Consider the following 115,343-nt stretch of genomic DNA (forward strand, 5'->3'; position numbering starts at 1 on the left):
TGATGCGCATGTGAGCAGACCAAATCAACTGAGGCGAGCGATGTTTCACTGTCACGTTGGAATTGAGCGATGATTTTCTCAATGTTTCCAGTCGCTTCTGCCGTTCGTGAGGCGAGTTTTCGCACTTCATCGGCTACGACCGCAAAGCCTCTTCCTTGTTCACCCGCTCGCGCCGCTTCAATTGCTGCGTTCAAGGCCAGCAAATTAGTTTGTTCGGCGATACTTTTAATCGTTTCAAGGATAGAAGAAACTAGTCCGGTTTGGTTATTAAGCTCAGAGATCTTATCTTTCACGGATTCGATATCACTCACTAAACCTTTGATGTCTTCGCTAGCTGTATGCGCTTGCTGTGCGCTTTGTTGAGCAACGGTGGCGGTATGTTTAATAAGCTTCGATGCATCAACAGTGGCTTGATTAACCGTCTGTTGTTGAGATTGCATCTCTTCAATATTGAGCTGGACGTCAGAGGTTTCACGCTGCTGATTTTTTGCAGCTTGGTTGGTTGTTTGTGCTACGTCGGTTAACTGGTTTGCTGAATCGGCAAGCGAATGAGAGGTCTCTTGCACTTTTGCCAAACTGTCCGAAACCGTGTCCATTAAAGAGTTGATGGAGACCGCGAGTTGTCCGAGTTCATCTTTTTTGGTGCTGATAAGTCGTTTTGATAAATCTTTGCTCTTACTGATTTCACACATGAATCGTGACGTATGCTGGATAGGGCGAACAATCATCTTGCGGATCAAAAAAAGCGTGATCATAAATCCGATAAAGGCAATGGAAGCCATAATAATAACGGCAATGACAGTGTGAGTACTGATCATTTGGTTTACATGGCTCAGGTTATATTCAAGACGAATAGCTCCTAAAACGGTTCCTTCTTCCGCCATATGACAAGATACGCAGTTTGTGCCTCGGTAATCTAGGCTTGATTTCATCGGTAAGGCGACGACCAATCCTTTCCCCCAGGAAGCATTGAATGGTTCAATGACGGTTTCCCCGGCCAGTGCGCGTTTATCTATCTCGTCCATTGACTGTTGATTTTCTTTTCCAGGACCATAAAGTTTACTGACTGCCTCTGATCGTAATACTCGCACCTGTTCAATACCATCTTGCGCGAGTGCCTTTTGGCGTAAGGTCTCTTTCTGAGCCATGGTACCAGTCAACATCATCATATTGAGGCTATCAAAGTAGTTACTCGCTTTATCGTGTAACTGCTCGCTCAACACCGAATTGAGAAGGTCACGTTGTTGTATATATTGATAGCTGGTTGATACCGTTAATACAAAAGCAAAAACGGTGATGAGCGTAAGTAGCAATTTAGACGTAATTGTTGAGTTCATGATAATTTTATTATTATTGAGAGGGTGACAGTGTAAATATAGCGTTAATATGCACTAGTGCAAAAGTTGTAGTCTTTGGAGTGTGACCCTATACATATTATAGGTTTAACAAATGTGATGTGGCACGTCATGATTCCCTATTAATGCTTAAAATATCACTCAAAGGCGTGGGATTTTCCGTTGTATCACCGTGATAAATTGTACTGTTTCATCTGTCTTGCAATGTAAACAAAGCTGTCTAGAAACTTGTTTCGTGAGTCTATATTCCTTAGTATTGCCTCTCTTTTAAAAGCTTGAGAACCAAGATGAAAACAGAATTATACAAAGAGTTTATGTTTGAAGCCGCGCATCGTTTACCTCATGTACCTGCAGGGCATAAGTGCGGCCGTTTACATGGGCACTCTTTTTTAGTTCGTCTGTATGTAGAAGGTGAGGTCGATCCTCATACTGGTTGGGTGATTGATTTTTCTGAAATTAAAGCGATATTTAAACCTATTTATGATCGTTTAGATCACTATTACTTGAATGACATTGAAGGGTTAGAGAACCCAACCAGTGAAGTGCTTGCGAAATGGATTTGGCAACAATTAAAGCCAAGCTTACCACTGCTCAGCAAAGTTGAAATTAAAGAAACCTGCACGGCGGGTTGTATTTATAAAGGCTAATACCAGTAGACAATTCCGAACAACAAACAATAAATAACAAGTAGATAGGCACTACTATCGCGCCTATCTACTTACCCAATATAAAGAGCCTAATAACCCCAAATTTGGCTTACATATTCAGGATGATCGATATAGGGATTTCGGTTACCTTGAAATTGATAAACGGCGTCATTGCGCTGGCGTTCTTTAGCACTCACAGGATCTTCTTGGTGCCAACGCTTTAGCATAGCCAGAGCCCAAGCTTCAAAAACCACGGTGCTAGTACCATCAAGTATGGCATCAGCGTTGTCAGTATTTCCTTGCCAGCTGCCGATACGGTTCTCGTAGCGGGTTGCCATGTAAAAATAGGCGCGCGCTAGATCGCCTTTAAATTCATCAATAGGCTCAAATACGGTGCCATTATAACCTAGCGTATTGCTTGCACTGCCAAGTTTTGAACCATTACTTGAGGTATAAGTGATATGACCAACTTCGCCAAATGGCCAGTTACTGCGTTTTGCATTGACAAAACCATCAGTGGCAAACAAGTGGTGACCGTCGGAATTCATTGGCTCAACGCTGCCCCCAAACCAACTTTTAGGAAATGAGTGTTCCCTATTGTAACAATCGCCTTCTCGTCGATACTGACCACACTGATCGCTGACTTTAGTAAAACTAACACTGTCGTTGTTGTCAGGTTTCTCAGAATAGATATCTAACATTGAACCGTCATTCTCATAGTAGTTATCTATGTCTGCATTTTGTAATAGTGTCCAAATTGCGGAATAACCGCGGCTATTATGATTCTTTATGATGTTGTATAAGGCCGTTTTTAGTTCAAAACCTGTTTTTCCTATCGCGGCTTGATAATAGTCATGGTTAGCGGGAGGTGTTGATTCACCAAGTAATAAGCTGTTTGATTGGTTGTATTGAAATTCTCCACCAGAGGCCAGTATTTCCGAGCCTTTGGCTAAGGAATAAAGGCCATTGCCAGAGCCACAGCAAATACCATCACCATAACTGTCATGGATGGTGAATTGATATTCACCATCCGATAAGCATATTTCTTGGCTATAAGATGTGGAGTCTGAGTAATTATTACCCGCATAAATAACCTGTGAGAGGCTGTTTTTTATTTCCCAACTTGTTTCAGAAGCGTATTGATCGGTGGTTAAATTCAGAGTCAGGTTGTGAGCGCGACATGTCACATGGCTTGATGGTTGCTCAGCGATACTATTTTCTGTCTGCGCACTGGTAAGGGGAGAGCAAAGCAGTGCCAGTAGGGTAAGGTATGAAATTTTCGTTGTCATAATTTTCTCATTGGATGGTTAAATCGCAACTAAGATAACCATTTGCTCAGTCAATAAATTAAACCTATATCTCATTTTAATTTGTTATGTATGTGATGTTTCATTATTTATGCAGGAGATCTCACATTCAGAAGGTTGTACAAAAAGGTGTTCATAAAAACCTACGCAGTCTGCATATGTACAATCTCTTTTCTTACCGTGACTGACACGCTGCCGTTTAGTCAATATCTGTGCGATAAAATCGCCAAAAAGTTGATCGCTTAATCCTCTCAATGCTCATGAACAATCGTAATCATTCTCTTTCGGTGTGCGTGTTATATTCTTAAGTATCATTGTTTCTGATTGATTTTAATAAAATTATTTATTGTTTGTATGCATTTTTGTTGCACACTTTTTCGCGTGAATTCTCACTTTCAAGACGTCAACCTCATTGGGTTGGAACCCTTATCTCGTTACGGACATAGTGATTCTATCGAAATGAAATTAGGTAACTAATAATGAATCGGTAACCCAGTTGTCTATATCCGGAATCGATTATTGCTTAACCAGCGCAGATTTCGTGGGTTGCTGCTGCTGAAATTCAGGCACGTCACTATAAACGAAAATGAGCAATCCAATGATGAATAAGAAACCATTAACGCTTCTAGTAGCAGGGCTACTGGGAAGCGCACCCGTTTGGGCGCAAAATGAGCTCACCTTGATCCAGGTCGGGGAAAAAATCGTCGAGCGGTTAGAATCGATTAAAGCGACCGCCGAACGTGGAGAAGGGGTGTTTGAACGCAACGGTGAGCGTTGGATCCACTATAAAGGCTTCGATTATCGGCTTAGTTACAAAAATGATCTGCAATTCCCCTTTATACCTTATCAAAGTGGCGATGATACGCCTTATCGCAATGTGATCGATTTTGTCGATCAGAGTTGGGAATTCATGGTGTACGACGGCGGTTTTTATCTGATGAGCCGCGAATTTGGTGTTTACGAATCGGACGAGCAAGGCTGCTTTGTCGAATACATTCCTGCGGCACACGGGTCTAAGCGCGCCGATGGTAGCTACATCTGGCAACGTGATGTCATCTATCGTACCGAAACCTCTGATTGTGGTGCGTTAGTGAAGCCAGAGATTACCTCGTTAACCGTCTCGAGCCTGTCTGATGTCGGTGTGTCATTTGACTGGCTTGGGCAAAATGAAGCCGATAAGACTCAGCTCACCTTAACCAATTTGAGTGATGCGAAGGATGTTCGCCGCTATGATTTGGTTTCTGCGGGCTTTTTTATCGGTGACCTTAAGCCAGGCACATCATATGAGATGGTGTTGAACTCGTGTAATCCAGTGGATTGTGCTGAGCCCAAGGTTGTGCGCTTTACTACTCAAGATGCTCGAGTCGGTTTTGCCGATGAAATCCCAACCCCGAACCATTTGCAAGGCAGTTTAGAGGGTGGGTTGGGCATTACTCAAACCCATACATCAGTCGCGCCGAATAGCAATGAGTTAACTGGTCAAGGTCATTTGGACGTGATCATGAACCGTGAAGCGATGCTGCTGTTTACCCCGCAACAAGGGGAAGAGATTAACCAAGTCCGCGCCGAAGTGTTCCTCGATGGCGAATTAGTGCACACCACCTTGATGCTGCCGCCCAGTGCTCTGGCCGCATCGGATCAGCCAGAGAATGGCCGTATGAAGGTGGTGTTCTCTCATCACGCTTGGTCACTGCCGCTGCAATGGAACTGGATGAAGCCGGAGCTCTCACTGCGCTTGACCGACAACTTAGGCCGTGAAGGTGTGCTCAGCCAAGGAGACATCCAGTTTGGTGGTGCGCCTGAGTTGGTGATTCAAAATATCGACATGGGCATGCTGACTCAACCGCGTAACCACAATACGATGATTCAAAATCTTCCAACTTTGGCCGCGGATTATTTCCAAAAAATACCCGCGTCTAAATTGGTGATGACTGACTACACTCCTGCCTATTTCCCTGTTGTCACTATGCCAAATGGTGTGGTGTACACCGATAAGAGTGCGAGTACGGGTGGTTGGCACAGCGGCGATATGCGTGAAGCGATCGGTAAAGCGTTGGTCTCTACAGGTGTTAACAACGCCAACGTCGGCATTGTGAGTAGTGCGGGTTATTCGCAGCAATACAACCGCCGCTACAACCACATTACCGCACACACCAACGTCGGGGTGTATACCAAAGAAGGTACAGCTTTAGCTCAAGTTGTGGTTCATGGCGGCAGTGGCGGTGGCGGTAAAGTAACCCTGCAAAATACTACCGGCAATGAATGGTCCCATGAACTGGGCCATAACTATGGGCTTGGCCACTACCCATATATGGCGTCGATTCACGATATGGAATCTGGCTGGGGTTGGGATGCGTTCCAGCAACGCTTTATCGGTAACCTGCACTGGAAAGGCGATGTCTACACCCAACAGCAAGGTGACGATATTGTGCCACCGTTTAAAGATGCGTTCCGTTTCCTGCGTGATGCGCAAAATGGCGGTGAACAAGAGTACGTGGGCACCATCAGCCGCTTTACCTTGGAGCATCCGGCTCAGTCGCGCAAAGCACAGCGTTGGATGAACAACGGTTTTAACCTTGATAGCAACAGCCCAAGCGGTTATGTGCAGTGGGATCAGAGTACTCAACGTTATGAAGCGGTAGAAACCGACACACCGAAACCGCAGCAAGTGGGCGTACCCGTAGTTACTTTATTAGGGATTTACGATCCGCAGAATGAGAACCCTAGCCAAATCTATCCTCTGATTTACTCGAATTATGGCAACGTGTTTGAGCTGCCACAGCCAGATCAAGGGGATTATCAGTTGGAAGGTTGGCAAGCGGTGGCGAACCTGACTCAGGCACAGCTCGATAGCGATATTTGGCAAACATTACGCATAGATGGTGAGCAGCAACGTTTGTGTAAGTTTACTTTCCAAGCGACCAATGGCGATAGATCGCAGTTTGTCGGTGGGGTTGAACCCAGTACCGACCGTTGTTCTGTTGGACGCGATGTGACATGGAACATCAACGTGAACATGACCTCTGCGCAAGGCGAGTATGAACTGCTTTCCAAGTATGGCCGCGGAGCGGTGACTTACACACCGACGGTCGATGTCGGTGAAGTGAGCCTATGTACACTCAATAAGTCTGGAAATGATCACGATGGAGCTGGATTTGTCGTCGGTAACCAATGTGAACAGATCGCAGGTGTGATGCATAAAAATGGCCAAACGTGGCGCTATGCCATTCGTGGCGATGAAGTGTTGCGTCCTACTTACCAGGTTCAGGGCCAGTGTCAGTTGGATGTTAAATTTGCAGATGGGATCCACGAACAAGTTCGATTAAGTGCCTCTCGCCACGCTGGCAATGAAAGTAACAAGTTCCACGTTAACTTATCGATGGAGAATGGAGTACCAACTCAAGTGAGTTTGCATTGTTCGGATCGCGGTGGTGAAACAGAACTGACTCGAATGACGCCAGATCAGAACCCGCCGCTGGATAAGCTCAAAGGCCCAATCATCATTGGCCAAGAGTACGCTTACAGCCAAGTCATCGATATGACACCAACCTTCGCGCAGAATGAAACTCTGCTGAACACGGATTTTGCGACGATCGCTGAGTTTGATGCTTTTGTGGCCGAACACTATGGGCGTGGCGTTCTAAACAATGGCGTGACGAAAGCGGAGCGCCGAGCGGGGGCATTGTATGTCTACCCGAACCCAGAAACGGGTATGCGTGATTACTTTGTAATGCGTATGGTAGATGCTGGCGCATTCCCGGCCGATCAAACCAGTAATCAAGGTTGGAAATACCTCGGTTCTGCAGATCGCTATGTGAATTTTGCTTTCAACCCAATCAAGCTCAATAGAGCGACTGGTGTGAGCATTGAAGCGCGTGTACAAAGCTACTTTGGTGTATCTCGCTTATTGACATGGGATGAGCGTACCTCAACCACTTGGGATAATGCGCAAAATGCGGTGTTTGTTGGGCAAATCGATGGTGAAAACCATTACTTTATCCAAAAACGCCCAGGAGAGGGGGAAGCTTTCCCGATGCTCGGAGAGTCAAACCTAGATTGGGTTTATCTTGGCAGCGACAGCACCATTCAAGCTTATCTTGCGGAATTAAATCGTGATTTGGCAAGCTTTGAACGTACGCTACTGGAGTGGTATCAACAAGATGCGATGGGCGTGTGGGGCAGTGATGGTCAGCGTGGTCAAGTGAACGATATTTATCAATACGCTTTCCGTGGCGGCTATCATTACTACCGCTTGAAAGTGACTAAGTACGGTTATTTCCCTTACCCAACCGATCCCAATCCAACCAACAGTAGCTGGGAATATCTCGGTCAGTTTTAAGTTCCTCACTGGATCGTGAGGTAAAGTCGTAAAATGCGCCACTCGCTGTTAAGCGAGTGGCGTTAAGTTTTAATGAACGAGGTTTTTAAATAGATAGGTGCTCGTTAGCAAACGACTTTAATCGCTAAACCACCTTGGGACGTTTCACGATATTTGGCGTTCATATCTTTACCTGTCTCAAGCATGGTTTCGATCACTTTATCAAGCGAAACACGAGGTGCCGATGAGCGGCGTAGCGCCATCCGCGTTGCGTTGATCGCTTTCACTGCAGCAATACCATTGCGCTCGATACAAGGCACTTGTACTTGTCCCGCGACAGGGTCACAGGTTAAGCCCAAGTTATGTTCCATCGCAATTTCAGCGGCCATGCAAACTTGTTCAGGGCTTCCACCCATCAGTTCTGCAAGGCCCGCGGCTGCCATCGAACAGGCAACACCTACTTCACCTTGACAACCCACTTCCGCACCAGAAATAGAAGCGTTACGTTTGTAAAGCCCACCGATAGCTCCAGAGGCGGCAAAGTAACGGATATAGTCTTTTTCAGTAACGGTCTGAATGAATTTATCGTAATAGGCTAACACTGCAGGAATAATACCGCATGCGCCATTAGTAGGTGCTGTCACCACACGCCCACCCGCGGCATTTTCTTCGTTCACTGCAAAAGCGTACATGTTTACCCAGTCAACGACCGCCATTGGGTCGTTGGTGGTTTTTTCTGAGGTCATTAACTGTTGACGAAGCGCTGCCGCTCGGCGTGGAACACGAAGAGGCCCTGGTAAGATACCTTCAGTATTCATACCACGGTCCATACATTCGCGCATGGTTTTCCAAATATTGGCAAAGTAAGTACGAACTTCTTCATCAGAATGCAGTGCTTTTTCGTTAGCCATAACCAGCGTACTGATGGAAAGACCACTCTCTTTACATTGGTTCATCATCTCGTCAGCGCTAGTGAAGACATAAGGAACTTTAATTGGGTTCTCTTTTTCTTTACCAAAGTTTTCTTCATCAACGATAAAACCACCGCCGATAGAGTAGTAGGTTTTTGAGTAAACGACTTCATCATCGATCCACGCGTGGATCTGCATGCCGTTTTCGTGCAAGGATAAATTCGTTTTGTGGAAATTCATTCCACCTTCTTTAGGAAATGATACGGTATGACAGTGCATACCAACGGGAAGACGCTCGGTTTCTTCAACGCGTGCGATAAAGCCTGGAATAGCATCGATATCAACTTTCTCAGGGGTATTACCAGCAAGACCCATGATGATAGCGATATCTGTGTGGTGACCTTTCCCTGTCAGTGATAATGAACCATAAACGTCCACGGTGATTTTAGTGATGTCGCGCAATTTTCCCATTGAACGTAAATCATCAATAAACTCTTTACCCGCTTTCATTGGTCCCACTGTGTGTGAGCTTGAAGGACCAACACCGATTTTATAGATATCAAATACACTAATCATATCGATTACCTCAAAAGTAAGCCCCCCTAGCTAAGAGGGAGGCTCATTATTATAGTTATGTTCTGTATGCAGTATTCATGACGGTTGATATAACCACCAGATTAAAGAGCGCCGTAGATTACAGAAGTAATAGCAGCAAGACCACAGATAGTTGTGAAAATCTGTACTGGTGCTGAAGTCTTGAACTTCGCCATTGCAGGAACTTTGTGCATTGCAAATACGGGCAGTAGGAACAAGATGCCAGCAATCATCGGTGCGCCCATGGTTTCAATCATGCCTAGAATGCTTGGGTTTACAATCGCTACAATCCAAGTAGTCAACACGATGAAAATCAGTGACATTTTCTCAATCTTGCTTACTGAGCTATTTGAGCGAGATTTAATTAAACCTACCAAACCTTCATGAGCACCTAAGAAGTGACCGAAGTAGCTAGAGGTGATCGCTGCAAAGGCAACAAGAGGACCCATGTAAGAGATGATTGGTGATTCATGGATGTTTGCTAGGTAAGAAAGCACAGAAATGTTTTGCTCTTTTGCTAACGCGAGTTGCTCTGGCGACAGAGATAGCACAACAGAAAACACGAAGAACATCACAAAACCCATTAGCATCATGGCCGCGCCACCAGTGATCATGTCGGTTTTCTTAACCGCGTTGTCACCGTATTGTAGGCGTTGTTCTTTAGAGAACTGGCTGATGATTGGGCTGTGGTTGAAAGAAAACACGATGATAGGAATAGCAAGCCAAACGATGGTTGGCATCGCAGACCAATCAGGCGCTACTTCCATCATTGAAGTGTTCCAATCTGGGATAAGGTAGAAAGAAAGAGCTAATAAAATGAAAACCAGCGGATACACCATGGCAGACGTCGCTTTTAGCATCAGTTCTTTACCAAAGATTACGCCAGCTGTCATGGCAGCAATTAGTGCGCCAGAAAGTAGCCAACGAGGAATCGATTCCATGCCAACTTGGTTAACAAGGAAGGAATCAACGGTGTTTGTGATGCCAACGCCGTAGATAAGAACGATAGGATAGATGGCGAAAAAGTATGCGAACGTAATAAGGTTTGCGCCAGTTTTACCAAAATGCTCTTCTACTGTGTCAGTAATATCAGAATCAACATTTTTTGAAGAAAGAACAAAGCGAGCTAAGCCTTTGTGTGCGAACCAAGTCATTGGCGCCGCAATTAGGGCTAACATTACTAATGGCCAAAAACCACCCGCACCAGCTTTAATTGGAAGGAAAAGTACACCGGCACCAACGGCTGTACCAAAAAGTGAAAGACACCAAGTGAAATCTTTATAAGTCCACTTGCTAGAGGATTGTACGGCAGATGCCGACGAAGTTGTTGTGTTCATATTGTATTGCTCATTTTTGGGAACAGGAAATAAGTCGAGCGCATTTTGCATAATTTTCTCATTCGAAAACTAGATCTAAATCATGTAACGTTCTGGCTTATTGAATGATATGTCAAAAACCCATTTTTGATCACGAAAATGGCGTGCTACATGTGAGTAATGTTAATGATTTGGATTAGTAAAAGTTATCAATATAATGCTTCGGTTAACATTTATTCATGCCAAACGTTTGCTTTTGGGAGGGATAAGGAAAAATAATCATCCGTGTTATTTAAACTTATGGTTGAATAGTTTGAATATTAATGAGGTTGAATAACTTGTTTTTGCAAAACATGAATGATCTGCGCTGTCATCCCCCAAATAAAATGATGTTGATAAGGGATGGCGAAAACGCGATGTCGTTGATTTTTTAATTGAAATAATTCGCTATAGAGTTTGTTCCGATCAAACAGATGGTGGGCGGGAACTTCAAATATTTCGTCCACTTCATTGGTATCAATAATGGCCTTGTAATTGGGGTTGATAAAAGCAAGAAAGGGCGTCACTACAAATTTACTGACGGTAACCAATTCAGGCAGTTGCCCAAAAATAGTGATGTCGTTTGCTAGAATTCCAATTTCTTCTCTTACTTCACGAAGCGCAGTGATCTGCAGCGAGCCATCGACTTCCTCATATTTCCCGCCAGGAAAACTGATTTGTCCCGGATGATGTTTAAGGTGCGCAGCTCTTTTGGTTAATACCACATTTAAACCATTCTGCCGCTCAACAAAACCAATTAACACTGAAGCCTTGCGTAAGGTTTGAGGAGCAAGGTGTGCCACACGACGGATAGATTCTTCATGATAAGGCACAGGTTGTTGCAACTGAAAGCGCTGGATAAGCCGATCTTTTGTCAAGGGGGTCGCAGTCTGTACGCTGTTTCTCTTCATTTTCGTTACCTACTCGAATTTTGCGTCTATCTCTTTTTAGCCTAGTTCAATAAACCTTGGAAAGGTTAACGAGAATGATCAAGCACAGGTAAAATTCGGCTCAGTTTATCCAGTGTCTCCTGATATTCAAGCTCACACTGACTATCGGCAACAATACCGCCACCAGCCCAAACGTGCAGTTGTTGCTTCTCTGCCACCAAAGTTCGGATAGCAATACTGCTGTCCATTGTCCCGTGGCGGCTAATATAGCCGATGCTGCCACAGTAAGCGCTACGGCGGTGAGGCTCTAACTCCTCAATAATTTCCATTGCACGTACTTTTGGTGCGCCAGTAATTGAGCCTCCGGGGAAGCTGGCTCTTAATAGATCGGCCGCGCAATAGGCGGAATCAAGTTCTGCGCGAATGGTACTCACAAGGTGATGCACGGCAGGAAAACTTTCAATATCGAACAGCTTAGGCACATGTACAGAGCCCGGTTTTGCCACACGGCCAACATCGTTTCGTAATAGGTCAACGATCATCAAGTTTTCTGCTTGATCTTTTTCTGCGAAAGCAAGGTCTGCCGCGTTAGCGGCGTCAATGCTGGGGTTATCGCTTCTTGGTCGGGTGCCTTTTATCGGCTTAGTTTCGATGATGTTGTGTTTGACCTGCATAAAACGCTCGGGAGAGACACTCAAAATCGCTGACTTCTCTAAGCGAATAAAAGCCGAAAATGGTGCGCAATTAAACGCTTCCAGTTTTTGATAAGCTTGCCATTCACTGCCTTCGTAGTCGGCTTTAAAGCGCTGTGCGAGATTGATTTGATAACAATCACCACTGAGCAAATAGTGCTGGATTTGCTCAAATTTCCGTTGGTAGCTCTCTTTACTCATGTTGGATTGCCAATCAGAGCGTAAAGCAAAATGGCCGTTGTTTTTGGGGTTCTGAGTGTTGAGCCATTGCCATGCCTCATCAATATGATTGCCTACCACATAGGCGGCTTGGTGCAAATGATCAACGACCACAGCCCATTGATAGAGACCAATCGCCATATCAGGTGTGGATAGATCGTGCTCAGCGAGCGTTGGAATTCGTTCTATCTGCCGCCCTAAGTCATAGGCAAAATAACCGAGTGCACCGCCCACGAAAGGAAGGTCTATATCGCTTTGAACATCGGGTAAATACTGCTGCTGCAACTGTTTGAGCAGTTGGAATGGGTCTAACTGAGAATCATAACGAGACTGCGGTTCGCATACCGTCGTTTTATCCCCTTGTGTCACTAAGGTGACCAGTGGTTCAGCGACTAAAATATCAAAACGGCTATCGATATGCGTCTTAGAGGCGGAGCGCAACAGCATAGCCCACGGGCAGTCTTCGATTTTAGAAAACAATTGGTGAGCGAGATCGACATGGTAAGTCAGTGCGTTAACTTGGATATGATTGAATTCGTTGTTGTTCATTTGCGTAATTTGTGACAAAGAGACCGATCACTGCATGGCGTGTTGAGTAAAGCAAGAGTATCATAAAATGCAAATTAAAAGCTGCTACTTGATTGAATCACATCAATAAGTTGATTTTTTGCTGAGAAGCTTACCGCTTATTGAATGAGGAACACGCAACAGTCAAGGGAAGCATAACAATAACGAGGCACGCAATGACGGTAATTCGCAAGCAGGATGTGATCAGCAGTGTCGCTGACGCTCTTCAATATATCTCTTACTACCACCCTCTGGATTTCATTCAAGCGCTAGAAAAGGCTTATCATCGAGAAGAGAGTCAAGCTGCGAAAGATGCGATCGCACAAATTCTCATTAACTCGCGCATGTCAGCAGAAGGGCATCGACCTATTTGCCAAGATACCGGCATCGTAACCTGTTTTGTCAACATTGGTATGAATGTGCAATGGGAGTCTGATCTCACAGTGCAAGAAATGATTGATGAAGGAGTTCGTCAAGCGTACACCAATCCAGATAACCCATTGCGCGCTTCTATATTAATGGATCCTGCTGGTAAGCGTATTAATACTAAAGACAATACGCCTGCTGTCGTTCACATCAATATGGTGCCAGGAAATAAAGTCGACATTCAAATCGCAGCCAAAGGCGGCGGCAGTGAGAACAAAACCAAGATGGTAATGCTTAATCCTTCCGATGACATTGCTGAATGGGTAGAAAAAACCGTACCCTTGATGGGGGCGGGTTGGTGTCCTCCGGGTATGCTCGGCATTGGTATTGGCGGCACCGCGGAAAAGGCGGCTGTGCTTGCTAAAGAATCACTGATGGAGCATATCGATATTCAAGAACTGATTGATCGTGGTCCACAAAATGCGGAAGAAGAACTGCGGTTAGATATTTTTAACCGCGTGAACCGTTTAGGCATTGGTGCGCAAGGGCTTGGTGGCTTAACCACCGTTGTGGATGTAAAAATCAAAACAGCGCCGACTCACGCCGCGTCTAAACCTGTTTGTATGATCCCTAACTGCGCGGCGACCCGCCATGTTCACTTTACGCTAGACGGCACGGGCCCTGCTGAACTTACACCACCAAAGCTAGAAGATTGGCCACAAATTGTGTGGGACGCAGGAGCAAGCGCGCGCCGCGTCAACCTTGATGCGGTCACTAAAGAAGAGGTTCAAGAGTGGAAAACCGGTGAAACACTTCTTCTTTCCGGTAAGATTTTAACCGGCCGCGATGCCGCACATAAACGACTCCAAGCAATGTTGCAAAATGGCGAAGGGCTGCCTAAAGGTGTCGATCTTAAAGGTAAATTTATCTACTACGTTGGCCCCGTTGATGCGGTGGGTGATGAAGTTGTTGGTCCAGCAGGCCCGACCACATCGACACGTATGGACAAATTTACCGACATGATGCTTGATGAAACGGGCATTATGGGGATGATAGGCAAAGCAGAGCGTGGTCCTGCGACGGTGGAGTCAATCAAAAACCACAAAGCGGTCTACTTGATGGCGGTGGGTGGCGCGGCTTACTTAGTGGCGAAAGCGATTAAGAAAGCACGCGTGGTGGCATTCGAAGATTTAGGTATGGAAGCCATTTATGAATTCGAAGTTGAAGACATGCCAGTCACGGTTGCGGTGGACTCGCGTGGCGCGAATGCTCACCAAATAGGCCCAGACACATGGAAAGTGAAGATTGCCGAAGCTCAAAAGAAAGCTTAATCTGATCTCATCGCGTTCTCACGATAACTGCAGCTTAGGCTGCAGTTATCGTCTATGAATCAGTAGATAATTGAAATGCTCATTTGCAAAACTAGGAGGGTAGATGCCTCGTTTTATTAAAATATTACAAATTATTATCGCTATTGTGGTTGGGGTTTTCCTCGGCTATGACCTTATTCTACATGGCATCAGCATCTTCGATGATAAGTACGTCACAATCACCTGCGTGTTATGGGTGATGCTTGAGGCTGCATTGTTTGTGATTTATAAATTAATAGAAGATGATTGAGCCGATGTGAGCGGCTCAACACAGAACAGCGAATTTTTTGGCCAAAAAAGCCTAAGCCTCTGATTCTTGTCAGGGGCTTTTTGTTCATCTCTGATTAAGGTGAATACACATAAAGTAGCGTCATCAAATGAAGTGGAGTGAGTGAATGAAGCACATTCGTCGAGAAATGACTGATTTAATTAACCGTGGATTAGATTCGCACGTTCGAATTGCTGTCACGGGGTTATCGCGAGCGGGGAAAACGGCTTTTATTACCTCCTTAGTGAACCAATTACTGCACACCTCTACCCATGATAATTTACCGCTATTTTCCGCAACGCGTGACCGACGCATTGTGGGTGCAAAACGTGTCCCTCAAACTAACTTAATGGTTCCACGCTTTGCTTACGATGAAGCGATGTCACAGTTACACAGCGAACCGCCACATTGGCCTGTGCCCACTCGTGACGTCAGCGAGATTCGCCTAGCGATCAAATACAAACCTAAAAAGCGCAGTAAAAAATTATTTGGTCACACGGCCACACTTTATCTCGATATCATCGACTATCCGGGGGAATGGCTGTTGGATCTGCCTCTGCTCGAAATGACCTATGAACAGTGGTCAGAACAGCAGTTTTCAGCGCTAAGTGAGCTACGTTCCTCATTAGCCGAGCCGTGGCTTGAGGGGTTAGCTAAACTTGATGTAACGCATGATACCGATGAGCAAAAGCTTGCTTCACTGTCGATGCTGTTTACGGAGTATTTGCACGCGTGTAAAAATGCCGGTTTGCATTGGGTGCAACCGGGGCGTTTTGTGTTGCCGGGAGAGCTAGAAGGTGCGCCTGTTCTGCAGTTTTTCCCATGCCGTAATCCGTACGGTGAAGACAAGCCGGCTCCCAATAGTAATTACAGCATGTTAAAAGCACGCTATGAAGAATACCAAAACAAGGTTGTGAAAGCTTTTTACAAAAATTATTTTGCCACGTTTGATCGGCAGATTGTGTTAGTCGATTGCTTATCTCCACTCAATGACGGCTACGACTCCTTTTTGGATATGCGTCGTGCGCTTGAACAGATTATGCATAGCTTTCGTTATGGTCGTAATGGTTTACTCAAGCGTCTGTTTGCACCCAAGATAGACAAAGTGCTGTTTGCCGCAACCAAAGCGGATCATGTCACCCCTGAACAACACCCGCATCTGGTGTCGTTACTGCAGCAGATGGTTCATCCTGCTTGGCAAAGCGCCGCCTATGAGAATATTGAGATGAGTTGCATCAGTATGGCATCGATACAGGCCACACAAGCGGGTTTTATTGATAGCGGTGAGCGCACCATTCCAGCCTTACAAGGTGTGACTCTCGATGGCGAAACCTTGACCATTTTTCCCGGCGATGTGCCGAAAAAGTTACCTAACAAAGAGTATTGGCACCATCAAGGGTTTGAATTCACCAGTTTTAAACCAAGAGCATTTAGCTGTGATGAACCTTGCCCTCATATCCGTTTAGATAAAGCGTTGGAATATTTAATTGGAGATAAGCTGAAATGAGTGATTTAAAAACCAAGCAAATCTTTAATCAAAAATTAGAACCACAACAGAAGAGTACGCCAGAGCTTACGGCTCAACAGCAGTTTCAAAATAATGAAGCCTTCATTCCAATGCCGATCAGCAATGAAGAGAGTGCTGCGGAAAAAGAGTTGGAGCAAATCATTCGTCCACCACAAGGTCGGAAATGGCGAGCTGCGGCATTAGTTATAAGCTTTGCAGGTTTAATCGGTTGGCAAGCTATCGATTCAGTTATCACGGCGATTCAATCAGCGGACTGGTTAGCATTGGGCTGGGCGGGATTTATTGCTGGTTTGGCATCGTTAGGCTTAAGTACCTTAATCAAAGAGCTGTGGAAGTTACGAGCACTTCGCCATCATTTTAGTATTCAAGAGCAAAGCGAACAGCTTATGCAAACCGACAGCGTTGGTCATGGGCTCGCGTTCTGCCAAGCTCTAGCTAAACAAAGTGGCATAAAAACCGAAAGCCCAGCCTATGATCGTTGGTTAAACAGCGTTAATGCTTCACACAGCGATGCTGAAATACTCGATATGTACGATGCTATGGTGGTGAGTGAACAAGATAAACAAGCAACCAAAATCGTCTCACAATATTCAACAGAAGCGGCAGCACTAGTGGCAATTAGCCCTTTAGCCATCGCAGATATGTTGTTAGTGGCATGGCGTAATTTCACTATGATTGATCAACTGGCAAAACTGTATGGAGTGCCATTGGGTTACTGGTCTCGTCTCTCTTTATTTAAGTCAGTATTGGTTAATATGGCAGCGGCAGGTGCCAGCGAACTCGCCATCGACGCCAGCATGGATCTTCTTTCTATGGATTTAGCCGGAAAAGTATCCGCGCGGGCAGGGCAAGGTTTAGGAGTGGGAATATTGACCGCTCGTCTTGGTTTGAAAGCCATAGCACTGCTCAGGCCGATGACATGGCAGCCTGACAGAAAAGTAAAATTAGGGGCGATTCGCAAACAGATCGTCGCAAGAATCGCCGCGCTTACGGTGAAATAAGCAACATTTATCAAATAATATGCCCGAATGTGAACCTCAAAACATGAGATAACTTGACGCCATACAAGGCTTGATAGAAACTACTGTCAACTTTTCCTGACACTTTTTATTAGGATTTTTAAGTGCGTCTTGAAGTCTCTTGTGAAGATAGACTCGGCCTAACCCGAGAACTGCTCGATATTCTTGCATCGAGAAACATTGATTTGCGTGGGATTGAAATCGATGTCATCGGCATTATTTACCTCAACTGCCCTGACATTGATTTTGAAACATTCAGTGAATTGATGGCTGAAATTCGCCGAATTTCTGGCGTAAAAGATGTTCGGAAAATTCAATTCATGCCCATGGAGCGGCATAACACCGAGTTAATTTCATTACTCAACAACGTGCCTGATGCTGTGCTGGCGATTGATCTGAAAGGGTTTGTTGATATGGCAAACTATTCAGCACTATCGCTGTTTAACAAAACAGAGAAAGAGGTGATAGGGCAGCCGATTTCTGCATTATTACCTTTCTTTAACCTATCACGCTGGCTTGAAGGCAACAAAGCACGCCAACGTGAGGAGATCGTGCACGATGGTCTCGATTATCTGATGGAGATGATGCCTGTTTATATTACGGGTGAGTCGAAAGAATCCACCTTGGCAAGTACCATGATGATGATTCGTTCTAAAAGCCCTAGCGGCGTCGTCGATGATGCTTTGCCTTTACACAATAACCTTGGTTTTGAACATTTTGTCGGAGTGTCTAACCGCCATAAAGCGCTCATTAGCCAAGCTAAGAAGCTGTCAATGCTTGATCAACCTTTGCTTATAGAAGGCGAAACCGGAACGGGTAAAGAGATGTTGGCCAAGGCGTGTCATAATCGCTCTCACCGTGCCTCCTTTCCTTTCTTAGTTCTGAGTTGTGCTTCAATGCCGGATGATGTTGCGGAAACGGAGTTGTTTGGTCATGCGCCAGGGTCATTTAATCATCAACAAGGCCATAAAGGTATTTTTGAACAGGCGAATGGCGGCACTGTTTTTCTCGATGAAATCGGGGAGATGAGTCCTCATTTACAAATTAAACTACTGCGCTTCTTGCAAGATGGTACATTCCGCCGCGTTGGTGAGGAGCATGAAGTTCATGTTAATGTTCGTGTGATTGCCTCGACGCGCCACAAGTTGGCAGATTTAGCCGAATCAGGCGCATTTCGTGAAGATCTTTTTTATCGTCTGAATGTGTTAACTCTCCGTATTCCTACTTTGCGTGAGCGGTCTAACGACATTCAGCCATTGCTTGAACTATTTGTGGCGAAACACATTAAGAAAATGGGTATGGCCAAACCACTACTAGCGGAAGATTTGGCGGATCAGCTCTCTCATTACCAATGGCCAGGTAACGTACGACAGTTGGACAACATGGTGCTCAGGGCGCTAACGGAGATGTCTGATAATCAGTTAACAGTGGATCTCTTCCATCTGCCGCAGCTTGAAACCGTTCATACTGGCAATACCCATGTCAATCTTGATGGCTCATTAGATGACATTATGAAAGAGTATGAATCTCAAATTTTGGAACGTTTATATCAGTCTTTCCCTTCAAGCCGTAAGTTGGCCAAGCGTTTAAACGTATCACACACCTCTATCGCCAATAAGCTACGCGACTACGGAATTAGGAAAAATTGATGCAGTCATGCAGCACCTTGTCCCAAGTGTATGAAGTGGACAATGATATTTTAGTGCGAACCGCAAAACTTGAAGATGCGGAGATGATCGCCGCCTATTTTACGAGTAATCGTGAACATTTACGGCCTTGGGAACCTAAGCGAGAAGCTGCGTTTTTTGAGGCTCACGGTTGGGCACAGCGACTGATTAAACTCGGTGAGCTGCATAAAATGCAATTAGGCTATTATTTGCTCATCATCGATATTAACAGTGGTGACATGCTTGGCACCATTTCGTTTAGTAACCTCTCGCGCTTTCCATTTTATGCTTGTAATCTCGGCTATTCGTTAGCGAAGAATGCACAAGGTAAAGGCACCATGGGCCGTGCATTAAAAATGGCGTGCCACTACATGTTTAAGGTACAAAACCTACACCGTATCATGGCTGGTTATATGCCAATCAACAAACGCAGTGAAGCGGTGTTGATGAAAATGGGCTTTCAGGCCGAAGGTCACGCTAAAAATTATTTGCTCATTGATGGCCAATGGGAAGATCACAACCTAACAGCATTGGTTAATGCTGATTGGCGCCCAAGCTAATGGCTTATCGTTTTAAAAGTAAAGCGGCTATATTCACAAGTCAGCTAAAACATTAAGGAAATTCAATGTCGTATTTGCCTTTGGATCAATACCAAAGAAAATGGATTTTCACTCACCAATCAATGCCAGTTCCTGAGCAAGATCTGGTGCATATTAAACCCATGTCTCAAGCCCGAGCGGCTCAGTTTTGGCTGGAAAATATCAGTGCTCAAAGCCCAGATTCAGAGAGGTTAAGTTCTCAAGATTGGCCTCGCAAAGCAGGCAGTTGGATCAATGAAATCAGTTGGATGAAAGAATGGGAAAGTGACGATGAATCATTACCCGTTGATATTTTGGCCCATATTGATTGGCAAAATGACGTGACCGTTTATTTTTGTTATGAAAAGTACAATATTATCGAAACCCAATGGTCGGTTTTTAAAAAATACTGGAAAAATTTCTTATTTTACGATGATGGACCAATCTTATTGGGGCGTCGCCGTGCTCAAGCGTTATGGTTTGGTTCAAATGGCAAAGTCAAATTGGGTAATAGAAAGTAACGAATAAACGAATAAAAAGCAGCCTAGGCTGCTTTTTATTCGTTCTACAGTACTCGAAAATTATTTAATTGATACAAACTTTGTAACATCGCGCTACCCATTCTTTCCTATACTGATCATAAGAGATGTTCGGGAGGGCGCATGGACGATAAAATTCTCCAATCTGTTGTTGAAATTACGGGGCAGAAAAATGCGGTGTCATTGGGTTATTGTGTCATCAGCGCTCTAGTCGAGATGTTGCCTCTGAAATCGGCCTGCTTAGAACATTACATTGGACCTCATTCCTATGTCATTGCAAAAGCTACTATCTGTAGCCGTATACCTGGAAAATTTGAAATTAACTGGGAATATGAGGGCGAGACGGTTCCAAGTTATGAACATAACCATTCTGATATCGAGCCCAAAATAGAAGATTTAGGTACAAACGGATACCATTGCATTTACCCTATTGCGATCAACGATAGTTTTTCTGCTAGGTTGTCTCTGATTCTAAAAGTTCCGCCCAAACAATATCGAATGCTCATTGAAGGCTTTGTTAAAATTTACCAAAATTACGTTTTATTATTGCATGAAAATGAGCGTGACAAACTGACAGGGTTGTTGAATCGAAGGACGTTAGAGGATAGGTTGCGCCTTAGCTTTGATGTGCTTCCTGAAACGGCGACAGTAGGCTCAGTGATGCCTTGGGTTGCCATCATTGATCTCGACCATTTTAAACGGATCAATGATAATTTTGGCCATCTGATTGGCGATGAAGTTTTGCTCTTGGTGGCTCAGCAAATGCAGAATTTTTTTCTTAATCAAGAACAACTGTTTCGGTTTGGTGGAGAAGAGTTCGTCATTATTTTTCCTGCCAGTGAGTATGAGATCGTGCTAAACAGAACCGAGAGGTTTAGACAGCACATCGAGCAGTTTCGTTTTCCTCAGGTTCAACATATCACGCTTAGCATTGGTATCTGCTCTATCTCGCCAAGAGAATATCTCTCAACGATTTTAGATAGAGCAGACAAAGCACTCTACTTCGCCAAAAACCACGGCCGCAATCAAGTACAATGTTATGAAGACTTGTTGCGGAGCGGTGTATTCATTGAAAACGAAGAGGGGGACAGTAGTGCCGAACTATTTTGAACGGTTCACCTTATTTCTTCGCCGATAGCGTGCTACCCATTGAGGCAGTGATGATCATCGTAATGGCGATCCATTGCATTAAGCTTAATTGTTCTTGAAGAATAATTAATCCAGCTAATGCGGCGATGGCGGGCTCTAAGCTCATTAACACACTAAAGTGTTGTGTAGACAAACGCTTTAAAGCCGACATTTCTAGGCAATAAGGTACGGCGCTTGAAAGAATCGCGACAGATAACGCCATAGGCAGTATTGACCACGTAAAAATAGACGCCTCTGATAATACAACGCCGATTGGAAACGCAAACAGGGCCGCAATTGTCATCCCTATCGCAACGGTTGCGCCTCCAGAACCGACACTCCCCGCCCTTTGACCAAACCATATGTAGGCTGCCCAGCATCCGCCAGCCGCTAAAGCCAGTGCAACGCCAATCGGATCAAGTGCATCGACACCCGTTAGATCGGGCAATAAAAAAACAATGCCCAAAATAGCAAGCGCAACCCAAATCAGATCTTTTTTGCGTTTAGATGAGAGAAATGCAATGAGTAATGGCCCAGAAAACTCCAACGCAACCCCAATACCAAGAGGAATTCGTTCAATAGCAAAATAGAACATCAGTTGCATGCCACCTAGGCTTGCTCCGTAAATGATCATTGAGCGCCATTGTGAAAGAGAAAGTCGTAACTGCCATGGGCGAAAAATCATTAACAGTATTAATGCAGAGAGACCAACGCGCAGTGCAATTGTTCCACCTGGGCCAACAATAGGAAATAACTGCTTGGCTAGTGACGCGCCAGATTGAATGGTGGTCATGGCCAAGAGTAGAGTTAACACAGCCAAGAATATAGGGGATTTAATCGGTCGCATGCGCATCCATATGAAATAAGAGGAACGGGCCGATTATGCCTGAAAAATAAAGGGGTTAATAGGAACAACGAGCGGTGAATTAAAAGGGGATACCGTGAGTGCAAAACACTCACGGACCAAAAGATAAATAAGTGGGCTTGGCTTAGTGGATGTAGAAACGAGGGTTTGCCGTTCCCCAAATCGTATACAGTTCAGGGAATATGAGCTCTGCATTTTCTTCCAGCTCACTGACAGTGATTCGGCCTTGCTTTTGCGCGCCAAACAAGGTGACTTCCTGATTAGGAAGGACGCCTTTCACATCGGTTACGTCAACCAATGTGGTGTTCATTGAGGTTACTCCAACCACCTTTGCTCGTTGACCGTTAATCAATACGTCACCGCGATTGCCCATTTTTCTTGGGTAACCATCCGAATAGCCAACAGGCAGATTTGCCAAAACACTCTCTTTGGTTACGCGGTATGTACTGTCATAGCCAACAGTGCTTCCTTTAGGAAGATGATGCAATGACGCAATACGTGTTTTGAATGAGACGATTGACGGATATTCCGGGTTAGTTGGTAAGTCGCCATATAGGACGCCGCCAGGACGTACCATATCAAGTTGTGCTTCTGGTACATTGAGAGCAGTGTAGGAGTTGGCAACATGCAAAATCAGCTCATCGCGTTTTAGGTTTGCTTGCTGAATCAACCAAGCTGAATTGGTATTAAAACTGGCCAACTTACTGCGGATTTCGTCTGGATTGTAATTGGGGAAATGCGTCATTATCCCAACAATTTGTATGCCACTTTGAGTAGCAATCGCAATCGATTCTTGTTTTCCTGCATCGGTTGACATATCGATACCATTGCGTCCCATACCGCCATCATTTAATGCCAAATGTACTCTTATCGTTTTACCTTTTTGCTGGCTTAGCTGAGCGAGTTGCTCAGCTTGTATTTTGCTACCGATTAGCTCTTCGATATCTAACTCGACACTTTGTGCGATTTCATCAATGCTCGCAGAGCGAACACGCATCAACTGGCCTTTAAACCCGCTCTCACGTACGGCTCTAGCCTCTGCATTACTGGTAATTGCGATACAAGGGATCCCTTGTGCGAGAATCGTTGGCATTAAACCGCGAATACCGTTGCCGTAAGCATCAGCCTTCATCACGGCGCAAATTTTAGTTTGGCTGTTGATGTGGCTCTTAAACTGCTCAATATTTTGTTTGAATTGGCCAAGATCGATCTCAAGCCAAGTATTGGATTGCTGAATTTCTTGTATAGAAGGCTCACTGACGTTAAGGCTTAAAGGTGCAGAAGTCGCTGAAAAAGAGGGTAAAGCCATGGCAATTGACAGTGTAAGAAAAGAGGCTTTGAAATTCATTCTATCTCCTAGGTAAGTAAAAACAAGAAAGCCCCGTTAGGGGCTGACTCTATTTTAGTTAAGTTTGAAACGCCCCATTGCGTCTTGCAATGTGACCGATAATTGACTGAGTTCGTGGCAAGCTTGCGCCGTTTGTTCTGAACCCTGCGCGACTTCTTGTGAAGCCGTATGAATATTTTCAATGTTGCGGCTTAGTTCATCGGCAACGGAATCTTGTTCACTACAAGCACTGGCGATTTGTGTTCCCATATCCGCAATTTGAGCTACTGAGTTTTCAATTGAAACCATCAATTGCTGCGAGTGAGTTCCTTGAACGACGCAAGAGTCAATGCTGACGCGCGAACGTTCGGTTGCTTCTTTTGCTTCGCCTGCCATGGTTTGTAATTTTTCAATAATGGTTGTGATTTCGCCAGTTGAAGCTTGAGTTCTTCCTGCAAGGGTGCGCACTTCATCGGCAACAACAGCAAAGCCTCGTCCAGATTCACCGGCGCGAGCTGCTTCAATCGCAGCGTTCAGTGCCAATAGGTTCGTTTGCTCAGCGATGTTACGAATAACGTCAAGTACCACGTTAATTTGTGTCGATTGTTGTTCTAAATTTGCAACGGTTTCGCCAGCCTGACAAATGATTGTAGCCACTTGTTGAATGGAGCTCACCATCGCGGCATTGTCTGTCGCACCCTCTTTGGCTTTAGTGTTGGCACTACTTGCTTGTGATGCTGAGTCTTCCGTGTTGCGTGCTACATCGGCCACTGCGGCTTTCATTTGCGTCATCGCTGTTGCGACTTGTGTGATCTGATATTGCTGCTCTTTCATACCTTGAGCTGAGATATTGGAGATTTGACTCATCTCTTCTACAGCACTACTCAGTTGTGTTACAGCGGATATGATCTCTTCGATCAGTTGACGTAAATTGTTCTGCATCTTTTGTGAGGCATCGGCAAGTTCACCTAATTCGTCATTGCCAATAGCATTACGATCGATCTGTTTTGCTAAGTTACCTTCTGCAATCGCGTTTGCTTGGTCAACAACTAATCGTAAAGGTCCACAAATTATGCGAGTCAAGAAGAGGGTGATAATGACCATGACGACGATAATGGAAACATTACTGATACTTGATGAAGTGTTCAGTGTGTCAACTGCTTTAAGAATATAGCTTTTGTTGCCATCCATTGCTTTTTGCAAGATGCCAATCAGCGTTTTTATGTCGGCTTCAATTTTCGTGAAAGTTTCAAGCGATTGATTCAGTAGTTTGTGGGCATCGCTTTTATTATTGCTTTCTAAAGCCTGATTAAACTGAGTCACAATGTTTATATAACTATCCCAGTTACTCATCAGTTTTCTAAATGTCTGCTCTTCTTCGCCTGGCCAAACACTTTTACCATACTGTTTTAAACCTGCATCAACCTCTTGTTGTAATTGACGGCTAGTCACTAGGCGTTGTTTCACTTCGTTTATATCATCGGTGAGCAAGGAAGCAAACTGCGTACGACGCCAATAGGAGAGTTTATCTCCCATTGAATCTACGTGTTGTAGTGCAGGCAGTGTATCGTCGGCAAAATTCACCAACTGACTTTTGACTTGTTGGAGTTCGCTATATAAAAACCAAGCGAAGAGGATGTTGATTAAAGCGATGAGGCTAAATGAGCCTGCAATTTTCTGTCTGATGGAGAGATTTTTTAAAAACATGAATGAGTTACCTTTGATTGTTTTTGTCAAAAGTCGCTTGAGCGAACAACATCCATTTACCGACAATGTGATCTATATCCTAATTGGTCGCGGATATTATCATGTTATCTATAAATTGACGATACCTATACTATTAAAGTAGCAGATGTTTGATTGTGCAAAGATAAAACGATTGATTAATTTTAATGATGTGAGGGTGGTTGATTATTGGTTTAACACCTAAGAGTGGTGAGAGGATTTGCAAGCGACCCCTCATTCTGAGTATTTGCCTTAGTGGTAATCATTGTTCATTGATCTAACACCAAACTTTTTGCTGAGTAACTGTAACATAATGGCAACGTTGTTCGAGATTCAAGTACACCTTTAATTATCGTTTCTATGAGTACTCAGGAAGAGTTTATATGGTGCGTCCTTACTTAAAATTTATCATCCCTATTTTAGTTCCATTACTTATTTTATTGTTGCCTATGACCGCTTTCCCTTTTGAAGGGATGACCGTAATACAACAGCGAGTGATTGCCATCTTTTTGCTCGCTGCTCTTTGTTGGGTATTTGAACCGATCCCAATCTATGCCACATCGGTAGTCGTGATTGTGTTAGAGCTCCTAATGGTATCGGATAAAGGTATCTGGTTTATGAGGCTTGCTGAGGGAGAAGCTCATTTTGGTGGCTTGCTAAAACATACTGATATCATGGCGACGTTTGCTAGCCCAATCATTATGTTGTTTTTGGGTGGCTTTTTCTTAGCCATGGCCGCTACTAAGTATCGTTTGGATGTCAACCTTGCACGAGTGCTGCTCAAACCATTTGGCCAGAACCCCAAGTATGTCATGTTAGGCTTGATGTTAATTACTGGCATCTTCTCGATGTTTATGTCTAATACCGCAACAACAGCGATGATGCTTTCCATCTTAACGCCAGTCATCGCAGTATTTGGCCTAAAAGATCCAGGGCGAATTGCTTTTGCTTTGTGTATTCCGGTCGCCGCTAATATTGGCGGTATAGGTACGCCAATAGGCACTCCTCCCAATGCGATCGCATTGAAATATCTGGTCGGTGAAAATTTAATTACCTTTGGTGAATGGATGGCCTTTGGGGTGCCGTTTGTGATCATAATGATGGCACTCGCTTGGGTATTGATTAGCGCCATGTTTAAAGCAGAGCAACAAAAAATTGAATTGACCATTAAAGGTAAATTTTTAAAAACACCAAAAGCCATTATTGTGTATGTCACCTTTGCTCTGACCATTCTTCTTTGGTTGATGGGCTCAACCCATGGTATGAACTCTTATACTGTTGCACTGATACCCGTGGCTGTCTTTTCTCTTACTGGCATCATCAACAAAGAAGATCTAAAGAAAATTTCTTGGGATGTGCTGTGGTTAGTGTCTGGTGGTATTGCGCTAGGACTTGCATTAGACAAAACGGGGTTAGCGCAACTAGTGGTGAACAGCATTCCTTTTGCACAGTATTCACCTTACGTTGTTTTATTTGGTGCGGCATTTTTGTGCCTCATTATGGCCAATTTTATGTCACATACCGCCACCGCGAACTTATTAATGCCGATTATGGCCGCGCTTGGTGCTTCAATGACTTCGCTTACTCCATTAGGTGGAGAAATTACGTTGATTCTCGTGGTTACCTTTGCTGCATCACTTGGTATGTCATTACCTATCAGTACACCACCTAATGCGTTGGCGCATGCTACCGGGCACGTTCAAAGTAACCAAATGGCTAAAGTAGGGGTTGTCCTCGGTGTGATTGGGGTGCTGCTCAGTTTTGTTATGGTTTGGTTACTTCATGCGGTTGGTCATATCGGTTAGGTAGCATTATGTCGGATAAAAGACTTGTTGCACTCATTGATCGTTATTTTCGCCATCCTGAACGGATGGTGAAACTGCCTTCGGGAAGTATTGTCATTGAGCAAGAAGGTTATAATGATCGACTCTATTTCGTATGGTCGGGAGAATTGAGTGGCTATTACAATGAAAAAGGCGATAAACCGATAAAAGTTTTTTCAGCCGGTGCGGGTGCTTTTATTGGCGTGCACAGTTTTTTTTCTGGTGAATGGATAGCTTCTTCAACAGTGGTGGCTGAATCTACGGTAGAGCTTGCCTGGATCGACCGAACTACGGCCGTCTTAGAAGAAGATCAATATGGACCTTTAACCGCCCAGTTTACCCCCGTTATTGTGAATGAATTATCCCGCCGTCAACGACGTGCAACTCAAGAATCAGTGGCAAAAGAAAAAGCATTAGAAAGGTTATATTCGGCTGAGCAAATGACGACCTTAGGCCAGTTAGCGGCGGGCATTGCCCATGAATTGAACAATGCCATCGGGGTAGTGAGTAGCAAATCTGAGCGATTAGAAGTACTGTTTATGGAGCTGCTCGAAGAGGTTCATCCTGAAGCGAGCCTATTTTTCGATTTTGGCTTGATGTATGGTCAGAAAGTATCGTCAAACGAAGCTAGAAGGCGAGGTGCTCTTTTCGAAAAGCAATACGCCCTGCCTAAAAATGTGGCAAGAGATTTAGCAAAAGCGGTTCCAGAAGACTACTTATCTTCGCACTGGCTGAAAAATCCACATTTAGCTATCCGTTATTGGCAAATGGGCCGTGACTTGCATGATTTACGTTTGGCCTCTAAACATACTGTTGGTATTGTTAAATCAGTAAAACAACTGGGCCGAACTGAAATTACTCAAGATGAAGAGTTCGATATTAACGATACGATCAATCGAGCATTGGCACTATTACAGAGTGATTTACGACGTGTCAGTGTCCGTATTAGGCCAGCTGCATTACCCTTATTTAAAGGATCTCAGACAGAGCTGGTACAAATTTGGGTAAACATCATCAAAAATGCCTGTGATGCGATGGCTAACATAGCAGAGCCAATGATAGAGATACAAACCAAATTAAGTAAACAACGTATATTGGTAACCATTGCTAATAACGGTCCTGAAATTAACGAAGCCACTAGACGGAAAATATTCCAACCAAGTTTCACCACCAAAAAAGGAGGGTTGTCGTTTGGTTTGGGACTAGGGTTATCAATAGTGAAACGCATTGTTTCTGGGTATGGTGGAAATGTCGTACTCAAAAGTGACAATGAAAGAACAATATTTAGAATTAAATTACCCACGGAGAGCGATTATGGAGAAGCTTAATATCATTTGTGTCGATGATCAAAGGGAAGTATTAAGTGCGATACTGCAAGATCTTCAACCACTCACTTCTTGGTTGAATATTGAAGATTGTGAATCGGCTTATGAAGTATTGGATCTAATGGATGAGTTTGACGAACAAGGTGAGCATATTGCGCTGCTGATGTCAGATCATGTGATGCCAGGAAAGACAGGAGTCGAATTATTAACCGAGGTTGCAGCAGATTCCAGATTTAAGAAAACAAAGAAAATTCTGCTAACAGGGCAAGCAACACACACAGATACGATCAATGCGATTAACACTGCAGGTGTAAATAGGTATTTTGAGAAACCATGGAATGCGAAAGAGCTGGTAGATTGTGTTCGCACTTTAGTGACAGAATTCATCTTTGAAGTAGGTTTAGATTATAAAGACTATCACAACGAATTAGATCAGAAAATAGTGCTAGCAAAACTGAGATAAGTGAATAATGCCCAAATAACTTTAACGGCGGCTATTAAAGTGTTTGGGTATTAATCGATGATATTAAAATGGCCAATAAGCTTGTCATCAGCATTCAATATTTGTCCTTGAGAAGATTCTTCATCATAAATAAAATTGAGATGAAGAGTGTCTAAATTGCAATTTATCTGACTTAATATATGACGTGTCAATATGTCACTATTAAGTTGATGAATAGTCGCATTCCAAGAGCAATGTTTAATATTAAAATGAATATTCATAGTGAGCGTAATTTTTGTGTTGCTTTAGATTTAGCAAACCAAAAACGCTTTCTACCAGTTGTACGAGACATAGTAGATCTCCTTTGTAAAAATGAAAATATTACATAGATAGAAATAGGATTGTCAAAACGGTTTATGCAAAAATGGCTGAATGTTCGAACGGGATAAGCAGAGGGAACGGAGCAGAAGTTTGAGCGATAACGTTGATAACTATAATTTATAATCTAGGTAAAAATAAGAGCGCTGGCGTGGTGCCAACGCTCACACATTCATGCGAAATTATTCAGCACGTACGTTAGCAGCTTGAGGACCTTTAGCACCTTGTTCTACAACAAAAGATACTTTTTGGCCTTCTGCTAAAGTTTTGAAACCTTCAGAAGCGATAGCGCGGAAGTGTACGAATACATCTGGACCGCCGTTGCTTTGAGAAATGAAACCAAAACCTTTAGTTTCGTTGAACCATTTTACAGTGCCAGTAGTAGTGTTAGACATGTTATGTCCCTTATAAAAATAAAAAATTTTAAAATACAGGTGTTGCTTTGAGACGAATTATTTAAATGAGACCATGAAACTAGAGGACACTTTGAATTGAATCTGAAAGGGAACTTTGGCTTACTTGTTACATTAATAACCCTGTTCAACAGAGCGGACACATAATCGCATGGTCCTCAATCAAAGTAAAGCATTTATTTTAAAATAATTGATCATTAGGAATCTGAGCAGGTTATTCGTGATTTTTGTTACTTTTCAAACCATTTTTAATAAACATTATCAGTGATAAGGCTCTGCCTATCTTTTGGCCTTTGGGGTTTTTATCTTTTATTTTTAATATCAATCGGTTGTGTTTTATGTATTTTTAATTTCTATCATCTGTGTGGCTATTTATTTTCTATTTTATCAATTTATAGGAAAGGTGACATAGGTCACGCCTGTTCCTTGTCTAAATTGACTACTGTCAAGTTGACATCCCTCTTTGGGGGTATGATTTCCTTATGGAATACGATGCGCATCACATAAATGCAACGTGTTCTGTCAAAACCACATCCGTTGAGATTTGTGAGGAATAATGAATATTAAAAAAAGAATGATAGTGGGAGTTCTTGCTATTGGGGTGCTGCTCGGTTGGTTAAGCCTTGGAGGGACTCATGTCATCTTAGAAAAAACGTCGAGTACGGAATTTTGTCTCTCTTGTCATACTATGCAAGCACCCTTTCAGGAGTATCAAGGCTCGGTACACTTCAGCAATGCCAAAGGCATCCGTGCAGAATGTGCTGATTGCCATATACCCACTGATACTATGGATTATTTAGTCACTAAAATCAGGGCGTCCAAAGATATCTATCATGAGTTTATTACCAAGAAGATCAGCACACCTGAAAAGTATGAAGCGCATCGAGCCGAGATGGCTGAAACTGTCTGGGCGCAATTAAAAGCGAACGATTCTGCGACCTGTCGTTCATGTCACAGTGAAGATGCGATGGAGATTTACGACCAAACGGTGCAAGCACAAAAAATGCATCAGTACGGTATCGACAATAATCAAACCTGTATTGATTGCCATAAAGGTGTGGCGCACATGCTTCCTGAAGTCAAAATGGACAGCCAAGCATTAGCCCATTTAGTCGAAGAGGCTAAGTTAACCCCTGTGGGCACTTCTATTGTTTATGCGATGCAATCTACGTCCATTTCTGATTTCGGAACGATCAATCCAGCGACGCCGCTGAAAGTATTGAATGAAAGCGATGGCAAACGCACCGTTGAATTGAGTGGTTATCAGATGCAAGGTGCAGAACAAGTCTTGTATATGGGTGAAGGTAAGCGTGCTGTGATTGCTATGTTAACTGAAGCAGGGCAAAAAGCATTGAGCGTAAAAGAGTATAACGAAGATGCCTACGGAAATCAGTGGCGTCAAGTAACACTTGCCGGGGACATCGACACGCCAGTGTTGGGTAAAATGGATTCGCTTTGGGCATACGCTGAGCAATTGGACAATGTTTACTGTTCAACATGTCATGCCAAAATTCCGAGTAACCATTTTACGGTTAACGCGTGGCCTTCTGTGGCAAAAAGTATGGGGGACCGTACCTCTATTTCCGCAGAGGATCTAGAAATCCTCACGAAATATTTCCAATATAATGCGAAAGATGTTGTTGCCCAATAAAAAATGAAATAAGGATTCAGTGATGACTACTCTCACACGTCGAAGTTTTCTAAAAAGCGCTGGTGCAACTGCAGGTGCGGTCGCTATTTTTTCGGTTAAACCTATGCCAGTTCTCGCTTCCGCACCGCGAGGAGCTGGTGTACTGACTGCTGGGCGTTGGGGCGCTATGCTGGTTGAAGTTAAGGATGGGAAAATTATTTCCTCCAAGAATGCATTGCCGCAAACCGTACCCAATAGTCTACAAACCTCAGCGCCAGATCAAGTGCATACTCAAGCGCGGGTCAAATACCCGATGGTGCGTAAAGGTTTTCTAGCCAATCCCCATATGCCAGATGGTAAACGAGGAGACGATGAGTTCGTCCGCGTTAGTTGGGAAAAAGCGCTGCAATTAATCCATCAACAGCATGCTCGTATTCGCACTGCCTATGGAGCCGAGTCAATTTTTGCGGGCTCTTACGGCTGGCGATCCAGTGGGATTTTACATAAAGCCCAAACCCTACTGCAACGCTATATGAGTATGGCGGGAGGCTATTCGGGTCATTTAGGTGATTATTCTACGGGTGCGGCACAGGTCATCATGCCTTACGTTGTAGGCTCGATAGAAGTGTATGAACAACAAACAACTTACCCTGTTGTGCTTGAAAGTAGTGATGTTGTGGTACTTTGGGGGCTCAACCCTATTAATACACTGAAAATAGCATGGAGCAGTACCGACGGCGCGGGGCTTGAGTTTTTTAATCAACTCAAACATTCTAAAAAAACCATTATCGCTATCGATCCTATGCGTTCGGAAACCATCGAATTTTTTGGTGAAAACGCTCAGTGGATTGCACCGCATCCTGGTACTGACGTTGCGATGATGTTGGGGATCGCCCACTCATTAGTTGAAAAGGGCCAACATAACCTCGAATTTTTGAATAAATACACTGCTGGTTACGACAAATTTGAAGCTTATCTGCTAGGTCATTCTGATGGTACGCCAAAGACAGCACAATGGGCTGAGGCAATTTGTGGCGTTCCTGCCAAACAACTAGAGCTATTGGCTGATATTTTTAGCAAAAATAGAACTATGATCATGGCTGGTTGGGGAATCCAACGTCAGCAATATGGTGAACAAAAACACTGGATGCTTGTCACTCTGGCTGCAATGCTAGGGCAGATCGGTTTACCCGGTGGTGGGTTTGGCTTTTCATATCACTATTCCAATGGCGGTAACCCAACGCGAACTGCGGGTGTTTTACCTGCTATATCAGCGGCTATTGACGGTGGTTCATCTGCGGGTAATGATTGGGCCGTTTCTGGAGCAGTAAATAGTTTTCCTGTGGCTCGTATTGTAGAAGCGTTGGAAAACCCATCTGGTCAATATCAACACAACGGGCATGAGAAAACATTTCCTAACATCAAAATGATCTGGTGGGCGGGCGGTGCAAACTTTACTCATCACCAAGATACCAACCGTTTGATTAAAGCGTGGCAAAAGCCTGAACTCATCGTTATCTCTGAGCCTTATTGGACTGCGGCCGCAAAACACGCTGATATTGTACTGCCCATCACGACGTCATTTGAGCGTAATGATCTCACCATGACAGGGGATTATAGCAATCAACATTTAGTGCCGATGAAACAGGCAATTGAGCCTCAATTTGAAGCGCGAAATGATTTTGATGTATTTGCTGATATGGCGGAGCTGTTAAAACCGGGCGGACGTGCAGTGTATACGGAAAATAAATCCGAAATGGAATGGTTGGCTGGTTTCTATAAAGGAGCTCAAGCTATCGGTCGCCAGAATCGGATTGCAATGCCTAACTTCAGCTATTTTTGGAAACAAAATCAGCTCATTGAGATGAAATGGAACGAAGCGAACGCGAAGTTTGTGCGTTATTCCTCTTTCAGAGAGGATCCTATCCTGAACCCTCTTGGTACACCAAGTGGCAAGATTGAGATCTTCTCCAAAACCATCGAAGGCTTCAAATATAGCGATTGCCCGCCACATCCTATGTGGATGCCGCCAACGGAGTGGGTAGGGAATGCTCAAGCTGATGAACTGCAATTGATGACATCGCATGCGGCTCATCGTCTCCATAGCCAGTTAAACTATGCGGCACTACGCGAACAATATGCGATAGCAAACCGTGAACCGATCTGGATTCATCCAGAAGATGCAAAAGTTCGAGGGATCAAAGATGGCGATCTTGTCCGTGCTTATAATCAACGTGGCCAAGTCTTAGTTGGCGCGCTGATCACGGATGGAATTAAGCAAGGTTCGGTCTGTATTCATGAAGGGGCATGGCCTGATTTTGATAAGCCTCATGGTTTATGTAAAAACGGAGGATGCAACGTACTGACCGCTGACATACCTACTTCAAGGTTAGCCAATGGCTGTGCTGGTAACTCTTCAATTGTGAAAATAGAGAAATATACAGGAGAGCCACTTTCTCTAACCGCATTCACACCGCCCAAAGGCGCGTAAAAGCAAAAAGGCCACTAGATGAGAGTGGCCTTTACTTTTTAATCAGAGAGTCGTAGTCAGTGAGTAATATCAGCTCGCCGCGATTTTGTTTGTTCTACGAGGTCTATTTTGTCCAGCCGATCCGCTTCTCGTGGGTTGGTTTGCACTTGGTTTGTTGCTGTTTGAACGAGTGGAATTGGCCGCTTTCGGCTTTCTGTCATTAGTTTTGGTATTCGCGCTTATGCTGTGACCTTTTGCTACATCACCAGAGCGCTGTCCGTCATTATGTTCTGGTTTGTTCTTTTTCGGCTTTTTCGCTTTAATCGGTTGTAGCGAAGGAGATGCCGGTAATTTGTTCACTGGCGCAAAGCCTTCAACCTCAATTCGTTCTAGTAAATTTTGGGTAAGGCGCTCAATGGCAAACATGTCTTTTGCTTCATCGGCGCAGACCAAAGAGATCGCATTTCCTTCAGCGCCTGCACGGCCTGTACGGCCAATTCGGTGAACATAATCTTCAGGGACGTTAGGCAATTCAAAGTTTACCACTTGTGGTAATTGGTCAATATCAATGCCACGAGCGGCAATATCCGTTGCTACTAAAATGCGGATCTCACCACTTTTAAAATTGGCCAATGCCTTAGTACGTGCGCCTTGACTTTTATTGCCATGAATAGCGGCGGCGCTGATGCCACTGCCTTCAAGTTGTGCGGTTAAGCGATTAGCGCCGTGTTTAGTTCGTGTAAATACCAACGCTTGTTGCCAATTATTTTCTTTGATTAGTTGAATCAATAGTGCTGGTTTTTTCGCTTTATCTACAGGATGTACCCACTGTTTGACAGTTTTGGCGGTACTATTGCGTGGCGTAACCGAAATCTCGACTGGGTTGTTAACTAACCCTTTCGCAAGTTGGCGAATTTCATCAGAGAAAGTGGCCGAAAAGAGTAGGTTTTGACGTTTTGCTGGCAGCAGCGCAAGGATCTTTTTAATGTCACGAATAAAGCCCATGTCTAACATGCGATCCGCTTCGTCTAAGACCAAAATTTCTAATTGGTTAAATTTAATCGCATTTTGGTTGTATAAATCCAACAGTCGACCCGGTGTCGCGACCAAAATATCTACCCCACGACGCATTTTCATCATCTGTGGGTTAACTTTCACACCGCCGAAAATAACTTCAGAGCGTAATGGAAGATTTTGCCCGTAAGTTGCCACGTTGTCGGCAACTTGCGCGGCTAATTCACGTGTCGGCGTCAGAATTAATGCACGCACTTGGTTGGGGCCTACTTTTGGGCCTTTAACTAATAGATCCAAAATGGGCAGGGTAAATCCTGCGGTTTTCCCGGTACCTGTCTGGGCCGCTGCCATCACATCTTTGCCTTCAAGAACGGCTGGAATAGCTTGCGCCTGAATTGGCGATGGTGTTTCGTAACCTTGAGAAGCAACGGCTTTCAGGATGGCATGGGATAAACCCAGAGAGGCAAAACTCATTAAAATGTCTCGATATGTAAATAAGGAAGTGATCCGCATCACGTTGCGGAAAGGCGCAAGCATACAGTAGTCACAGCAAAAGTGCTACGGAATGTCTCTGTTTGCCACTTGTCAGTAACAAATAGTGCGTATTTTCTTCCGAGAACATTAGAATTATTAATTTAAATGTAACCGGTTTCCGAAACCGGTTACATTTTTAAGATAATCGTTTATGATGTCACGCAAAGTAGCAAAGCGATGATGTATTTCTATACAACGTGTCCACATGGCGTGAAATAGCATATTAGATCGACATAAGGGTACATTGAGTCAGCAAATGAAGACGAGGTAGATGACGATGGCAACGAACGGTTTTCCAAAAGATTTTTTATGGGGTGGGGCTGTAGCAGCACATCAAGTTGAAGGTGGATGGAACCAAGGTGAAAAAGGGGTCAGCATTGTCGATGTGCTCTCAAAAGGAGCGCATGAAGTACCTAGGGTGATGACCTCCGGTGTGGATGCAAATTATTTCTATCCTAATCATGAAGCCGTTGATTTTTATAGTCATTACAAAGGTGACATTGCACTTTTTGCTGAGATGGGTTTTAAATGTTTTAGAACCTCAATTGCTTGGACTCGTATTTTTCCACAAGGTGACGAAGTCTCGCCCAATGAAGCAGGGCTACAATTTTATGATGATCTTTTTGATGAATTGCTGAAATACGGCATTGAGCCAGTTATTACGCTTTCGCATTTTGAGATGCCATTCCACCTTGTACAACAATACGGGGGATGGGCAAATCGCAAGCTTGTGGATTTCTTCGTTAACTTTAGCCAAGTGGTGATGGAGCGTTATAAACAGAAAGTGAAATACTGGATTACCTTCAATGAGATCAATAACCAGCGAAATTGGGAATTCCCACTGTTTGGCTACTGTAACTCAGGGGTGATCTTCACTGAACATGACAACCCAGAGCAGGTGATGTACCAAGTCATGCATCACCAATTTATTGCCAGTGCTTTAGTGGTCGATCTCGGTCATAAGATCAACCCTCAATTTCAAATGGGTAGCATGATTCATATGATGCCGCTTTATCCCGCGTCGTGTCGTCCAGAAGATATGATCCGCTCTCAAGAAATGATGAGAGAGAAGTACTTGTTCAGCGATGTGCAAGTTCGTGGCTATTACCCAAGCTATATTTGGCGTGAATGGGAGCGAAAATCGATAACCGTTGATATGCTCGATGGTGATGAAGCGATACTGCGTAAGGGTTGTGCCGACTACCTTGCGATCAGCTATTACATGACGAATATTGTTTCTGATGATCGCAACGCTGAAGGCGAAACAACCAGTTTATTCAAACAAAGTCGCTTAAACCCTTATCTCACAGCGTCTGATTGGGGATGGCAAATTGACCCGGTAGGGCTTCGCTACGCGCTTTCTGAGTTGTATGAACGCTACCAGAAACCGATTTTTATTGTCGAAAATGGTTTTGGGGCGATCGATGAAGTCGATGAGCAAGGCGGCCAAGTGCAAGATGATTATCGGATTGAGTATTTACAAGCACATATACGAGAAGTGAAGAAGGCCATTGCTATAGACGGCGTTGATGTCATGGGCTACACCCCTTGGGGCTGCATCGATTGTGTGTCGTTCACCACTGGTGAATATAAAAAACGTTACGGTTTCATCTATGTAGACAAACACGATGATGGTTCTGGTTCAATGGCTCGCAGTAAAAAGAAAAGCTTTTACTGGTATCAGTCCGTGATCAAAACCAATGGCGAACAATTATAAACGTGGAATAACAATAATAATTGTTGATTGAGAGCGTTCATCCAGCTTAGGAAATTAGGTAAACTCCCTCGGCTTCCAAGAGTCGGGGGTTTTTATTAGGAGTCACCATGGCGACAATCAATGACGTTTGTAAAGCAGCGGGCGTATCTAAAGCCACCGTATCGCGCGTACTCAACCAAACTGGCCAAGTAAAAGCAAGTACGCGAGAAGCCGTTTTACAAGCCATGTCCACCTTGGGTTATCAACCTAATGTGTTGGCGCAAGCATTAGCCACAAACAGTGCAAATGCGATTGGGCTGATACTTCCTCAGTTTCAAGGGAGTTATTTTGGCAGCTTATTGCATCAAGCAGCACAAGGTGCCGAGCAAGCACGTAAGACCTTACTTGTCATGGACAGTCACGATAACGCGGCAGGCGAATTAGCAGCAGTGCGCTCATTGCTCACTCAGCGTTGTGACGCCATCATGCTTTACAGCCGCCATTTGTCGAATCATGAGCTGGCATCATTGCAATCTGATGTTTCAGTGCCACTGATTGTACTCAATCGAACCTTGGAAGAAGTCGGTTTGCATAGTTTTGGTTTTGAGCAGCATCAAGCCGCTTCTTTAGCGATTAATCACTTGCTTGAACTTGGCCATCGCCGCATTGCTTGCATCACTAGCCCTTTGGACAGTGATACAGGACAACAGCGATTTGCTGCTTACCAGTCAGGCTTGCAGCAGACTGGTATTAAGCTCGATCACACGCTCGTTGTTGAAGGTGATAATTCTATGCTGGCGGGTTATGTCGCGGTTCAACGGTTATTAGAACAACAGAGTGAGTTCAGCGCTATTTTTGCCTGTAACGATGATATGGCACTAGGAGCAATGCGCGCACTTTACGAACATGCCATTTTGGTACCTAATCAGGTCTCTGTGATGGGGATTGATGATGAGCCTGCGGCTGCGTATTCGGTGCCCAATCTCTCAACAATATCGCTTCCCATTGAGCAACTGACGAAGGACGCAGTAGCCTTGGCCCTACAATTGGCTGAAGGGAAGGGCTCGGATGATGCCAAGATACATCGCTATCTAGGTAAGCTGGTGCTTCGAGAATCAACGTGCGCACCTTAAGAGGCCTCGCAGATTAATGACTCATTGAAATAATGAGCATTTATTTTAATTAACTGTATAAATCCACAGTTAATTGCTTGACATTATGTCACTCTTTACTAAGCTGTATGTATGCACAGTGAAGTTGGAGGTGAAATATGTTGTGGGAAACGCTAGAACGAGTTAACCGCCTTCGCCAAGAAGCGTTAGCCAACCCAGACTTTGTCCAATCCGCGCAAGACCATGAAGAGACATTGAAGCAGGTCGAGCAATACTTTGAACCAACGAAACGACGCAAGGCAGCAAAACGTGCAAAAACCCTTGCAGATATTTATCAACAGACTGAATTTGGTGAAAACCCATCTGGTGTTCAACATTAGTCAGTGTTTGACATGAGCCAATGTTTAACATGCATTAGCAAAAATGGTTTAGCTTGCAAAGAGCTGCTTGATGCGCAGCTCTTTTTCGTTTCCTTCCTTAAGGCTGAGCGTTTGTCTTTATTCGGCTCAGTTCATTCAGCCAGTTGATAAATAGTACAGTTTAAGTGAGATTTATCGTCTGATCTAAAGGAGATTGTCCGCATTTGGTTGGGGAGCAAAAAGAAGCTGGAGTCAGAAAATTGTAGTACGTTGTCATGTTCTAGGTGAACGTAAAGTGCAGGTCGGTCAGTGGTCAAACAGAGACTGCCCGCACGATATTCACACAATATGCGGGCCGATTTTAAGGGCAAGCGTTTGGGTACATCCGGCAGCCAAAAATTATCCCGCTGGCCATCCGTACTGACAAAGTAGATCGCTCCTTTTTCTGGTGTGAAATCCTTTATTGTGTGTTGCCACACGATTTGGTTACTCTCTTGGGGCAGTCGTTCATTGATTGACCAATGCTTTCGCAATTCTCCTTCCCATCCAAACCAATATATGTCACCCACAAGGTATTGCTCACCGGGCGCATCATTAATGGCTCTCAGTGATAGGTGTTTCTCATCTTCAGAAAAACAGGCCAAAAGCGGGTTATAAAACCGTTTGGCGTGATAATGTAATTGCTTCCAGCGTCCAGAATACTCAATGCTTGACCAAGAGGCGACGGGCCAGTTGTCATTGAGTTGCCAATATAATATGCCACGGCAAATCGGTGAGGTTGCTCGCCACGCTTCGACAGCCGTTTTAATCGCCATGGCTTGCTGAACTTGGCTCAAATAAAGCATCTGCTGGAAGCCATTCGGGAAACGGAAATAGCGAGTAAACATTTCGGTGATGATGCTATTACCACGAGCATTCTTTTGGTGATGTTCAAAATGAGGCGCACTGATATTCCAGTCGCTTGCTGGGATAATCTGCTTCACTTCACTAAATGAAGGCCAAGACTGATAACCGAATTCTGAACAAAATCGTGGGGATATTGAATGGTAAGCGTCAAAAGATTTACCTGAATGCCACACATCCCAAAAATGCATGTCACCTTTATTATCATCATGCCAAGCGTCACCAAAATCTAATTCACCATTGCAAGGTGAGCTTGCCCAAAAACGGCGACTTGGATCTTGTTCATTGACGAGGATTTCTAAAAAACGATTGATTCGGTCGTAATTGACTAGGTATTTTTCACGGTTTTCTCGAGATTCTGGATACCAAGTTAATGAACCAATCACCTCATTATCACCACACCAAATGGCAAGGCAAGCATGGTGCTTCAAACGTTGTATTTGTTGTGTGACTTCTTGCTTTACCTCTTCTAAGAAACTCGGTGTTGAAGGGTATTGTGCGCAGGAAAACATCAGATCTTGCCAGACTAATAATCCGAGTTGGTCGCAAAGTTGATAGAAATGATCGTGTTCATAATCACCCCCTCCCCACACACGAATCATATTCATGTGAGCTTCTTGTGCGGCTCGTAACAGCTGTTGATAACGGGAAAAATTGACTTTGCTTGGCATGGCGTCCATTGGTATCCAATTCGCGCCCTTCACTGATATCGAGACCTCATTCACGATAAAGGTCATTTCACTGCCGATGGAATCTTGCTCAGTGCGCAACGTGAGACGTCTTAAGCCAACTTGGCGGCTGATCTGCTGCTGTGCCATGGCAATAGACAGTGTGTATAAATAAGGGTCACCGTAACCGTTTGGCCACCAGAGATGTGGATGGTGGACATCAATATCCACACTGCTTTGGTTGCAAAAAGCCTCACTATCGATCGTAATAGTTTGATCGCCAAAAGTAAGTGTGATGGGTGTGGAGAGCGATTCGCTATGCCGTATTCTTACGTGCAGCGTAACGTGTGTTAAAGCATGCCAAACTTGTTCAATATCCACACCCAGCAGTGAATATTCTTGTACCGTTTTTAATTGCATTGGTGCAAAAATACCACAAACAGCAAGGCATATACCCCAATCCCAACCACTGTGGCATTGAGGTTTTCGCACTGTGTTCATGTGAGGAAGTTGATTATTCCCTTGCGCCCACGGAATGGGAAAGGGCAGCTCATCGGCTCTTTGCTTGGCTACCGAAGCGGCAGGTTCAAATCGCCATTCAAAATGATTTACACCAATTTGCAGATAAGGGCGAATATTAACGGTATAGGTTTGAAAAGCATTATGGCACTGTAAAACCTTCTGTCCGTTGATCCATAGATCAGCAAACGTATCGACCTTATTCAGCTCCAGTAAGTGGTTTGGGCACTGAAGGTCTGCCGCATTTAAAGTGATCGCTTTTGTTAATACCCAATGACATAAACCAGCCCACTGAACCTGAGACTCATTGGATGCATAATAGGGATGAGGGATCAAACCCGCTTGCAGTAATGCATGATACTGGTCACCGGGCAGTGTCATCGCGATTTGGATATCGGGATACTCGGGTGAGCTCAATCGCCATTCACCGTTTAAATCAAACATAAATCCACCTCAAAAAATACGATTTACAAGGGCTAAATGAGCTGATTTAACCATGCACTATGAAATAAAAATGTGCATGGGTGGCAGGCTCAAAAGTTGTGCGAAGTTTTTAGATTAAGTTGCGAAGCAGTCAATAATTATGATTTTCTTGACTTTAATTTGACGTCACTAAGCTTGACGAGCGGCTTGTTTTAACTTGTTTTGCCTTGGCACATCTTGAAACAATTTGTTGTGAAAGTGTCCGCTTGTGGCGGTTTATATAAAGAATCATTTTGGAAATGGTGCTGAAAGGTGTATAAATGCCGCATTCAAACAGAGAGAGAAAATATGATGAAAATCGACAAGCTAGAAAATAAAAACCGCCGTATCCGTAAGAAACTGTTTTTAGGTGAATTTGCGATCCTCGGTTTTGAAGTTAGCTGTACAACGTCTATCAAAGACTTTGAACAATACGATCTCTTCGTTGATGAGTTTATTGATTACGTTGATAACATCGGTCTTTGTTTCGGTGGTGGTGGATTAGAGATTTTTGACGGCTTTGTGTGCGCAGCCGATCGCTACCGTTCAGCAACAGAAGAAGATAAAGCGTTGGTTGTAAAATGGTTAGAAAATCGTGCTGAAGTGAGCAAAGTTGTTGCTGGTGAATTAGTGGATGCCAATTACGCTTAATTGCTCTTCTATTCTACGTTATTCAGCCAGTGCTTTTCCTTTGCGATGTCTGACAAAAAAGCCGGAGTGAAACCACTCTGGCTTTTTTATTACGCTAAATTTTATTACGTTAAAAATCAGCATGTTTAACAAAGTAAGGATTGTTGAATTTATTGGCGTGACCAACAATCGAAACCACTAAACGGTTCCATAGCGCTTTATCAAAAGGTTCTTTAGGAATGGCAGGATAAAGTGTTTCGACCTCTTCTCTGGCAAAGGCCATAAACTCTTTCTTTTTCCTCTTGTTATACTCTTGGGCGACATTATTGTAGTTGCGGATCCACTCTTTCTTAAAGCGAAGCAAGGCGGGCTCGGCTTTTTCTAAAGGTAGCCGAGAGAGATAAACGCGCTTATACGAGATTTTGCGATCAATCATCGTTCGCATACTGGTTTGAATGTAGGTACCGTGCTGCGTAATGGAAATATCGCTCTCATCAAACAGATTCACACACCAGCCCTTAGGCCAAAAGTCAGCCTGTTTATACTGATTATTTCTAGCGGTTAATACTTGATGAAGCACTAAATCAGAAGTGCCTTTAAAGGTTTGCTGCCATGTGGCTATGCGAATTTGCAATGAACCAGGCAAGCGATAGACATTGGTAAACTTATCTTCGTTCATGACTTCTACAGTAATTGGTTGAATAAAATACAATTTTTGAATGCCATTTGAGTGCAGGGAATGCACCTCAAAGACGAAAGCCAAACGACGTGTCGATTATTTTATGACACATAAAATTATGTGCAGAGTACTCAGCTAATGATTTCAATTATAAGTATAAAAAGTGAGCGAGGTGGATTTTACAAGGTTTGCACTAAAATGCGAGCTTAAGTTGGCGTTAAATCTAATAATAAACAGCGATTACTTGTCTTATCTTGCAAAATTTGACTTTCTAGGTAGAGATAACTCGTTGTATTGCCTAGTCTAGTTAATAGAACTTCACAACTCGAGACCAATCATGGAGATCAAGTACCAGCAGTGGCAGCATAAGCTATACATGAAAGTGCTCAAATTGGCCGCAGCGATTCTGCCCATCTCCAAGCCAACCTTGTTTATTGGTAAAGAATCGTTCAAGCAACTCTGTTATTCGGTTTCTTTGATGGGTATTGAACGCGTGCTTGTCGTAACAGACCAAGGCATTGAAAAGCTTGGTTATGTAAAAAAACTAACCTTTGAGTTTGAGCGCGTTGGTGTCAGTTGTGTGGTGTTTAACCATGTATTGCCTGATCCTACTTATGATCAAGTTGAAGCCGGCCTCCATCAGTACCGATTGGAGAAGTGCCAAGGCGTTGTCGCTATTGGTGGCGGCTCTTCAATCGATTGTGCAAAAGTGATCGCCGCTTGTGCTACTAACCGCAAGTCGATCAAACGTTTAGTGGGGTTGTTAAAAGTATGGAAAACACCTGCGCCGCTGTTTGTGATCCCAACCACGGCAGGAACGGGCTCTGAAGTGACCGTCATTGCGGTGGTTTCTGACCCTCAAACTCAGCAAAAAACACCGATTACTGACCCGAAACTTGTGCCACTTATTGCAGCGTTAGATCCGATGCTGATGATGGCCTTGCCTACTCATATTACTGCGCAAACGGGGTTGGATGCACTCACGCATGCAGTGGAAGCCTTTATATCACGTAATGCCACGCCAGAGACTGATCGCTATGCCATCGCTGCGGTTAAACTGATCCACGATAACTTGGAAAAAGCGGCGTTCTTTGGCCAAAATTTGACGGCGAGACAAAACATGGCTCTGGCCTCTTATTACGCTGGACTTGCTTTTACCAAAGCCAGTTTAGGGTATACACATGCCATCGCCCATGCGGTTGGGGCGAAATACCATTTCCCGCATGGCTTAGCGAATGCGGTTGTGTTGCCACATGTATTGGAATACTCCAAAGAGGCGGCGAAAGATAAGCTGGCTAAACTGGCTGACGTACTCAAAATAACCGATCCACATTTGACCGATTCAATGAAAGCGGACGCCTTCATTGGGTATGTGAAAGAGCTCAATCACACACTGCATATCCCTAAACAGTTACAGGGGGTGATGCCAGAGCATATTCCAGAATTGGCCAAACAAGCTTTTCGTGAAGCGTTTTGGAATTATCCTGCGCCAAAATACATGCAGCAAACGGATTGTGAAGCGATTTTTAGGAAATTGTAATCTACATTCAGCGTTATCTTTGACCGCTCTCGTCATCATAGCAACGAGAGTGGTCAAATTAGGTCGATTCATTTTTTAAGCAGTATCAACCCACTTGGCAGAGTATCACCAAAGACACGTTTGGATTCTGTGTCAGACAGGTCATGCACTTCATTCACCAAAGTAAACCAAGTTTCTGGAACCTTACTTTGCTTTATCTTGGCTAAAACGAGCTGACGAACATCATCGCTAATATCAAAAAGACGATCTCCTGTCTTGCGGCACATCATTACCGCGGCAAAGGCAATCATCGGTTCTTTTTGCCAGTTTTGATCAAGCAACTTCGGTAACCATTGTTCCACTTGCGCTCTTGGGATCACTGAATGTTGACTACCATACAGTAGCGTCCGAGAGGCTAACCGCCCAACGGCCCACCAGTGTGCTTGTTCACATTGAGTTTGATTAATCGCTTTGTTCAAAAACCACGTTGCAAGTAATACTTTATCTTCCACTTCTAGATGTTCCAGCGAAGCGGCAAGCCGTACCATGGCTTCGTACCCTTTGTCGTGCGCTTCTTGAGCTGATTTTGGATTTTTGATTGCGCTAGGGTGAAGATACTTAGCGATATCCGCTAGAATCGTTTCTTGTTGCTCTTGACTCAGTCCGCCAGCCACACGCCGCCAAAATACCCACCAATCGCTCCAGCCTTGATGATTTTGGAATTGAATACCTTGTTGATACAGATTCCACATCTGTTCCATACGCCAAGGATCAGTTGGATCGCCAAATCCTGGTCGCAGGGCAAATCCAGCCAGACGCAACCAGTTTTTCTCGTGTTGCTCTGAGCGACGTCGACGTTTACGGCCTTGAGAAAATGCATCAAAGAGCGGTCGTAGCGTGGTGAAATCCCATTCATCACGTGGCCCTAAAAGCTTATCTAAATCTTTGCCAAGCGTTTTTATGGCTTGGTTATCAGAGGCTTTTTTATTGCCACTATAAAGGTGTGTGATGAGCGAAATCGCCTCTGACAAGCGAGGATGACGTTGGATTTCACTGTCTGACTCACTGTGCTTGCGAACTTCAAACTCAAGTTGCCATCGGTTTTTTTCGTCCTCAACACTGACACATTCAATCTTGAGCGTGCCGACTTCCGTTAATTGACAAGCCAGTTGAACTTCTACTCGTTGCTTTTGGTTAGCATGCAATAGAGCATCATCATTTCCTTTTAACGCTGTTATATAGGGAGGCAGTGGCGTAAAAAGTTCATGTTCAACGGTCGATAACAGCCCATTTTGAACGCGGCGATCAGCAAACATATCATGGGTTGAGGTCAGGATGTTGAAGCGTACTGGTTCACCTAACGTCAGTGAAAATCGGCGGCTGGTCAAGCGTATCTCTTGTCCTTCTTCGGTGCCTTTAGCCAAGACACACAGAGCATGTCCCGCACTGTTTTTTTCAGGCAGGTGTAAAAAATAAGAGCGTGCCGATCCGCCGCCGATTTTAAGCTGTGCACCTTGGCGAGCTTTACCATACGCGACAGCACCGAGTGCGACTGCCCAATCAGGGTGAGGATTATCAAGCAGGGTGATCGGCGAACCTCGCCAATCGGTCAATAATTGAGTGATGCGCTTTGTGATAAGCTCACTATTAAATACGCCGCCATTAAGTAGTAATCCAACTGGAATGGCCGTTGCGTTTGACTCTTGTTTGAGCGCAAGGCGAGAAACGGCTTGGTGTTCAGCTAAAAATTCAGCAATGTGTTTACTCACGGCAGGGTCGGCTGCGTAGGGCAAACCAAATTCCACCACTGCACTGCGGCGTTTATTTGGACGTTCTTGTACCGAGCAAAGTGGGAAAAAGCCTTCCAGTGCAATGTCATGCACCTCTTGTTTCGTCAGGGAAATGCTTTTTGCTGCGCCTAATAGCTTTGAACCACTGCCAAGGAGCGTAATTTTTAGCTGCTCTGGGGCTTGGTTTGATAAGAGTTGCTCTTTGACTTGGCGAGTTTGCTGAATTAGTTTGCTCAAACTGGCGGCGGTTAATTTTTTCGAACCGTCAAAGCGTTGCTCAGCTAGATGAGCTAATGCTAAATCAAGGTTGTCACCTCCGAGCATTAAGTGCTCGCCCACGCCAATTCGGTCAAGAGAAAGTTGGCTGTCTGCGCTGTGTTTCGCTTCAATTAAACTGAGGTCTGTCGTACCTCCGCCCACATCACAAACCAAGATCAAAGGGAGTGACTGTAGTTGCTGTGAGGCACAATGGCGGTGACGTGCGTACCAGTCATAGCAAACGGCTTGTGGCTCTTCAAGTAGTACAATTGAGCTTAAGCCAGCCAGCGTTGCAGCTTCGATGGTGAGCTTACGAGCCGTTTCATCAAATGATGCCGGTACGGTGATAATGACATTTTGATCTTCAAGTCGATGACTTGGATGACGGTAGTTCCATGCTTGCCGGATGTGATTGAGATAACTGGCGCTGGCAATCACAGGGGAAACTTTCGCTACATCGTGAGCGCCTGCCCACGGTAAGATGGCTTGCTTGCGATCAACCCCTTGGTGGGAGAGCCAACTTTTCGCGCTGGATACTTGTCGCCCTTCTACTTTTGCACCTAAATCTCTTGCCCATTGGCCAATAATTACCTCTTTGCTATCGCCCATAACCGGTTCAATTTGCCAAGGGAGCGATAGGGCATCAGATGCGATCTGCCCGTCGGCTGGGTGATAACGAAATGACGGAAGGAGTGGTTTTCGAACCACTTCACCTGGGCCAATTAATTGGTCGACCTCAAAAAGATGCACGGGTGAGTCTTCTAACGATTCGGTGATTTCACAAAATGCCACCACAGTATTGGTGGTGCCTAAATCGATACCGACGAGAAAGCGAGGAGAAGACATGGAGGCTCCTGAATTTCAAAAACGGCATCCGAAGATGCCGTGTGGGGATTATTGAGTGACTTGAGGATCTTCACGCACATCGAACTCAACGTGCCATGTTTGGCCGTTGTCGGTCGCAATGGCTTCTAAGTGAAGTGTCCCGAGTTCTGTGATCGTTGAGGCTAAGTGAACCGGAACGACTTCGCCTTGTCGACGTCCTTCAGAAACAGGCAAGGTGACGTGGATCTCGGGCAGCTCTACAAGTTCTTCTGGAGCCCAATAATCTAAGTGCATGCCAGCTTCGTCATCGCGGCGTATTGTTGAACCAAAGAATTGAAAATGTACAGGCTCACCAATGACCAATCCAAACTCTTGGCTTGGTACGCGGACACTGGTTCCTTCTTCCATGCCAAATGGGGCGACGCACAAGGCTTCCATCGGCGGTGTGATCCCCGGAATGGCAGGCATAGCACTTTCAATACCGACGTAATAACTCGAGGCTATACCACCGCGAATACGCACACCTTGTCCACGACGAACTGCGCCGTAATACGCTGCGCCGCAGGCGACGGCTAAATCAAGGTCTAAGCCTGTTAAGCGCTTCATCTGTGGTGCTCCCACAGTGCTCAACCAAGCATTAATAGTGCTGAGAAGACGGTTTGCTAATAAATCGGATTTTAACACGCCACCGTTTAGTAAGATGGCGGTCGGTTTGATAAAATCCATCTCTGGAGCTTCGCCCATACCGGGCATGCCAGCAAATGGGTTATCATTCAGAGCGGATTTTTCTAGAGCGGATATTTCACCACCCATTGCATGGGCTTGTTTTGCCAAGAACGCGGCGATATGGCGGGTAATTCCAGCGTCTTGCGCGTAGGGAAGGCCCATTTGCGTTAATGCGCCACGTGCTTTTTGTACGGGATGATCTGTGATATTCACTTGTGGGAAAAAACCATCGACCAAGGTTTGTTGCACTTCTTGTTGAGTCAATTCGGTTTTAAGCGTTGTACCGAGCAGTTTTGAACCGCGACTTGGTACCACAATCGGTACGGAATGTAGGGCACTGTCATTCAGAAGCGCCTCTTTAGCATCTCGGCAAGCGTGCGTCATCGCTTGTACTTGCCAAGGGGCTAATTCTTTACCTTCTTGCGCCAATTTCATTTTTAAACGGTAAGCAAGGGCAAGGTCCATGTTGTCGCCGCCGAGTAAGATGTGCTCACCAACCGCAATCCGATTGAGCGTTAAGTTACCAGCGTCTTCAGTCACTTCCACTAAGGATAAATCAGTGGTTCCCCCACCAATATCAACCACCAGAACAATGTCACCCACCTTGACTTCATCGCGCCACGCATCGTGGCTATTATCTATCCAACTGTATAAAGCCGCTTGTGGCTCTTCAAGCAGCGTTAATTGCTCAAAACCAACGTTGCGTGCTGCTTCAGCGGTTAAATCTCGGGCGGCTGGATCAAATGAAGCGGGTACTGTTAACGTGACATCTTGTGTGGCTAAGGGGAAGTCAGGGTGAGCGTGATCCCAAGCGCTTTTTAAATGCTCTAGATAGCACTCAGTGGCTTTTAATGGCGAGATCTTTTCCACTTCATCGCTGCTACCCACGGGTAAAAATGCATCACGTCGATTGATGCCACCATGACATAGCCATGATTTGGCACTGGCGACTAAACGAATCGGTGTCTTACTACCAAGGTTGCGCGCAATGGCACCGACTAAAGCTTTTGGCTCGGCCGACCAAGGCAAAACACGTGCGGCAGGGCTCATCTCATGTTCATGAGGCTGGTATAAAAACGAGCCTAATTGATGGCGGCTTTCAACCGTACCGGGCGCGGTAAGTTGAGGGATGCTCATTACTGAAACGCGAGCGTTTTCATCCTGTGTATCAACATAAGAGAGCACGCAATGTGTTGTGCCTAAGTCAATACCAATACTAAATTTTGGCGCTGTCTGTTCCATTACAATTCAACCTCGGCAGGTGCGATGATTGAAGCATCATACTGTTCAGCCAATTTAGGCAAAGTGATAGCTGTTGCTTTCCAGCCTTTATGGACTAAGGTGCCATTAAAGGGTGCTGAACCCGTCACATTACCCGTTAAGCGAACTTCTTGCGGGTTGAAACCGGCTTCAATGGTAATTCGGCTCTCTTCATCTTCGCCGCGAATAGGCGTGAGCTGAATGTAATCTTGTAGGACTTTTTTACCACCGGCGTGGATCACGCGCGCCGCAGCTCCAACTTCCTCATCTGAAAAAGCGGTGACATCTTCATTTAAGAAGTCAATCAGACGAGCTTCTTGCTGCATTAACGACAACAGTTGTAGGGCGGAATCGGTTGGCGCTGTCGCTAATTTAGATTCGACTTCAACTACGCGCTCAATCACTTTTTCTACTTCTACGATTTTTTCGACTTCAACAATCGTTTCAACCGGCTTTTCGACTTCGACAATTTTCTCGACAGGTTTTTCAACAACTTTCTCAACGACTTTTGATTTGCGTGATACCGCAATGAGAAGTAGCAAAAGGCTTGATGCACTGAGCCCAGCATGCAGCATATCAAAGGTGGTAGGGATCATATTTAAATCGAAGTTCATCACAATTCTCTTTACACAATGAAGTAGGCGTGGGAATTCTCGTGAGCCTACGGTGAATAGACTTAAAAATAGGGGCGCAGCTTACCATATTCAAGGCGAATACAGGATAGAAAGTCCGCATCATCACGTTTAAGCTAAAGCGATTGCTTGCGTTTTGAGCAGTATCAATCATTAATTCTCTATTCTGGTTCAACTTTAAGATTAATTGGTTAATAAATTGGTGACTGGCTATTGATTTACCTACTTTTATAAGAGTAATTTGAGTCCTGAGTCCTGAGTCCTGAGTCCTGAGTCCTGAGTCCTGAGTCCTGAGTCCTGAGTCCTGAGCCACGGAGAGGCTGTTATGTTAGAGAGCGACAAAAAGGTGATCTACCCTTTATGTATTTCAATTATTACCTTAATGATGACAGCGTCAGTCATCTCATTACTCTACATTAATCAAAAGAATCATATTGTCATGTTGTTTGATAGCCACGCTGAACATCAAGCAAGCATATTAGACACGTTGGTTGGAAATGATGTCAGTTTTATTGGTTCGGCTGCCAATTTTTTGCATGCTACCGAGGGGGGTAATGTGCAAGGATTTGACGTTTTTGCCCATGGGGTTATGTCAACATCCTACAGCCTTATCGGTTTGCAATGGTTAGCGAAAGTAACGAAAGATGATGCTGACGAATTTGTAACATTAATGAGGGATCGTTTGCCTCAATTTGAGTTATTTACAGTACCTAAAGCGGGTCAAAAGGTGATTGGATTTTCTGAAGAGAATGAACAACCCGTTTATGTTCTGAGTGATATTTATCCTCAAACCAAAAGTAACCTTGAATTGCTCGGTTTCTATTCGCTACGCCCTCGCTTTCAAAGAATTGCTGCACATATTGAGAGTACGGGGCTACCAGCTATATCCGATAAGGTCCGCCTATTGCAAGATGGCATAGAAGCACACCACAAAAAGGATGGATTATTGGTATATCATCCCGTTTTTAACTACAACAAACAGGAAATGATTGGTGTGGTAGTGGGTGTTATTCGACTCTCTACTTATTTTGATGGATTGGTGAGCCGCACGGCATCCGATCATCGATTGTATATGAAAGTAACCGATCTCGGATTTGATGCCGAAGATGATCCGATTCTATTCCAAAGCCCAGATTGGGATTCAATCAAAGGCATCGAAATAGAGAAACGCTTATCTCTGCCTAACCGTGATTGGAAAATTGATTTTAAGTTCTCAGAACCAATAGCGAGCAACATACAGTGGATTTTAGTGGCGCTCAGCGTCGGTGGTTTAATTATTTCGATCTTGTTAGGTTATGTTGTCTATTTGTTGATGAGAGAAAAACTTCATCTTAGCGAGATGCTAGAAGAACGTACTGAAGAACTGCGCTTTTTAGCGGACCACGATAGTTTGACTGGGTTGTATAACCGACGTGCATTCGGACGTTTACTGCAAGAGAACGTCTTACAGAAAAAAGCTTTTTCGTTGGTAATGTTTGATGTCGATGATTTTAAACTGATTAATGACAACCATAGTCACATTGCAGGCGATGAGATGCTAATACATATCACAACGGTTATTTCACGTCATATGGGAAATAATGATGTTTTAGCTCGGTTAAGTGGGGACGAATTTTGCATTATTTGTGAATTGTCAGAACTTCAACCTTTGCAGTGTTATCTAGAAACGTTACGAGCGGCCGTTGAATCAACCGGATATGAGTTCATGGATGAGGTGCTGTATTGCACGCTCAGTATTGGGGCGGCGATTAATCATACTTATGATCAAGAGTCTTTATTACATTTGGCAGACAGCAAGTTATACGAAAGCAAAGAAAATGGTCGCAACCGAGTTTCAATCGCCCAATAACTGTCCGAACGAAAGGGCGAGAGTCGAGTTTTTGAGAGGAGTCGAGTAAGATAGCGTTCTTTGACCACTTATATTTAAAGGATACGCCTGAACAATGAACTATAACCGAGTTGTCTGCTTCGATTTAGAAATGTGCTGCTGGAATGAAAATGGGGTTGGGACAACGGGTGAAATCATTGAAGTGGGTTTAGCTGAAATTGATGTACAGTTGGGCACGATTGTGAAGCGTGCTCAATATTATGTCAGGCCAGAGCAAGACGAAATTTCGCTGTTTTGTAGTGAGTTAACCGGGATAACTCCGCGTAAAATTGAAAAACAGGGGCGACCACTTGCAGGTGTCGTTCAATCAATGGTCAAGAATTTTGGCGGCCCAAACAAGATTTATGTTTCGTGGGGGCGTGATGACCAAATTTTAGCTAAAGAGTGTGAGCAGAAGGGGATCGTTATGCCTTTTAGCGAGTTCATCAACCTAGCAACGCTCTACCGTATTCAGCAGAGAATGAAAGAAAAACGTATTGGTCACCGCGCCGCACAAGAAGCGCAAGGCATTGACTGGGAAGGGCGACAGCACTCCGCTTATGTTGATGCCTACAACCTTGCGAAATTGGCGTTAACGATGTTGTAATCCGCTCTATTTTTGAGCGGAAAGTTTAGCGCGGATAAATTCACTGTGGTCGACATACAATAATTCTGCCGCTTTGCGGATCACCGCCTCTTCGAGTGGGTCTATCTCACCGTCCGCGTGCGCTACTTGCCACATCGCCTTGATAAGTTCATATCGCGTATCTTGCGAGAGCTCGCGTAATTGTGAAGTGAAATCATACAATGAAGCTGACTGTTTGACGCTTTGTTCTGCCCGAATGAGCAGTTCCGTGGTTTCTGTATCATCTAACGCTAATAGTCGTTTAACTAATTGAAACTTAGCGTCATTTTCTCGTGTGTCAATTTGATGATCGGCTCCTGCCACTTCTCTGAGCAAACAAGCAATCGCTAGGTTGGGGTTAGTGTTGGAACGCTGGCCTAAATCTTCTCCGTCCAAGAGTTGCTTGAATAGCGATGTAATGGCATTAAACATAAAAAAACCTACTGAAAATTTCGAGTCATTATTGTTTAAATAGTGGCGTATTGAGCAAAACACAAGTCAGAATAAAGTGAGATTCTAAATATCATGAGATTCATCTTCATCGTTCTCGTGATAAAAATCATTCGGATCTTGAGGGACGCTAGGGTCTTCTAGTATTTCAATGACTTCTGAACTTGAGTATTCATGCCCCATCAGGAAAAGCGCTAACATGGCATCGGCTTTGGATTTATTGTCCGCTTTTTCTAGCAAAATTTCTTCAAAGCGTCGCCGTATCATGGCAATCTCATGTTCAACAAAACCGCGACCTTCTTCCTCTCCTTCACCTTCCTCGGGCGCATTATCAAACTCCAGAAACAGAAAATGGCCGTCCAATTGTGTGTCAATAAGACGTTCAGGCAACCAAGCCTCACCCATCACCAATTCTGGATCGGTGTTATCGGGTAGTGAATCGAGTATGTGTTTCAGTTCAGATGCTTTCACAGTTTTATCGTTTCAGTAATCATGTCGCTATTGTAGCGGCGATTTTCTTATAAACATAAGAAATCCTGATCCGATTACCCAATTTTAAATCGCTTAATCATACAAACGATGGCAAAACATACCGGAATCGAGGAGGAAGCGAATAAATGCTCGCCGTTTGTGAAAGGATAACTGATTGCAGGCGCGTTGATTATGCTACAATCCGCTCAGTTTTATGTAATGAAATGAATAGGAAATGCTTTGACCTCGTCACAGCCCAATCAACACAAGTCAATGAACGCTAGCAGCAACAGTGCGGCATCTCTGCGCAATGCATTGAAAGAATGCATGATGCGTGATCGTTTTCGTCTGAGTAAACGCATCTCTGGTGCGAGTAAAATAAAAAATGAGCAAGCCAAACATGCCGTTTTTGATCAAATTGCGCTCGATATTGCTCAGTCAATGATGGTGGCGCAGCAGCGTCTCAACAGCCGCGTTACCATCGACTACCCTGATTTATTGCCCGTAAGCCAAAAACGCGATGATATCGCCAAAGCGATTGCTGAAAACCAAGTGGTAATTGTGGCGGGTGAAACAGGCTCAGGAAAAACGACTCAGTTACCCAAAATTTGCGCAGAACTTGGGCGCGGTAAATATGGCCTGATTGGCCATACGCAACCACGTCGTCTTGCTGCGCGTTCGGTCGCGAGCCGAATAGCGCAAGAGATGGAAACAGAACTGGGTGGCTTTGTTGGCTATAAAGTTCGTTTTAACGATCAAATTTCCGAGCAGACTCAGATCAAATTGATGACTGACGGGATATTGTTGGCCGAAATACAGCATGATCGTTTTCTCAATCAGTACGACACCATCATTATCGATGAAGCGCATGAGCGCAGCTTAAATATCGATTTTATCTTAGGTTATTTGAAAGAACTGCTGCCGCGTCGTCCGGATCTCAAAGTCATCATTACTTCGGCCACCATCGATCCTGAACGCTTCTCTAACCATTTTAGTGGTGCGCCTATCATTGAAGTGTCGGGTCGTACTTATCCGGTCGATACGCGTTATCGACCACTGCTTGGTGAAGAGGACGCAGACCGAGATCAACTTGAAGGTATTTTTGAAGCCGTCGATGAACTCTGTGCTGAAGGACTTGGCGATATTCTGATCTTCATGAATGGTGAACGAGAAATTCGTGATACGGCCGATGCGCTCAGTAAACGTAACTTACGTGATACTGAAATTGTGCCGCTTTATGCACGATTATCCGCCGGTGAGCAGAATAAAATCTTTCAGCCCCATATAGGGCGGCGCATTGTTTTAGCCACCAACGTGGCAGAAACATCCCTTACCGTTCCGGGTATCAAATATGTCATTGACCCAGGTACGGCGCGTATCAGCCGTTATAGCTACCGCACCAAAGTCCAACGTTTGCCGATTGAACCAATTTCTCAAGCGAGTGCAAATCAGCGTAAAGGACGTTGTGGCCGTGTTGAAGAAGGGATCTGCATACGCCTCTATTCCGAAGAGGATTTTCTTTCACGCCCAGAATTTACCGATCCGGAAATACTGCGTACCAACTTAGCCTCGGTTATTTTACAAATGACCGCACTTGGGCTGGGTGATATTGAAGCATTCCCATTTGTGGAAGCGCCGGATAAACGCAACATTCAAGATGGTGTGCGTTTGCTTGAAGAGCTTGGTGCGATTGTTCCTGATACCAATGAACACGGTCACGACAGCAAAAAGCAGTTGACGGATATGGGGCGCAAATTAGCACGCTTGCCGATTGACCCCCGTTTGGCGCGTATGGTGCTTGAAGCGCCAAAGCTTGGCTGCGTAAAAGAGCTAATGGTGATTGCCGCTGCACTTTCGATTCAAGACCCACGTGAACGCCCATCAGATAAACAACAAGCCTCAGATGAGAAACATCGCCGATTTTTTGATGAAGAGTCCGATTTCCTGAGCCTAGTGAATTTGTGGAACCACATTCAAACTGAGCAAAAAGCGTTAAGCAGCAGCCAATTTCGTAAGCAGTGTAAACAAGATTACCTCAATTATTTGCGGGTACGCGAATGGCAGGATGTCTACTTCCAAATTCACCAGTCGATGCGTGAAATGGATTGCAAATTGAACGACGAACCGGGCAATTACCAAAGTATCCACAGTGCAATTTTGGTTGGTTTACTGTCGCACATCGGTATCAAAGACCAAGAGAAAAATGAATACCAAGGGGCTCGTAACGCCCGCTTTAATATTTTTCCCGCTTCTGGTCTGTTTAAAAAGCAGCCCAAGTGGGTGATGGTCGCCGAATTGGTGGAAACCTCTAAACTGTGGGGGCGTATTGCAGCTAAAATCCAGCCTGAATGGGTGGAACCGCTGGCACAGCATTTGATTAAGCGTAGCTACAGCGAACCGCATTGGTCAAAAAAACAAGCCGCCGTCATGGCCTATGAAAAAGTGATGTTATATGGCATTCCTATTGTGCCTAAACGTTTGATTAACTACAGCACCATTGACGAGCCACTATGTCGTGAGATTTTCATTCGCAGCGCATTAGTTGAAGGTGATTGGGAAACCAAACATGCGTTTTTCAAGCAAAACCGTCGCTTATTACTTGAAGTCGAGGAGCTTGAGCATAAATCTCGCCGCCGCGATATTTTGATTGATGATGAACAGCTTTTTGAGTTCTACGATCAGCGAGTAGCAACGGATGTGGTCTCTGGGCGTCATTTTGATGCGTGGTGGCGAAAAGCCAGCAAAGCCACCCCAGATCTACTCAACTTTGAAAAAGAGATGCTATTTAAAGGTGATGCTAGCCACATCACTGATTTAGATTATCCCAACTTTTGGCACCAAAACGGTATTAAACTGAAGCTCAGCTATCAATTTGAACCTGGAGTAGATAGTGACGGTGTCACGGTACATTTGCCATTGCCGATTCTAAATCAAATTGAACCGACAGGGTTTGATTGGCAGATCCCCGGGTTACGTCATGAATTGGTTGTTAGCCTGATCAAGTCGTTGCCTAAAACACTGCGCAAAAACTTTGTACCGGCACCTAACTATGCGGATGCGTTTTTAGCTCGTGTCACACCGATGGAATTGCCTTTATTGGATGCGATGGAAAAAGAGTTAAGACGCATGACGGGCGTCGAGGTGAAGCGTGAAGATTGGAAGCTAGAGCAAGTTCCGGATCATTTAAAAATCACTTTTCGCGCGGTGGATCATAAAAATCGCAAACTCAACGAGCATAAAGATTTATATCAGCTGAAAGAGAGTTTGAAAGAGAAAGTACAAGAAACACTATCTCAAGTGGCAGACGATGATATTGAACAGCAAGGTTTGCATACGTGGAGCTTTGGTGAATTACCGAAAGTGTACCAACAAAAGCGCGGCGGTTTCGAGGTTAAAGCCTATCCAGCGTTAGTGGATAGTAAAGAGAGCGTTGAAATTAAGCTTTTTGAGACCGAGCAAGAACAACTCAATGCAATGAAAGCAGGGCAACGGCGTCTGATTTTGCTGAACGTTCCTTCACCGATTAAATATCTGCACACCAATTTACCGAACAAGTCAAAATTGGGGCTCTACTTTAACCCGTATGGCAAAGTACTGGACCTGATTGATGACTGTATTGCTTGTGGGATTGATAAGTTAATTGAGCAGCAAGGCGGTTTAGTGTGGGAACCGGAGCAGTTTGAGGCACTGAAAGAGTTTGTGCGCGCTGAATTGGGCGATACTGTGGTCGATATCGCCCAACAAGTGGAGACGATCCTTACCACGGCATTCAACATTAATAAAAAGCTGAAAGGGAAAATCGATTTTACGATGGCTTTTGCGTTATCGGATATCAAAGCGCAGATCGAAGGTTTGATCTTTAAAGGCTTTGCCACCGAATGCGGCTGGAAGCGTTTGCCGGATATTCTGCGTTACATGCGCGCGATTAAACGTCGGATGGAGAAGTTACCCATTGATCCAAATAAGGATCGTTTGCACATGTTGAAAATTGAAGCGGTAACCAATGATTACAAAGCGCTACTAAACAAGATACCTCGTGGTGCAGAAGTACCTGAAAATGTTAAAGAGATCCGTTGGATGATTGAAGAGCTTCGGGTGAGTTTATTTGCTCAGCAACTTGGCACTCCTTATCCAGTTTCAGATAAACGTATAAAAAATGCGATTGATGCTTGTTAGGTATAAGATTTGCATCTAACCAACAGTTCACTATAATTTGACGCTATGTGGCAATCGGTCGCCGTTTTGAGGCCACTGCCAAATTAAATAAAGAAGGTTCATCATGAAAAAGACTTTAATCGCACTGGCGCTGATCAGTACATCTTCAATGGCGTTTGCTGACTCTTGGATTTATGGCGGCGCATCAGTAGGCCAATCGGATTTGAATGGTAAAAGCGGTACTTCGTACAACATTCATGCCGGTACTGGTATTCTTCCTCTGATTGGCCTCGAAGCGGGTTACACCGACCATGGCAAATTTGAAGTCACTGCCACGAATGAAATCGCGGCCTCTTCTGTTTATTTTGCGGTAAAGCCAAGCATTGATTTTGGCCCTCTGCATGTGTATGCCAAGGGTGGTTTGCATTCTTGGGATAAAAAATTAAACAGCAATAAAATAGATGATGGTTTTGACATCATGTACGGTGTAGGCGCTGAATACTTCCTGATGGGGCCAATTTCAGTTGGTGCAAGTTACATGAATTACACTTTGGGCGATGACGATATTGGTACGGTTTCATTCAACGCGACCTTCCACTTTCTTTAATCTAGTCACTCAATCGCTTTCAACCACTTCTTGCTCGTTAGTAGCAAGAAGTGGTTTTTTATTTGAGCAGTATGGTGTGGTGTACATTCTCAAGTACGCCAGTAACTGAAAGCAAAGCGCGACCAGTGATTGATGATGTAGTCAATAAATGCCTGAGTTCGCTCAGGAAGAAAACGTCTCTGAGGGTGCAGCAAATAAACATCCGCTCCTTCAATCTGCCAATTAGGCAATAATGGCACTAATCGTTTCTCCTCTAACTCCTTATCAATTAATCCTTTAGGTAACCTTGCAATACCCATATTCATGAATGTGGCTTGTAAAATCGTATCAATTTCCTCAGAACTAATACGTGCCTGAGGGATAAATTGAAAACGTTCTTTGCTTTGCTGATGTTCAAATATCCACGCTTGTTTGGTATTTAAAGTGAGTAGTGGCAGAGAAAGTAATTGCTCTGGATGTTTTAGCAGCAAAGAGGCCGAGTAGTCAGGGCTTGTGCACAACACGGAAGGGTTATTAGCTAGTTTGCGCGCAACCCAATCGGATTGAGGTTGTGGACCAAAACGTAGCGCTATATCAAGGTCGTGCTGGGTATGATAATCCAGCCCTGCACCGACTTGAATACGAATGTTGACTTTAGGATGTTGCTGACAAAATTCCAGTGCTAATGGACTTAGCTGATGCCGAATGGGTAGGATTGGCGCGTTAATGACGATCTCGCCTCTAAACTCTTGTTTGGCTTTTAAAGCTTGTGCTTGTTTATCTTCTATTTGGCTAAATAGGTTGGCATAGGTTTCAAACAAATGCTCGCCTTCTTTCGTTAGTACCACTTCTTTACTGTTTCTGATCAGTAGAATGCTGCCAATATCTTGCTCCAACTGCTGAATTCTGCGGCTCAACGTGCTGGTGGACAAGGCTTTTTGTTTTGCTGCCAGCGTAAAATTGCCACATTTCACTACCGTTAAAAAGAGTGATAAATCATCAAGTTTCATCATTAATCCCATTTATGCAATAAGCCATCCCATTCTATCCTATTTTAGGATGTGCACTATTACGTTATCGTGTCGGTCGCGCATTCTAATCAAGTTCATATGAGGGGCACATGCCTACCGATTCAACTTATTCAGCTAATCCGAAAATTATTTTTGCCAGCGTTGCTTTAGTCATCGCTTTAGGCTCGCTTGAAAAAAGCATCGTTACCACTCCATTGGCTCTTATTGGGCAAGATCTCTCGGCAGGACAAGCATTAACATGGGTGATTACTGCTTATCTATTAGCATCGACCGCTGTATTGCCCGTCTACGGTAAACTGAGCGACTTGTTCGGACGAGTTCGGATGCTAAATGTCAGTATCGTGATCTTTATGTTGGGTTCCGCGCTGTGTACCTTTGCTTTTGATCTACCCAGTTTAATTGGTGCTCGTGTGATTCAAGGGATTGGCGGTGGAGGCTTAATAGCTCTGGCATTTACCGTTATCGCCGATTCAATTCCTGCGCGCGAAGTGGGCAAGTACCAAGGTTATATTTCAGCGGTTTATGCGGTGTCCAGTATTGCAGGGCCACTGCTTGGCGGCTATTTTGCTGACTACCTCAGTTGGCGGTGGGTATTCGGTATTAATTTACCGTTAGGGTTGGTGGCACTTTACATGGTTAACCGCTATTTGAAGCATCTCAATAAACGCAGAGATAGTCGCTTTGATTGGGTGGGAGCAGCGTTACTCATGAGTGCGACGACTTTGCTGCTGTTATTACTTTCTTCACATTCATTTATCCCTACTGGCTGGGGTGCGTTTGCATTACTGGCGTGTTTAGTTGCTTTGGTGGTTGTTGAACGCAGAGTGAGTGATCCTATTTTACCGGCGCGTTTAGCACGTCTTCCGAATTATCTGACCGCGATTGTTCTTATTATGGGATCGCAAATGCTGATGTTTGCGCTTTTGGTTTATTTGCCGCTGCAGTTTCAGTGGCAAAAAGGACTCACTCCGTCAGAAAGTGGTGCGATTATGGTGATCTTCATGGTCTGTATTACCTCTGGCGCTTATGTGGGTGGGAAGCTCATCGCGAAGTTTGGTCGTTATAAGATGTTAGTGATCGTCGGTTTTGCTTTAGCTATGGCTGCATTGTGGCAAGTTCATTACGATATGTGGGTGAAATTTGCATTGGGTTTTGCGGGTATAGGTATTGGTTTAACCTTACCGGCCTTAGGCGTTGTTGTACAAAGTGTCTTACCCGCACGCGATCGCGGCATTGGCATGTCACTGTTTAATTTTGGACGAGAACTCGGCGGTGCACTCGGTGTGGCGTTCTGTTCCGCGCTCTTTTATCTGAGAGTGCCGAGCGAAGTCATGGTTGCTGAACACGGTGCCGAGCAGGCCGGCGTTTCCACTCAGGTATTATCACAAGGTTTTAGCTTGGTTTATATTGGCATGAGCGTACTAGCGTTACTGGCGATGTTACTGACAGTATGGCGCTTGCGTAAAGATGCATTGATGAAAAGTTCATCATGAATTCCTGCGTGTTATTGAGCGTTAACTAAGTGTAAAAAAGCAGCGAGTTAAGCTGCTTTTTAAGTTTGGCGCTAAAGGTATCTATGCTTCAGGTGGTCTTGGAAATATTGAGCGTTAAGCACATCCCCAGTCGCTTGTTTCACCAATTCATCGGTTGTTAATAAGCTACCTTTCCGCCAAATATTATCGGCAAGCCAAGTAAATATTGGTGATAAATCACCACTGCGAATGGCGGCATCAACATCCACCGTTTTCTTCATTGCTGCCATAAACTGGGCCGCATACATAGCACCCAGCGTGTAACTAGGGAAGTAGCCAAAGCTTCCATCTGTCCAGTGGATGTCTTGCATACAGCCGTTTTGGTCATTTCCTTGGGTAGAAAGGCCGAGGTAAGCCTGCATTTTGTGATCCCATAGCTCAGGCACATCGGTATGTTTGATATGACCATTGATCAAATCACGTTCAATTTCATAACGTAAAATGACGTGCGCTGGATAAGTCAACTCGTCGGCATCGACACGAATAAAGCCTTTTTCAGCGCGAGTGTAGATCTTCTGGAAATTCGCTTGTGCAAATACTCTATCTTCACTACCTGAAAAATAGCGGGCGGCTAGGGTGGCTAAGTGCTCAATAAAGGGTTCACTGCGGCCCATCTGCATTTCAAAGAAGAGCGATTGAGATTCATGAATACCCATCGAACGCGCTTCTCCTGCTGGTGTACCAGCAAGATGTTTAGGCAAGCCTTGCTCATAACGTGCGTGGCCCGTTTCATGGACAATGCCCATTAGAGACTGAATAAACTCCGACTCATTATAACGAGTGGTGATCCGAACATCGGTTGGAACACCGCCGCAAAAAGGGTGAACGCTTTCATCAAGGCGACCGTGTTCAAAATCAAACTGAAGCAATTTCATGACTTCTAAGCCTAGCGCCTTTTGCTTTTCAGCAGGGTAATGGCCAGTCGGTATGATGATCTCTTCGGCGCGTTGCTTCTCTATGACTTGATCGATTAACGTTGGCAGCCAAGTTTTAACATCGCTGAAAACAGCGTCCAATGATTGAGTTGTTGTACCCGGTTCGTAAAGATCGAGCATCGCATCATAAGGCGTTAAACCTGTAGCATCAGCGCGGATCTGCGCTTCTTGCTGTGAGAGTGTGACCACCTCAGCCCAGTTTTTCTCAAAACTGACCCAATCATTGTTTTTGCGTTGGGTACGCCAAGCATGTTCACACTTTGAACCAGCAAGAGATTTCGCTTGCACCAAAGCTTCAGGCAGTACGTTTGCCTGCTGCCAGTGGCGTTTGAGTTCACGCAGAGTTGCTTTTTGCTCATCGTTCAATGGCTCATTTTGTGCTTTATCAAACCATTCAGCCAATTGAGGTTGAGTATGTAAACTATGAATATGAACGGACAATTGCGCCATCGCTTCCGAGCGAGCTTGAGCGCCGCCAGCAGGCATTACTGCGGCTTGATCCCAGCCACAAATAGCCGCTAAATGATTGAAATGTGAAATTTTCTTAGAGTGTTGAACTAATTGATTTAATGCATCCATGGAATTAGCCTTCCGTGACGTAAAAGAGAAGTAAGTGTAGCAACCATTAAGTGTCTAACCAAGGCCATCAAAGTCAATCAAGGTGAAAGAGCGTGACCCAAACCGACAAGGCTGTGAGTATTTCATTATTTTCTTATCCAGTGAAAACTGTTAAAGACTTTATAAAAGAGCTCAGGTATAAAAAGGTAAACGATGACATTTCTTTTATACAAGGACGGGTATGTATATCCAAAACGTTGAAGCCTTTCTGATCGCAATTACTATATTAACGCTAACTCCGGGGCTAGATACGGCACTGGTGATTCGTAACACATCACGAGCTGGGTTCACTGACGGCAGCATAACAAGTTTGGGTATTTGCATGGGGTTATTTGTGCATGCGACCTTTTCCGCCGTCGGTATTTCGGCGATTTTGGCACAATCGGCCGAGCTGTTTCATGTGGTTAAAATGATTGGTGCGGCGTATTTAATTTGGCTGGGACTATCCAGCTTAAAAGCGTTGCTGAAAAATAGCCAAGGTATGCAGGTTACGGCAATTTCACACAGTGAATTTACGCTGAAGCGGTCATTGCGTGAAGGCTTTCTTTCCAATGTGTTGAACCCTAAAACGGCAGTATTTTATCTCGCATTTTTGCCGCAATTTATTAACCCAGAATATTCTCCGTTGTTGCAATCGCTTTTGATGGCTGCTATTCATTTTGTTATCGCTATGTGTTGGCAGTGCGGTTTAGCGGGCGCATTGAGCTTTGCAAAAAACTTACTCAAAAATGCGTCGTTTATGAAATGGATGGAAGGGACAACAGGTGTTGTGCTAGTCGCGCTTGGGGTGAAATTGCTACTAGAAGATGAAGCGGCTTAAGAAGTTGCTCTTTAGTCGCCTAAAGTTGCCGATAAGCATTGCCACATGCTTATCGGCTGGCAAACGATTAATGTTGGGTTTGAGCACCACGGGTAAAAGGTGCTGACTGTTTTTCAAAAAACAGCTTGGTCTCTTCAAGCACAATATGGCGTAATGCGATTAATCCGATCAGATTAGGGATAGCCATTAAACCGTTAACGATATCAGCAATAATCCAAATCATATCAAGGTGCAAGAACGCACCTGATGCCACCAAACCGATAAAAATCAGCTTATAAGGCATTACTGCTTTGGTACCAAACAAAAACACCACGCAGCGCTCACCGTAATAGTTCCAGCCTAAAATCGTCGTAAAAGCAAAAAACATCAAACCAATGGAAACCATCATCGGGCCCAAGGTTTGCGCATTTAAGCCCACGGCAAATGCATAGGTTGTCATAGCGGCACCAGAAAAATCACTTTGCCATGCGCCAGTTAAGATCAGCGCAAGCCCGGTCATGGTGCAAATAATGATGGTGTCAAAGAAAGTACCAGTCATTGAAATCAACCCTTGTTTTACGCAAGAGTCAGTTTTAGCTGCCGCCGCGGCCATTGGCGCGCTGCCAAGACCAGATTCATTAGAAAATACACCGCGCGCAATCCCTGATTGGATCGCCAGCATGATGCTCGCTCCTAAGAAACCACCAGTAGCGGCTGTGGAAGTGAAGGCAGAAGTAATAACTAAACTGATGGCCGTGAGTAATTGATCGCTGTTGCTGATGATCACACTCAAACACGCAAGGATGTAAAAAAGGGCCATGGCAGGTACCACTTTCCCAGCCACTTTAGCAATTGATTGAATACCACCGACCGTGACAAATGCGACTAACAGCGTTAGAACCACTGCTGATATTTCGCGTGACACACCAAAAGAGATTTCAGTAGCATCTAAAATCGCGTTGACTTGTGGGAATGTACCGATGCCGAAACAAGCGACGCCGATGGCAAATAGGGCGAATAAAACCGCCAAAGTTCGAGAGCCCACGCCATATTGCAGGTAATACATCGGGCCACCAACCATTTGGCCTTTGTCATCGACTTGACGATACTTTACTGCCAGTAAACATTCAGCGTATTTGGTCGCCATACCAAACAGCGCGGCTAACCACATCCAAAATAGCGCGCCCGGCCCACCGAGCTTAATTGCTGTCGCTACGCCAACGATATTACCGGTTCCAATCGTCGCGGAAAGTGCGGTACATAAGGCGGCAAAGCTTGATACATCGCCTTGTTTACCGGCGTCTTTGTCTTTACTAAACACCATCTTAAGTGCGGTAGGTAAATGTCGAAATTGGATAAGACCGAGACGAAACGTAAAATAGATGCCTGTACCGACCAATAAAATTAAAAGTGGTGGTCCCCAGACAAAATTGTCTATAGATTCAAGAATAGATTGCAGATTGTTCATTAGTTCCCCTTAATAAAACGACAGTTAAGGAGAAGAGGGAAAGGGCAGTAATCTGAAAAGATCCCACAAAAAGATCACAGCAGGCCAGTGGTGAAGAAACCACACCTATTTATGATTGTAACTTTCCACTCCTCTGTCCTTTTGCCTGAGAGTTTCACCCCAAATAGGGTTTGCTCCTTCGGCGACCGATTAAACGGTTCTCTCCAGAGGTTCCTCCAACTACAGTCCTCGCCAGCTCTCATAAGAGAGAGCATTAGCACCTGAAAGATTTACTTCTTCGGCGAGCCTGTTTACTCATACTTTGAATAAACTAAGGCTACTCTCCTGCAGTCTTCATCGGAACTGATGATAAGTGCGCTTACCATCAAGGCGGGATATGTTACATAAAGCGTTTTCCAAGACAAGAAAAATTGTGCTTTTGATCTCAATTTGCTGCCGTTTGGTGGTTTGTTAACCATTTATAGACGTAAACGTTGGATGAGGGGTGAAAACTTTACGCTTGTTGTCGATTGTTCTACTTTTTTCTGACTTATCGCGTGTTATAAATGATATACACTACGTGAGAGGATAGGCTAATGACACGACTCATCACCATTATTTTATTGATCGCCATTGCTTTTATTTTTATTCGTTATCGTACCAACGAAAAGTTGCAAAAAGGTGTGGTGGTTTCTTTACTCACTGCTTTTGTCATTTATGCTGCCTCAATTGTGATTGCTGAATTAACTCGCTGAGATAGATAGGAGCGAAAGAGTGAACAAACAGACGGACATTGATGCACAAGACGATGTCGTAGTGATTGAAGAACGAGACAAACGCACCTACGTCTACATCGCGTTAGCAGGGGTGTTGGGGTTAGCATTAGGTGGCTTAATCGGTTCAAGTATCACCACGAATAACTGGCAAAAAACATACCATCAGCTAGAAGAAAAATATGAACAGCTCACCCAAGATAAAAGCCAATTAGCTGAAAAAGTGCAATTAAAAGTCGCCAGTGTCGACGCTGAAGTAGCAAATAAACTTCAACAAGCATTAGAAGAGCAACAAAAGCAGTATCAACAAGAGCTGGATCAAGCGCAAAGCCAATACCAAGCGTTAATGGCAGAAAATAAAGCGCTGCAAGCGAAACTTAATACACAGGAAAATGCACTAGCGCAAGTTGAGAACAAAAATTCTAAATTAAATCGGCAAGCCGATATGCAGGCAACGATTTTTGAACGTTCACGCGAACTGTTCCAACGTGAATTGAAAATTAAGCAAGAGCTAGAAGCGCTGCAAAAAGAGAAAGAAAGTTTAGTACCGAAGCTAAAAACGCTCAAAATCGATTGTGATGTCTACTTAGAAGGTAAGTCGTGGGATGCAAAATCAGACGCATGTGATAAGCAAGATGAAGCGAATTCAAGAATTAGCCAAATCGATCAGATGATCCAAGTTCACCGCATGGATTTAGAACAAATCAAAGCGTTAACGGAAAATATAGGTTTATAATTTATACCAATCCCACCAATGTTTCTTTAGCAGGCCTCGCGAAAATGAGGCCTGTTTTATCGTAAGGCTTATTCGGTCAAATACGTTGTTAGGAATTCTGCAATCTTCACCATATCATTGATCGCAATATACTCTTCGGTGGTGTGAACTTTCGCCATGCCCGTTGACAAATTGACGGTCACTAATCCTTTTTTGTTAAAGTTGTTTGCATCACTGCCTCCACCAGTACGTTTGGTTTTTGGTGCAATCCCAACCGATTCAAAGCTCTTTTTGATCGCAGCGATATGCGGATGCTCTTCATCCAATACAAAGGCGTTGTAAGCACGAGTAGATTCAATCTCAACCTGCGCGCCATGCTTGTGCGCCGCGGCCTGAAAGGTTGACACCATATGTTCAACTTGTAGGCTCAACTTATCATCATTCAATGATCGGGCTTCAGCGACAATTCTAAGATCAGGCATGACGATATTTGTTGCGCCACCGCCATGAACAAGGCCGATATTCGCCGTGGTTTCCTCATCAATACGCAGCAATTTCATTTGGGTAATCGCATCGGCTGCGACGGCGATAGCGCTAATACCTTCTTCAGGAGCAAGGCCTGCGTGTGCGGGTTTGCCTTTGATATTAACGATGATTTTTTGCTGCCCTGGGGCGGCTTTAACGATGGTTCCTATTGGACCACCAGTGTCGAGTACAATCGCCTTAGTCGATTGAATATGAGAGATATCAAAGTGTTTTGAGCCTTGTAGCCCGCCTTCTTCATGGACGGTGAATGCAATTTCAATGGTTTTATGAGGTTGTTTTTGCGCTTTAATCGTTCGGATCGCCTCCATAATGGCCGCAATACCCGATTTGTCATCGCCGCCTAAAATGGTTTCACCGTTAGAGCGAATGACGCCATTTTCAATGACGGGTGTGATACCAATCCCCGGTTTGACGGTATCCATGTGACAGCTCAGTACGACACTGTCATCTAGTTGTCCTGCTAGGCGAGCATAAAGGTTAAAGCCATTGGAAACATGTTCAGGTACGGGCAGTTTTTGGACTGAAAAACCAAGCTCACCCAATTGTTCAGACAGCGTTTCTGCAATCTGTTTTTCGTTACCCGATTCGCTGTCAATTTGAATTAGTTGTAGAAAGTGCTCAACCAAGCGCTGTTCATTTATCATGGTCATTTTGTTATCTCGTAGGAAACAGAAGCCATACCATATCGCGTGTGGATGACGCGATGTTCTGCGATAAATCAAAGAAGCACGACAAAACAACCGAATTTTTCGCTTATATATAGCCAATGACTATTGTTTTTAACTTAATGATTCACCTGTGTTGGCCTAATGTTTTGTCCGTGTAGCTCGGCATATAAAAACTATGTGCGCCTAACACCTCGCCGATTGTGTGTTTTTCGCCGGAGGCAGTATCGGCTTTTAATAAATGTAGCTAAAATGTTACGCCGTGCTATTCGCTTTACTGAGCAACTGGTTATGATTGACTTGTGATTAACGTGGCCGATTAAGAAAAAGTGCTTAATATTCAGTGTGATAAAAATAAATCATCTCTGTGAAATTCGCTAATTTACTATCCTACTGCTCATTAATAGATTTGTGTAACATTTTAATTACATCGACACTATTTGTTCTCCGCTAAACCGTTTTTCGTTATAGGGTTCATTTTTGCTGAAAATTACGCCATGTTCGCAATACTCAACACAAGCGTTAACAAAAAAGGAGCGCGAGATGACCTCAACATTTAACCCATTGGGAACAGACGGTTTTGAATTTGTGGAGTACACCGCGGCTGATCCCGCTGGAATCGCGCAGTTAAAAGAGCTGTTTACTTCTCTTGGCTTTGCTGAGATAGCCAAGCACCGCTCAAAAGAGGCGTGGTTATATCGTCAAGGGGATATCAATTTTATCGTTAACTCTCAACCCCACAGTCAAGCTGCAGCGTTTGCCAAAGTGCATGGACCTTCAGTGTGTGGGATGGCGTTTCGCGTTCATGATGCATCTGTCGCCATGCAGCATGTGCAGGCAAATGGCGGGCGAGAATACAAAACACAAATTGGCCCAATGGAACTGAGCATTCCCGCGATTTATGGAATTGGCGATAGCTTGCTCTATTTTGTCGACCGTTACGGTAGCCAGAGCATTTATGATGTGGATTTCAAGTTCTATGCCGATGCCAATCAACGAATGACTCACGCCAATGTTGGTCTGTTCGAAATTGACCACTTAACGCATAACGTCAAACAAGGCCACATGGACGTTTGGTCTGGCTTTTATGAGCGGATCGGTAACTTCCGTGAAATTCGCTATTTTGATATTGAAGGGAAGCTAACGGGGCTAGTTAGCCGCGCAATGACGGCACCTTGCGGCAAAATTCGCATCCCAATCAATGAATCGTCTGACGATAAATCACAAATAGAAGAGTTTATTCGTGAATACAATGGTGAGGGGATCCAACACATCGCTTTATCCACTGATGATATCTACCAGACGGTACGTACTCTGCGCGAGCGAGGGATGGATTTCATGCCGACACCGGATACTTACTACGAAAAAGTCAATGATCGAGTTGAAGGGCATCAAGAAGATGTTGATCAGTTAAAAGCGCTGCGGATCCTGATCGATGGCGCACCGATGAAAGATGGAATTTTGCTGCAAATATTTACTCAAACCGTCATTGGCCCAGTCTTTTTTGAGATCATTCAACGCAAAGGTAATGAAGGGTTCGGGGAAGGTAATTTCAAAGCATTATTTGAGTCGATTGAAGAAGATCAAATTCGACGAGGAGTACTCAGCGATGCATAAATGGATCACATTTCCTCACCGAGAAGGGGTATGTTCAAACCAAGCTCATGCCGACTTCCCGCAAGAGGCCATCTATGAAAGAGAAGCAGGACGCAGTGGCTTTTTTGGCCCTGCGGCTCATTTCCATCACCAACATGCACCGACAGGGTGGAGTGAATGGCAAGGTGAGTTAAGGCCGAGAGCCTTTAATTTTAATTTGATCGAGCAAGCCAAACAAAGTTCACCGTGGAGCGTGCCGCATCTATTGCATAATGCACAATGTAAAGTCCGAGTATGGAAGCTGGCTCAAGCGATGGATCATTTAGTGCGTAACGCCGATGGTGATGAGTTACTTTTTATTCATCAAGGAAGCGCTGATTTTTATTGCGATTACGGACACTTGAGCGTTTCACAAGGGGATTATGTGTTGATCCCGCGTTCAACCAATTGGCGACTTGAGCCAAGTGAGCCGATGTTCATTCTAATGATAGAGAATACGGATGCGGCGTATTCTTTGCCAGAAAAAGGGCTCGTAGGGAACCACGCCATATTCGATCCTGCGGTTTTGCAAGTCCCGTCGATTAACCCAGAGTTTAAAGCGCAGTATTCAGAAAAGATCACCCAAGTTCATTTAAAACGTCATGAGAAAATCAGCGTCATTACTTATCCATTTAACCCATTGGATGCAGTAGGTTGGCACGGTGATCTTTCCGTGGTGAAACTCAACTGGCGAGACATTCGGCCGTTGATGTCGCATCGCTATCATTTGCCGCCCTCCGCTCACACAACCTTTGTTGGCCAAGGTTTTGTGGTCTGCACCTTTGTGCCTCGGCCGATTGAGAGTGACCCCGGCGCTTTAAAGGTTCCGTTTTATCATAACAATGATGATTACGATGAAGTGCTCTTCTACCATGCGGGTGATTTCTTTAGCCGCGATCATATTGAAGCTGGCATGGTCACTTTTCATCCTGCCGGGTTTACCCATGGCCCACATCCGAAAGCGTTCCAAGCTGGGCAAGAGCATAAGAAAAAATTTACCGATGAAGTGGCAGTGATGATTGATACGCGGCATGCATTACACTTTAGTGAGGCTGCGCAGCAGGTTGAAAATCAACAGTACGTCTACAGTTGGAAGAGCGAATAAACGAATAAGAATAAGGAAGTGACATGAAGTTAGCTACGCTAAAAAACGGCACAAGAGATGGTTTATTGGTCGTGGTCAGCCATGACTTATCAAAATGCGTTGCTGTGCCTGAGATTGCCGAGCATTTACAGCAAGCCTTAGACCGTTGGCAGGAAACCGCACCGATGCTCAGCGAAATTTACACGGCGCTGAATGAAGGCGAATTGCTGCAAGAGATGCAGTTTGATCAAACCTTGTGTCATTCGCCCCTGCCTAGAGCGTATCAATGGGCCGACGGTTCTGCTTACGTCAACCATGTCGAGTTAGTACGAAAAGCACGAGGTGCGGAGATCCCTGAAAGCTTCTGGAGTGATCCGTTAATGTATCAAGGTGGTTCGGATGCTTTTCTTGGACCGCGTGATGATATTCAAATGCAAGATGAAGCATGGGGAATTGATTTTGAAGCCGAAGTGGCCGTGATCACTGATGATGTCAGAATGGGTGCAACCCCAAGTGAAGCGGCGCAAGCGATTCGATTGGTGATGTTGGTTAACGATGTATCGCTGCGTGGTTTGATCCCTCAAGAGCTTGCTAAAGGATTTGGTTTTTTTCAATCCAAACCGTCTTCAGCATTCTCTCCTGTCGCTGTGACACCCGATGAGCTAGGCTGCCATTGGGACGGCGGAAAACTCAACCTGCCATTGCTATCAACCTATAACAATAAACCATTTGGTTGCCCCAATGCTGGCGTGGACATGACGTTTGAATTTCCACAGTTAATTGCTCACGCAGCAAAAACGCGCCCCTTGTGCGCGGGCACTATTATTGGCTCTGGTACAGTTTCCAATAAACAGGGAACCGATTTTGGCAGTGCGATTGCTGAAGGGGGAGTCGGTTATTCATGCATTGCAGAAGTGCGGATGATTGAAACCATTCGGGACGGTAAACCAAGTACCGAATTTATGAAATTTGGTGACAGGATAACGTTAGAAATGCGTGATGATAAAGGGAACAGCCTGTTTGGTTTAATCGATCAACGCGTGGTGAAAGGGTCATGAGTGGCCTCAAGTTATATGGGTATTGGCGCTCTTCAGCCGCTTACCGAGTACGCATCGCACTTCACCTCAAGGCGCTCGATTACCAGTCTATTGCTGTCCATTTAGTTAAGGAGGGCGGAGTGCAACATTCAGCCGAGTTTAGCGCTCTCAATCCGAGTGAGTTAATTCCGGTACTGGAAGATAACGGACATTGCATTACTCAGTCGTTAACCATCATCGAATATTTGGATGACCAGTATCCCCAAGTACGTTTGGTTCCGCTATCAGGTAAAGAGAAATATCAGATTAAAGCACTGGCGCAAGACATTGCTATTGATATTCATCCACTGAACAATCTACGAGTTTTACAATATTTAACGCGTGAACTGGCCGTGGATGAAAGTCAAAAAGGAGACTGGTATCGGCATTGGATAGCCACGGGGTTTCATGCCTTGGAAAAAAAATTGGCGACAGTATCAGGAGAATACTGTGTTGGTGATCAACTGAGCTTAGTGGATGTTTGTTTAGTACCACAAGTGTATAACGCGGAGCGCTTTAATCTTGATATGGCGCAGTTTCCGATCATCAAACGAATCGTTGCTGAGCTTCGTGCTCATCCGGCGTTTATTGCCGCCGCCCCCGAAAACCAGCCCGATGCTGAGAGTTAATCGATTAGCCAGCCTTGCGGCTGGCTTTTCTTTGCGCTGTTTATTGAGCATTTGCCACTAAACTTGCATTGCTGTAATTGTTGTATCCATGCAGCAAAATAGAATAGCGGCCCGGTTGAGCATTGGAGAACTGACACGTTTCATTATTGCCACTGCGATAAGGACGGCAGTCGTATTGCTGTAGATCGGCATCAGTTTGATACTTAACGTATAAATCGGCATCGCCGCTTCCCCCTGACAATACAATACTCAAGTTGCCCGCTTCCTGCAGTTCGAATTGGTACCAGGTTTTGCTATTTCTGCTGGCCGATAAACCGTTCACAGGTACGCCATTTTTCAGTTGATTGCTCGGTGTAGGCGGTGTTGAGGCGTTACCCATTTCAACCACATAAGCCAATCCAAGTTTAGTAAATTTCACCGCATGAAATCCTGTTGGGTCGGAATTTTGCAGAGTGTCTTGCGGGCTATGAATATTAGGGTTGTAATCATTAAATTTGGATTCAAAAGGCATCGCGGCTGGGTAACCAACCGCATGCCAAGAGGCATGATCAGAGCAGGCATAGCCACAGGTATCAAATCCATAGGTTAATGACGGTAAATATTCATCCAATAGTTGTGTCAAATACTGGGTAAAATTACTGTCGGTGTAATCGCTCATAAACACAATATCTTCGCGTGAACCTTGGTAGTTAGTCATGTCTAACTGCATCACAGACATTACTTTTTTACCTTCGGCTTTAAAACGATTGGCTAAGTCTTGTGAACCTCGAAGGCCCACTTCTTCAGCAGCGTAAGCCATGAAAGCGATGCTGCGTTTAGGACGAAAATTTTGCTCAGACAACAAACGGATGATTTCTGTCACGCCCGCGATACCTGATGCATCGTCGTCCGCACCCGGCGCAATACTGCTTTCGTTGGTTCGAGAACCAAGTGTCGAGTCTAAATGCCCGCCAATCACCACCCATTCGTCAGGTTTTTCAGAGCCTGTAATTGTGAGCATTACCGATTTCTGGTTGTAGCCTGAATGTGTGATTTGTTCTACTTTGCTTGCGGGCAGTGACGCAGAGAGTGAGCGCCAATGATCTGCAATCCAATTCGATGCTTGAGCACCAGTCGAGGTAGTATAAAAGCGATTTTTAAACTGGGTTAAGGTGGTGATGGTACTGGTGATTTGTTGCGCTGATACTGATGGCAACCAAGCATTAACGGTGGTTTGCTGAGTGATCTCCGGTGCACTGAAAGCGTTTAGATTCAGCGGCATTGCGCTGACACTCATCGCACTTTGTGCAGAAGGGTGGACCATATAACCACCACATCGCTGATGATTTTCGTGCATTTCATGTGAAAGCGTCGCCAACTCGCTTACTGGTACTTGCCCAACCCATACTGATGTTTGATTGATAAGATTTTCAGGTAATAGGCTTTGGGCTCCAGAGCGAAGCGCCGTTTGCGTCGCGTCACCACCAATGGAAATCCACACCTTTTCTTCTGCATAAGCGGTACTGAAACAGCCTGCTAGCGCAATCGCCAATAACGTTTGTTTCTGGTTCATTCTCTCCTCCCTGGAGTATTATTATCAACATGACGTTGACCATAAACCCTAGGCCAAAAATAGGAATAATGAGAACAATTCGTTTTATACTCAGTTGTTCATAACGGTTGTCACTAAACTATCAATAAGGTATTTCATCGACTGAAAAAAAGAAAAAAGCCAGCGAAAACTTCAGCTGGCTTAAAGGTTTTAACGCTGTACCCATACTGGATAAGTGAAGAAAATAAGGTGGGAAAAATTAAAGAGAAAGTGGAAGAGTACAGCCGTCCATAAACGCCCGCTTAGATGATAGATCGCGCCGTAGCCAATACCAGCTAATGTGGCAAATAGCGCCAAAGTCACGCCGCCAGAAAAATGCGCAAGGCCAAATAGGATACTAGCGAGCGCAATACCGAGCCATAGACCGAATTTTTCACTAACGGCTTTTTGTAAATAGCCCCGGAAAAATGCTTCTTCCACCACACAGGTTAACAGTAAATTATTGAGAGCAAAGAGCCACCACCAAGTTGGTAAAGATAACTCGGGCTTAATCGCGCCAAGCGCCCATGCGACAAAAAGCAAAGCAAAAAGAGGAATCGACACTTTACCGATCGCGGCCCAACGAATGGTTTGATGGTTGCCAAGGAGTGGCGGCCAAGCGAGTAGCAAAGCAAAAAATACCATAGGTTTATCTAGGTTCAAGTAGAGACGAAAGGGGGCACTATTGGCACCAGCAACCACATTATCCAGCACTTTAGGATTATTAAAACCAGGAATAGCATGCAGCAGCAGTGCAATTGCCCATAATAGCAACGCACCATGAGCAAACCATTTCCAGCGGCCTTTCAGTTGTGGAATGTAATAAGCACCACATAATCCAATGGCGACATACAGCAGGGCCATTAACGATAATCGGTCTGTGAACCATCCGCCCACTAACGACAGTGCTAGCAAGGTGAATGCTGGACGTAACTGCTTTTGAAAACTGAAGATAACGGCAAAAAGCAGCGGGATCCAAATCCATAACGATGAGTCAAGTATCATAGAGAGTACCTTAGGAAATCATCCATATTATTGAGTGATGACAGAGTGGAAGAGTGGCGCATTATGAAGAATCATTCTCAATAAAGAGATTCTACCAGTCAGCTAAACGCTTGCAGGCTTACAAAAAGCACTGTGGATCGTCACTAAAAATGGCGTCAACTGAGTTGAGATGTTTGAACTTTTTCGGATTATTCACCGTGTAGCACCAAATTTGGTAACCCGCTTGATGTAACTCGGCAATGTGCTTTGCACTGATCCATTGATAGTTAAGGTTACAGCCAAAGGCGTCAATTTCGGCTAACACTTGCTTATCTTTACGCGTTAATCGCTCGCTCAACACCGCCAATTTATAACCCGGACAATGCTGATAAAGCTCGCGCATGATAGCGTGGCTAAAACTGGAGAGAACAATCTGTTCATTTGGTAATCCACATTGATCCAGTTGCGCTTTAAGCTGAGCAGCGACTTGAGCAACATCGTGTTTATCCACTTTGACTTCAATGTTTAAACCAAGGTTGTGCTGCTTTGCGAGTGTCAGCAACGTCTCTAATGTCATGATGGGTTCGCCTGCAAATTGAGGATCAAACCAAGCGCCAAAATCGAACTGTTGTAATTGCTCAAGCGTATAAGAATCAATGCGCCCTTTACCATTACTGCAACGATCAATGGTGTGATCGTGGCAAACAACCAATATGTGATCTTGAGTCGGTTGCACATCCACTTCAACCCACTTTAGGCCTAAATCAATAGCGGCTTGCACACTCACTTGCGTATTTTCAGGGTAATGGCCGGCCACTCCGCGGTGGCCAATAATCATAGGCTTCATAGCGTTATCTCCACACAATTAAAACCGGCTCAGCATAGCGCGCGCCTTCTATTTTGTCTTCAAATTGATGGAAATGAGAGACGACGCGCTTTGGACATCACTTTCGCTAATGCTATGCTTATCCAACATCAGGCAGGAGGTCTGATCTGTCAAGTAGGGATAACGGTGAAGCTACATACGATCAAAGGCTATATTCAGAATATGTATCTGGCTGAATATCCAGAACGATTATTACTGCTAGACGGTGCAAGTCGAGCAGACATACCTACGTTGCAGCACTTCATTGAGAATGAACTGAACCGTCCTTTTTCTCATCTTCATACCGTTGTGGTAACTCACATGCATCCAGATCACGCAGGGGCGGCTCATCAATTGCGTGCATTAACGGGTTGTAAAATTATCTCTGCCAATAAAGATCATGATTGGTATCGTGGCTTGGACGGATTTTGTATGCATTTAGCCGATCTTGCGCTTGCGCGTTGGATGGCGAATCGCCTAGGCCGCCCGCGGCAGAATTTATGGTATCCACGTGTCTTAAAGCCTGACATTAAGCTCAACGATGGGGACACTATTCCTCATTTTAACGAATGGCAAATCTTAGAAACTCCAGGGCATACCGACCGAGATTTGTCTGTCTACCATGCACAGCAAGGCATTGTGTATGTTGCCGATTTAATGGTTGAAGTGAAAAAGCAGTTGATTGCCCCTTTTCCTATTTTCCATCCCAATCAATATCGCCAGTCACTTGAACGGATCTTCAAGCTCAACCCAGAAACACTGCTTCTTGCACACGGCAAAGAGGGGCGTTTGAGCGAAAAAACCTACCAACACCTGCTAAATACCGCACCTATACGGCCCATCACACATTGGCGAGTGGTCAAAATAAAAGTCAAAAGTTTAATGAAGTCTGTTTGGCAATTTGGGGTCAGTAAAGGTAAATAAAGGGTAGGTGGCTTTAAAACTCATCAACAAAGAGTGTTCGCCGCATACTGTGGTTGTTTGCACCGGAAAAAATCGTTAGAATGCGATCCTTGATGATAATGAGAGCTTTTATCAACAAGGTGATAACACTTCGTTGAAGGTAATGAATAACGTCTATGAATCTTTTAAAAATCAGCTTGTCCTTGGTGGCGACTACCAGTTTGTTCGCAGTAAATGCTTCTACACTCAGTGACGCGAATGCCATCCAAAATAAAACCAATTCGGCTTCAGTCGCCAGCCAACAGAACATCAATCACAGTTCTCAATCAGCGTTGCTGATGCAAGCTGATATCGATCAGTTAAAAGAAGAAGTGAAAAATCTCACTATTTATCGTAATCACTTGGCATCGCTGGTGGAAAACCAGAATCAGGAAGCGCAAAGTCTATCGTCACAAATTGATGAGATAAAACTGACTCGCCAAGGCATCGTTCCTTTGATGTATCAGATGATCGACGGGCTACGTACCCTAATCGAAAACGACAAACCATTAAAGCGCGAAACGCGTTTAGAGCGTTTAGAAAAGCTGGAATCGATGATGGTGCGATCGGATGTCAGCGATGCTGAAAAATACCGCCGTATTCTTGAAGCGTACCAAATCGAAATTGATTACGGGACTAAACTGGGTGTTTATCAAGGCGCAGTGGTGCTCAATGAAAACAAAACCATTGAAGCTGATATTTTATACGTTGGCCGTTTATCGCTGGTGGCTCGTAGCTTAAATGGCAAACAGTATTGGAGCTGGAGCCAAAACTCGCACCAGTGGACCGATGTCGATAGTGGGCTATATGCCGATTTAGATACCGCTTTCAAAATGGCCAACAATTTAATTACACCAAACTTAATGACGATTCCTGTTTCACTTGAGTTAGTAGAGGGGCAAAGCAAATGAAGATGGTTTTCTCTCTCTCATCACTCTGTTTAACACTATTGGCTTTCAACAGCTTTGCTTCTACGGAATTAGTCAGCAACGCCAAAGTGGAAAACAAACAGCAACAGCAGCACAATATCGAACGCGAAGCTGGTTTTAAACAAACCGAACAGCAGCTACGCCGCGCCAAAGCAGAGCTAGAAGCTCAGCGCCAAGATTTACAAGCGCAAGCGGATAAGCTAAGCACGCAATTCAGTAATAATGAAAACCGACTAGCACGTTTAGAAGAGCAGCTTCGCTTAGAAACAGGAAGCCTTGGAGAGCTGTTTGGTGTGGTACGCCAAAATGCCAAAGCATTAAGCAGTGAATTGGAATCTTCCATCACTGCGGTTGATCGCCATCAGTATACATCGCGGGTACAAGAAATTGTCGCCGCAAAATCTTTACCCTCGATGCCGCAGCTGACGGGGTTATGGCACAGCTATGTTGAACAGATCATCGCCAGTGGTGAGCTAAGCCGCGTTCAGATCGCATTTATCAATGGTGACGGTGTCACGAAAAATGTGGCCGCTTATCGTATTGGAACCTTTGGTTTGGTGACAGAGCAAGGTTATGTCAAATGGAACGGGGATAAACAAGCCGCCACCGCTTATTTGAAACAACCGGACAATGGGCCTATTTTCTCTGGCCTAAATACGGGAGAAATCGAAAGCTTAGTGGTCGATCCTTCGCGTGGCATCATGCTTGAACAGCTAGCCCTTACGCCAACGTTAGCCGAACGGCTACAAATGGGTGGTGCGGTCGGTAACATCATTTTGATACTGCTTGGTATTGGTTTAATCATTGCTTTCTATCGCGGCTTCGCATTGGTGATGACTCACCACAAGATCAAAGCGCAGCTTAAAGATGTACAGAAAATTGGTAATAACCCATTGGGGCGTGTACTCAGCGTCTATAACAAAGAGCAAAATCGCAGCGTAGAAGCGTTGGAGCTGCGCTTGCTGGAAGCGGTGGTCGATGAACAAGCGCATTTGGAAAAAGGCTTATCGATGCTGAAGTTATTAGCTGCGATTGCGCCGATGCTTGGGCTATTGGGTACGGTGACCGGCATGATTGAAACCTTCCAAGTGATCACACAATTTGGTAACGGTGATCCAAAAGTAATGGCGGGCGGCATTTCAATGGCCTTGGTGACTACCGTTCTGGGTTTAGTCTCTGCGATTCCACTATTATTAGCTCATAATATCTTAAGCTCTCAAGCCGAAAATATTCGCTCTATTTTAGAAAAACAGGGGATTGGCCTCGTTGCTGCGCAAGCAGAGCAAGAATGCCAAGCTTCAATGAGGAATGCGGCGTAATGAACAGCGTATTGCCAAGCGCACTGCTCAGCAATGACTGGCTAACAACCTTACAGCAGTTTATGCAGCAAGGGGGTATCGTCTTATGGTGGCTAGCTGGGGTGGTGGCGCTTTATTGGTTGTTGATCATCGAACGCGTACTGTTTGTGGTATTGAGCTTTCCTAAATATCGAAAAGGGTGGTTAGAGCAATGGCATCAACGCGCGGAACACCATTCATGGTATGCCCATGCGATTCGCGAGGGTTGGCTTGGTGAAGCACAGCAGATGCTGCGCCACAACCTTAACATGATCAAACTGCTCGTCACACTTTGCCCAATGTTAGGGCTGCTCGGCACAGTCACCGGAATGATCTCTGTGTTTGATGTGATGGCAAATCAAGGCAGTAGCGATCCTAAATTGATGGCATCTGGCATTTCATTGGCCACATTACCGACAATGGCCGGAATGGTCGCGGCCCTTGCGGGCATGTTTGTGCATGCTCGTCTTGCAAAAAAGTGTCATCTACTTGAATTAAAATTAGAAAAATCGTTAAGGAGTTTGCGATGAGATTAGGCAGACGCCAACCAAGAAATGATGAGGCGCAGATAGACTTAACATCGATGCTCGACATCGTCTTTATCATGCTGATTTTTTTCATTGTCACCAGCTCATTTGTTCGTGAATCAGGTGTTGAGGTTAACCGTCCTCAAGCTTCTCACGCGGTGAGTCAGAAAGATGCGGGTATTTTTGTCGCTATCAATGCATCCAATGATATTTACATCGACAAACGCTTGATTGATGTTGAACGTGTAGAGGCCACCCTAGAACATCTGTTGCTCGAACAACCAGATGCGGCGTTAGTGATTCAAGCGGATGAACATGCTTATAACGGTACGGTTGTTAAAGTGATGGATGCGGCCAAAGGAGCCGGAGTGAAAAATATCGCATTGGCGGCGGAGAAACGTTAATGGGACGTTTACTGCTTGCTTTGCCAATTGCAGGAGCGATTTCGCTGGCGTTGTTCAGTTTTATGGCGTGGATGGTGGATAACGGTAACCAACGCGCTGTAAAACCAACTCAAGCACTGCGATTTAACATGGTGATGATGGAACAAGAACACGATTTACAGCGTCGCCAACGTAGCGTTCCGGAACCTTTAAAGTTGCCTGAGCCGCCACCGCAAGCACAAGTGACAGAGTCACAAACTACCGCTACGGCCGCTACATCACTCACTAGTTTACCAGCTTTGGGTTTGGATACAGCGCTTAATGGGGTGGCGATTAGCGCACCAACCTTTGGTGATTTTGGCTCAAACCAGCAAGCAATGCCGTTATATCGTGTCGAGCCTGTTTATCCAAGCCGAGCTCTAAAGCGAGGCGTAGAAGGTTTCGTTACATTAAGCTTTACCATTGATACAACAGGAAAAGCCGTCGACATCAATGTCGTCGATGCCAATCCTAAACGTATGTTTGAGCGTGAAGCGATGCAAGCGCTGAAAAAATGGAAGTATCAACCTCAGATTGTTGACGGCAAAGCCATTGAGCAGCCGGGACAAACCGTGACTGTGGAGTTTAAAATTGCCAAATGATGAAACGTATATTGATTGGCTTATCACTTGTTATCGGCTCGCTCTCTTTAAATGCGAGCGAATTAAGTGCGACAACAGTCCTGAAAGTGCAAAAAGCACAGCAATTTGCATTAGAAGAGAACCTCACTCAAGCCATTGAGGTACTGAGCAGTGTTGAAACGTCACGTCTTTACGATAAAGCATTTGTCGCCCGGATGCTTGGTGTGTTTTATTGGCAAAGTGGTCAGCCCAAAGCGGCTATCAAACAGATCAAGTACGCTGTAGAGAGTGGAGAGCTGCAAGATGAGCAGGCATGGACCACCGAACGTATGCTGGCTGATCTGTATGTCAATGAACAACAATTTGAAAAGGCGTTACCGCACTACTACCAATTATTGAAATCCGTTCCGCCTTCACAGAAAGTAGACGATCTGTGGTTGCGTATCGCACAGACCCACTACCAAATTGCACAATGGAAAAAAGTGCTGCATGCGTTGGATAAATACCAAACCGTGACACCACTTAATACTAAAAACCCACTGTCACTTAAATTAGGTGCGCAGCTTCAGCTAGAACAATGGAAGGCGGCCATTCCAACCTTAGAAAAACTGATCATGCTGGAGCCTGGCCAAGCCAGTTGGTGGCGACAGTTGGTCGGTTTACATCTGCGTTTAGATCAGCGTCGTCAAGCATTAAACAGTTTAGCGTTAGCCAAATTACAAGGTGTGGAATTAACCGATAAGGATAAACACTTGCTCGCGCAGTTGTATGCGCAAAACGGCATTCCAGAACGTGCGGCGCAAGTTCTGCAAACATTATCTGATGCTGATCAAGATTTAACTTTACTGAAAGAGCAAGCCACTTACTGGCAGCAAGCCAAAGAATGGCAATCAGCGATCAGAACATGGACAAAAGCAGCTAAACAGGATGAGCAATATTATTGGCAAGTGGCGCTGCTGTACAACCAGCAAGGGCAATTTAAAGAAGCGTTACAGGCGTTGGATAAAGTCACCACGCGCGAGAAAAAAGCCGATGTCGCGTTAGCGCGAGTTCATGCGCTGTACAAACTCAATCAACTCGATAATGCTCTATACCAAGCCAAGCAAGCTGAAAACCTAAACCCATCAAGCCATGCCAAAGGATGGATCAAATTCCTTTCTCGTTTACAAAAAGTTCAGCAAGCGCAAACTGCTAATATCTGATCATAGCGCCTCATCTGTCCGATGATGAGGCGTCTGACCTTTTACGATTTTTGAATCGTCATTATCAAGACTGACATTGGTTCGGTTTTGCCTATCTTAGTGATAAAGAGAACCTATTATTGTCTTTCTGATTTTTTCCGTACTATAACGTTTAACGATGAAGTACAGAGAGAGAATCATGATGAAAGCGTTAGTGGTTGAAGGTGGTGCGATGCGCGGCATTTTTGCCAGTGGAGTCTTGGATAGTTTTTTACAACATCAGCACAACCCATTTGATTTTGTATTAGGTGTTTCAGCTGGAGCTTCAAACTTAATTGGCTACCTTGCGAAGCAACCGAGACGCAGTTATCACGTTGTAACTCAGCTTGCCACCGACCGTCTTTTTTTTAACCCAATTCGCTTTATTAAGGGGGGAAATCTCGTCGATGTGCGTTGGCTAATCGATGAGTCCAACCGACGTTATCCGATTGATGAAGACAAACTGTTTAACTCAGTCCCTTTCTTTGCCGTTGCAACCAATATCGAAACGGGTAAAGCCGATTATTATCGAGTGACTCAAGAAAACTTGAGCACGGCCATTGAAGCCACATCCGCTCTACCGATAGTTTATAAGCACACGCCTTGTTTCCATGGTGGTTGCTACACTGATGGAGGGGTTGCTGACTCGATCCCTGTTAAAGAAGCGTATCGCCGTGGAGCACGAGATATTACGGTTGTTTTATCACATCCACTTAGCTATATCATGTCGCCTCCTAAAAGTAAGTGGATGATGAAAAAACTCTTTTCACGCCATCCAAATATGGCTAAATCAATGCTATTTCGTGCGAAACATTACAACCAATCACTTGAATTTATTCGCAATCCACCTTCTGATGCCATCATTCGAGTAATCGCGCCACCTGAAGGGTTTCCCGTTAAGAGATTGACGATGAAGTTACCGTTGCTCAACATAGGCTATGACATGGGCTTAAAAGCAGGGCAAAATCATTTGGAGTGGCTTGAATACACACGTGCAGCCTAAAAACGCTTAGGTTTAAAAGGCTGATAAAACACTATCTACATGTCGTAACTGTCTATGTAATAAGCTGTTTTTTAGAGATGATTGAGTATGAATTTCATCGCAATTTATCTTGTTTATGGTTTTCATATGAGTGGCACGTGCTAAGTATGTACCACATTTTGATTGATCGAGCCTGATGGCATGCAACTGAAACTATCGCTACTCTCCATCGCTTTATTGAACACAATTCCTGTCACTGCAACGGAAAACTCTCAGATGTTTATTCCGGTCACAGCAGCCAATAGTTACCAACATGGCATTGATGTTGCTGAGTACTGGAAAAGTGAAAAACTGGATGGAATTCGCGCCGTCTGGAATGGACAATATCTTCATACGCGTAATGGTAATAAGATAAATGCGCCTGCTTGGTTTACTGCACCATTACCTAATAAAGCATTAGAAGGAGAGCTTTGGGCTGGACGAGGTCAATTTCATCACGTTCAACAAACGGTATTGGATACCATACCAACCGATGAAGCGTGGCAAAGCATCCGCTTTATGCTGTTTGATATGCCCGAAGCGATCGGTGACTACAAAAAGCGATACCGCAATCTCATCCACTTATCCTCACTCATGAATGCTCCGCACATTACCTATATTGAACATTCACCAGTTCACTCAGAAAAAGAGCTGCTTGGGTATTTAGACAACGTAAGTGATGGGCAGGGTGAAGGGGTGATGCTGCGAAAAATTAATGCCCATTACCAAGCCGGCCGCAGTAACGATTTACTTAAGCTTAAAAAACACCAAGATGCTGAAGCTACGGTCATTGGTTATAAACTGGGTTCTGGCAAATATCAAGGTATGATGGGATCAGTGCTAGTGCGCTTAGAAAACGGTGTTGAGTTCTATATCGGCAGCGGTTTTTCTGATGAGATCAGAAATAATCCGCCAAAGATCGGATCCATTATTACTTTTCGTTTTAATGATCTCACTGCAGAAGGGAAACCAAGATTTGCACGTTTTATGAGAGAAAGGCCAGCAATATAAATAAGGCCAGACAATGTCTGACCTTATTATTTCATCGCAACGCCTTTTCGCCACGTTGAAATTCAGAGAATCAAGCTGTTATTTCGATGCAAAATCGAGTTGCACGCTATCGGCTTGTTGATGCATCCAGTGTAAGCGGATACCCAGCATTAAAGCAGCAGAAGATAAGCCAACGATAAATCCTATCCAGAACCCACTGGCCCCCATAGGTTCGACAATGAAATCTGTCATTGCTAATACATAGCCCGTTGGCAAGCCAATCATCCAATAAGCGATAAAGGTACGATTAAAAATAGCCGTCATGTCTTTATAACCACGTAGCGCTCCTGCTGCAACGACTTGAATCGCATCCATACATTGATAAATAGCCGCAAAAATAAGCAACTGCATTGCCATGGCTACAACGGCTTGGTTTTCCGTATAAAGCAAAGCCACATATTCACGAAATAGAACCGTTAACGTCGCCGTGATAATTGCAGTAGATAAACCGACTAACAAGCCAACCTGTGAAGCGATGGTTGCCCCTTCAATATTTTTTTCGCCCAGCTTATGGCCAACACGGATGCTCACTGCAGCGCCGATACTCATCGGTAACATAAAAATTAATGATGAGAAATTCAAAGCGACTTGGTGAGCCGCCACCACCAATGAACCGAGTGGAGCGACCAACAATGCGACCACAGCAAATAGAGTAACTTCAAAAAATATCGCTGCCGCCACAGGAAAACCAAGCTTGAATAAGCGAATTTGCGCTTTCAATTGTGGTTTATGGAATTCACCAAAGATATTAATGTGCGCCATGCGTTTAGAAGTGACGACATAAAACAGCAGCATAAAAAACATCAACCAATAGACAATTGCCGTCGCCACACCACAACCTACACCGCCTAGCTCTGGTGCGCCAAATTTTCCGTATACGAAAATCCAGTTAAGTGGAATGTTAACTAATAGGCCCGCGAAACCAATCACCATAGCGGGTTTCGTCAGTGAGATACCATCCGTGAAACTGCGCAATGCTTGAAATAGTAAATAAGAAGGTACGGCAAACATCACGGCGTACATGTACCCGTTAGTTTTTTCAGCCATCAACGGCTCAATATCCATCCACCCCAAAATCCATTGAGTTTGAAAAAGAACACCAATAATGGGAATAGAGACAAACAACGCTAGCGCTGCGCCTTGCTGTATTTCAAAAGGAATTTTCTTTTGCCGCCCTGATCCGTTGAGTTGCGCTACAACAGGAACCAACGCCATTAACAACCCAACACCAAACAGAATCGAAGGTAGCCAGATACTCGCCGCGATCGATACCGCAGCCATATCAATCGCACTCACACCACCTGCCATGACGGTATCTACAAAGCCCATTCCAGTTTGAGCAATAGAGGCAATCAACACAGGTGTTGCCAATTTGATTAAATTTGAAGCTTCTTGTTTATAACGATGCACAAATATCTCCAGAGGAAGGACAAGCAAAAATCGCGACCAATAATCAACTTATCGCGTAGGCATGGATGATAAAGAAATGTCACACTAAGCTCCATGAAAAACTGATGAAATTACCTAATGTTTATTGGGAAGGTTGCTCGTCGCGCTATATGCGGTGAAATCTATTTCAGACAAAGCTTGATTAGGCTAGATAGGGGGGCTTGGCGTGTTGCACGTAACCATTAAGAAGAGCGCTTGCCAAGCGCTCACTTTTTAAAAGATTTGTTCATCATCGGCATCAACAAACAACTCTATTTTGTCTAAACGTTCATCGACCATCATATTGAGATGAATCGCATGGCAACAGGCGGGGCAATCGTCATAAAACTCTTGGCTACCATTTGATGCATCTAGGGTAATCCGAATGGTATGACCGCAGTGAGGGCAGTTAACCATTCTTTCCGTATAATTTTTCATATCTCTTTCCTTACATCCTTGGAGATATCTTAATACTAAGTCGCTAAGTTCCTTTAAGCGGCAAATTAAGTTCAAACTTTGAATTGGCCCATAAAACAACAAAAGAGCCATTTATTAAGGCTCATTTGTTGTCTATACAGCTCGGTTGTTTACACCGTTAAAAGGAGAGGATTTTCTTGATCAAACTTTCCGCTTCGACCAGATAGTGGCCACCAAATTGATTGTAGTGATTGAGGACATGATAGAGGTTATAAATATTCTTACGTTCCACATAGTCCAAACTCAAAGGTAAGATGCTCTCATAGCCTTGGTAAAACTCAGGTTGAAAACCTTCAAATAATTCTGTCATTGCGATATCGCATTCACGATCACCCCAATAACAGGCAGGATCGTAGCAAATTGGACCAAATACAGAGTTTGCCACATTCCCATGCCACAAATCTCCATGCAGCAGAGATGGGCGAGGGCTATGGTTAGCTAAGCGAGATTGGACAACGTCGACCAACTCGCTGATATTGAACAACTCAATTCCTTTTTCACGCAACAATTGCAATTGCCAGCCGATACGTTGTTCCGCAAAAAAACGACCCCATTTTTTGTCCCACGGATTTGGCTGCAAAGTGGAACCAATATAATTGTCTGCATCAAACCCATACTCTTTTTGTTCTCCCCATTGATGCAGTTTGGCCAGTTGTACACCGAATTCATAGCTGTTCGTCGCGTTATCTAGGGGTTTGGTTGGTAGATAGTTTAAAACAATGAAAGCATGATTTTTACTGGTTCCAATCATCACTAGCTCGGGAACCTGTACTGTTGACGTTTCACGAAGCGAACGTAGGTTTTCACCCTCAATCTCAAACTTAGCTAAGAAGTCTCGTGTGTTTACTTTAACAAAATAGCGTTGCTCACCATCGCTGATCATGTAGCAATCACTAATGTCACCACCGCTGACTTTTTCTTTTTCAACAGGGTTAAATTCAAACATGAGCGTATCGGATAACTGCTGAATGAGAGTTTGCCACATAACGACCTCTGCCTTGATTTACTTAATAATTCGTAGTTTAGGTCATGGTTACGAATATTTCAGAAGTGCGTGACACATAATTTAGCCACTTTCCTTTTGAGGGAGCACCAATGCTCATAAATGTGATTAAGTGCAAGAATTTGCAGATGCGAATACAGAAATAGTATTAAAAATAACGCTATATTTTTCATAAGTTGATCTTGCTTAGGTGCTAGTAACCCAATTTATAGGATGGCGTATCCTACTTTGGGGAAAATAAATGTTCGTGAAATAGATGCTTATCAAGAAATCGCGGGAAATTTGAACGTCTAAACTATCAAATCTGTGAAAATGGGCTGACATGGCTTAGTATTATTGAAGGTACAGTGATTACTAGCAATTTAGCGGTAAAGCGGAGAATTAAAGTGGTTGTAGAAACCGATGGTTATTTGGCTCTGATAGAGCATCTCTCTTTTAATATGGATGTGTTCACATCAGGCGGAGATATTGGCGCTGAAAGTGTAGAAGATGTTGTGACCGACATGGTTTCAAGCAACATCATGGCTATTTTTGAACAAAACCCTGAGCTACATTCCAGTGTTCGATTCCAGTTGCTCAAAGAAGCCGATTCTGTAGTGGAAGATCTTGGTGAAGTATTGGCGGGTGTTTGGAGTAAACCTGCGACCAATGAACAGATCCTTTTTCTTGATGAATACATCGCCTTAGTGAAGAATCTGTTCGATACTGCCGTTGCGAAGTACGACTAATTGAAGTATGACTAATCAGAGTTAGGCGGGCTTATAATCCGCCTAAATTGCCAGAATTTAGAAGCCCAATAGGGGTTATCGATTCTTGAGATCATCACACCTTTAGACGTAGAGGCGTGCATAAATTTTTTGTCTCCTAGATAGACTCCAACATGATTGCTCGTCCTTGATGTTCTAAAAAAGACCAAATCCCCGCGCTGCGCATTTTGATAATTTACCTCAAAACCCGTTTGACTCTGTGAGCGTGTGGTTCGAGGTAGAGGGATCTGCCATACATCTTTAAACGCTATTTGCACAAATGCTGAGCAGTCGACTCCGTTCAATGTTTCACCACCTAATCGGTACGGCACTCCTTGCCAGCGCTGAAAAACCGTGCCTAACCCATCGTCTTTATCTTGGACAATTGACAGAATCTCTTCTTGAGTAACATAAGTAGGGCCAGAATTGGACGAAATAGGCGATCCTACGCAACCCGTTAGCACACTAGTTATTGATAATGCGAAGAGTATTGGACTTTTAATCATTTATCATCCCAATGAAATGTAACTGAAACATTTTTGAAATATTGCATTCCTACTATGGTTGAGCCTTAACACATTCTCTAATCACTTAGTTGCATTTATCATGAATTCCTCAATAAATAATCGACATTCACTGTCGTTGATTCAAACCATCAGTGCCATTTTCATCACGATGACGTTACTGGTGGTCCTTTTATCCATCACCAGTTTAAAAAGCATCGATAAGGTAGGGCTACAGTTTTCTGGATTGTCTGAACAAACACTACCTTTGGCATTAAATAATGCAAGGTTGACGCAAAATATATTAGAACAAGTACAATCTCTCGGAGATGGCATCCGCACAACGGAATCGGCAGAATTAGAAGCGGTAAACCAGCAATTAAGCCACTTAAACCAGCAGACTGACCAACTTACTGACCAGCTTTTCTCCATCGCTACTCGTATCGGTAACGCGATTACTCAAGATCATCAAGTGTCGTTACGCAGCAAAAGTGCGGCTTTTCAGCAGCTCACCTATTCTATTTTATCAACGCAGGCCTCTTTGCTTGAACAGCAGAATGCTATCGATAACGCCGCCACCGCGTTTCGTTACGGATTAAGCTCCATTGGACCGGAGATGAACCGGATCAGTTCATTTCTCGCATTAGATAACCCGGAATCGATGGATGCGGCTAACCGCTTTATTGCCAGTGCAAGTTCGATGGAAAGTACCTTCTTACTGTTAATGATGCAAAACGATCCTGAACAGGCCAAAGTGCAATTTAAGGAAATCCGTAATCGCATGGCGGGAATTGAGCTAGCCTTTGATGATTTCAAAGAGTGGCATCCTGATGTTATAGAGTTTGCGAGCCTGACGGCACCTTATGAAATGGTTAAAGCGGGTTTTGTTGAGCATGGCATCTTGGCACTGATCTTAAATAAAATTGAGCAAGCACAGCAGCAGCGACAAGAAATGGCACAAGCTGCGCAGCTAGCCAAAGACACGGTAGCACTGCTAAATACGATTTCTGCCACCGCAAGTGAGTTGATCAAACACAGTGAGAGCGTGGTTCATGACGCAATGCTAATGGTTAAGCAAGTACAATATACTGGCGGCATTATTCTGGTCGCTTTGGTTTTACTTGCGTGGCTAGGGTTACGCCACTGGCTAAAGCTGGGGCTGAATAACTTATTGGCCAAGCTTGCATTATTAACTCAACACGATTTTTCTCAACCCGCTCGCTTGATTGGCCCGAGTGAATTTAAAGAAGTTGCTCTACAACTAAACCAAGTTATTGAATCAACAAAATATTCAATTTCTACCGTAACGCGCAATTGTGAAATGCTCTACCAAAATGCCGAAACCAGTCACGATGCAGCCGATAAATCCAACCGCAGTTTAGCCGCACAAAATGATTCGTTGGTTAACATGGTTTCCACAGTGAGTGAGTTGGAATCGGCGATTCGGAATATCGCGCTTGTGACCAGTGAATCTTATGAAGAATCAGTGGCTGCCAGCCAGTTTTCTACGCAAGGGGTGAAAGTAGTGGAACAAAACCGTGTTCGCTTGGAATCTCTTGAAAATACACTGCATTTAAACGATGAAGCAATGCACGAGCTTGACCAGCGCGTGAAGAAAATTCGCGAGATGGTGGATATGATCAGCGGTATTGCTGACAGTACCAACTTACTGGCGTTGAACGCCGCGATTGAAGCAGCAAGAGCTGGCGAACAAGGGCGTGGTTTTGCGGTTGTAGCCGATGAAGTACGCAAATTAGCCAGCGATACATCACAGCAAACCACCAATATCCGGGACATGATGAATGAGCTCACCAATGCTACGCAGCGCTCTCGTCAAGCGGTATCGGATTCGCGCCAAGAGATGAGTAATGCGCTGCAATCGAGTCAAGAAGTCAAAACAACATTTGAGCAGATAGAAAAAGCAGTGGAACAGATTCGTGCTCGAGTTGAGCAGATAAGCGTTGCAACAGAAGAGCAAGAGCGAGCGACGGCCGATGTAAGCCAATCTATCAGCCAAGTTTCATCGCAAGGTGAGCAAACCAAATTACAGCTTGAAGCCATGGTCGAAAGTTCAGAGCAGGTGGCTGAAGTTGCGGGTGAACAGCAGGCTATGTTGCATAAATATACGCTCAACTAGCTTATCCAGTGCGAATTCCTGTATTTTCATGACGTTGTCACTTTTTTCTAAATGGTTGGGTAAGCATTTTATCCAACCACTGCTCACGCTTCTCTCGAAAGAGTGGTAGGCCGATAATGACCTGCTTATGGCCCAATTCTGGCTGCGCACGATAAGTACGAAATAGCCGATCCCAACATGACAAGAAAAAACCAAAATTGGAGTGAGTTTCTCGCACAATGACAGAATGATGCACCCGATGCATGTCAGGTGTCACCACCAACCAGCGAAGCCAACGGTCCATTTTCAACGGTAATTTTGCGTTACTGTGGTTAAACATCGCGCTCGCATTGAGCACAACCTCAAATATCAATACCGTGAATGGGCTGACACCCAACATGATCACGCAAGTGATTTTGATCCACAAAGAGAGAATCATTTCGAATGGGTGAAACCGCGAGCCAGTGGTCACATCAATATCTTGATCAGCGTGGTGCATGCGATGTAAACGCCATAACCAAGGAGAGAAGTGAAAAAGCACATGCTGGGCGTAAATCACGCCATCAAGAATAATCACTGACAGCGCAATTTCAGCCACTTGTGGCAAATCCACCCAATTAAAAAGGCCAATCGAGTCTTGCTGCGCCCAATAAGCCGCTTCAATGGCTAACACTGGCATCAATAGCGATAAGCACACGCTATTTAAACCAACCAAACCTAAATTATTCAGCCAGCGAGTGGCTTTACTTTGGGTGAGTGTTTTACGTGGGCAAGACCATTCCCACAGCGCACAAAGCATAAATACAGCGAAAAATACGCTCAAACGGATCAATTCAGGGTTCAGGTTCATGCTTAATGGCTCATCTTCAATGGTCTTGTGCTAGGAATCTGCTTGTACTGTAAGTACAATCGGCAGCACTTTCCAGCTTGCCGCCCTGATTTATGAGAATCCACGCATTTAACCATTTGTTCCAACATCGCTTAGCGTTATCGACCAAACCTTTTCAAGCTCGTGGTGCGAAAGTTGAACGTTGCGCCTATTGTCAGGTCGCCACGCAATACTGCTTATGCGGCCATCAACCGGATATGGATACGGATATCGCAGTATTACTGCTGGTTTCTGAAAATGAAGTGTTTAAACCCAGTAATACTGGTCGACTAATTGCCGATGTGATTAAAGAAACTTACGTTTATCAGTGGAATCGCACCGAACCTCACGCGGAAATGCTAACACTGTTGAATAATCCCGCTTATCAACCAGTCGTCATTTTTCCCGAAGAGTATGTGGATGAAAAGCCTCGAGTAATGCAAAGCCCTCCCAGCGCGCACGATAAACGCAAACCACTGTTGATATTGCTTGATGGAAGCTGGCGCGAGGCAAGACGAATGTTTCGTAAATCACCTTATTTGGATGCGCTTCCGGTGATGTCTATCGCACCTAAAAGCGTATCGCAATATATGATGCGTAAATCTGATAATAAGCAGCATTTATCAACGGCTGAAGTGGCGTCATTGGTATTGGCTGAAGTGGGTGAGCATCAAGCCTCTCTGCTATTAAGCCAATGGTTTGAAGTGTTTCGGGAAAGTTACTTGCTGAGTAAAACCCGCCTAAAGCATGATTTGAGCAGGCCAGTCTTGAAACGTTTCATCGACCAGCAGCAAAGCGAGACGTGACTCTAAAGTTGATCGATTCGGTGATGAGTAATTGTTCAATCGAACCTATAGACCAGATAAATTGGTACTCGGTCACGGATTGTAGGCTGAGCTCTGTGGATAATGCCCAAAGTTTTATTTTTAGCTCATTGATGAGCAAATTTTAGGAGAGATTGCATGTACTACGGCTTTGATGTCGGTGGCACTAAAATTGAGTTTGGTGCGTTTAATGAGAAGTTAGAACGCGTAGCAACGGAGCGCGTTCCTACCCCAACAAACGACTACCATCTGCTAGTTGAAACCATTGCGCAGTTGGTGAGTAAATATGACGCGCAACTGGGTGTGGAAGGTAAAATAGGCCTTGGCCTACCAGGTATGGAAGATGCTGATGATGCTACGGTATTAACCGTCAACGTTCCTGCTGCAAAAGGCAAGCCGTTACGCGCTGATTTAGAAGCAAAAATTGGCCGCAGCGTGAAGATTGAAAACGATGCAAACTGCTTTGCGCTTTCTGAAGCATGGGACGATGAGCTGAAAAATGAGCCTTCGGTTATGGGCCTAATTCTCGGCACAGGTTTTGGTGGCGGCCTTATCTATGAAGGGAAAGTGTTCTCTGGTCGTAACCACGTAGCAGGGGAGTTTGGTCATATGCGTCTGCCTCTTGATGCATGGTTACATCTTGGCGATAACGCGCCGATGCTCGGCTGTGGTTGTGGCAAACAAGGATGCTTAGACAGTTATCTCTCTGGCCGCGGTTTTGAGCTATTGTACGAGCACTATTATGGCGAGCACAAAAAAGCGATTGATATCATTCATGCCAATGAAGCAGGTGAAGCGAAAGCCGTTGAGCATGTTGAGCGCTTTATGGAACTACTTGCCATCTGTTTTGCCAACATTTTCACAGCCAATGACCCACACGTTGTTGCACTCGGTGGCGGTTTATCAAACTTTGAATTGATCTACCAAGAGATGCCTAAACGCGTACCGAAATACCTGCTTTCTGTCGCGAAATGTCCGAAGATCATCAAAGCAAAACATGGTGATTCAGGCGGCGTACGTGGTGCGGCTTTCCTTAATATCAAATCATAAAATCAAACAAAAAGGGCCTATAATCAAACGGGCCCTTTTTTATATCAGTCAAAAGTTAACTCTTTAACCTAAGTTCTGTTTATTTGGTGTTAGCGCCTTTTTTACCCACACCTACGTTTTCTTTTTGTTGCAGTGTTAGCTTGCTAAAACCTAACTTTTTAAAGTGGTTATCGCGGTAATTGCGTACCGCTTTTGCGTCAGAAATCATTTCCAGCTGCTGTTCCATTTTTAAAAAATCAGTAATATCAATACCTTCCGCTTCGGCTACTGCTTCTTGAATGTTGTGATGTTTTTCGTAAGAAAAAGTCAGCGTTTTATCTTCATTTTTGTAAGTGTACAAAATGGTGCGAGCCATGATCATCTCTCTAAAATCGTCATTCCCAATTTCGGGAAAATAAACAAAGGCTGATCGCTTACTATCAACCGATTGAAAATGGGGGCGTTGGTAGCGCTTAAACATGACTAACCAACATGTAATGGGCTAGATTTTGCCTTTAAGTGGGATAATTGTCACGCTTTCACCACCGAAATAGCGCAGGATATTTCATTTACAACGCTGTACATATTCAATCACAAACGCCGCTATTGCATCGAGATCATTGATGTTCATCTGTGGTAAAGCACTTTTCACAACTTCATCCGCGGCGATAGCGATGATATTTTCATCATTTGGATATAGCCAAGGTTTACCCACTTCAGCACGGTGCAATTCAATTTTAGGAAAGACGAGGTTTTTACACCCTTCAACTAAAATTACGTCGAGTTTATCGCAATCAAAGCGAGACAAAAGATATTCGAAATCGGGTTCGGCTTCTGGCGTCTCAGTCATCATGGCATGACGATAGCGCGATGCAACTAACATCTGGCTTGCCCCCGCTTTACGCAGCCGATGGCTATCTTTACCTGGTTTATCAATATCAAAATCGTGGTGCGCGTGCTTAAGTACGCCTAATGTTAGGCCTGCTGCCCTTAACTTGGGCAACAAGGCTTCAAGCAGGGTTGTTTTTCCTGTGCCAGAGTAGGCCGCAAAGCCAAGCAAAGGGCATGAAGGCGCTTGATATTTCATGATGTCAAAGTTCCAAATTGTGCCAGATCTTGAGGCGTGTTGAGGTTCAAAAAGCAGTTTGGCGAGTCGCTAAAGTCAACGTAATCTGTGTGGCATTCTTGATAAAGACGGGTGATTTTTCTCTCGCCACGTTCTAAAAATGCAGTCAGTGTTGGCAGCACACGTTGGTGAATAAGGGTGAATACGGGTTGAGCGAAGTGACCATCATGGGCGACTAAAATATCATGCGAGTCTTGAACAGCATGGCAAAAACGCGCAACAAGATCGTCATTGATCAACGGGCAATCGCAAGGGACAAATCCAACCCAATCGGTTTGTGCATGGGTTAACCCTGCCTGAATTCCAGCGAGTGGCCCAGGATAATCAGCCATGGTATCGGAAATGACAGGCGCAAACTGACGATACTGTGCATGGTTACGATTAGCGTTAATCGTCAGGCTAGTAGATTGCGGCTTAAGCTTATTCATGACATGTTGAATCAAAGGTTGGCCATTGAGTTCAATCAGCCCTTTGTCTTGTCCACCCATACGGCTGGCTTGCCCACCCGCTAAAATAACCCAACTTGTTTGTGTGGGAAGTAACATGAAATGTCTCTTAATTGTGCGATGAGAAGAGCGCCGTACAGACAAGTTAAACTCATTGATTGAGCATCACTCGCCCATTTTTAGTGGCGACAAACCAAGTTAAGGATGATAACCCAACTCATGCCTTGGTGCTAACTGGCTGATGATTATAACCAATCTCACTTGTGCGGGTGGATCTTTTTCATTGCTCTCGTTAAGTTTTTCATTGCTCTCACTAAGACACAAACGCCTCCATTAGTTTGGAGGCGTTTGGTCAAGCTAGGCAGTATTAAGCATCTTCAGGTAGTAGGAATAACCCCACGGGGTTGATCGTCAGGTAAGGGTGATCAGCGTAACTGGGGTCAAATTGTGACGAGTTGAGTTGCAGTAACAGCTCTTTGTTGTGCCATTTAACCAACACTTCATACATCGACCCCATGTAAGCAATACTGGTAATTTGACACTGTTGGCAGGCATCACCGTCCGCGCAGAGCAAAATAGCTTCTGGTCGAACACCAATTTGATAATTTCCCGCAGGCAAAGCCGTGACACTGTCATCATTAGCGGGGATCTTATAGCCATTGATGATCAAATATTCACCATCATATTGACCCTCAAAAATATTGGCTTCGCCCATGAAGTTGGCCATGAACATCGAGGTTGGGTGCTTATACAGTTGAGTTGGTGACCCTTGCTGCATGATGTCGCCATCTTTCATCACAATCACAGTATCAGAAACGGCAAAGGCCTCCGCCTGATCGTGCGTCACATACAAAGAGGTGATATTAAAACGCTGCTGCAACTCTCGAATAGTTTCACGCATGCTGCGTCTTAAATTGGCGTCCAAGTTACTGAGCGGCTCATCGAATAGCAATACCTTAGGCTTAAGCACCAACGCGCGAGCGAGCGCTACTCGCTGTTGCTGACCTCCTGAAATTTGGTCAACGTAACGTTCTCCAAAGCCTTCTAAATCGACTAATTTCAAGGCTTCATCCACTCGCTGTTTCACTTCATCTTTACTCAAGCCAATCATTCTTAGGCCATAACCTACGTTGTCATGTAAGGAAAGGTGAGGAAACAGAGCGTAAGATTGAAACACCATGCAGATGTCACGTTGCTGGATGGAGGTGCTCGTGACATCTTCACCATCAATAAAAATTTGGCCACTGGTTGGTTTTTCGAGCCCTGCGACCAAACGCAGCACGGTCGTTTTTCCACATCCTGAAGGGCCGAGCAGTGTTACAAGGCTGCCTTTTTTGATTTCTAAATCCAAATTACCAATGACGGTTTTATCGCCAAAACGCTTGCAGACATTCTTTAAAACAACAAAGTTTTCATTTTCCATGGTGATATCTCCAATGGTTATTCTTGGTTATTGGCTTTAGAACGAGAAACACGTGCCTCGCCAACGATAAAATCAAAAATTAAAATAATAGCCAACATCACAACAATCAAAATCGAGCCATATGCGATCGCAACGCCATACTCACCATCTTCTACACGATTCAGGATGTAAGACGTTGCCACCCGTGTTTCTGGTGTCACCAAGAAAATAATGGCGCTGACGGTCGTCATTGCTCGAACAAAGCTGTAAATCAGTGTTGAGAGAATTGCTGGTCGTAATAACGGCAACAGAATATGAGTAATGGTTTTAAAGGAGTTAGCCCGCAAACTGAGTGACGCTTCATCGAGCGATTTATCAAGCTGGCCTAGCCCTGCAATACCTGCGCGAATGCCTACAGGCACGTTACGCATCACCATGGAAATCACAACAATGGCCGCGGTACCGGTGAGGTAAATAGGCGCATCATTAAATGCAAGAATGTAAGATACCCCCGCAACCGTGCCCGGAACGGCGAAGCAAAGCATGGTTGCAAACTCAATCACTTTTTTACCGTAAAATTGCTGACGGACAACGATATACGCAATCAACAGACCAAAGAAGGCGGTCAATGGCGCTGCAACGCCGGCATAAATCATCGTCGTGATAAGTGATGGCCAAGCACCTTCACTCATTCCCATGCCAAACAGATGAATATAGTTTTTAAGCGTTAAACTGTAATCTACACCCCAGTTCACGGTGAAGCTGCCGAAGATGATGCTGCCATAAAGCAAGATGTTAAATGCCATCCAAAAATAGAGCAGTGCCGAAACCGTATGTTTAAGTAAGGTAGGCAGCGCTTGCACATCGCCACGATATGATTTGCCGGAAATGGTGACGTATGAACGCTTTCCTATCCACAGATATTGGACAACAAAGATCGCCAACGAAAATAGCAGCAAGACGGCCCCAAGTGTGCTGGCGGAAGCGTAATCTAATTGAGCTCCTGCGATGTAGAAGTAAATCTGAGTGGCTAACACATCGAAACTGCCCCCTAGTACGAGCGGGTTACTGAAGTCGGCCAGTGATTGGACAAAGATGATTAAGAAACTGTTGGCCAAAGCAGGTTTGAGCAATGGCATGACAATTTTAAAAAAAGTTTGATAACGATTGGCACGCAGCGTGTAGGACGCCTCTTCCAGTGATGGATGTAGGGATTTCATCGCGCCATCTAAAATCATGAATGACATAGGAGCAAAGGCGAGCACTTGTGCCATCCAAATGCCTGTAAAACCATACAGCCAGTTTGTCTGTTGTAACCCAAACCAATCCACCATGAGTTCGGTGATATAACCGGAGCGCCCAAGCATTAAAGTCACCCCAAGCCCAACGACAAAAGGGGGAGTCACAATGGGAAGAATAGAAAAAATTCGCGCAATGAAAGCGGAGCGAGTGGCAATGCGTGTGGTATAGATAGCAAAGATCAAACCAAAGAAAGTGGCACCTATACCCACAGATACGCCAAGCAGTACGGAGTTCCAAACAATTTGTATGATCTGCGCTCGGCTCAAAATTTCAATGAATTGCCACGCAACAAAGTTCCCCATTTCATCTTGGAACATCGGTACAAAGATGGCGATACTCGGAAAGATAATAAAAATCGTGATCAAGAGAATAATCGAGATCAGAGCACCAATCACGAAGCTGTCACCGCCCAAAAACTCAAGACGAGCCAATGCCAATGTCATGACAGCACTTAAGGCAATAAATAGTGCAATGGTTGAATAACCTAAACCTTGCTGGGTATACCAAGAGCTGACCAACACGAAAAACATGCATGCCGCTGAATAACCGATATCAAAATAGTGACGGTGTTTGGCGTACTTATTACCTGCATAGCAAGGGCGAATGAGAAGTACACCCGGAAGCGCAAACCATAACCAAGAAATATTGGCACGGCTCCAACCCATAGCGGCATAAAACTCTTGCGATGTTGAATCAAACACTCCGTAATCAAGTGCAAAAGAGGGCAACAGCACAAACGCACACAATAACGTCAGGATCCAATAAAAAATCGGGTCCCTATGCGAGGTTTTTAGCGGCCGATGTGGTGCAGTGCCTGCTGTAAATTCATTCATTTTTCTGTACCAAAGTTGTTTGTAGCCACACGGTGATAAGCCTGGTATTGGCTTTATAAAAAGGGCAGTAGACACTGCCCATCGAGGCTAAGAAAAGGGAATGCGTTGGCTATTCGCCCATTTTTACAACATTAACCCACTTATTAATCAATCGCTTACGTTCATCAGAGGATCCATAGGTATCCATGTCATAATCGATCAAGGTTAACTTTTTAGGGTCGAGGGCGTTGGGGGATTGTTCCGCTTGAGTGTTAGTTAAAATTTGGAAAGATTGACCTTCTTTCCATGCCAGCTCTTGTCCTTCTTTTGACATGACCCAGTCAACAAACCGTTTCGCGTTATCAAGGTTACGCGACCCTTTGATAATGCTCACACCACCAATTTCATAACCTGTACCTTCACAAGGCGAAATCAGCTCCAGCGGTGCTCCTTTCGATTGTTCGAGTGAGTAGTCATGCAAAAAACCAATACCAATCGCAATTTCACCACGCGCTGAGTTACGTGAAGGGGTAACACCTGATTTGGTGTATTGAGAGACGTTTTTGTCGAGTGCTTTGAAATAATCAAAGGCTTTATCTTCATCCCAAAGTTGAATGAAGGTGGCTAATGCGGTGTAGGCAGTCCCCGAACTTTGTGGGTCAGAGATTTGAATCTCTCCTTTGTATTCAGGTTTGGTTAAATCATTCCAGCAGCGCGGGATCGGTAATCCTTTTTCAGCCAAACGTTGAGTATTCACCCCAAAACCTAAAATACCCATATAAACGGCCGAAGAGTAGTTCCCTTTGCGTTTCGCTGGATCTTTAAATCCATCCATAATGAATTCAAGCTGCGGGGATTGGTAAGCGTGTAAGAGATCCATTTCACCCGCCTGTGATTGAGGATCCAACGTGCCGCCATACCAAACATCCGCGCGTGGGTTCTTCTTCTCTGCTTCGATTTTGGCCAGCGTGCTGCCAGAGCCATTGCGAACAAAAGAGGTTTTTACGTCATATTTATCAGAAAATGCTTTAGTCGCTGTCTCGCACATGGCGTTAGTGGCACTGCAATAAACCACGAGTCGGCCTTCAGCAAATGCTTGAGGCGCGGCAAGCGAAGCACCGAGAATGCAGGTAGCAAGTACACTGCGAGGTAATCTATCTTTCATGTCTGTTTCCTCTTGTTATTTTCATTACTTAACGTAGACGTAGGGCAGCGTTAAGTTTCATCACATTCCTGTGATTTCGTTTTTGCTGCATGACACAGCGAAATCAGAAAACAACGTGAGGAAAGGTTATGACATAGTGACGGCATTCCCTGCACGCTGTTGCGCTTTTAAAAAGGGCAAAATTAGTAATCCAATCAGTGCGGCTGAGAGGGTAATGACACTGAAAAATCCTTCCCAACTAAATTGTTCAATAATGACAGCCAATGGGTAACTGGCTAACGCTGCACCAAGATAGCCAAATAAGCCGACAAAACCGGTCGCGGTTCCAGCCGCATCCTTGTGCGAACATTCAGCGGCGGCCATTCCTATCATCATTTGCGGACCAAAAATAAAAAATCCGATGGAAAAGAAGCAGCCCGACAACACCACAAAGTTGTCAATCGGTGTTAGCCATAACGCGGCCACTGAAATGAAAATACCTAGCGCAAAAATCAAGTTCATCGGCGCTCGATTGCCTTTAAAAAATTTGTCCGAGCCCCAACCACCAAATAGCGATCCTAAAAATCCTCCGACTTCAAACATCGATACGGCAGCGTTGGCCGAAAAAAGCTCATAACCATGTCGTTCAGTGAGGTATAAATTACCCCAATCATTTAGCGCGATACGCACCACATACACCAGTAGATAGGAGCTACATAACAGCCAAACGTACTTATTCCCTAGAACGTAACGACTTAAAATTTGGCGAAATGGAAGACCTTTACCCTCAGACTCATGGCGCTTTTCTAATTCATCGTTACGCCACTCACCCACTGGGGGTAACCCTAACGTTATGGGCTTATCTTGCATGCGGAAGCAGAGCACTAAACCAACGATGATCGCCAAGCAACCCGGTGCAATAAATCCGTACCGCCAACCAAAAGTCACAGCGATAAAACCAATGCTGATCGGAATGAGCGCGCCACTTAAATTGTGGCAAGTGTTCCAGATAGACCACCAAAACCCACGTTCAGATCGGGAATACCAAGTAGTGAGCAATTTAGCGCACGGCGGCCATCCCCAACCTTGGAAAAAAGCGTTCAATGTCCAAAGCACGGTAAATGCGGCTAGGGAAGAGCTCAAACCAAACAGCACATTAACTACGCCCGTTGCAACCAGCCCCAAACCCATGAAGTAACTCGGTTTTGATTGGTCGCTGACCATGCCAGAAACAAACTTTGACAAACCGTAAGTCATGTAAAAGAGCGTACCAAGCAGACCAACATCGGAATGTTCAAGCCCGAGATCAGTGAGCATCGCAGGCATGGCAAAATTGAGACTTTTGCGTGTGAAATAAAACACCCCATAGCCGACGTACATCGATAACATTAAATGCAAGCGCCAGTAACGATAGGTTGCATCAATGTCCTGTGGTTCTATAGGTGCTGATGTCGGTTTTGAAATCAGAAAACCCAGCATGCTATGTTTCTCCCTAGTGCTAATAGATGGTATCGGAGTGATTCACCAAATGAATGAGACAAAGTTATAAGTGACTAGGAAATTTTCCTAGTTTGTTGATGTTGTGAGCGGTTTTGTGGGCAAGTTAACAGTTATGCGCGTCCCAAGCGGTATTTGGCTACGCTGCGATTCAATTAAAAATGTGCCACCCAGTGCGCTGACGCGTTCTTCGATGCCGAGTAAGCCTTGGCCTTTGCTGCGCCAATCGGAAGCTAAACCAATGCCATTATCACGCAGCTCGACACTGAACATGTCACCGGGAACAAGGCTTAATTGCACGGCTGATGCTTGTGCATGTTTGCACACGTTATTAAGCAGCTCTTGAATAATTCGATACAGTGTAACGGCCGTAATGTCATCTAAACGCTCTGCAAAAATTCCGAAATTCAGACGAAAATCGACGTGTCGTTCCGCAAATTTCATTTCACTTGCAAGCTGCCGAATTGCGCTCTCAAGCCCCAATTCATCAAGCGCATGAGGGCGAAGCTCGGTTAATAATTGACGTGTCGATGAGTGAATTCGTAGCGCGAGCGTGTTGATCGTCTCAGCGATGTTGGTTTGTTTTTCATTTTGTGCCAAGCGACTAGCGAGCATGGATTGGATCTGTATCGCGGTGATATTTTGGCCAATTTCATCATGCAGTTCGCGTGCAACTGATTTTCGGATTTGCTCTTCAACCTTGACTAATTGCCGAGCCAGTTGCTGTTTGTTCGCGAGTTCGATTGCCAGCTTTTGGTTAATTTTAGCTAAGCGTTGCGCCAAGAAATATTGACGGCTAATCGCAATACCAAGCCCTAAACCAACAAAAGCCTGCGTCGCTATAAAACTTTGGAGTTCAATATCGGATTCAAATGAACCTGTCATTTGCCGTGCCGTAGCAAGCAAAATACTGTTCATTAGACTAGCCAATACGCCGCCTTGCCAACCGTATTTATAAGCCATAAAAATATTGGGAAGCAGGAAAATGAGCAGGGCGATCGGTTTGAGCTGCTCTAGCAAGGTCAACTCCGCGATCAATCCGCCACTAAAAAAAAGCAAACACCACAGCAACGCAGAGGGGCGAAGTGTTACGTCCTGATGGATGAGATCGGGTGACAGTGGTCTCCAGATCTGCTGATGTAGATAATCGTACAGGAGAAATAAGAACGGAGTGAGCAGTATACCGCCAGTCAGAGCTGAAACGGTCGCTTGTGCCACGTAATGCAGTTCGAGGTTGAGCGGTTTGACCAACAGCAAAACCGAGCTTCCACATAAGATGCCGTAAACGACCGTCAACCCGGTAAGCGCCAACAGTTTTTTCCAATAAACGTGTAGTGATGTCCAGAGAGATTGAAAGGCAATCGCCAGCCAATAAGCGATCAATGCAAACAGCAGTAATAGATATTCATGAGCAGCGATAGCCAACACATGCCCGAGCAACGCCACTATAGCCATTTCGCATAAAGTGATCCCAAGCCAAAAACGACGTGGTGCAAGAGCGAGTGTGGCCAGCTTTAAGCCTGTGGGCAAAAACAGACCAGCCAGCAATAAATCAGGAGTTAAGTAGCGGCTGATGTTCCATAAACAAAACCAACCAATTGAATACAAAACGCATGCAAATGCATAGCTAAAGCCAGAGGAGAGAGACAACCGAGGTAAAGCTTCAGAAAATCGATGATGAAAATGCATAGTCGCTTCTATAACGTCTCGTTAACCAACAGTTGGTGAGTAATAGCAAAGCGGATGAGATCCACATTGTTGGTAAGCCCCAGTTTGCTTAAAATATTTGCCCGATGCACGTGAATCGTTTTGTGGCTAATTGATAAATCGTAACCAATCTCTTTGACGTCTTTGCCTAAAATCAGGTGATTAAACACCTCTCTTTCGCGTTTAGTTAACCCTTCAAGGACAGATGGCGTACCTGAAGCATTGCTTAGGTTAATTAAGGCATCGGCACACAAATAGCGATCACCATTAGCCACGGTACGAATGGCGCTCACTAACTCTCCAGGCCCACAACGTTTTGATAAATAACCACAAGCGCCAGCTTCTAACGCTTTACTGACAAAGGACGCTGAATCATAAATAGAGAGAATGATGGCTTTAAAGTCCGGCTGAGCGCGGCGCAGTTTCTCTAACAACACAAGCCCACTTTCGTCGGGCATTGAAATGTCGATAACTGCCACATCGATAGAAGCGTTCACCAGCGCACGAAATGCTTCGCGCGCGCTACCATACTCACTGTGGACATGAATGTCTGGTTCAACCGATAACAGTTGTGCAAAACCAGAGCGAACCATGAGGTGGTCATCCACCAAAGCAACTGAAATCATACGGGTATCCTATAGGTTTGCAGTGATAGTCGCAGATGTATCAATAAGTATCAAAAACCAGCGCAGGGGATGTGATTGCTCTCTCGAAACTTATGATCAGTGGCAGGTAGGCATTAAATGAGCGAGTTACTCGCACTACGAGGGCAGTGAAACAAAAACATCGCTTGCAGTTCGAGCCTTGAACAAGTAACGTTGCGCAGTTTTTTATACAATTCACATTTATTAAGGTACTGGTTTTGATCTCCACCGCGAATATCACTCAACAATTTGGCGCAAAGCCTCTGTTTGAAAACATTTCCGTTAAGTTTGGCGAAGGTAATCGCTATGGCCTGATTGGCGCTAACGGTTGTGGTAAGTCAACATTTATGAAGATTCTAAGCGGAGAGCTTGAACCTTCGAGTGGTAACGTTAGCTATGATCCTAACGAACGTGTGGCGAAACTAAATCAGGATCAATTCGCTTACGAAGAGTTCACGGTTATCGACACGGTAATCATGGGCCACAAAGAGTTGTGGAAAGTTAAGCAAGAACGTGACCGTATCTATTCTCTGCCTGAAATGACCGAAGAAGATGGCATGAAGGTTGCGGATCTCGAAACTGAATTCGCGGAAATGGACGGCTACATGGCCGAGTCTAAAGCCGGTGAATTGTTGCTTGCGGTAGGCATTCCTCTTGAACAGCACTTTGGTTTGATGAGCGAAGTGGCACCAGGTTGGAAACTGCGTGTGCTACTGGCGCAAGTTTTGTTTGCTGAACCACACATCATGCTGCTTGACGAACCAACCAACAACTTGGATATGGATACCATTCGCTGGCTAGAAGATACGCTAAACCAACGTAACTGCACCATGATCATCATCTCGCACGACCGTCACTTCTTAAACAGCGTATGTACACATATGGCTGACTTGGATTACGGTGAACTGCGTCTGTACGCGGGTAACTATGACGAGTACATGACAGCGGCATCGCAAGCGCGTGCGCGTCTGCTCTCTGATAATGCCAAGAAGAAAGCACAGATTGCTGAACTGCAAACTTTCGTTGCACGCTTTTCTGCGAACGCATCTAAAGCGAAGCAGGCGACGTCACGAGCTAAGCAGATTGACAAGATCCAATTGGACGAAGTTAAAGCGTCTAGCCGCCAAAACCCTTTCATTCGTTTTGAACAATCGAAAGAGTTGTTCCGTAACGCGTTAGAAGTTGAAAACCTTAGCCAAGGTTTTGAAAACGATCTGTTCAGTAACTTCAACGCCATTTTTGAAGTGGGCGAACGCGTAGCGATCATTGGTGAAAACGGCGTCGGTAAAACGACACTGCTTAACACCTTAGCGGGTGTACTTGAGCCTCGTAGCGGCAGCTATAAATGGTCTGAAAACGCGAACATTGGTTACTACGCTCAAGATCACGCGCACGATTTTGCCGAAGATATGAACCTGTTTGACTGGATGAGCCAATGGCGTCAAGAAGGGGATGACGAGCAAGTGATCCGCAGCTTCTTAGGGCGCATGTTGTTTGGCCAAGATGACATCAAGAAATCTGTTAAGGTCATCTCTGGTGGTGAACAAGGTCGTATGTTGCTTGGTAAGATCATGATGCATAAGCCAAACATGCTGTTGATGGATGAGCCAACCAACCACATGGACATGGAATCGATCGAATCGCTCAACACGGCGTTGGAGAACTACAAAGGGACTCTGTTCTTCGTATCTCACGACCGCGTATTTGTGGACTCACTGGCAACGCGCATCATTGAAATTCGTGATAACAAACTGACCGATTTCAAAGGCACTTATGCTGAATTCTTGAAATCTCGTGGCGTAAACTAATCCACGGTTTACTCTTAAGAAAAGGCTTCCTGCGGGAGGCCTTTTTAATGCCTGCAATCTGGAACGAGCCAAAAAATAGAGTGCATTAAAATGGAGCACACGTTCCAATTTGGTGCGCTTCTTATGAATGCGTTCATTCTTCCATCATGCAACAACTCCCTTGATATTTATATAATTCACTCTATTTCAATAAGTTATTTGATATTGAAAAGTTATTGATTCATTTGTTTATTTTGGAATGTATTTTGCTTTAAGGCTGTTCAATACCAATAACTCACTATATTGGTGAGAAAATAATCAAGTAGCACAGGATTGGTGCACAACATTTCAATGGAGAATCACTAAGATGACTCAAACCGTAAGTCAGGTTCAAGGTGCCGTACAAGCCCTGACTCAAAGTTCTGATACGCTATTTTTGCTGCTCGGAGCAATCATGGTGTTTTTAATGCACGCCGGATTTGCCTTTCTTGAGGTGGGGACTGTGCGTAAAAAGAACCAAGTGAACGCGCTGGTAAAAATTCTCGCCGATTTCGGTATTTCTACGATCGCCTATTTTTTTATCGGTTACTGGATAGCCTACGGCGCTCATTTCTTTGCTGATGCACAAACCCTTGCCCAAGGGAACGGCTATCATCTAGTTAAGTTCTTTTTTCTATTGACGTTTGCCGCCGCTATTCCTGCTATCGTTTCTGGAGGCATTGCCGAGCGCGCTCGGTTTTACCCCATTCTCATTGCTACTTTTTTCACCGTCGGGTTTGTTTATCCGCTGTTTGAGGGAATGATTTGGAATGGCAATTATGGCGTGCAAAGCTGGTTTGAAGCTCAATTCGGTGCTGCTTTTCACGATTTCGCTGGTTCGGTGGTCGTGCATGCGGTCGGCGGATGGATTGCACTCATCGCTGTCATGTTTCTAGGAATGCGTAAGGGAAGAGTACGTGCAGGAAAGCACACCAACTTTGCTCCATCCAACATTCCGTTCCTAGCATTGGGCGCGTGGATTCTTTGTGTGGGCTGGTTTGGTTTTAACGTCATGTCAGCGCAAACATTAAATGGAATTAGTGGATTAGTCGCGATGAACTCTTTAATGGCCATGACTGGTGGTATTTTAGCAGCGTTAATTGTCGGAAAAAATGACCCTGGCTTTATCCACAATGGTCCTCTAGCGGGATTAGTCGCGGTGTGTGCAGGATCGGACTTGATGCACCCACTGGGTGCCTTAGTGACGGGAGTGGTAGCGGGTGCTTTATTTGTTTGGTTGTTCACTCAACTACAAAACCGAACGAGAATAGACGATGTATTAGGTGTATGGCCATTACATGGTGTTTGCGGCGCATGGGGTGGGATTGCCGCTGGTATTTTTGGCCAATCATCACTCGGCGGCCTAGGTGGTGTCAGCCTCGCCGTTCAACTACTAGGAACCTTATTGGGTATTTCAGTGGCAGTATTGGGTGCCGCAATCGTTTATGGCTCTCTCAATGTATTGACTGGATTGCGTTTATCTGAAGAAGACGAATTTAACGGCGCGGATTTGGCTATCCATAAAATCTCCGCCATTAACGAAGATTGATTACATATAGACCGAAGTCGCGGGGTACTTCGGTCTATTTCATAGCTCGGTTTATGTCACAGAAAATAAGCAATCAATGGCCATTTTATACTATGGTCTAACCCTCAAAACTACTGTTGTTATTGCATCGGTGCTAAGCTAGCAAAAAAGCGTGCAATAAGGACATAGTATGAATTTCCCTTACAAGAATATCGTGATCCTCACGGGGGCAGGCATTTCAGCGGAATCAGGCATCAAAACATTTCGTGCTCAAGATGGGTTATGGGAAAACCATAAAATAGAGGATGTCGCGACCCCTGAAGGTTTCGCACGTGATCCCGATCTCGTACAGGATTTCTATAATCAGCGTCGTCGAAAACTCCAATCTGAATCAATACAACCTAATGCCGCCCACATCGCGCTTGGTAAATTAGAGCAAGAGCTAGAGGGAAACGTAACGATTATTACGCAGAATATTGATAACCTTCATGAGCGGGGTGGTAGCAAACAGGTGATTCATATGCACGGTGAGCTGCTTAAAGCACGCTGCAGCGTTTCTAACCAAGTAATAGAGCATAAAGACGACATTCTGAGCGGAGAGCTTTGTCATTGCTGTCAAATACCAGCTCAAATGCGACCTCATATTGTTTGGTTTGGCGAAATGCCACTGCGCATGGGCGATATTTATTCAGCACTCGAGACGGCTGATCTTTTTATCTCTATCGGTACATCGGGCGTTGTTTATCCTGCTGCAGGCTTTGTTCATGATGCCAGAATGCATGGCGCACACACCATTGAGATCAACTTAGAACCGAGTGCCGTTGAAAGTGAGTTTGAGGAAAAACGTTACGGTAAAGCCAGTATTGAAGTTCCGCGGTTAGTGGAAGAGATATTAGGGTTAGAAATGCCAAAAAAGAAACACGCCTAGAGTAGGCGTGTTATCTAAACATTGAATATGATCAATTATTTACTTTGAGCTTCTGGAAGTATTCGTCGTACAACACATTCGCTTCTCCCACCTCATCTTGCCAAAACCCGCTGTCCATCACAGATTGTGGAGGGAAGATATTAGGATCATTGGCGAAAGATTTGGGTAACAGTGAATAGGCTGTTTTAACGGGAGTTGGGTAACCAATTTCTAATGCGATTTTTGCTGCATTCTCAGGACGCAATAAGAAATCAATCATCTTATGAGCCGCATCAACGTTTTTGGCCCCAGCCGGAATGGATATGCTATCCATCCAGAAAATCGCGCCTTTTTCTGGCCAAATAATGTCAATTGAAGCGCCTTCTTGGCGGGCCATATACGCCGAGCCATTCCATAACATACCTAAAGAAACTTCACCCGCTAAAAAAGGGTTTGCCGGAAAGTCGGAGTTGAACACTAACACGTTTGGAATCAGTTTTTTAAGCTCTTCATAGGCCGCTTTAATTTCGTCAGGATCCGTCGTATTAGGTGAGTAACCAAGCTTACTCAGTGCAATATGGAACACCTCACGAGCATCGTCCATCATCATCAACTGACCTTCCCATTTGGCATCCCATAAGTCGCCCCAGTTTTTGATCAGTGATTTATCAAGCATATCGGTATTAATACCAATCCCCGTTGCGCCCCAGATATAAGGGATAGAAAATTTGTTGTTTGGGTCGAACGATTTATTGAGATAGTTAGAATCAAGATCAGCAAAATGAGAAAGCTTAGCGTGGTCAATCTCCTGCAGCATGCCTTCTTTACGCATTTTAGAAACAAAGTAGGTGGATGGCACGACAAGATCGTAACCGGAACCTTGAGTCTTTAACTTGGCATACATGCTTTCATTAGACTCATAGGTTGAGTAAATGACTTTAATTCCTGTCTCTTTGGTGAAATCTTCGAGAACGTCGTGGGGGATATATTCAGACCAGTTGTAAAAATAAAGCTCTTGATCTGCAGCCATTGCAGGCGTAGTGAATAGAGTTGCTGCGCAAATAGCGCCAGCATACAGTGTGCTTTTCATTACGTTTCCATTTTAGTCGGTGCCAAAGCTTAACTAGGCAAGGGTGCGTGATACGAAAGTGCAAAGTATACCAGTTTTAACGAAAATAGGCAGCTAGTGCTGCCTATTTCATACTTTTTGCGGAATTATTGACCCGCTTTTAACTTCATAAAGTAATCTTCATACTGCACAGTTTTTTCACCAACGGCAGATTGCCATTCAACACGATCTAAATCATCTTGAGATGGGAAAAGAGCAGGGCTGTCTTTAAATTTCTCATTAGACGCTTTCACGCCAGTTAAATAACCCGTGTCGCGAGAAATTTGTTCTGCAATTTCTGGACGTAGCAAGAAGTCGATCATCATATGTGCGGCTTCTACGTTTTTGGCACCAGAACTGATAGCAAAGTTGTCAACCCAACCGATACCGCCTTCTTTAGGGAAAACAAGCTTAATTGGCAAGCCTTCTTTTTGCGCAGCTGCTGCAGAGCCATTCCACAGCATACCTAAGCCAACTTCACCAGAGAGGTAAGGAGCGGCAGGGTTATCTGAGTTAAATACCAATACATTAGGCATTAGTTTTTGCAGCTCAGCGTAGGCCTCATCAATTTGCTTTTCATCCGTAGTGTTACCTGAGTAACCTAACTTACGAAGGGCAATGTGGAATACCTCACGAGTATCATCCATCAACATTAGCTGGCCTTTCAACTCTGGGTTCCATAGGTCACCCCAGCTTTGGAAATCATTGGGATCATACATATCGGTATTAACCGCAAGCCCAGTGATAGCAACCACGTGTGGAATTGAATAATCATTATTTGGATCGTAAGGTTTATTCAAATAGTTGTTATCAAGGTTTTTAAAGTTGCTTAATTTGGACTTATCAATCTTTTGTAACATACCTTCATCGCGCATTTTAGAAACGAAGTAGGTGGATGGAACAACAAGATCATAACCTTGGTTGTGTGTTTTTAGCTTTGCATACAAAGTTTCATTCGACTCATAAGTTGAATAAATCACTTTGATGCCGGTCTCTTTAGTAAACTGCTCCAGAAGACCACTGTTAATGTACGGCCCCCAGTTCATGAATACTAGTTCCTTGTTTTCATCCGCTGTTACTGCTCCAGAGAACAAAGAAAGCGCACATGCACTACCAGCTAATAGAGTAGCCCATTTTTTCATTGACGTTAGCTCCAAACCAAACGTTGCCTATTTTTAGGCGTTAGATAGAAAAACAGAATGACGATTTGTCATTCTGTTTCGCGTAATGTATTACAAGATGTCGATTCTACTTCACTTTTTCCCTTGCTAACAACTGTGATGTGATTACTAGAGCCAATGAGACAACTAACATCACGGTCGCCAGAGCGTTAACTTCTGGGGAAATGCCAACTTTAACCATAGAATAAATCTTCAATGGTAAAATCTCGTAAGTAGGGCCGGTTACAAACGAGCTAATGATCACATCATCTAATGACAGTGTGAAACTCAGCAACCAACCAGCCGCAACTGCCGGTTTCGCTAATGGCAAAATGATTTTGGTCAAAATCACCCACTCGCCAGCACCGAGATCTTTGGCAGCTTCGAGCATCTTTACATCAAATCCGTTGAGGCGACTGTAAACAGTCACAACAACGAAAGGTAAGCAGAATGTAATGTGTGCAATCAACAAAGTAAGAAAACCTAGCTGAGCACCTAACACTAAGAATAGCGCAAGTAGCGAAATTGCCATGACAATATCTGGGGACATCATCACAACAAACAACATACCATTAACTGCACGTTTACCTTTAAATTGATAACGAAAAAGAGCTACAGCAGTTAAACTGCCAATCAGCGTCGCTGCTGTGGCTGAAAAAACCGCTACATTCAGCGAGTGCCATGCGGCCTGAACTAAGCTGTCGTTTGCAACTAGCGCGTGGTACCACTTAGTAGTGAAACCGCCCCATTTAATACCAAATTTGTTGTCATTAAATGAATTTACAATCAGCACTATGATCGGTAGGTATAGAAATACATACACTAAACTCATAAAGCTAAATCTAACTGTTTTGCCCATTAGTCTAGCTCCACTTTCTTATTCAATAACTTACCAGCACGATAGTATGCATAAAGCATTACAGCCATCGCCAGAGTCAAGGCAATGCTGGTCGCGGCGCCAAATGGCCAATCACGAGCATTCAATACTTGGCTCTTAATCACGTTACCAATCAGCAGGTTTTTCGCGCCACCGAGTAAGTCAGCAATATAGAACATACCTAATGCTGGCAGTAACACCAACAAGCAGCCCCCGATGATACCCGGCATGGTCAATGGCAATACTACCTTCAGCAAAGTTTGAAGCTTATTTGCCCCTAGATCTCGCGCGGCTTCAATGTAGGTATCGTCCAATTTTTCAATAGCAGAATAGAGCGGAAGAATCATAAAAGGCAGCAAGATGTAAACCAAGCCAATCATTACCGCTGTCTCGGTGTACATAATACGCAGTGGTTTGTCTATGATGTCTAAAGCCATTAAAGCTTGGTTTAGGATGCCTTGCGTACCCAGCACTATTTTTAATCCGTAGGTACGGATAAGAGAGTTCGTCCAAAAAGGAACAATCACCAAAAACAGCATAATTGGACGCCATTTTTGTGGCATTTTTGCGACAATGTAAGCAAATGGATAACCAATAACCAAGCAGAGAAGGGTAGCCACAATTGCCATATAGAAAGAGTGCATGAGCACTTTGGCGTAAAGTGGATCCAATAAGCGTGTATAGTTATCAAGCGTGAAGGTCATTTCAATTAAGTTGGCTTCATCGCGAGTCAAAAAGCTAGTACCAATTATCATAACGTTAGGGATTAGCACAAACAGCACTAACCACCCAACAATCAATGTGATAATAGCATTTTGAAGATTAAGCTTCTTGCTCATCATCGAGTACTACCTCCCAGCTTTCAACCCAAGTGATAGCGACTTTCTGACCGAGAGAATGGTCCACATCAGGATCATCTTCGTTAAAGAATTCGCTAACCGTCACGCGCATGCCTGATTCTTCCAATTCGACTACAGATTCTAGAGTCATGCCTTTGTAGGTACGTTCTGTCACGTGTCCAACAATGCCTTTTTCTTCTGACTCTTTAATCTCTTCGATGCGAAGATCTTCAGGACGCAGCAAAACTTGTAGTTTGTGTCCGGGTTGTACATTTTGATCGTGGTAAACCACCGCTTCAACACCTTCGATATGTGCACGAATACGCTTATCGTCAATTCGTTCGATCGTTTCAGCATTAAATACGTTGATCTCACCGATGAAGCGGGCAACAAATAGGTTTTTAGGGTCTTCGTAAATTTCACGTGGAGAGCCATCTTGCTCAATTTTCCCTTCACGCATAACAATAATGCGATCCGACATTGATAAAGCTTCTTCTTGATCGTGTGTAACGAAGATAAAGGTGATCCCAAGCTGACGTTGAAGCTGCTTAAGCTCCATTTGCATCTGCTTACGAAGTTTATAGTCAAGCGCGGATAAAGATTCGTCTAGCAACAGAACCTTAGGTTTATTAACAACGGCACGCGCGATCGCGATACGTTGTTGTTGACCACCAGAAAGTTGACTTGGTTTACGCTGGGCCATCGCGTCGAGACGTACCATCCGCAGTGCTTCCATCACACGGGGTTCAATGTCCGCCGTTGGCACTTTTTGCATACGCAAACCAAACGCGACATTTTCAAATACTGTCATATGTGGGAAAAGTGCATAGCTTTGAAAGACGGTGTTAACGTGTCTCTGTTCAGCAGGAACTTTTGTAACATCTTGATTATCAAGAGTAATTGAACCTTGATCTGCGGTTTCAAAACCTGCAATCATTCTTAGTACTGTTGTTTTACCACAGCCAGAAGGACCAAGTATCGTTAAGAATTCGCCATGATTAACATCAAGGTTTAGGTTGCCAATGATTTCCTTACCATCGAAACTTTTACTGATACCAGAAAGACGAACTACTGGTTTTCCTACTGATTTTTTTACGTTCAACGTCTGTTTTTCTCCCACCTTGGTCTATAGGGATGCCTATCTTACGACCTGTCGCTATACACAATTGAGGCGCGCATCATAATCACCAAAAGAGTGAATTCAAAGCGTTTTCTTATATTGATACAGAAAAAGTTTTGTAGGTAGCAGTAAAGATTGATTACCATACAGAACTAACTAACTGTTCAATGCTTTCAAGTGGTTAATTATCAACCAAACACATAATAATGCAAGATCAGATTAGGCTTCTGATTTTGGACTAGAGTGTATTGCAGTATAATGACAATAACTTTGTGACCCAAATACAGGCAACTTGCTTTTCCGTTGCCTAGGACATTTTATGAATAATGATATTGAAAAAGATTTCAATTTAGGTGGTAGTGTAGAGCATGCGCTCAAGGGAGATTACGAGCTAAACGTCAACGCCGTGCTCAAAGAGGCATGGGATTGTACGATCAAGCAATTTATCTCCTTTTCTCCTTCCATCGTGATTCTTTTATTTGTGCAGCTTGCGATCTTCTATATTGCTTTAAAATTGCAACTGGGTGATCCATCACTAATCTTGGATGCGTTAGAAACACCAGAAGCTTTCACAGGCAATATTGTGCAAGCTATTTTTGTGGCTAATTTTAGCTATGAGGTCGTTAGTGCACCTATTTATGCTGGCGTGAGCTTGATGGCGATGAGTCATGTCGCTGGGTTAAGAACACAGCCAAGACATATAGGTAAGGGATTACAGTTCACCATCCCAGTGATTTTAGCAACGCTATTCAGCTTATTACTGCAAGGTGTAGCAGGAATGATTTTCCCATTGCTATCAATGTATTTGAGTATTGCGTTTAGCCAATCCATCTTATTGATCTGCGAAAAACGGGTTCCACCTATGCAATCACTGCTATTATCCTTACGCGCAGTCAATAAAAAAATCGTTCCTATTGCCGTGATTTATTCCGTGATCATGCTGATGTTCGTTGCCGCCGCGCTCTTTTATGGGATAGGTTTCATTTTTGTATTACCTTTCTTCTTCCATGCTAAAGGGATTATTTATCGCAATATGTTTGGCATCAAACTAAAGATCATAGCGACTAATCAATCCGACAATAATCCAAATTCTCAGGTGTTCAATGCGTAAAATAATCTTACTTACCGCCATCTCGCTCGTGGTTGTGAGCTGCAGCGTTTATTACGTCAAGCAAACCTCAACTGAGACGACTTACAAAAGCGACATTCCATCTTTGCAAGGTGCAAGAGCTATTGGCAAAGCGCCTGACTTCTCAGCCATCGATGATGTGAATGAGAAAAAGCATGCTTTTTTTTCTTTCTTAAAACCAGGGATAGCTTGGGAAAATTTACGTGTTTTGCGAGAGCGTGAAATATTAGAGAGGATTGCACAACATCATCTAAGCAATCAGATAGCCAAAAGTGACTATAGTGAGGCGCAAAAACTCTCTAAGCGATATGAAGTACCGATTCCTGCAGAAGACATCACTAGCGCATGGCTAGAAAACATGCTGCATCGAGTTGACGTTTTACCCGAAGCGTTAGTCTTGACCCAGGCAGCGAATGAATCGGCTTGGGGAACCTCTCGCTTTGCAACGGAAGGAAACAACTATTTCGGTCAATGGTGTTACAGTGTAGGGTGTGGGTTGGTACCTTTGCAACGCGTGGAAGGTATGACTCACGAAGTGGCGAGTTTTGGTTCTGTTCAAGAGTCAATCCACAGTTACTTCATGAATGTTAACCGCAACTCCGCTTATCATGATTTACGAGAGATTCGTTTTCGATTAAGAAAAAATAATGCCGATTTATTGAGTGCCGACAGTGCCATGGAGATGACCAATGGCTTACTGAAATACTCAGAGCGCGGAGAAGCTTATGTGCAAGATCTTCAATCTATGATGCGTCACAATCAGCCTTTCTGGACAGAATAATAATGAAAAAAAGAACACTTACCTTATTACTGACAACGCTATGCCTTGCTAACTCATTTCCCGTTAACGCTCAAGAGTATATGTTTACATACTCCAAGTTGTTTTCAGCAATGAAAAATAACGTGAAAGAAGAGTACCCTAATGTCAAAGTCGCTTATTATTTCCTTAATGCCAATACCAAGCAGCTCTGCCCAATAGAGAAGGCTTGGATGGAAAAAGAAAAGCACTATGAAGCGTTGAAAGTCAGTAGCAACCACGAGCTACTACTTCCTTTAGACGAGCATTTACGGCAAGCGAATCCGTTAGTGTTTGTCGATACTCCTCAAGATATGCGTTGTGACTTTTCGACTGTTGTTATGGCAAAAGAGCAGTTCAAAGGAGAAATATCTTACCAGCAGGTCGCCATCTTATTACCTCAGATGCAAAAATTACTGGAAGAGCTCGGCGGGATGTTTGCGAGTTGGTTCACACCCGATGTTTCTGGTGTCACACTCGAATTTGCCAATAATTTGAATTCGCTCATTCAGTTGAGTAACGGCGAAACCATTAACATAGAAGATGGCAAAGCCCAAGTGGAGCTCAGTCAGCTGGGTGAAGGTGGATCGATGCAGTTGCCACAAGAAACGGTTCGCGTGTTACCTTATCTTCCCAAAGCGAAACATTAGACATGTTGGGCTAATATCAATAGGGCTGCATTCGCAGCCCTTACTCGTTTTATCTTTGTAGGAATATCAAAGATTGGTGACATCCAACTTCAAACTAGGATCAAACTCCATCACGCTATCCTCATCTTCGAGCGCTAGGATTGGCATCTCTTCTTTATCAAAACCAATGTCGCCGCCATTAATAACGCCTGAATCACGGTTAATCGACTTAAAGTCAAACAACTTGAAATCAGCCAAATGGCTAGGCACTACATTTTGCATTGCACTAAACATGGTCTCGATGCGCCCAGGGAACTGTTTATCCCAGCCATTTAGCATTTGCTTAATGTTTTGACGTTGCATGTTTGGCTGAGAGCCACATAGATTACATGGAATAATCGGATACTCTCGCATGTTCGCATATTTGATAATGTCTTTTTCACGACAGTAGGCTAGAGGGCGAATTACCACATGTTCACCGTTATCAGACACAAGTTTAGGTGGCATTCCTTTGATCTTTCCACCATAAAACATGTTCAAAAATAGCGTTTCTAGAATGTCATCACGGTGATGGCCTAACGCAATTTTCGTCGCACCGAGTTCTTTGGCTGTACGGTACAAAATACCGCGGCGTAAGCGTGAACAAAGTGAGCAGGTGGTTTTCCCTTCAGGGATCTTATCTTGAACAATAGAATACGTGTCTTCTTCGACAATTTTATATTCAACGCCTAGTTGCTCTAAGTACTGCGGCAGAATGTGTTCAGGAAATCCGGGCTGTTTTTGATCAAGATTCACGGCAATAAGCTCAAAGCTAACAGGGGCACTTTTCTGAAGGCTCATCAGAATATCCAGCATGGTAAAGCTATCTTTACCGCCAGAAAGACATACCATAATACGGTCGCCATCTTCAATCATATTAAAGTCAGCAATGGCTTGACCCGTATTACGACGGATACGCTTCTGAAGTTTATTGAAATTATATTGTTGAGCTTTGGTGCGCTCTTGAATTTGCTCAGTCATCAGTGTCTGGTCTTTAATCTTTAAAACAAAATAGAGTGCGTATGATACGGATAAATAGCGCAGATGCCAGATCTAACAAGTAAGGAAGATAAAAAATCCCCCTCGTCTATGACAAGGGGGATCGATGATAGATCGGGCCATTTTAAATAGAGGTTTTAGGATCTAAAGGGCTCACGTAGCCATGCGGCTTTAATGCTAAAACATCACAGTTAATTTTATCAATGACTTGTTCTGCCGTGTTGCCAATAAATACTGCCGATAACCCTGTACGCCCGGTCGTACCAAGAATAACCATCGCCGCATTGAGTTTTTCAGCTGCTTGAGGAATGACGTCTTCAGGCAAGCCTTGCTCTACAAGTGTTTGCGATTCATCTATACCATGCTTTTGTCGCAATGCTTTCATTGCCATCAAGTGGTGACCACGAACAGCATCAGTGTAGGTCATTGGATCAAACTCGGGCAACTCAATGGTAATATTCGCAGGCGTAATAGGGTATGAATTCACCAGATAAGGCGTCGCACCTAAACGAGTGGTGAGGCTTTTTAGTTGTTCAACCATGCAATCATTTAAATCAATATGAGCCGGATTTTCTGACCCCACATGTACCGAAGCGATTATATTCGCATTCTGTGGCCAATCTGAATTTTTAACCAATAGCACTGGAGTTGGGCATTTACGCAATAAGTGCCAATCTGTCGGTGTAAAAATAACGGATTCCAGGACATCATGCTTACGCGTCCCTTTGATCAGAATGTCATGTTCTCCGTAAAATATCTCAGCAATAATCGCTTCATAAGGGCGGTTATGCCACACCACTTTCACTTCAAATTGGATCGAACTATCAATATACGGTTCAGCTACTTTCCTCATCCATTGCTCGCGCTGATGGATAACACCACGTCGCATAGCATCACGCTCATCAACAGAGAGCATCGACGTC

The 115,343-nt window shown here is 44.4% G+C and carries 97 protein-coding genes, 1 pseudogene and 1 riboswitch (2 of these 99 cut by a window edge); of the genes and pseudogenes, 51 read left to right on the forward strand and 47 right to left on the reverse strand.

The window, feature by feature from the left end:
* Nucleotides 1–1,337 carry the 5' portion of a methyl-accepting chemotaxis protein gene (locus NB504_RS16370; RefSeq protein ID WP_258429323.1) on the reverse strand. It extends 295 nt beyond the left edge of the window, so the window shows 1,337 of its 1,632 coding nt (coding positions 1–1,337); the start codon lies at nucleotides 1,335–1,337; its stop codon lies beyond the left edge, outside the window.
* A gap of 305 nt (nucleotides 1,338–1,642) precedes the next feature.
* On the opposite strand from NB504_RS16370, the gene queD reads away from it, so the two are divergent.
* Nucleotides 1,643–2,002 (forward strand): 6-carboxytetrahydropterin synthase QueD, encoded by a 360-nt coding sequence (queD, locus tag NB504_RS16375; RefSeq protein ID WP_010320709.1) that lies wholly within the window; start codon nucleotides 1,643–1,645, stop codon nucleotides 2,000–2,002.
* Nucleotides 2,003–2,091: 89 nt separating this feature from the next.
* Here the strand turns inward: queD and NB504_RS16380 are convergent, their stop codons facing one another.
* Nucleotides 2,092–3,291: an endonuclease gene (locus tag NB504_RS16380; RefSeq protein ID WP_258429324.1), complete on the reverse strand. Its 1,200-nt coding sequence runs from the start codon at nucleotides 3,289–3,291 to the stop codon at nucleotides 2,092–2,094.
* Between the two features lie 619 nt (nucleotides 3,292–3,910).
* On the opposite strand from NB504_RS16380, the gene NB504_RS16385 reads away from it, so the two are divergent.
* On the forward strand, nucleotides 3,911–7,648 hold the full coding sequence (locus NB504_RS16385; RefSeq protein WP_258429407.1) for a M66 family metalloprotease: 3,738 nt from the start codon (nucleotides 3,911–3,913) through the stop codon (nucleotides 7,646–7,648).
* Between the two features lie 104 nt (nucleotides 7,649–7,752).
* Here NB504_RS16385 and NB504_RS16390 read toward each other — a convergent pair whose 3' ends face one another.
* The 4 genes from NB504_RS16390 to pabB form a co-directional block, all read right to left on the reverse strand.
* A complete protein-coding gene (locus NB504_RS16390; RefSeq protein ID WP_013856773.1) occupies nucleotides 7,753–9,114 on the reverse strand; it encodes an L-serine ammonia-lyase in 1,362 nt (453 codons plus the stop codon).
* Between the two features lie 101 nt (nucleotides 9,115–9,215).
* Nucleotides 9,216–10,469, reverse strand: coding sequence for an aromatic amino acid transport family protein (locus NB504_RS16395; RefSeq protein ID WP_094500804.1), 1,254 nt, complete (start codon nucleotides 10,467–10,469; stop codon nucleotides 9,216–9,218).
* 299 nt (nucleotides 10,470–10,768) lie between these two features.
* The gene (locus NB504_RS16400) at nucleotides 10,769–11,398 is read right to left on the reverse strand and encodes a CoA pyrophosphatase (protein WP_258429325.1); all 630 of its coding nucleotides are present in this window, start codon (nucleotides 11,396–11,398) and stop codon (nucleotides 10,769–10,771) included.
* A gap of 65 nt (nucleotides 11,399–11,463) precedes the next feature.
* Nucleotides 11,464–12,855, reverse strand: a complete 1,392-nt coding sequence (gene pabB, locus NB504_RS16405; RefSeq protein ID WP_258429327.1) for an aminodeoxychorismate synthase component I — start codon at nucleotides 12,853–12,855, stop codon at nucleotides 11,464–11,466.
* A gap of 176 nt (nucleotides 12,856–13,031) precedes the next feature.
* Between pabB and NB504_RS16410 the strand changes: the two genes are divergently transcribed.
* The 8 genes from NB504_RS16410 to NB504_RS16445 all read left to right on the forward strand — a co-directional run bounded on the left by NB504_RS16410 (nucleotide 13,032) and on the right by NB504_RS16445 (nucleotide 21,300).
* Nucleotides 13,032–14,552 carry a fumarate hydratase gene (locus NB504_RS16410; protein WP_010320695.1) on the forward strand — a complete coding sequence of 507 codons (1,521 nt, stop codon included), beginning with the start codon at nucleotides 13,032–13,034 and terminating at the stop codon, nucleotides 14,550–14,552.
* 103 nt (nucleotides 14,553–14,655) lie between these two features.
* A complete protein-coding gene (locus tag NB504_RS16415) occupies nucleotides 14,656–14,841 on the forward strand; it encodes a hypothetical protein (protein WP_010320694.1) in 186 nt (61 codons plus the stop codon).
* Between the two features lie 145 nt (nucleotides 14,842–14,986).
* Complete coding sequence (locus NB504_RS16420) at nucleotides 14,987–16,366, forward strand: YcjX family protein (RefSeq protein ID WP_258429329.1); 1,380 nt, start codon at nucleotides 14,987–14,989, stop codon at nucleotides 16,364–16,366.
* Nucleotides 16,363–17,388, forward strand: a complete 1,026-nt coding sequence (locus NB504_RS16425; RefSeq protein ID WP_258429330.1) for a YcjF family protein — start codon at nucleotides 16,363–16,365, stop codon at nucleotides 17,386–17,388. The genes NB504_RS16420 and NB504_RS16425 overlap by 4 nt, the downstream gene beginning before the upstream one ends.
* A 122-nt stretch (nucleotides 17,389–17,510) precedes the next feature.
* Entirely contained in the window at nucleotides 17,511–19,055 is a 1,545-nt protein-coding gene (gene tyrR / locus NB504_RS16430) for a transcriptional regulator TyrR (protein WP_017047584.1), read from the forward strand.
* A complete protein-coding gene (gene rimJ, locus NB504_RS16435; protein ID WP_258429331.1) occupies nucleotides 19,052–19,633 on the forward strand; it encodes a ribosomal protein S5-alanine N-acetyltransferase in 582 nt (193 codons plus the stop codon). The genes tyrR and rimJ overlap by 4 nt, the downstream gene beginning before the upstream one ends.
* A gap of 65 nt (nucleotides 19,634–19,698) precedes the next feature.
* Nucleotides 19,699–20,172 carry a DUF2947 domain-containing protein gene (locus NB504_RS16440; RefSeq protein WP_010320690.1) on the forward strand — a complete coding sequence of 158 codons (474 nt, stop codon included), beginning with the start codon at nucleotides 19,699–19,701 and terminating at the stop codon, nucleotides 20,170–20,172.
* A gap of 141 nt (nucleotides 20,173–20,313) precedes the next feature.
* The gene (locus NB504_RS16445) at nucleotides 20,314–21,300 is read left to right on the forward strand and encodes a GGDEF domain-containing protein (RefSeq protein WP_258429332.1); all 987 of its coding nucleotides are present in this window, start codon (nucleotides 20,314–20,316) and stop codon (nucleotides 21,298–21,300) included.
* Nucleotides 21,301–21,310: 10 nt separating this feature from the next.
* Here the strand turns inward: NB504_RS16445 and NB504_RS16450 are convergent, their stop codons facing one another.
* The 3 genes from NB504_RS16450 to NB504_RS16460 form a co-directional block, all read right to left on the reverse strand.
* The gene (locus NB504_RS16450) at nucleotides 21,311–22,165 is read right to left on the reverse strand and encodes a DMT family transporter (protein WP_094124802.1); all 855 of its coding nucleotides are present in this window, start codon (nucleotides 22,163–22,165) and stop codon (nucleotides 21,311–21,313) included.
* Nucleotides 22,166–22,307: 142 nt separating this feature from the next.
* The gene (alr, locus tag NB504_RS16455; protein WP_013856786.1) at nucleotides 22,308–23,531 is read right to left on the reverse strand and encodes an alanine racemase; all 1,224 of its coding nucleotides are present in this window, start codon (nucleotides 23,529–23,531) and stop codon (nucleotides 22,308–22,310) included.
* Nucleotides 23,532–23,585: 54 nt separating this feature from the next.
* On the reverse strand, nucleotides 23,586–25,217 hold the full coding sequence (locus NB504_RS16460; RefSeq protein ID WP_258429334.1) for a methyl-accepting chemotaxis protein: 1,632 nt from the start codon (nucleotides 25,215–25,217) through the stop codon (nucleotides 23,586–23,588).
* 404 nt (nucleotides 25,218–25,621) lie between these two features.
* On the opposite strand from NB504_RS16460, the gene NB504_RS16465 reads away from it, so the two are divergent.
* Genes NB504_RS16465 through NB504_RS16475 form a run of 3 tightly spaced genes read left to right on the forward strand, consistent with a single transcriptional unit; the run spans nucleotide 25,622 to nucleotide 28,846 of the window.
* Nucleotides 25,622–27,040, forward strand: coding sequence for an SLC13 family permease (locus tag NB504_RS16465; RefSeq protein WP_258429409.1), 1,419 nt, complete (start codon nucleotides 25,622–25,624; stop codon nucleotides 27,038–27,040).
* An 8-nt stretch (nucleotides 27,041–27,048) separates the two neighbouring features.
* The gene (locus NB504_RS16470; protein ID WP_017044755.1) at nucleotides 27,049–28,386 is read left to right on the forward strand and encodes an ATP-binding protein; all 1,338 of its coding nucleotides are present in this window, start codon (nucleotides 27,049–27,051) and stop codon (nucleotides 28,384–28,386) included.
* Nucleotides 28,373–28,846 carry a response regulator gene (locus tag NB504_RS16475; protein WP_010317964.1) on the forward strand — a complete coding sequence of 158 codons (474 nt, stop codon included), beginning with the start codon at nucleotides 28,373–28,375 and terminating at the stop codon, nucleotides 28,844–28,846. The genes NB504_RS16470 and NB504_RS16475 overlap by 14 nt, the downstream gene beginning before the upstream one ends.
* A 50-nt stretch (nucleotides 28,847–28,896) precedes the next feature.
* Here NB504_RS16475 and NB504_RS16480 read toward each other — a convergent pair whose 3' ends face one another.
* Together NB504_RS16480 and NB504_RS16485 are read right to left on the reverse strand one after the other, a co-directional pair.
* Complete coding sequence (locus NB504_RS16480) at nucleotides 28,897–29,106, reverse strand: hypothetical protein (protein ID WP_013856790.1); 210 nt, start codon at nucleotides 29,104–29,106, stop codon at nucleotides 28,897–28,899.
* Nucleotides 29,107–29,385: 279 nt separating this feature from the next.
* Complete coding sequence (locus NB504_RS16485; RefSeq protein ID WP_010317961.1) at nucleotides 29,386–29,598, reverse strand: cold-shock protein; 213 nt, start codon at nucleotides 29,596–29,598, stop codon at nucleotides 29,386–29,388.
* Nucleotides 29,599–30,172: 574 nt separating this feature from the next.
* Between NB504_RS16485 and NB504_RS16490 the strand changes: the two genes are divergently transcribed.
* Together NB504_RS16490 and NB504_RS16495 are read left to right on the forward strand one after the other, a co-directional pair.
* Nucleotides 30,173–31,267 (forward strand): NapC/NirT family cytochrome c, encoded by a 1,095-nt coding sequence (locus NB504_RS16490; RefSeq protein WP_094126923.1) that lies wholly within the window; start codon nucleotides 30,173–30,175, stop codon nucleotides 31,265–31,267.
* Between the two features lie 22 nt (nucleotides 31,268–31,289).
* A complete protein-coding gene (locus NB504_RS16495) occupies nucleotides 31,290–33,737 on the forward strand; it encodes a molybdopterin guanine dinucleotide-containing S/N-oxide reductase (protein ID WP_258429340.1) in 2,448 nt (815 codons plus the stop codon).
* Between the two features lie 69 nt (nucleotides 33,738–33,806).
* On the opposite strand, the gene NB504_RS16500 is transcribed toward NB504_RS16495, so the two are convergent.
* Complete coding sequence (locus tag NB504_RS16500; RefSeq protein WP_017042471.1) at nucleotides 33,807–35,267, reverse strand: DEAD/DEAH box helicase; 1,461 nt, start codon at nucleotides 35,265–35,267, stop codon at nucleotides 33,807–33,809.
* A 274-nt stretch (nucleotides 35,268–35,541) separates the two neighbouring features.
* Here NB504_RS16500 and NB504_RS16505 point away from each other — a divergent pair, with 274 nt between their 5' ends.
* The 3 genes from NB504_RS16505 (at nucleotide 35,542) to NB504_RS16515 (ending at nucleotide 38,452) form a co-directional block, all read left to right on the forward strand.
* Entirely contained in the window at nucleotides 35,542–36,981 is a 1,440-nt protein-coding gene (locus NB504_RS16505; RefSeq protein WP_258429341.1) for a 6-phospho-beta-glucosidase, read from the forward strand.
* 107 nt (nucleotides 36,982–37,088) lie between these two features.
* The gene (locus NB504_RS16510) at nucleotides 37,089–38,093 is read left to right on the forward strand and encodes a LacI family DNA-binding transcriptional regulator (RefSeq protein ID WP_258429342.1); all 1,005 of its coding nucleotides are present in this window, start codon (nucleotides 37,089–37,091) and stop codon (nucleotides 38,091–38,093) included.
* 137 nt (nucleotides 38,094–38,230) lie between these two features.
* On the forward strand, nucleotides 38,231–38,452 hold the full coding sequence (locus NB504_RS16515) for a hypothetical protein (protein ID WP_010319365.1): 222 nt from the start codon (nucleotides 38,231–38,233) through the stop codon (nucleotides 38,450–38,452).
* Nucleotides 38,453–38,583: 131 nt separating this feature from the next.
* Here the strand turns inward: NB504_RS16515 and NB504_RS16520 are convergent, their stop codons facing one another.
* Nucleotides 38,584–40,965: a glycosyl hydrolase 2 galactose-binding domain-containing protein gene (locus tag NB504_RS16520; protein ID WP_258429343.1), complete on the reverse strand. Its 2,382-nt coding sequence runs from the start codon at nucleotides 40,963–40,965 to the stop codon at nucleotides 38,584–38,586.
* A 330-nt stretch (nucleotides 40,966–41,295) separates the two neighbouring features.
* On the opposite strand from NB504_RS16520, the gene NB504_RS16525 reads away from it, so the two are divergent.
* On the forward strand, nucleotides 41,296–41,634 hold the full coding sequence (locus tag NB504_RS16525; protein ID WP_026028717.1) for a YggL family protein: 339 nt from the start codon (nucleotides 41,296–41,298) through the stop codon (nucleotides 41,632–41,634).
* A 109-nt stretch (nucleotides 41,635–41,743) separates the two neighbouring features.
* Here the strand turns inward: NB504_RS16525 and NB504_RS16530 are convergent, their stop codons facing one another.
* Nucleotides 41,744–42,376 (reverse strand): hypothetical protein, encoded by a 633-nt coding sequence (locus tag NB504_RS16530; RefSeq protein WP_013856799.1) that lies wholly within the window; start codon nucleotides 42,374–42,376, stop codon nucleotides 41,744–41,746.
* A gap of 253 nt (nucleotides 42,377–42,629) precedes the next feature.
* On the opposite strand from NB504_RS16530, the gene NB504_RS16535 reads away from it, so the two are divergent.
* Complete coding sequence (locus NB504_RS16535) at nucleotides 42,630–43,832, forward strand: iron-containing alcohol dehydrogenase (protein ID WP_094126933.1); 1,203 nt, start codon at nucleotides 42,630–42,632, stop codon at nucleotides 43,830–43,832.
* A 68-nt stretch (nucleotides 43,833–43,900) separates the two neighbouring features.
* Here the strand turns inward: NB504_RS16535 and NB504_RS16540 are convergent, their stop codons facing one another.
* Genes NB504_RS16540 through NB504_RS16550 form a run of 3 tightly spaced genes read right to left on the reverse strand, consistent with a single transcriptional unit; the run spans nucleotide 43,901 to nucleotide 49,284 of the window.
* On the reverse strand, nucleotides 43,901–46,705 hold the full coding sequence (locus NB504_RS16540; protein WP_258429345.1) for an Hsp70 family protein: 2,805 nt from the start codon (nucleotides 46,703–46,705) through the stop codon (nucleotides 43,901–43,903).
* Nucleotides 46,706–46,753: 48 nt separating this feature from the next.
* Complete coding sequence (locus NB504_RS16545) at nucleotides 46,754–48,652, reverse strand: Hsp70 family protein (RefSeq protein WP_258429346.1); 1,899 nt, start codon at nucleotides 48,650–48,652, stop codon at nucleotides 46,754–46,756.
* Nucleotides 48,652–49,284 carry a DUF2760 domain-containing protein gene (locus NB504_RS16550; RefSeq protein WP_064625254.1) on the reverse strand — a complete coding sequence of 211 codons (633 nt, stop codon included), beginning with the start codon at nucleotides 49,282–49,284 and terminating at the stop codon, nucleotides 48,652–48,654. Before NB504_RS16550 ends, NB504_RS16545 begins: the two co-directional genes overlap by 1 nt.
* Nucleotides 49,285–49,627: 343 nt before the next feature.
* On the opposite strand from NB504_RS16550, the gene NB504_RS16555 reads away from it, so the two are divergent.
* Nucleotides 49,628–51,151: a sensor domain-containing diguanylate cyclase gene (locus tag NB504_RS16555; protein WP_258429347.1), complete on the forward strand. Its 1,524-nt coding sequence runs from the start codon at nucleotides 49,628–49,630 to the stop codon at nucleotides 51,149–51,151.
* A gap of 94 nt (nucleotides 51,152–51,245) precedes the next feature.
* Complete coding sequence (locus NB504_RS16560) at nucleotides 51,246–51,776, forward strand: 3'-5' exonuclease (protein WP_258429348.1); 531 nt, start codon at nucleotides 51,246–51,248, stop codon at nucleotides 51,774–51,776.
* Between the two features lie 6 nt (nucleotides 51,777–51,782).
* On the opposite strand, the gene NB504_RS16565 is transcribed toward NB504_RS16560, so the two are convergent.
* Nucleotides 51,783–52,226 (reverse strand): TerB family tellurite resistance protein, encoded by a 444-nt coding sequence (locus tag NB504_RS16565; RefSeq protein ID WP_026027231.1) that lies wholly within the window; start codon nucleotides 52,224–52,226, stop codon nucleotides 51,783–51,785.
* Between the two features lie 84 nt (nucleotides 52,227–52,310).
* Nucleotides 52,311–52,715, reverse strand: a complete 405-nt coding sequence (locus NB504_RS16570) for a hypothetical protein (RefSeq protein WP_013856808.1) — start codon at nucleotides 52,713–52,715, stop codon at nucleotides 52,311–52,313.
* A gap of 240 nt (nucleotides 52,716–52,955) precedes the next feature.
* Here NB504_RS16570 and hrpA point away from each other — a divergent pair, with 240 nt between their 5' ends.
* Together hrpA and NB504_RS16580 are read left to right on the forward strand one after the other, a co-directional pair.
* Complete coding sequence (gene hrpA, locus NB504_RS16575; RefSeq protein ID WP_258429350.1) at nucleotides 52,956–56,891, forward strand: ATP-dependent RNA helicase HrpA; 3,936 nt, start codon at nucleotides 52,956–52,958, stop codon at nucleotides 56,889–56,891.
* 103 nt (nucleotides 56,892–56,994) lie between these two features.
* A complete protein-coding gene (locus NB504_RS16580) occupies nucleotides 56,995–57,477 on the forward strand; it encodes a porin family protein (protein ID WP_017044743.1) in 483 nt (160 codons plus the stop codon).
* An 89-nt stretch (nucleotides 57,478–57,566) separates the two neighbouring features.
* Here NB504_RS16580 and NB504_RS16585 read toward each other — a convergent pair whose 3' ends face one another.
* Entirely contained in the window at nucleotides 57,567–58,478 is a 912-nt protein-coding gene (locus NB504_RS16585) for a LysR family transcriptional regulator (RefSeq protein WP_013856811.1), read from the reverse strand.
* A gap of 98 nt (nucleotides 58,479–58,576) precedes the next feature.
* Between NB504_RS16585 and NB504_RS16590 the strand changes: the two genes are divergently transcribed.
* Entirely contained in the window at nucleotides 58,577–59,980 is a 1,404-nt protein-coding gene (locus tag NB504_RS16590) for an MDR family MFS transporter (RefSeq protein ID WP_013856812.1), read from the forward strand.
* 71 nt (nucleotides 59,981–60,051) lie between these two features.
* Here the strand turns inward: NB504_RS16590 and NB504_RS16595 are convergent, their stop codons facing one another.
* Nucleotides 60,052–61,533 carry a carboxypeptidase M32 gene (locus NB504_RS16595; RefSeq protein WP_258429352.1) on the reverse strand — a complete coding sequence of 494 codons (1,482 nt, stop codon included), beginning with the start codon at nucleotides 61,531–61,533 and terminating at the stop codon, nucleotides 60,052–60,054.
* A 220-nt stretch (nucleotides 61,534–61,753) separates the two neighbouring features.
* On the opposite strand from NB504_RS16595, the gene NB504_RS16600 reads away from it, so the two are divergent.
* Nucleotides 61,754–62,392 carry a LysE family translocator gene (locus NB504_RS16600; protein ID WP_017044740.1) on the forward strand — a complete coding sequence of 213 codons (639 nt, stop codon included), beginning with the start codon at nucleotides 61,754–61,756 and terminating at the stop codon, nucleotides 62,390–62,392.
* A gap of 67 nt (nucleotides 62,393–62,459) precedes the next feature.
* Here NB504_RS16600 and NB504_RS16605 read toward each other — a convergent pair whose 3' ends face one another.
* Entirely contained in the window at nucleotides 62,460–63,839 is a 1,380-nt protein-coding gene (locus NB504_RS16605; RefSeq protein ID WP_096036407.1) for a sodium:alanine symporter family protein, read from the reverse strand.
* Between the two features lie 123 nt (nucleotides 63,840–63,962).
* A riboswitch (glycine riboswitch) is annotated at nucleotides 63,963–64,056 on the reverse strand.
* A gap of 358 nt (nucleotides 64,057–64,414) precedes the next feature.
* Between NB504_RS16605 and NB504_RS16610 the strand changes: the two genes are divergently transcribed.
* Together NB504_RS16610 and NB504_RS16615 are read left to right on the forward strand one after the other, a co-directional pair.
* The gene (locus NB504_RS16610) at nucleotides 64,415–64,573 is read left to right on the forward strand and encodes a hypothetical protein (protein WP_258429354.1); all 159 of its coding nucleotides are present in this window, start codon (nucleotides 64,415–64,417) and stop codon (nucleotides 64,571–64,573) included.
* 19 nt (nucleotides 64,574–64,592) lie between these two features.
* A complete protein-coding gene (locus NB504_RS16615; RefSeq protein ID WP_017042490.1) occupies nucleotides 64,593–65,327 on the forward strand; it encodes a hypothetical protein in 735 nt (244 codons plus the stop codon).
* Nucleotides 65,328–65,395: 68 nt separating this feature from the next.
* Here the strand turns inward: NB504_RS16615 and NB504_RS16620 are convergent, their stop codons facing one another.
* Nucleotides 65,396–66,502 carry a M20/M25/M40 family metallo-hydrolase gene (locus tag NB504_RS16620; protein ID WP_258429355.1) on the reverse strand — a complete coding sequence of 369 codons (1,107 nt, stop codon included), beginning with the start codon at nucleotides 66,500–66,502 and terminating at the stop codon, nucleotides 65,396–65,398.
* Between the two features lie 558 nt (nucleotides 66,503–67,060).
* On the opposite strand from NB504_RS16620, the gene hppD reads away from it, so the two are divergent.
* The 4 genes from hppD to maiA are packed head-to-tail and all read left to right on the forward strand — an operon-like array spanning nucleotide 67,061 to nucleotide 70,941.
* On the forward strand, nucleotides 67,061–68,134 hold the full coding sequence (gene hppD, locus NB504_RS16625) for a 4-hydroxyphenylpyruvate dioxygenase (protein WP_094144984.1): 1,074 nt from the start codon (nucleotides 67,061–67,063) through the stop codon (nucleotides 68,132–68,134).
* Nucleotides 68,127–69,257 carry a homogentisate 1,2-dioxygenase gene (locus tag NB504_RS16630; protein WP_258429357.1) on the forward strand — a complete coding sequence of 377 codons (1,131 nt, stop codon included), beginning with the start codon at nucleotides 68,127–68,129 and terminating at the stop codon, nucleotides 69,255–69,257. The genes hppD and NB504_RS16630 overlap by 8 nt, the downstream gene beginning before the upstream one ends.
* Before the next feature lie 23 nt (nucleotides 69,258–69,280).
* Entirely contained in the window at nucleotides 69,281–70,294 is a 1,014-nt protein-coding gene (locus tag NB504_RS16635; protein WP_017042494.1) for a fumarylacetoacetate hydrolase family protein, read from the forward strand.
* On the forward strand, nucleotides 70,291–70,941 hold the full coding sequence (maiA, locus tag NB504_RS16640) for a maleylacetoacetate isomerase (RefSeq protein ID WP_258429358.1): 651 nt from the start codon (nucleotides 70,291–70,293) through the stop codon (nucleotides 70,939–70,941). The genes NB504_RS16635 and maiA overlap by 4 nt, the downstream gene beginning before the upstream one ends.
* Nucleotides 70,942–70,981: 40 nt before the next feature.
* Here maiA and NB504_RS16645 read toward each other — a convergent pair whose 3' ends face one another.
* The 3 genes from NB504_RS16645 to NB504_RS16655 form a co-directional block, all read right to left on the reverse strand.
* Nucleotides 70,982–72,493, reverse strand: a complete 1,512-nt coding sequence (locus tag NB504_RS16645) for a M28 family metallopeptidase (RefSeq protein ID WP_170895300.1) — start codon at nucleotides 72,491–72,493, stop codon at nucleotides 70,982–70,984.
* 189 nt (nucleotides 72,494–72,682) lie between these two features.
* A complete protein-coding gene (locus NB504_RS16650; RefSeq protein WP_064625233.1) occupies nucleotides 72,683–73,516 on the reverse strand; it encodes a CPBP family intramembrane glutamic endopeptidase in 834 nt (277 codons plus the stop codon).
* Between the two features lie 118 nt (nucleotides 73,517–73,634).
* Nucleotides 73,635–74,342, reverse strand: coding sequence for a glycerophosphoryl diester phosphodiesterase (locus NB504_RS16655; protein ID WP_258429359.1), 708 nt, complete (start codon nucleotides 74,340–74,342; stop codon nucleotides 73,635–73,637).
* A 165-nt stretch (nucleotides 74,343–74,507) separates the two neighbouring features.
* On the opposite strand from NB504_RS16655, the gene NB504_RS16660 reads away from it, so the two are divergent.
* The 9 genes from NB504_RS16660 (at nucleotide 74,508) to NB504_RS16700 (ending at nucleotide 82,350) form a co-directional block, all read left to right on the forward strand.
* Nucleotides 74,508–75,284 carry an MBL fold metallo-hydrolase gene (locus NB504_RS16660; RefSeq protein ID WP_017042499.1) on the forward strand — a complete coding sequence of 259 codons (777 nt, stop codon included), beginning with the start codon at nucleotides 74,508–74,510 and terminating at the stop codon, nucleotides 75,282–75,284.
* A gap of 155 nt (nucleotides 75,285–75,439) precedes the next feature.
* The gene (locus NB504_RS16665; RefSeq protein WP_017047621.1) at nucleotides 75,440–76,213 is read left to right on the forward strand and encodes a DUF3450 domain-containing protein; all 774 of its coding nucleotides are present in this window, start codon (nucleotides 75,440–75,442) and stop codon (nucleotides 76,211–76,213) included.
* Nucleotides 76,210–77,550 (forward strand): MotA/TolQ/ExbB proton channel family protein, encoded by a 1,341-nt coding sequence (locus tag NB504_RS16670; protein WP_258429360.1) that lies wholly within the window; start codon nucleotides 76,210–76,212, stop codon nucleotides 77,548–77,550. The genes NB504_RS16665 and NB504_RS16670 overlap by 4 nt, the downstream gene beginning before the upstream one ends.
* Complete coding sequence (locus NB504_RS16675; RefSeq protein WP_013856854.1) at nucleotides 77,550–78,098, forward strand: MotA/TolQ/ExbB proton channel family protein; 549 nt, start codon at nucleotides 77,550–77,552, stop codon at nucleotides 78,096–78,098. The genes NB504_RS16670 and NB504_RS16675 overlap by 1 nt, the downstream gene beginning before the upstream one ends.
* Nucleotides 78,095–78,499 carry a biopolymer transporter ExbD gene (locus NB504_RS16680; protein WP_013856855.1) on the forward strand — a complete coding sequence of 135 codons (405 nt, stop codon included), beginning with the start codon at nucleotides 78,095–78,097 and terminating at the stop codon, nucleotides 78,497–78,499. The genes NB504_RS16675 and NB504_RS16680 overlap by 4 nt, the downstream gene beginning before the upstream one ends.
* Nucleotides 78,499–79,119 carry an energy transducer TonB gene (locus NB504_RS16685; protein ID WP_094147900.1) on the forward strand — a complete coding sequence of 207 codons (621 nt, stop codon included), beginning with the start codon at nucleotides 78,499–78,501 and terminating at the stop codon, nucleotides 79,117–79,119. Before NB504_RS16680 ends, NB504_RS16685 begins: the two co-directional genes overlap by 1 nt.
* Nucleotides 79,116–80,300, forward strand: a complete 1,185-nt coding sequence (locus NB504_RS16690) for a lipopolysaccharide assembly protein LapB (RefSeq protein WP_258429364.1) — start codon at nucleotides 79,116–79,118, stop codon at nucleotides 80,298–80,300. Before NB504_RS16685 ends, NB504_RS16690 begins: the two co-directional genes overlap by 4 nt.
* A 157-nt stretch (nucleotides 80,301–80,457) precedes the next feature.
* Nucleotides 80,458–81,321, forward strand: a complete 864-nt coding sequence (locus NB504_RS16695) for a patatin family protein (protein WP_017047626.1) — start codon at nucleotides 80,458–80,460, stop codon at nucleotides 81,319–81,321.
* 162 nt (nucleotides 81,322–81,483) lie between these two features.
* Nucleotides 81,484–82,350, forward strand: a complete 867-nt coding sequence (locus NB504_RS16700) for a DNA ligase (RefSeq protein ID WP_405054819.1) — start codon at nucleotides 81,484–81,486, stop codon at nucleotides 82,348–82,350.
* A gap of 78 nt (nucleotides 82,351–82,428) precedes the next feature.
* On the opposite strand, the gene NB504_RS16705 is transcribed toward NB504_RS16700, so the two are convergent.
* The 3 genes from NB504_RS16705 to NB504_RS16715 form a co-directional block, all read right to left on the reverse strand.
* Nucleotides 82,429–83,799, reverse strand: coding sequence for an MATE family efflux transporter (locus tag NB504_RS16705; protein WP_026027236.1), 1,371 nt, complete (start codon nucleotides 83,797–83,799; stop codon nucleotides 82,429–82,431).
* Between the two features lie 252 nt (nucleotides 83,800–84,051).
* The gene (locus tag NB504_RS16710; RefSeq protein WP_258429366.1) at nucleotides 84,052–84,255 is read right to left on the reverse strand and encodes a CPXCG motif-containing cysteine-rich protein; all 204 of its coding nucleotides are present in this window, start codon (nucleotides 84,253–84,255) and stop codon (nucleotides 84,052–84,054) included.
* 157 nt (nucleotides 84,256–84,412) lie between these two features.
* On the reverse strand, nucleotides 84,413–85,279 hold the full coding sequence (locus NB504_RS16715; RefSeq protein WP_017042505.1) for a fructosamine kinase family protein: 867 nt from the start codon (nucleotides 85,277–85,279) through the stop codon (nucleotides 84,413–84,415).
* A gap of 404 nt (nucleotides 85,280–85,683) precedes the next feature.
* On the opposite strand from NB504_RS16715, the gene NB504_RS16720 reads away from it, so the two are divergent.
* Nucleotides 85,684–86,025 (forward strand): DUF3802 family protein, encoded by a 342-nt coding sequence (locus NB504_RS16720; RefSeq protein ID WP_026027237.1) that lies wholly within the window; start codon nucleotides 85,684–85,686, stop codon nucleotides 86,023–86,025.
* 11 nt (nucleotides 86,026–86,036) lie between these two features.
* On the opposite strand, the gene NB504_RS16725 is transcribed toward NB504_RS16720, so the two are convergent.
* Nucleotides 86,037–86,549, reverse strand: coding sequence for a C40 family peptidase (locus NB504_RS16725; protein WP_017042506.1), 513 nt, complete (start codon nucleotides 86,547–86,549; stop codon nucleotides 86,037–86,039).
* A gap of 58 nt (nucleotides 86,550–86,607) precedes the next feature.
* On the opposite strand from NB504_RS16725, the gene NB504_RS16730 reads away from it, so the two are divergent.
* Nucleotides 86,608–88,683, forward strand: coding sequence for a methyl-accepting chemotaxis protein (locus NB504_RS16730; protein WP_258429367.1), 2,076 nt, complete (start codon nucleotides 86,608–86,610; stop codon nucleotides 88,681–88,683).
* A 37-nt stretch (nucleotides 88,684–88,720) separates the two neighbouring features.
* Here the strand turns inward: NB504_RS16730 and NB504_RS16735 are convergent, their stop codons facing one another.
* The gene (locus NB504_RS16735) at nucleotides 88,721–89,512 is read right to left on the reverse strand and encodes a sterol desaturase family protein (RefSeq protein ID WP_258429368.1); all 792 of its coding nucleotides are present in this window, start codon (nucleotides 89,510–89,512) and stop codon (nucleotides 88,721–88,723) included.
* Nucleotides 89,513–89,604: 92 nt separating this feature from the next.
* Between NB504_RS16735 and NB504_RS16740 the strand changes: the two genes are divergently transcribed.
* Nucleotides 89,605–90,336 carry a tRNA-uridine aminocarboxypropyltransferase gene (locus NB504_RS16740; RefSeq protein WP_258429369.1) on the forward strand — a complete coding sequence of 244 codons (732 nt, stop codon included), beginning with the start codon at nucleotides 89,605–89,607 and terminating at the stop codon, nucleotides 90,334–90,336.
* 156 nt (nucleotides 90,337–90,492) lie between these two features.
* A complete protein-coding gene (nagK, locus tag NB504_RS16745) occupies nucleotides 90,493–91,404 on the forward strand; it encodes an N-acetylglucosamine kinase (RefSeq protein ID WP_258429370.1) in 912 nt (303 codons plus the stop codon).
* A 79-nt stretch (nucleotides 91,405–91,483) separates the two neighbouring features.
* Here the strand turns inward: nagK and NB504_RS16750 are convergent, their stop codons facing one another.
* The 9 genes and pseudogenes from NB504_RS16750 to NB504_RS16790 all read right to left on the reverse strand — a co-directional run bounded on the left by NB504_RS16750 (nucleotide 91,484) and on the right by NB504_RS16790 (nucleotide 101,445).
* A complete protein-coding gene (locus tag NB504_RS16750) occupies nucleotides 91,484–91,759 on the reverse strand; it encodes a DUF2960 domain-containing protein (protein ID WP_026027239.1) in 276 nt (91 codons plus the stop codon).
* A gap of 198 nt (nucleotides 91,760–91,957) precedes the next feature.
* Nucleotides 91,958–92,470 (reverse strand): annotated as a pseudogene (gene mobB / locus NB504_RS16755) (molybdopterin-guanine dinucleotide biosynthesis protein B); the annotation flags it as partial.
* Nucleotides 92,467–93,054, reverse strand: coding sequence for a molybdenum cofactor guanylyltransferase MobA (gene mobA, locus NB504_RS16760; RefSeq protein WP_047689442.1), 588 nt, complete (start codon nucleotides 93,052–93,054; stop codon nucleotides 92,467–92,469). The gene mobA and the pseudogene mobB, both read right to left, overlap by 4 nt.
* A 268-nt stretch (nucleotides 93,055–93,322) precedes the next feature.
* Nucleotides 93,323–94,378: a ferric ABC transporter ATP-binding protein gene (fbpC, locus tag NB504_RS16765; protein ID WP_017044718.1), complete on the reverse strand. Its 1,056-nt coding sequence runs from the start codon at nucleotides 94,376–94,378 to the stop codon at nucleotides 93,323–93,325.
* A 17-nt stretch (nucleotides 94,379–94,395) separates the two neighbouring features.
* The gene (locus NB504_RS16770) at nucleotides 94,396–96,492 is read right to left on the reverse strand and encodes an iron ABC transporter permease (RefSeq protein ID WP_026027999.1); all 2,097 of its coding nucleotides are present in this window, start codon (nucleotides 96,490–96,492) and stop codon (nucleotides 94,396–94,398) included.
* A 109-nt stretch (nucleotides 96,493–96,601) separates the two neighbouring features.
* On the reverse strand, nucleotides 96,602–97,636 hold the full coding sequence (locus tag NB504_RS16775) for an ABC transporter substrate-binding protein (RefSeq protein ID WP_013856874.1): 1,035 nt from the start codon (nucleotides 97,634–97,636) through the stop codon (nucleotides 96,602–96,604).
* A gap of 126 nt (nucleotides 97,637–97,762) precedes the next feature.
* On the reverse strand, nucleotides 97,763–99,094 hold the full coding sequence (uhpC, locus tag NB504_RS16780) for an MFS transporter family glucose-6-phosphate receptor UhpC (protein WP_088728855.1): 1,332 nt from the start codon (nucleotides 99,092–99,094) through the stop codon (nucleotides 97,763–97,765).
* An 87-nt stretch (nucleotides 99,095–99,181) separates the two neighbouring features.
* Complete coding sequence (locus NB504_RS16785; protein WP_258429372.1) at nucleotides 99,182–100,801, reverse strand: MASE1 domain-containing protein; 1,620 nt, start codon at nucleotides 100,799–100,801, stop codon at nucleotides 99,182–99,184.
* Between the two features lie 8 nt (nucleotides 100,802–100,809).
* On the reverse strand, nucleotides 100,810–101,445 hold the full coding sequence (locus NB504_RS16790; protein WP_088732421.1) for a response regulator: 636 nt from the start codon (nucleotides 101,443–101,445) through the stop codon (nucleotides 100,810–100,812).
* Nucleotides 101,446–101,681: 236 nt separating this feature from the next.
* On the opposite strand from NB504_RS16790, the gene NB504_RS16795 reads away from it, so the two are divergent.
* The 3 genes from NB504_RS16795 to cobB all read left to right on the forward strand — a co-directional run bounded on the left by NB504_RS16795 (nucleotide 101,682) and on the right by cobB (nucleotide 105,745).
* Entirely contained in the window at nucleotides 101,682–103,271 is a 1,590-nt protein-coding gene (locus NB504_RS16795) for an ABC-F family ATPase (protein ID WP_094123503.1), read from the forward strand.
* Nucleotides 103,272–103,617: 346 nt separating this feature from the next.
* Entirely contained in the window at nucleotides 103,618–104,838 is a 1,221-nt protein-coding gene (locus NB504_RS16800; protein ID WP_019281009.1) for an ammonium transporter, read from the forward strand.
* A gap of 169 nt (nucleotides 104,839–105,007) precedes the next feature.
* Nucleotides 105,008–105,745, forward strand: coding sequence for a Sir2 family NAD+-dependent deacetylase (gene cobB, locus NB504_RS16805; protein ID WP_013856880.1), 738 nt, complete (start codon nucleotides 105,008–105,010; stop codon nucleotides 105,743–105,745).
* Between the two features lie 31 nt (nucleotides 105,746–105,776).
* Here cobB and NB504_RS16810 read toward each other — a convergent pair whose 3' ends face one another.
* The 5 genes from NB504_RS16810 to potA all read right to left on the reverse strand — a co-directional run bounded on the left by NB504_RS16810 (nucleotide 105,777) and on the right by potA (nucleotide 110,828).
* Entirely contained in the window at nucleotides 105,777–106,814 is a 1,038-nt protein-coding gene (locus NB504_RS16810; protein WP_013856881.1) for an extracellular solute-binding protein, read from the reverse strand.
* Between the two features lie 125 nt (nucleotides 106,815–106,939).
* A complete protein-coding gene (locus NB504_RS16815; RefSeq protein WP_026027330.1) occupies nucleotides 106,940–107,974 on the reverse strand; it encodes an extracellular solute-binding protein in 1,035 nt (344 codons plus the stop codon).
* A 106-nt stretch (nucleotides 107,975–108,080) separates the two neighbouring features.
* On the reverse strand, nucleotides 108,081–108,851 hold the full coding sequence (gene potC, locus NB504_RS16820; protein ID WP_013856883.1) for a spermidine/putrescine ABC transporter permease PotC: 771 nt from the start codon (nucleotides 108,849–108,851) through the stop codon (nucleotides 108,081–108,083).
* Nucleotides 108,851–109,708: a spermidine/putrescine ABC transporter permease PotB gene (potB, locus tag NB504_RS16825; protein WP_026027331.1), complete on the reverse strand. Its 858-nt coding sequence runs from the start codon at nucleotides 109,706–109,708 to the stop codon at nucleotides 108,851–108,853. Before potB ends, potC begins: the two co-directional genes overlap by 1 nt.
* Nucleotides 109,692–110,828: a spermidine/putrescine ABC transporter ATP-binding protein PotA gene (gene potA, locus NB504_RS16830; protein WP_010320264.1), complete on the reverse strand. Its 1,137-nt coding sequence runs from the start codon at nucleotides 110,826–110,828 to the stop codon at nucleotides 109,692–109,694. Before potA ends, potB begins: the two co-directional genes overlap by 17 nt.
* Nucleotides 110,829–111,147: 319 nt before the next feature.
* Between potA and NB504_RS16835 the strand changes: the two genes are divergently transcribed.
* The 3 genes from NB504_RS16835 to NB504_RS16845 are packed head-to-tail and all read left to right on the forward strand — an operon-like array spanning nucleotide 111,148 to nucleotide 113,403.
* Nucleotides 111,148–111,939 (forward strand): hypothetical protein, encoded by a 792-nt coding sequence (locus NB504_RS16835; RefSeq protein ID WP_258429374.1) that lies wholly within the window; start codon nucleotides 111,148–111,150, stop codon nucleotides 111,937–111,939.
* Complete coding sequence (locus NB504_RS16840) at nucleotides 111,932–112,738, forward strand: glucosaminidase domain-containing protein (RefSeq protein ID WP_129532484.1); 807 nt, start codon at nucleotides 111,932–111,934, stop codon at nucleotides 112,736–112,738. Before NB504_RS16835 ends, NB504_RS16840 begins: the two co-directional genes overlap by 8 nt.
* Before the next feature lie 2 nt (nucleotides 112,739–112,740).
* Complete coding sequence (locus NB504_RS16845; RefSeq protein ID WP_258429375.1) at nucleotides 112,741–113,403, forward strand: DUF2987 domain-containing protein; 663 nt, start codon at nucleotides 112,741–112,743, stop codon at nucleotides 113,401–113,403.
* Nucleotides 113,404–113,469: 66 nt separating this feature from the next.
* On the opposite strand, the gene ttcA is transcribed toward NB504_RS16845, so the two are convergent.
* Nucleotides 113,470–114,402, reverse strand: coding sequence for a tRNA 2-thiocytidine(32) synthetase TtcA (ttcA, locus tag NB504_RS16850; RefSeq protein ID WP_013856889.1), 933 nt, complete (start codon nucleotides 114,400–114,402; stop codon nucleotides 113,470–113,472).
* 142 nt (nucleotides 114,403–114,544) lie between these two features.
* A protein-coding gene (gene uspE / locus NB504_RS16855) for a universal stress protein UspE (protein WP_013856890.1) crosses the window boundary here: on the reverse strand, nucleotides 114,545–115,343 show its 3' portion. The gene runs 149 nt beyond the window's last position; the window shows 799 of its 948 coding nt (coding positions 150–948); its start codon lies beyond the right edge, outside the window; the stop codon is at nucleotides 114,545–114,547.

The sequence above is a fragment of the Vibrio sp. RM-69-4 genome (assembly GCF_024743775.1).
Taxonomy (GTDB): Bacteria; Pseudomonadota; Gammaproteobacteria; order Enterobacterales; family Vibrionaceae; genus Vibrio; species Vibrio anguillarum.

Excerpts from the sequence above, each read along its gene's own strand:
- queD (WP_010320709.1), top strand. The coding sequence starts at position 1,643 with ATGAAAACAGAATTATACAAAGAGTTTATGTTTGAAGCCGCGCATCGT.
- NB504_RS16380 (WP_258429324.1), bottom strand. The coding sequence starts at position 3,291 with ATGACAACGAAAATTTCATACCTTACCCTACTGGCACTGCTTTGCTCT.
- NB504_RS16385 (WP_258429407.1), top strand. The coding sequence starts at position 3,911 with ATGAATAAGAAACCATTAACGCTTCTAGTAGCAGGGCTACTGGGAAGC.
- NB504_RS16390 (WP_013856773.1), bottom strand. The coding sequence starts at position 9,114 with ATGATTAGTGTATTTGATATCTATAAAATCGGTGTTGGTCCTTCAAGC.
- NB504_RS16395 (WP_094500804.1), bottom strand. The coding sequence starts at position 10,469 with ATGAACACAACAACTTCGTCGGCATCTGCCGTACAATCCTCTAGCAAG.
- NB504_RS16400 (WP_258429325.1), bottom strand. The coding sequence starts at position 11,398 with ATGAAGAGAAACAGCGTACAGACTGCGACCCCCTTGACAAAAGATCGG.
- NB504_RS16410 (WP_010320695.1), top strand. The coding sequence starts at position 13,032 with ATGACGGTAATTCGCAAGCAGGATGTGATCAGCAGTGTCGCTGACGCT.
- NB504_RS16415 (WP_010320694.1), top strand. The coding sequence starts at position 14,656 with ATGCCTCGTTTTATTAAAATATTACAAATTATTATCGCTATTGTGGTT.
- NB504_RS16420 (WP_258429329.1), top strand. The coding sequence starts at position 14,987 with ATGAAGCACATTCGTCGAGAAATGACTGATTTAATTAACCGTGGATTA.
- NB504_RS16425 (WP_258429330.1), top strand. The coding sequence starts at position 16,363 with ATGAGTGATTTAAAAACCAAGCAAATCTTTAATCAAAAATTAGAACCA.
- NB504_RS16440 (WP_010320690.1), top strand. The coding sequence starts at position 19,699 with ATGTCGTATTTGCCTTTGGATCAATACCAAAGAAAATGGATTTTCACT.
- NB504_RS16445 (WP_258429332.1), top strand. The coding sequence starts at position 20,314 with ATGGACGATAAAATTCTCCAATCTGTTGTTGAAATTACGGGGCAGAAA.
- NB504_RS16450 (WP_094124802.1), bottom strand. The coding sequence starts at position 22,165 with ATGCGACCGATTAAATCCCCTATATTCTTGGCTGTGTTAACTCTACTC.
- alr (WP_013856786.1), bottom strand. The coding sequence starts at position 23,531 with ATGAATTTCAAAGCCTCTTTTCTTACACTGTCAATTGCCATGGCTTTA.
- NB504_RS16460 (WP_258429334.1), bottom strand. The coding sequence starts at position 25,217 with ATGTTTTTAAAAAATCTCTCCATCAGACAGAAAATTGCAGGCTCATTT.
- NB504_RS16470 (WP_017044755.1), top strand. The coding sequence starts at position 27,049 with ATGTCGGATAAAAGACTTGTTGCACTCATTGATCGTTATTTTCGCCAT.
- NB504_RS16475 (WP_010317964.1), top strand. The coding sequence starts at position 28,373 with ATGGAGAAGCTTAATATCATTTGTGTCGATGATCAAAGGGAAGTATTA.
- NB504_RS16480 (WP_013856790.1), bottom strand. The coding sequence starts at position 29,106 with ATGAATATTCATTTTAATATTAAACATTGCTCTTGGAATGCGACTATT.
- NB504_RS16485 (WP_010317961.1), bottom strand. The coding sequence starts at position 29,598 with ATGTCTAACACTACTACTGGCACTGTAAAATGGTTCAACGAAACTAAA.
- NB504_RS16490 (WP_094126923.1), top strand. The coding sequence starts at position 30,173 with ATGAATATTAAAAAAAGAATGATAGTGGGAGTTCTTGCTATTGGGGTG.
- NB504_RS16495 (WP_258429340.1), top strand. The coding sequence starts at position 31,290 with ATGACTACTCTCACACGTCGAAGTTTTCTAAAAAGCGCTGGTGCAACT.
- NB504_RS16500 (WP_017042471.1), bottom strand. The coding sequence starts at position 35,267 with ATGCTTGCGCCTTTCCGCAACGTGATGCGGATCACTTCCTTATTTACA.
- NB504_RS16505 (WP_258429341.1), top strand. The coding sequence starts at position 35,542 with ATGGCAACGAACGGTTTTCCAAAAGATTTTTTATGGGGTGGGGCTGTA.
- NB504_RS16510 (WP_258429342.1), top strand. The coding sequence starts at position 37,089 with ATGGCGACAATCAATGACGTTTGTAAAGCAGCGGGCGTATCTAAAGCC.
- NB504_RS16515 (WP_010319365.1), top strand. The coding sequence starts at position 38,231 with ATGTTGTGGGAAACGCTAGAACGAGTTAACCGCCTTCGCCAAGAAGCG.
- NB504_RS16520 (WP_258429343.1), bottom strand. The coding sequence starts at position 40,965 with ATGTTTGATTTAAACGGTGAATGGCGATTGAGCTCACCCGAGTATCCC.
- NB504_RS16525 (WP_026028717.1), top strand. The coding sequence starts at position 41,296 with ATGAAAATCGACAAGCTAGAAAATAAAAACCGCCGTATCCGTAAGAAA.
- NB504_RS16535 (WP_094126933.1), top strand. The coding sequence starts at position 42,630 with ATGGAGATCAAGTACCAGCAGTGGCAGCATAAGCTATACATGAAAGTG.
- NB504_RS16540 (WP_258429345.1), bottom strand. The coding sequence starts at position 46,705 with ATGTCTTCTCCTCGCTTTCTCGTCGGTATCGATTTAGGCACCACCAAT.
- NB504_RS16545 (WP_258429346.1), bottom strand. The coding sequence starts at position 48,652 with ATGGAACAGACAGCGCCAAAATTTAGTATTGGTATTGACTTAGGCACA.
- NB504_RS16550 (WP_064625254.1), bottom strand. The coding sequence starts at position 49,284 with ATGAACTTCGATTTAAATATGATCCCTACCACCTTTGATATGCTGCAT.
- NB504_RS16555 (WP_258429347.1), top strand. The coding sequence starts at position 49,628 with ATGTTAGAGAGCGACAAAAAGGTGATCTACCCTTTATGTATTTCAATT.
- NB504_RS16560 (WP_258429348.1), top strand. The coding sequence starts at position 51,246 with ATGAACTATAACCGAGTTGTCTGCTTCGATTTAGAAATGTGCTGCTGG.
- NB504_RS16565 (WP_026027231.1), bottom strand. The coding sequence starts at position 52,226 with ATGTTTAATGCCATTACATCGCTATTCAAGCAACTCTTGGACGGAGAA.
- NB504_RS16580 (WP_017044743.1), top strand. The coding sequence starts at position 56,995 with ATGAAAAAGACTTTAATCGCACTGGCGCTGATCAGTACATCTTCAATG.
- NB504_RS16585 (WP_013856811.1), bottom strand. The coding sequence starts at position 58,478 with ATGGGATTAATGATGAAACTTGATGATTTATCACTCTTTTTAACGGTA.
- NB504_RS16590 (WP_013856812.1), top strand. The coding sequence starts at position 58,577 with ATGCCTACCGATTCAACTTATTCAGCTAATCCGAAAATTATTTTTGCC.
- NB504_RS16595 (WP_258429352.1), bottom strand. The coding sequence starts at position 61,533 with ATGGATGCATTAAATCAATTAGTTCAACACTCTAAGAAAATTTCACAT.
- NB504_RS16600 (WP_017044740.1), top strand. The coding sequence starts at position 61,754 with ATGTATATCCAAAACGTTGAAGCCTTTCTGATCGCAATTACTATATTA.
- NB504_RS16605 (WP_096036407.1), bottom strand. The coding sequence starts at position 63,839 with ATGAACAATCTGCAATCTATTCTTGAATCTATAGACAATTTTGTCTGG.
- NB504_RS16610 (WP_258429354.1), top strand. The coding sequence starts at position 64,415 with ATGACACGACTCATCACCATTATTTTATTGATCGCCATTGCTTTTATT.
- NB504_RS16620 (WP_258429355.1), bottom strand. The coding sequence starts at position 66,502 with ATGACCATGATAAATGAACAGCGCTTGGTTGAGCACTTTCTACAACTA.
- hppD (WP_094144984.1), top strand. The coding sequence starts at position 67,061 with ATGACCTCAACATTTAACCCATTGGGAACAGACGGTTTTGAATTTGTG.
- NB504_RS16630 (WP_258429357.1), top strand. The coding sequence starts at position 68,127 with ATGCATAAATGGATCACATTTCCTCACCGAGAAGGGGTATGTTCAAAC.
- NB504_RS16635 (WP_017042494.1), top strand. The coding sequence starts at position 69,281 with ATGAAGTTAGCTACGCTAAAAAACGGCACAAGAGATGGTTTATTGGTC.
- maiA (WP_258429358.1), top strand. The coding sequence starts at position 70,291 with ATGAGTGGCCTCAAGTTATATGGGTATTGGCGCTCTTCAGCCGCTTAC.
- NB504_RS16645 (WP_170895300.1), bottom strand. The coding sequence starts at position 72,493 with ATGAACCAGAAACAAACGTTATTGGCGATTGCGCTAGCAGGCTGTTTC.
- NB504_RS16650 (WP_064625233.1), bottom strand. The coding sequence starts at position 73,516 with ATGATACTTGACTCATCGTTATGGATTTGGATCCCGCTGCTTTTTGCC.
- NB504_RS16655 (WP_258429359.1), bottom strand. The coding sequence starts at position 74,342 with ATGAAGCCTATGATTATTGGCCACCGCGGAGTGGCCGGCCATTACCCT.
- NB504_RS16665 (WP_017047621.1), top strand. The coding sequence starts at position 75,440 with ATGAATCTTTTAAAAATCAGCTTGTCCTTGGTGGCGACTACCAGTTTG.
- NB504_RS16670 (WP_258429360.1), top strand. The coding sequence starts at position 76,210 with ATGAAGATGGTTTTCTCTCTCTCATCACTCTGTTTAACACTATTGGCT.
- NB504_RS16675 (WP_013856854.1), top strand. The coding sequence starts at position 77,550 with ATGAACAGCGTATTGCCAAGCGCACTGCTCAGCAATGACTGGCTAACA.
- NB504_RS16680 (WP_013856855.1), top strand. The coding sequence starts at position 78,095 with ATGAGATTAGGCAGACGCCAACCAAGAAATGATGAGGCGCAGATAGAC.
- NB504_RS16685 (WP_094147900.1), top strand. The coding sequence starts at position 78,499 with ATGGGACGTTTACTGCTTGCTTTGCCAATTGCAGGAGCGATTTCGCTG.
- NB504_RS16690 (WP_258429364.1), top strand. The coding sequence starts at position 79,116 with ATGATGAAACGTATATTGATTGGCTTATCACTTGTTATCGGCTCGCTC.
- NB504_RS16695 (WP_017047626.1), top strand. The coding sequence starts at position 80,458 with ATGAAGTACAGAGAGAGAATCATGATGAAAGCGTTAGTGGTTGAAGGT.
- NB504_RS16710 (WP_258429366.1), bottom strand. The coding sequence starts at position 84,255 with ATGAAAAATTATACGGAAAGAATGGTTAACTGCCCTCACTGCGGTCAT.
- NB504_RS16715 (WP_017042505.1), bottom strand. The coding sequence starts at position 85,279 with ATGTGGCAAACTCTCATTCAGCAGTTATCCGATACGCTCATGTTTGAA.
- NB504_RS16725 (WP_017042506.1), bottom strand. The coding sequence starts at position 86,549 with ATGATTAAAAGTCCAATACTCTTCGCATTATCAATAACTAGTGTGCTA.
- NB504_RS16735 (WP_258429368.1), bottom strand. The coding sequence starts at position 89,512 with ATGAACCTGAACCCTGAATTGATCCGTTTGAGCGTATTTTTCGCTGTA.
- NB504_RS16740 (WP_258429369.1), top strand. The coding sequence starts at position 89,605 with ATGAGAATCCACGCATTTAACCATTTGTTCCAACATCGCTTAGCGTTA.
- nagK (WP_258429370.1), top strand. The coding sequence starts at position 90,493 with ATGTACTACGGCTTTGATGTCGGTGGCACTAAAATTGAGTTTGGTGCG.
- NB504_RS16750 (WP_026027239.1), bottom strand. The coding sequence starts at position 91,759 with ATGGCTCGCACCATTTTGTACACTTACAAAAATGAAGATAAAACGCTG.
- mobA (WP_047689442.1), bottom strand. The coding sequence starts at position 93,054 with ATGTTACTTCCCACACAAACAAGTTGGGTTATTTTAGCGGGTGGGCAA.
- fbpC (WP_017044718.1), bottom strand. The coding sequence starts at position 94,378 with ATGGAAAATGAAAACTTTGTTGTTTTAAAGAATGTCTGCAAGCGTTTT.
- NB504_RS16770 (WP_026027999.1), bottom strand. The coding sequence starts at position 96,492 with ATGAATGAATTTACAGCAGGCACTGCACCACATCGGCCGCTAAAAACC.
- NB504_RS16775 (WP_013856874.1), bottom strand. The coding sequence starts at position 97,636 with ATGAAAGATAGATTACCTCGCAGTGTACTTGCTACCTGCATTCTCGGT.
- uhpC (WP_088728855.1), bottom strand. The coding sequence starts at position 99,094 with ATGCTGGGTTTTCTGATTTCAAAACCGACATCAGCACCTATAGAACCA.
- NB504_RS16785 (WP_258429372.1), bottom strand. The coding sequence starts at position 100,801 with ATGCATTTTCATCATCGATTTTCTGAAGCTTTACCTCGGTTGTCTCTC.
- NB504_RS16790 (WP_088732421.1), bottom strand. The coding sequence starts at position 101,445 with ATGATTTCAGTTGCTTTGGTGGATGACCACCTCATGGTTCGCTCTGGT.
- NB504_RS16800 (WP_019281009.1), top strand. The coding sequence starts at position 103,618 with ATGACTCAAACCGTAAGTCAGGTTCAAGGTGCCGTACAAGCCCTGACT.
- cobB (WP_013856880.1), top strand. The coding sequence starts at position 105,008 with ATGAATTTCCCTTACAAGAATATCGTGATCCTCACGGGGGCAGGCATT.
- NB504_RS16810 (WP_013856881.1), bottom strand. The coding sequence starts at position 106,814 with ATGAAAAGCACACTGTATGCTGGCGCTATTTGCGCAGCAACTCTATTC.
- NB504_RS16815 (WP_026027330.1), bottom strand. The coding sequence starts at position 107,974 with ATGAAAAAATGGGCTACTCTATTAGCTGGTAGTGCATGTGCGCTTTCT.
- potC (WP_013856883.1), bottom strand. The coding sequence starts at position 108,851 with ATGGGCAAAACAGTTAGATTTAGCTTTATGAGTTTAGTGTATGTATTT.
- potB (WP_026027331.1), bottom strand. The coding sequence starts at position 109,708 with ATGAGCAAGAAGCTTAATCTTCAAAATGCTATTATCACATTGATTGTT.
- NB504_RS16835 (WP_258429374.1), top strand. The coding sequence starts at position 111,148 with ATGAATAATGATATTGAAAAAGATTTCAATTTAGGTGGTAGTGTAGAG.
- NB504_RS16840 (WP_129532484.1), top strand. The coding sequence starts at position 111,932 with ATGCGTAAAATAATCTTACTTACCGCCATCTCGCTCGTGGTTGTGAGC.
- NB504_RS16845 (WP_258429375.1), top strand. The coding sequence starts at position 112,741 with ATGAAAAAAAGAACACTTACCTTATTACTGACAACGCTATGCCTTGCT.
- ttcA (WP_013856889.1), bottom strand. The coding sequence starts at position 114,402 with ATGACTGAGCAAATTCAAGAGCGCACCAAAGCTCAACAATATAATTTC.